Here is a 93,401-nt window from a genome sequence, read left to right on the forward strand (position 1 = left end):
CTGCGACCCCGACCTCGTCGACTACCCGATCCCGGGCAACGACGACGCCATCCGCAGCGCCGCCCTGCTCACCAAGGTCGTCGCATCCGCAGTGGCCGAGGGCGTGCAGGCCCGTGCCGGACTGAGCGCCGACAAGGACGCGAAGCCCGAGGCCGGCGCCGGCGAACCCCTCGCCGAGTGGGAGCAGGAACTGCTCTCGCAGGCCGCGCCCGCCGCCGAGGCAGCGCCCGCCGCAGAGGCCGCTCCCGCAGCTGAGGCACAGGCGGCTCCGGCTGCCGAGGCCCCCGCAGCAGAGGCACCCTCCACCGAGGCCTGATCCGATGCACACGGCCCTGACCAGAGATCTTTTGGTCAGGGCCGTTTCACGGTCCGAGTACTACCCTGACTTACGTCCCGACAGACATATGAGGAGGCTCGCTCACCATGGCGAACTACACCGCCGCTGACGTCAAGCGGCTCCGCGAGCTCACCGGCTCCGGAATGATGGCCTGCAAGAACGCTCTCGCTGAGGCCGAGGGTGACTTCGACAAGGCTGTGGAGCAGCTGCGCATCAAGGGCGCCAAGGACGTGGGCAAGCGTGCCGAGCGCACCACGGCCGAGGGCCTGGTCGTTTCCAAGGACGGCGTCCTGCTCGAGCTCGACTGCGAGACGGACTTCGTCGCGAAGAACGAAGACTTCCTGAAGCTCGCCGAGTCGATCGTCACGGTCGCCGCGGCAGCGAAGCCCGCCGACGTCGACGCGCTCAAGGAGCTCGACCTCGACGGCAAGACGGTCGACACCGTCATCCAGGAGCAGTCCGCGAAGATCGGCGAGAAGCTCGTCCTGAGCAAGATCGCCTCGTTCGACGGGCCGGTCGCGGTCTACCTGCACAAGCGCAGCGCCGACCTGCCGCCCGCCGTCGGCGTCCTCGTCGAGTACACCGGTGAGGGTGACGCTGCTGCGGAGGCCGCTCGCGGTGCCGCCATGCAGGTCGCGGCGCTCAAGGCCAAGTACGTCACGCGTGACGAGGTCCCCGAGGACATCGTCGCCAACGAGCGTCACATCGCCGAGGAGACCGCTCGCGCCGAGGGCAAGCCGGAGCAGGCTCTGCCGAAGATCATCGAAGGCCGCGTCAACGGCTACTTCAAGGACGTCGTGCTGACCGAGCAGTCCTCGGTGCAGGACTCCAAGAAGTCCGTCAAGGCGATCCTCGACGAGGCCGGCGTCACCATCAAGCGCTTCGTTCGCTTCGAGGTCGGTGCTTCGAGCTAGTCGTGTGAGTCGTATGGCCCCGTCGGACGAGTGCGCTCGCCCGGCGGGGCCTACGTATACCGCCACCGTCCTGATGAGGCAGGATGAAGATGGCCGTCTGAATGGGTCGAGTAGGCGCGTGGGTGTGCTCGGCCGCTGTCGAAATCGACGAGTGCTGTGGAACTGAGGAGAGCAATGTCCGAACCAGCCAACGAACGTACGGGATTCCATCGAGTCCTTCTCAAACTCGGCGGAGAAATGTTCGGTGGTGGCAAGGTCGGCCTCGACCCCGACGTGGTGACCAAGGTTGCGGAACAGATCGCCGAGGTCGTGCGGTCCGGGGTGCAGGTGGCGGTGGTCATCGGCGGCGGCAACTTCTTCCGTGGTGCGGAACTGCAGCAGCGAGGTCTGGACCGCGCGCGTTCCGACTACATGGGCATGCTCGGCACCGTGATGAATTGCCTTGCTCTGCAGGACTTCCTGGAGAAAGAGGGCATCGACAGCCGCGTGCAGACGGCGATCACGATGGGGCAGGTGGCGGAGCCCTACATTCCGCTGCGCGCTCAGCGGCACCTCGAGAAGGGCCGCGTCGTGATCTTCGGCGCCGGCATGGGCATGCCCTACTTCTCGACCGACACGACCGCGGCGCAGCGCGCACTCGAGATCGGCGCCGAGGTCGTCTTGATGGCCAAGGCCGTCGACGGCGTGTTCACCGCGGACCCGAACCTCGACCCGACCGCGACGATGTACACGCAGATCACGCACCGTGAGGTCATCGAACAGGGACTCAAGGTCGCCGACGCGACCGCGTTCAGTCTCTGTATGGACAACGAGATGCCGATCATGGTGTTCAATCTGCTGACCGAGGGGAATATCGCTCGGGCAGTGTCCGGTGAGAAGATCGGAACGCTCGTCAAGTCATGACGCGAGTGACACGCTCGACACCGGGTTTTCTCGAAACAGAGGCAGTGACGAATCGATGCAGAACGACATGGAGGAACAGCCGTGATTGATGAAGCTCTCTTCGAAGCCGAGGAGAAGATGGAGAAGGCTGTCACGGTGGCCAAGGACGATCTCGGATCGATCCGCACGGGCCGCGCGAATCCTGGCATGTTCAATCGCATCGGAATCGACTACTACGGCGCGTTCACCCCGATCACGCAGCTCGCCAGTATCAACGTGCCGGAAGCGCGACTGGTCGTCGTCAAGCCGTACGAGGCCTCGCAGCTCGGAGCCATCGAGACGGCGATCCGGAACTCCGACCTGGGCGTGAACCCGTCCAACGACGGAAACCTGATCCGCATCTCCGTTCCCCAGCTCACCGAGGAACGCCGCCGCGAACTGGTCAAGCAGGCCAAGTCCAAGGGCGAGGACGCCAAGGTGTCCGTGCGCAACGTGCGGCGCAAGGCGATGGACGAGCTGTCCCGGATCCAGAAGGACGGCGAGGCCGGCGAGGACGAGGTCGGTCGGGCCGAGAAGGAACTCGACAAGACGACCGCCCGGTACGTCGCGCAGGTCGACGAACTGGTGAAGCACAAGGAAGCCGAGTTACTGGAAGTTTAGTCACGAGACGAGGAGTGGATCGGGGACAGTGACCGTGCCAGCAGAACACGGGACCCCAGGGGGACCCATCTCGGAGGGCGACCCCTCGGAACCGGTCTCCGAGGGTGCGCCGGCGCCGGAGGCGGCCCCGGCCGGGAAGTCGAAGGCCGGGCGTAACCTTCCTGCCGCGATCGGCGTGGGCGTCGGTCTCGGCGTCGCGCTGATCCTGATCCTCGTCTACGTGCCGCTGGTATGGATCGCCGTGGTGGCCGTCGCGATGGCGGTCGCCACCTGGGAGGTCACCAAGCGCCTTCGGGAGGCCGGGATCAGCGCCCCCCGGATCCCGCTGCTCGCCGGCGGCCAGGCGATCCTGTGGCTGGGGTGGCCGTTCGGCCCGGTCGGGGTGCTCAGCGCCTTCGCGGGGACGGTGCTGGTCTGCATGGTCTGGCGTCTGTTCGACCACGGGCTGAAGGCGACACCCCAGAATTTCCTCCGGGACACCGCGATCACCGTGTTCGTCGCCTCCTGGATTCCGCTGCTGGCGTCGTTCGCTGTGCTGATGGTGTTGCAGGACGACGGCGCCGGGCGGGTGTTGTGCCTGATGATCGGCGTGGTCTGCTCCGATGTGGGCGGCTACGCGGCGGGTGTGCTGTTCGGCAAGCATCCGATGGTGCCGGCGATCAGCCCCAAGAAGTCGTGGGAAGGGTTCGTCGGTTCGCTGCTGTTCTGTGTCATCGGCAGCCTGCTCACGGTCACCTTGATCCTCGACGAGAACTCGATGATCGGCGTGCTCCTCGGTGTGGTGCTGGTGGTAACCGCCACGCTCGGCGATCTCATCGAATCCCAGGTCAAGCGAGAGCTTCGCATCAAGGACATGGGCACCCTGCTCCCCGGTCACGGCGGGATCATGGACCGTCTCGATTCCCTGCTGCCGTCGGCGTTCGTGACGTGGCTGGTGCTCACGGTTCTCGTCTGACCGCCCTGCCGTGACCATCCCCAGCCCGAACATCTGGCACTGGCCGGAGTGGTACGAGGTAGAGAACCGCGCCCAGGACGTGGACGGGGCGATCTTCCGTCACCTGCGTGGGGCCGTGGACTGGACGGGCGGCACCGTCGCCGACGTGGGCTGCGGGTCCGGCTTCCACCTCCCGGTCTTCGCCGAGTCCGCGGCCACGGTCTACGGAATCGAACCGCATCCGCCGTTACTCGAACGTGCGCGCACACGGGTGGGGCACCTGCCGAACGTCCGCGTGATCGAGGGCTCGGCCGAAGGCATACCCCTCGGCGACGCGAGCGTGGACGTCGTGCACGCACGGACCGCCTACTTCTTCGGCCCCGGCTGTGGCCGCGGAATCTGTGAGGCGATGCGGGTGCTGCGCCCGGGCGGCGCGCTCGTGGTGGTCGACCTGGACGCCACGGCCCATCCCTACGGCGAATGGATGCGGGCCGACCTGCCGCAGTACAACCCGGAGACCGTCGAGGCCTTCTTCGCGGCGCAGGGGTTCGACATGGTGCGCGTGGAGACGCGATGGCGATTCCCGGATCGGGAATTGCTGCGCGGAGTCCTCGGTATCGAGTTCACCAAGAAGACGGCATCGAAGGCGTTCGCGCAGACACCCGGCGTGGCTCTCGACGTGCGTTACCGCGTGCACGTCCGCCGAAAGCCCGCCGGGCTGCAGATTCTCTGACCGGCGTCGTTTACCGCGGTGCGATGTGGAAGAGCTTCGCGAGCGCGTTGATCTTCTTGGCCTTCGCCAGCTTGGGGAGGTCGCTGCCGTCCCGCACCCGGGAGCCGTCCTCGCCGAGGTCCGCGATCACGTCGAGCGCCCATTCGGCCTCGTCCGGGGACGGGCTGAGTGCGTCGTTGACCGGCGCCGTTTGCGCGATGGTCATGCACAGCTTCCCGGTCATGCCCATCGACAAGGTCAGCGCCGAGGCCCGGACCAGGGCGTCGACGTCGGTGCCGAGGGTGGGGCCGTCGATCGGCGGTGCGATCCGGGCTGCCCGGCTGGCGACCGTCAGCCGGGAGCGGGGGTAGGCCATCGCCAGCGGCGAATCGTCCATCCCGGTGTCGCGGCGGAAGTCGCCGCTGCCGAACGCGAGCCGGAAGGTGGCCTCCGTCCGGGCGATCTCGGGTGCGGCCTCGAGCCCCATCGCGGATTCGACGAGGGCGAGCACCTTCGTGCCCTCCGGGAGCCGCTCGGCGGTGGCGTCGACCTGCATTCCACTCTCGGTCTTGGCGAGCATGACGCCCTCGAGCCCGGGAACACCGTTCAGCGCTGCCAGGTCGTCCGCCCAGTAGGGTGTGGTCGCGTCGTTGATCCGCACCCACGCGCGCCGGTGCTCGCCGAGCCAGGCGACGACGTCGGCGCGGGCCCGGGGTTTGCGGTCGGGTGTGACGGCGTCCTCGAGGTCGAGGATCACGGCGTCGGCGGCGCTGGCATGGGCCGCCTCGAAACCCTCGGGTTTGCCGGCGGGAACCAGCAGCCAGGATCGTGCTTGTTCAGCCGCGATTCGCGGTGCCACAGTCGTCTCCATGTCGGCCTTCACAGTCGTGCCGTTCCGGTGATATCCACGACAGTAATTCTGCTCGCTCAGCGTCTGTGTAATCCACTTGCGTAACTATTGTTCAGTTAGAAATTACTGTTCAGGCGCCGCTGCCGGTTCGCGGCCCGGCGGATCTGGATGATGCGGACACCGCCCGCGAGGGCCATGATCACCGCGCCGGCGATCGCCGCGAACAGCAGTGTGACCCCCAGTGGGAGGGTGAATTCCCAGACGAACATTTCGAGGGTCACGCTGTCGAGGTTCTGCAGGATGAACACGAGAAGCAGTACCAGAACGACGATTCCGATCACCAGACCGGTCCACGTGGCGCCCACCCGGGTGTGCGTGATGCCCTTCCGGCGTGCGACGTCGGAATGCTCGGTGTCCGCCGGTGAGGTGTTGGGGTGCGGTGGGCCGGTGGGCACCGGACCGGTGCCGGGGCCGCGGCCGACTGGGACGTCCGGAGGGAAGTTCGAGGGGTCGTCCGGTGTTGTCGACATAAGTTGATCTTCACCCACCTGGGCGGGTTCCGCATGCGCATCGGGCGGCGAAACGACGTCGATCAGGCATCCGCACGACAACGACCCCCGAATCAATGGGACAATGGAGAAACTATGGCTGTCTCGCTTCCCCTCGTTTTCACCGCGCCCCGGCGTGGGATGCCGCCCAAGCATCTCGCGGACCTCGACTCTGCCGAGCGGCGGGAGGCCGTCAAGGAGCTGGGTCTGCCCGGGTTCCGGGCCGACCAGCTGGCCAGGCAGTACTACGCGCGGCTCGAGGCGGATCCGGAGAAGATGACCGATCTTCCCGCTGCCGTGCGCGAGCAGGTGGGCGCGGCCCTGTTCCCGACGCTGCTGACCCCGGTCAAGCACCTGGCCTGCGACGGCGGCGACACCCGCAAGACGCTCTGGAAGGCGAATGACGGGACGCTGCTCGAAAGCGTCCTCATGCGCTACCCCGACCGCGCGACGCTCTGCATCTCCAGCCAGGCGGGCTGCGGAATGGCGTGCCCGTTCTGCGCGACCGGTCAGGGCGGGCTGCAACGCAACCTGTCGACCGCCGAGATCGTCGACCAGGTGCGTGCCGCCGCGGCCGCGCTACGCGACGGCGACGTCCACGGCGGTCCTGGCCGGTTGTCGAACGTCGTCTTCATGGGAATGGGGGAGCCGCTCGCCAACTACAAGCGAGTGGTCGCCGCCGTCCGTCGCATCACCTCGCCCGCCCCCGACGGCCTCGGGTTGTCGCAACGCTCCGTGACGGTATCGACGGTGGGTCTGGCGCCCGCGATCCGCAAGCTCGCCGACGAGGACCTCAGCGTCACGCTGGCCGTGTCTCTGCACACCCCGGACGACGAACTGCGCGACACCCTGGTCCCCGTGAACAACCGCTGGTCGGTCGCGGAGGTCCTCGACGCCGCCCGCTACTACGCGGACAAGTCCGGCCGCCGCGTCTCGATCGAGTACGCGCTGATCCGGGACGTCAACGATCAGCCGTGGCGCGCCGACCTGCTGGGCAAGAAGCTGCGCAAGGCGCTCGGGCCGCTGGTGCACGTGAATCTGATCCCGCTGAACCCCACGCCGGGCAGTGAATGGGATGCGAGCCCGAAGCCGGTGGAGAAGGAATTCGTCCGGCGCGTGCTGGCGCAGGGTGTGTCCTGCACGGTCCGGGACACCCGCGGCCAGGAGATCGCCGCCGCCTGCGGGCAGCTCGCCGCCGAGAACTGAGCTCCCACCGAACAGGCCGAAACGACGAAAACCCCTCGTTCCCGAGTAATCGGGGCGAGGGGTTCGTTCGTGGTTCGGTGTTACCGGGGCTTACGCCGCAGGACGATGTCGCGAACGAGGATCGCGACCATCAGGGCCGCGCAGCCGATCAGCCACAGGTCCTCGACCAGGCCGGTGTGGTTGCCGATGATCATGAGCAGCAGGAACACGGCGAAGAACCATCCGAAGAACCGGAACGTCTTCGGCGCCTCACCGCTCCAGCCCCACGCTGCCGACGGGACCTCCGCGGTGTCGACGTGTGCGGCCACGATGGGGTCGCTGGACGAGGGCTCCAACTGGGTACCGGCCACGATCGATCCTCCTGCAGATTCGGTTGCGCTACTCGACATATCGTGACATACGACTGCCCGTCGTATGTAGCGGGGCCATCCATGGCGGGCGGTCCGCATTTCATCAGGAACAATGGGTGGGTGGATGAAAACAGGCCCACTCGCGTCCTGCTGCTCGGCAGCACAGGTTCGATCGGTACCCAGGCGTTGGAGGTGGTGGCCGCCAACCCGGACAAGTTCACGGTGGTGGGACTCGCGGCCGGTGGCGGAAACGTCGAACTGCTGGACCGGCAGATTCGTGAGACGGGTGTGTCCTCCGTCGCAGTCGCGGATCCGTCGGCGGCCGCATCGCTGGATCGGCCCGGCGTGCTGAGCGGACCGGAGGCCGTCACCGAACTCGTGCGGACCACCGAAGCGGACGTCGTGCTCAACGCACTCGTCGGTTCGCTGGGACTGGAGCCGACCCTGGCCGCGCTCGAGTCCGGTGCGCGGCTCGCCCTCGCCAACAAGGAGTCGCTCGTCGCCGGCGGGCCCCTCGTCACCGCGGCGGCGGCTCCGGGACAGATCGTGCCGGTGGACTCCGAGCACTCCGCGCTGGCCCAGTGCCTGCGGGGCGGCAGCGCGGACGAGGTGGACCGGCTGGTTCTCACCGCCTCGGGCGGACCGTTCCGTGGCTGGACGGCCGATCGGCTCGAATCGGTCACACCCGAGCAGGCCGGTGCCCACCCCACGTGGTCGATGGGGCCGATGAACACGCTGAACTCCGCGACACTCGTCAACAAGGGGCTCGAACTGATCGAGACCCACCTGCTGTTCGGCGTCGACTACGACCGGATCGACGTCACCGTTCACCCGCAGTCCATCGTGCACTCGATGGTCACGTTCACCGACGGGTCGACGCTGGCGCAGGCCAGCCCACCCGACATGAAACTTCCGATCGCCCTGGCGCTCGGCTGGCCGCACCGGATCGCGGGCGCCGCCGCGGCCTGCGACTTCAGCACGGCGTCCACCTGGGACTTCGAGCCGCTCGACTCGCAGGTTTTCCCCGCCGTCGACCTCGCCCGCGAGGCAGGCAAGGGTGGGGGATGCCTCACCGCGGTCTACAACGCTGCGAACGAAGTCGCGGCTCAGGCATTCTTGGACGGGATCATCCGGTTCCCGCGCATCGTCCGCACCGTCGCCTCCGTGCTGTCCGAGGCGGACGAGTGGTCGGCGCCACCGGCTACCGTGGAAGACGTACTGGCCGCCGACGGCTGGGCACGTGAGCGAGCACGTCAGCTCGTGAAGCAGGAAGGCTAGAACTGCATGGTGTTCGCAGTGGGCGTTGTTCTCTTCGCCCTCGGGATCGCGCTGTCGATCGCACTTCACGAAGCGGGGCACATGTGGGTGGCGCAGGCCACCGGCATGAAGGTCCGCCGGTACTTCATCGGTTTCGGACCCAAGATCTTCTCCTTCCGACGCGGTGAGACCGAGTACGGGCTCAAGGCGCTCCCACTCGGCGGGTTCTGCGACATCGCCGGGATGACGGCGCTGGACGAGCTCGAACCGGACGAAGAAGACCGGGCCATGTACAAGAAGCCGACCTGGAAGCGCCTCGCGGTGATGTCCGGCGGCATCGGCATGAACTTCGTCCTCGGCCTCGTGCTGGTCTACGTCCTCGCCGTCGGCTGGGGGCTGCCCGACCTCAACCGGTCCACCGACGCGGTCGTCGGCTCGGTCGGGTGCGCGGCGCCCACCCAGGGGCCCGGCCCCGACTACGCCCTGTCCGAATGCACCGGTCCCGGCCCCGCCGAGCAGGCGGGCATCAGGACCGGCGACGTCGTCACCGCGGTCGACGGCAAGGACACGCCCACGTTCGCCGACGTCGCCGCCGCCACGCGATCGCTGTCCGGTCCGGTGGACTTCACGATCGAGCGGGACGGCGAAGAGCAGACGATCGTCGTCCCGGTCCAGCAGGTGCAGCGCTGGGTCCAGGAGGAGGGGGAGACCGAACCTCACGAGGCGACCGTCGGCGCGATCGGTATCGGCGCGACACCGAGCGTCGTCGAGCACTCGGCCCTCTCGGCGGTGCCCGCCTCGTTCGAGTTCACCGGCGACATGTTCGTCATGACGGCCGAGCGGCTGGTGCAGATGCCGAGCAAGGCCGTCGACCTGTGGCACGCGGTGACGGGTGGAGAACGCGACCCGGAGACCCCGATCTCCGTGTACGGCGCCAGCGTCATCGGCGGCCAGATCGCCGAACAGGGCATCTGGGAAGCGTTCGTGCTGCTGCTCGCGAGCCTGAACTTCTTCCTCGGGATGTTCAACCTCCTGCCGCTGCTGCCACTCGACGGCGGGCACATGGCGGTCACCGTGTACGAGCGGGTCCGGGACTGGTTCCGCAGCAGGCGCGGACTGCCCAGCGGGGGACCCGTCGACTACATGAAGCTTCTGCCCGTCACCTATGTGGTGATCGTCATAGGCGGCGCATACATGCTCCTCACCCTGACCGCCGACATCGTCAACCCGATCAAGCTCTTCCAGTGATCGCTAAACTCGGACTTGAAGCTACGAAAGAAGGCACCCACGTGACCAGCCCTGTCGGATTGGGTATGCCCGAAGGCCCGGCCGCCGTTCTCGCACCCCGCCGCAAGACTCGCCAGCTCCAGGTCGGGACTGTCGGTGTCGGCAGCGACTTCCCGGTATCCGTGCAGTCGATGTGCACCACCAAGACCCACGACGTCAACGCCACTTTGCAGCAGATCGCCGAACTCACGGCGTCCGGCTGCGACATCGTCCGCGTCGCCTGCCCGCGGCAGGAGGACGCCGACGCCCTCGCGATCATCGCGAAGAAGAGCCAGATCCCGGTCATCGCCGACATCCACTTCCAGCCCCGGTACATCTTCGCCGCCATCGAGGCGGGCTGCGCGGCCGTCCGCGTGAACCCCGGCAACATCAAGGAGTTCGACGGACGCGTCAAGGAGGTCGCGAAGGCCGCGGGTGACGCCGGTATCCCGATCCGCATCGGCGTCAACGCCGGTTCCCTCGACCCGCGGCTGATGCAGAAGTACGGCAAGGCCACGCCGGAGGCGCTCGTCGAGTCCGCCCTGTGGGAGGCGGGACTGTTCGAGGAACACGGGTTCGGCGACATCAAGATTTCGGTGAAGCACAACGACCCGGTGATCATGGTCGAGGCCTACCGGCAGCTGGCGGCGCAGTGCAACTACCCGCTGCATCTCGGGGTGACCGAGGCCGGTCCGGCGTTCCAGGGCACGATCAAGTCGGCGGTGGCGTTCGGTGCGCTGCTGGCCGACGGCATCGGCGACACCATCCGGGTGTCGCTGTCCGCCCCGCCCGCCGAGGAGATCAAGGTCGGCACGCAGATCCTGCAGTCGCTGAACCTGCGGCCCCGGAAGCTCGAGATCGTGTCCTGCCCGTCGTGTGGGCGCGCGCAGGTCGACGTGTACACGCTGGCCGACGAGGTCACCGCCGGTCTCGAGGGCATGGAGATCCCGCTGCGCGTGGCCGTCATGGGGTGCGTCGTCAACGGTCCCGGTGAGGCCCGCGAGGCCGACCTGGGTGTCGCGTCCGGCAACGGCAAGGGGCAGATCTTCGTCAAGGGCAAGGTCATCAAGACCGTGCCGGAGGCGCAGATCGTCGAAACCCTCATCGAGGAAGCGATGCGGATCGCCGAGGAGATGGAGGGTGATGCGACGTCCGGATCACCCGTCGTGACGGTCAGCTGAGTCGGCGCAGGCAGCGGGCAACGAAACGTCTCCCGTTTCCGGCGAGTTCATGGCAATCTGGTGGGCAGGTCCACTAGCTGACAAGGTTGGGTAGATGCTCAAGCTCCTCGGTGCTAAACAGTTGAGCAGTCGGGACGCAGCACACGTGCTCCGCGTTCTCGACGCCGATCCTGTCGCCGCCTGTATGGTTGCCGCTCGTGTAGAAGAGGGCGGCGTCGATCCCCGGATGATCCACGGAGAGTTGTGGAGTCGGGGCGGGCCGCTCGAATCGTTGTGCTTCTCGGGCGCGAATTTCGTGCCGCTGCGCGGCAGCATCGACGACATGCGGGCGTTCGCCGACCGGGCCTGTCGCACCCCGCGCATGTGTTCGTCGCTGGTCGGCCGGGCCGAACTGACGTTGCCGCTGTGGGAGATGCTCGAGATGGATTGGGGGCCTGCCCGCGAGGTCCGGCCCGACCAGCCGCTGCTGGCGCTGGCGAGTACCCCGCAGTGCCGCCCGGATCCCTTGGTCCGGCAGGTGCGGATGCACGAACTCGAGCAGTACCTGCCTGCCGCGGTCGCGATGTTCATCGAAGAGGTCGGCATCGATCCCCGCGCCAACGACGGCGGACGAGGGTACCGGCGCCGCGTCGCCAATCTCATCGCCGCCGGCCGGGCGTGGGCCAGATTCGACGACGGTCAGGTGGTGTTCAAGGCCGAGGTCGGATCGGTGTCCTCGCGGGTGGGGCAGATCCAAGGCGTCTGGGTGCATCCGATGTATCGCGGGCACGGGTTCGGGGCGGCAGGTACCGCGACGGTCGCGGAGGCCGTCATCGCCGAGGGCCGCATCGCCAGCCTCTACGTCAACAGCTTCAACACGGTGGCCCGCAGCGCCTACGCGCGCATCGGCTTCAGCCAGGTCGCGACGTTCGCCACAATTCTCCTGGACTGACTCGCTGTCCGCCTACCGTGTCGGCGGTGTCCGCCGACATACCATGGGCGGCGATGAACCTGCGGCCATATTCTCGCTTACGCGTCGTCCAGTCGATCGCCCTCTGCGGCGCCGCTGTGCTGACGGTGGGTCTCACGGCGTGCACGCCGAGGCCGGACGGTCCGGAACCGGCCGCGCAGGCGTTTCTGACGGCCTTCGCCGAGCAGGACTCGGAGGAGGCCGCCGATCTGTCGGACCGGCCCGACGTCGCCCGCCAGGCCCTCGAGTCCGCGTGGACGTCGCTGCAGGCCGAGTCTCTCGACGCCCGGACGACGGATGTCCACGTCAGCGGTGACACGGCCACCGTCGGGTACACATACGAGTGGCATCTGCCGAAGGACCGGGTGTGGACGTATTCGGGTGAACTCCAGATGGGGCGGCGCGGCGGCGACTGGGCCGTGCGGTGGAGTTCCACCAACGTCCATCCCCGGCTGGGTGATCGGCAGACGATGTCGCTGCGGTCCACTGCCGCCCCGCGGGCGCGGGTCAACGAGCATTCCGGGTCGGACGTCCTCGTGCCCGGCGTGGTGTACCGCGTGAAGTTCGATGCGGCGCAGTCGGGCAACGTGATCGGCAGTGCCCAGTCCCTGGCGTCGGCGCTCGCCACGTTCGACAACACGCTCACTGCGCAGTCGATCGCCGAATCGGCGACGGCGGTGAAGGGCGACTACCTCGTCACCAGGCTGCGGTCGGACGACTACGAACAGGTCGCCGGCGTGCTCGGCGCCATTCCCGGTGTGAGCGTGTCCGACGAGGCGGATCTCGTGGCCACCGACCGGAACTTCGCACCCGATCTGGTCGGTCAGGTGAAGAAGACCGTGATCGACGAGGTCGACGGCAAGGCCGGCTGGAGTGTGGTGACGGTCAACCAGAACGGCGTGGACACGGACGTGCTCACCGAGACGGCGCCGCAGACCTCCCCGTCGTTCTCGATCAGCCTCGACCGTCCCATCCAGATCGCCGCGCAGAACGCCGTCAATGCTCGCACCGATCAGACGATGATGGTCGTCATCCAGCCGTCGACCGGCGACGTCCTGGCCGTGGCGCAGAACAAGGCCGCGGACAGGGACGGACCGGTCGCGCTCACCGGCCTGTATCCGCCCGGTTCGACGTTCAAGATCATCACCGCAGGCGCCGCGATCTCGTCGGGAATCGCGACACCCGACACGATGGTGCCGTGTCCGGGACGCATCGAGATCGGTGAGCGCAGCGTCCCGAACTACAACGAATTCGCGCTCGGCACCGTGCCGATGGCGACGGCGTTCGCCCGCTCCTGCAATACGTCGTTCGCGAAACTCGCCAGCGAGATGCGGCCCGACGCACTGACGGTCGCGGCGTCGCAGTACGGAATCGGGCCCGACTACGAAGTGGTGGGCCTGCCGACCGACTCGGGTTCGGTGCCGCCGGCCGAGGATCTGGTGCAGCGAACCGAGGACGGGTTCGGGCAGGGCAAGGTGGTGGTCAGCCCGTTCGGAATGGCGTTGGCCGCCGCGACCATCGCGCACGGTTCGACGCCCGTGCCGCGGTTGATCGCCGGACGGGAAACCACAATCGACGGCGAGCATCCTCAGATCAGCCCGGAGATGGTCGACGGGCTGCGCGGGATGATGCGTCTCGTGGTGACGAGCGGTACCGCGGAGCGGATCGAAGACCAGGGCGAGGTGTACGGCAAGACGGGTGAGGCGGAGGTCGAGGGCGGTTCGCACGCCTGGTTCGTCGGCTACCGCGGCGACCTCGCGTTCGCGACGCTGGTGGTGCGCGGCGGCAGTTCCGACAACGCCGTCGCCGTCACCCGCGACATGTTCGCCGCGCTGCCCGAGGGGTACTGACACCGACGCTGTCCACCGATCGGGGGACGCGGAATTCATCCTGTTCAGGGGCTGATCGGTGGACAGACGCTGCCCCCGGGGCGGTCCATAGTTGGTTGCAGACGGAAGAACCCGCACAGCCGGGATCGAAAAGCCAACGTGGACAGGAAGTCGGACCATGACCATCAGTGCAGAAGTGAACCGCGTGGAGACAGCGAACGGCACCCGGAGGGTGTTGTTCGTCGGGCGCCCGGGCGCCGGTACGGAGCTTACGCGGTGGGTTGCGTTGCGGCAGTGGGCTTCCGACCGTGGAATGGAATCGATCAGCGAATGTGAGGGTGACGTCGTCTGCGCGATCGCGACCGAGGACGTCCTGGACGGACTCTGTTCGCCATCCGATGCGATGGCGATGCAGCTGGCGCGGGCTCGAGGGGTGCCCTGCGTCGGCGTTCGCGACGCACACGTTCTCGAGGATGCGATCTGACATGGGGTTCGAGATCATCGAACGCGGCGAGACCCTGGTGGCCGGTCTGCCCGTGCGAAGCCCCCAGCGGGCGTTGGGGAAACTGAGCGACCCCCGCCTGGACCGTGCATGGACGCGCGTGCTCCACCACGAGGTCGGGGGACCGCTCGCGTCCACCTACATCGACTTCGCTCCCGACGTCGAGTCGTATTACACCCAGATCGTCGGGTACGAATGCGCGACGGTGGACGACGCCACTCGGGGTCACGTCATTTCGCGGATACCGCCCGGCACGTACGCCAAATTCTCTTCGCGGGGAATGTTTCCCGACGTGATGCTGCGGCTGTGGGCGCAGGTCAGCGAGGCGGAGACGAACGGCGACATCGAGCGGACGTACACCGGGGACCTCGAAGCGTACCCCCACGCCTACGCCGTGGATCTGTACATTCCGATCCACGTGGACGAGTCCGGGGCGCCGTCGAGTGCGGTGGGGTCGAGTGTGATGGGTGAGAAGCGATGATCGAGATCGTCAAGAGGCAGGCCGAATCGTTTGTGGGCCTGACCATTCCCGAAGGCAAACCCGGACGTCCCGGGCCGGGCCGGGAACTCGTCGACTACACGGTGGAGCGGATCAGGGATCGGGGGATCTCCGAGATCTTCGTCGTCTACGCGGCGTCCCCGCCGCCGCGCACGTTCACGGTCGTCGTCGGATACCCGTGCGATTCGACCGACAAGATGGAACCCGGCGACGTCCTGGTCGGCGTGCGTTCCGGCTATTTCGCCCGATTCTGTTGCGAGGACGAATCGGAACCGGAGGCGCTCGCCGAGACGTGGAGCGTCGCCGACTACGCGGCGGCGCGCGGCCGGATCGAACGCGCCTTCGCGGAGGACTTCGAGGTGCATCATCCGGACGGGTCCGTCGAACTGTTCCTCTCGTTGTACTGAGCGGCGACCGGGCGGGTCACTCGTGCTCGGCGAGTTTCTCGGGGTCGATCTGGGGCCCGCTCTTGCCGAGCCTCTTGTTCACGAGGACGGTCCCGGCCCACAGCACGACACCGATTCCGAGGAGAACGCCCGCGATCTGGTACTGCACCGCGGGACGGTCGGCGAAAGGAGTGACCAGGAAGCCACACGTGAGGGCGCCGATGATCGGAAAGATGGTCGGCACCCGGAAATGCTTGTGCTCCACCGGCTGCTTGCGCAAGACGAGCACGGTGATGTTGACGATGGTGAACACGCCCAGCAGCAGCAGCGCGGTGGTGCCGCCGAGTTCGGGGACCTCACCGACGAACGTGATGAGGCCGAAGGCGAGGATCGTGGTGAAGACGATGGCAACGTACGGCGTGCGCCGCGTGGCGTGAACCTTGCCGAGCGGGGGAGGCAGGACGCCCTCGCGGCTCATGCCGTACAGCAGCCGGCTCGCCATCAGCATGTTGATCAGCGCCGTGTTGGCGACGGCGAACATGGTGATGAATGCGAAGATCCCGATCGGGAACCCGGGCGCCCCGGCCTGAACGACCTTCAGCAGCGGGGTGTCACCCTCGCCGAGTTCGCTCACGGGTACGAGGGCGATCGCGGTGATCGACACGAACACGTAGATGCAGCCGGTGATGATCAGGCCGGTCAGCAGGACCTTGGGGAAGATGCGGCTCGGTTCCTTGCATTCCTCGGCCATGTTGACCGAGTCCTCGAACCCGACCATCGCGAAGAAGGCGAGGGCGGTGCCCGCGACGACCGCGCCGAGTGCGGATCGGTCGCCGGTGTCGAACGTGGCGACCCGGGAGAAGTCGCCGTCTCCGACGCCGAGGGCCCACAGCCCGATCATGATGATGATCAGGAGACCGGACAGCTCGACGCAGGTGAGGACGACGTTGGTCTTGACGCTCTCGCTGACTCCGCGGAAGTTGACGAGACCCACCAGCGTCATGAAGCCGAGACCGAGCAGGGTGATGCCGATCCCGGTGGAGAAGTCGAGGTCGAACGCCTCGACGAAATTGGCGGCGAACGCCCGCGACGCCGTCGACGCGGACGTGATTCCCGAGCACATCACCGCGAACGCGACCATGTACGTGAGGAAGTGCACCCCGAACGCCTTGTGCGTGTACAGGGCGGCGCCTGCGGCCTTCGGGAACTTGGTGACCAGCTCCAGATAACTGAATGCGGTGATGATCGCGACGACGAATGCCACCAGGAACGGCAGCCATACCGCGCCCCCGACCTGATTGGCCACCTTTCCGGTGAGCGCGTAGATGCCGGTGCCGAGGATGTCTCCGACGATGAACAGCAGGAGCAGCCCCGGGCCCATCACCCGCTTGAGGCTGGGCTGTTCGGGCGAATTCGAATCCGGTGCGTTCGAACTCGTGGCGTCCGCTGTCGATCCCATGATCCACCGCCTTTCGCTACCGCCTGCGTCCCTCGTTCGAGGAGACTGTGTTCGCTAGGGGAGCAGCCCGAGCCTGCGCGCGGTGACCACCGCCTCGTGCCGCGACCGTGCGTCGAGCTTGCTCATGGCACTGCGCAGGTAACTCTTCACCGTCTCGGGGCCCACCGAGAGGCGCTGTGCTGCTTCACTGTTGGTGCATCCCAGGGCCACGTGAGACAGGACGTCGATCTCGCGTGGGGTGAGGCGGACGCCGGGGTCCTCGTCGGCGCTGTCGGCGTCCGGCCGCAGAATGCCCGCCAGTCGCTGCGACAGCCCGCGGAGACGGGTCTGCAACGACGTGTCGGCGACGGTCTGTGCGACACTCCGCAGCTCCGCGTGGATGTTGCGGAGTTCCTCGGTGGTGGCGCCGCCGGCGCCGCTCACGTCGAGCGTCTTCATCATCTCGAGGCGGCGATCGACCTCGTCCCGGATGGCGATCTCGGTGCCGAGGCGCCGGGACGCCGCGACGACGATGTCGGCGGTGCGGTCGCCGATCGGTGCGCAGTCGCGGATGGCGGCGTAGAGCACGGCGCGCGAGCTGCCCCGCACCATGACCGGCACCGCGAGGATGGACCGGAGTCCCTCACTGAGGACGGGCCGGTCGTAGTGGTGGGTAATGGTCGAGGAGCGGCCGTAGTCGTTGACCGCCACCGGTGTGCGCTGGGCGACGACGCGGCCACCGAGACCGGAACGCGAGGGGATCGCGAGGCCTTTGAGGTTGTTGGTTCGGGTGCCGACGAACTCGCTGAGGTGCAGTGTGCCGTCCTGGACCTCGCCGCCGAACAGGACCGGCGCGACACCGTGAGCTGCGATGGAGCGCAGCTCACCCCGAAGTGCGTCCCCGTCCCGAGGGCGCAGCAGCGACGGTGCACGAGCAACCAAGTCGGTCACCCCTTTCCGGGGGTAGTCACAGCGGTCTGTGAGCTAGATCATAACCGTAGTGAGTTCGGGCGACGGCCCGATCATCTGTCACAGGCCATGAGAGCACAAGGAGTACCGCATGACCACCGATCCCACCGCACGCGTGCGTGAGCTGCTGGACCAGTACGACACGCCGACGGCGTCCGCCGCGGAACTGCTGTGTGATCGACACCCCGCCGACGACGTGGCATTCACCGTCGTCGAATCGGATCTGTCGTCGACGGACCTCACCTACGGCTACCTGCGCGAGCAGTCCACGCGATTCGCCGCCGCACTCGCCGACCTCGGCGTCGAGCCGGGCGACCACGTCGCGACGCTGATGGGCAAGTCGGCCGAACTGGTCGTCGCGCTGCTCGGCATCTGGCGCCGGGGTGCCGTCCACGTTCCCCTGTTCACCGCGTTCGCGCCGCCCGCGATCGCGTTCCGGCTGGGCGCGAGCGGGGCGAAGGTCGTGGTCTCCGACGCCAACCAGCTCGACAAGCTGACTCCAGGGGAGGACATCCCCGCGGACGCGTCCTGGCAGGTCGTCGTCGTGGGCGGGGCCGGCGCCGATGCGCTCGACTTCGCGACGCTCGTGGAGTCGCACGACGCCGCGGATGCGAAGGGTGCGGCCGTCACGGTCGGCGGCGACGGACCCCTCGTCCAGTTGTTCACCAGCGGCACGACCGGCACACCGAAGGGGGTGCCGGTGCGGCTGCGGGCCCTCGCGTCGTTCCACGCCTACCAGGAGTTCGGCCTCGACGTCCGCAAGGACGACGTGTTCTGGAACGCCGCCGACCCCGGCTGGGCGTACGGCCTGTACTACGCCCTGCTCGGGCCCCTCGCCGCGGGCATCCGCAGCATCCTGCTGCACGCCGGGTTCTCCGCGCCCCTCACCTGGCAGGTGATGGAGCGCTTCGGCGTCACCAACTTCGCCGCCGCGCCCACGGTCTACCGCAGCCTGCGGGCCGACCCCACGCCGATCCCCGAGACGGTGACACTGCGGCGCGCGTCGTCGGCGGGTGAACCGCTCACCCCCGACGTGATCTCGTGGGCCGAGGCCAACCTGAACGTGTTCGTGCGCGACCACTACGGCCAGACCGAGCACGGCATGTTCATCGCCAACTCCTGGGCCGACGGACTGCGGGACGAGGTGCGCGACGGGTCCATGGGCAAACCGCTGCCGGGGTGGGCGTGCGCCGTCCTCGAGGACGACTCCGACGCGATCGCGCCGCCGCGCACCCCGGGTCGGGTCGCGATCGACACACTGGGCAGCCCACTGATGTGGTTCACCGGCTACGTCGACGCCCCGGAGAAGACCGCGCAGCGGTTCACCGCCGACGGTCGCTGGTATCTCACCGGCGACGCCGGGCAGACCGACGAGGACGGCTTCTTCTTCTTCTCCGCCCGCGACGACGACGTGATCATCATGGCCGGCTACCGGATCGGGCCCTTCGACGTCGAGAGTGTGCTCGTGATGCATGACGAGGTCGTCGAGGCTGCGGTCGTCGGGATGCCCGACGAGTTGCGCGGTGAGGTGCTCGAGGCGTTCGTGGTCCTGCGCGAAGGCGTCGACGGGACCGACGAACTGGAGGTCGAACTGCAGACGCTGGTGAAGAAGAAGTTCGCGGCGCACGCCTACCCGCGCACCGTGCACTTCGTCCCCAACCTGCCCAAGACCCCCAGCGGCAAGGTGCAGCGGTACCTGCTCCGCCAGAAGTAGGCGGCTCCGCCGCCCGTGCGCCTTTCTGGTAGCTCCAGCTACCAGAAAGGCGCACGGGTGCTTCAGCGCCCGCGGATGCGGCCGACGACCAGCAACGCGAGGAGGGTGACCGCGAGCAGCAGCGTGGTGTCGGCCGCGGCGAGGAAGACCTGACCACGGTCGGTGAGCCCGAAGATGCTCACCGGCAACGTCTTCCAGGTCGCCGGATACACCATCACGGTGGCGCCCAGTTCGCCCATCGACAGCGCGATCGACAGGCCCGCGGCGGCGCCGAGCGCAGGCAGCAGGAGCGGCAGCGTGATCCGCAGCAGGACCCGGGTGGGACCGGCGCCGAGGGATTCGGCGGCCTGCCGGTAGGCGGGATCGAGGCGGTCCAGAGCCGCCGAGACGGTGCTGAACGTGAACGCCAGCACGAGGATCGTGTGCGCCAGGATGACGATCCACTTCGTTCCGCCGAGCAGGAGCGGCCGCGAGTTGAACGCGATCAGCAGACCCAGTCCGATCGCCACGGACGGGATCGCGATCGGCAGGTGGAAGACGGCGTCGGTGATGCGGCGCAACCACGTCGGCGCCTCACGCGCTGCCAGTGCCGCCCACGTCCCGACCACCAGTGCCAGTGCGCCTGCGATGAACGCCGTCTGCAGGCTGACGGTGAGACTGGCGAGGTTCTCGTCGGACAGTGCCTTCGCAAAGTTCCGGCCGCCGAGGTCCGACGGCAGTGGGCCCGTCCAGGACCCGGCCAGCGCGGCCGCGATCACGGTGGCGATGGGTGCCACGAACACGACGGTCACGACGACCGCGAACACGGCCAGGGCCAAGGCTCTAGACCTTCTCGTCCACAGCAGCACGGCTGCCTCCCGTCAGCGTGGCGAACACGAATCGGTATGTGCAGTACAGGGTCAGCGACAGCGCCACCTGGACTGTGGCGATCACTGCGGCGCCCGGCAGGTCGAACGTGACGATGCCGCGCGTGTAGATCAGGACGGGCAGCGTCACCACGTCCTTGGCGCCCGTGAACAGGACGATGCCGAACTCGTTGAGGGTGAGCAGCAGCACCAGCGATCCACCCGCCAGCAGTGCGGGCCACGCCTCGGGCATCACCACGGTCCGGAGCACCCGCAGCGGCGACGCCCCGAGACTGGCGGCGACGTCGAGTTGTTCGCGGGGGATCTGGGTGAACGCGGCGAGCAGGGGGCGGACGACGAACGGCGTGAAGAACGTGACCTCCGCGGCGATCACCCCGAGTGGGGTGCCGAGGAAGTTCAGCGGTCCGTCGGCGTCGCCGGTGATCCGCGCGATCAGTGCGTTCACTGCTCCGGCGGTGCCGTAGAGGAACGTGAACGCCAGCGTGATCAGGAACGACGGCAGTGACAGCACCGCGTCGATCAGCCGTCCCACGACCTTCGATCCCGTGAACGGGACGAACGCCAGGACGAGCGCGAGGAACGTGCCGAGGATCAGGCAGCCGAGGGTGGAGAGGGCGGCGATCTGCACCGTCCGCCACAGGGCTGTGCGGAACAGTTCCGAGCCGAGCACCCTGGACCAGTTGTCCAGACCGGAACCGGTCTCGGAGTCGAGGGATTCGGTGAGCACCCGCGCCATCGGGTAGACGGCGAATCCGAGTACGAGCAGCAGGGGTGGGAGCGTCCACGCGATGCCTCGCCACCGGAACGGCTCGCGGGAGAGCGGTGCCGTCGCGGCGGGCGGACGCTCGAGGGTCGCGGTCATGTCGCCGGTACCAGGACGCTGCCGTCGGACGGGAACTGCACGCCGACGACGGTGCCCGGACCACGCTGGTCGTGACCGGACACGTCCGCGTCCACCTGCACTCCCTCGAAATCGTCGACGGCGAGCGTGATCCGCGTGGTCGATCCCCGCCACACCGTCGAGACGATCCGCGCCGAGAACGAACCCCGCGCGCCGGGCGCCGTCAGCGTCACCGCGTGCGGGCGGACACACAGGAACGCGGGCAGGTCCGACTCCCACTCCACGTGCCCGATGTCGGGTTGCGGCGCGGTTGCAGTGACGGGAACGCCGCCGATCGACACGAGCGCCGACGTCCCGATCACCCGGGTGACGGTGCACGGCAGCAGGTTGGCGCCGCCGAGGAATTCCGCGGTGAAACTGCTCGGCGGCCGCTTCCAGAGATTCTCGGCGGTGTCGATGTCGGCGAGCCGGGAGTTCCGCATGACGGCGATCCGGTCGGCCAGCGCCAGCGCCTCGCTCTGATCGTGCGTGACGTAGAGCATCGCAGTGTCGGGCAGGGCCGCCCGCAGCCCCGCAAGCTCACCGAGCATGCTCTCGCGCAGTTGGGCGTCCAGCGCGGCGAGCGGTTCGTCGAGCAGCAGAACCGAGGGCCGGATCGCGAGGGCCCGCGCGATCGCGATCCGCTGCTGCTGTCCGCCCGACAGTTCGCGGGGCAGGCGCTTGCCGTAGGCGGACATGCCGACCATGTCGAGTGCCTCGGCCACCCGCGCGCCGATCTGCGCGCGCGGCACCCGTTGGGAGCGGAGGCCGAACGCGACGTTGTCGGCCACCCGCATGTGCGGAAACAGCGCGTAGGACTGCACGACGACGCCGATTCCCCGTTTCGCGGGTGGTAGGTCGGTGACGTCGCGGGATCCGAGCCGCACGGAACCCGAAGTGGGGCGGACGAATCCCGCGAGTGCCTTCAGTGCGGTCGACTTTCCGGATCCGCTCGGGCCGAGCAGGGCCACCGTCTCACCGCGGCCGACGCGCAGGTTGAAGTCGATCAGGGCGTGAGTCACGCCCTTGCCGCGGCCGTAGCCGACGGTGACGCGGTCGAACGTGATGGCCGGCGCGGAGAAGTCGGTGGCTCCGCGGACCGCAGTGGTGTGCGACGGGTGTGCCCGCCTGGCTGGAGTTCCCGACACGATCAGCTCCCGGTGGCCTTCTGGTACGCCGCGATGTCCGAATCGAGTTCGGTGAGTACGTCGTTCCAGTTCGGCGACCACACCTGCACCCCCTGCAGTGCTCGCGCCGGGGAGCTCTCGCCCGCGGCGGCGCGCACGTCTTCGCGGACCGACATGCCGAGCGCGTCGTCGGCGACCGTCTTCTGCGACTCCTCGGACAGCAGGAACTCCATCAATTGCCTGCCTTGCTCGCTGCGGGGCGCGCCCTTCGTCAGACCCATCACGTACGGCAGGGCGACGGTGGTGCGGGTGCCGTCGGCGGCGGCGGGGAAGAAGAGGTCGAATGTCGAACCGTCCTCGGCGATGGACGTGAGGTTCATCTGGACGTCACCGTTGGCGACGAGCAGTTCGCCGTTGCTGACCTTCGGCTGCAGCTTGCCGGTCGAGGACGACGGTCCCACGTTGTTGACCTGAAGCTTGGTGAGATAGTCGAGTGCGCCGTCCTTGCCCCTCAGGTGCTGCAGGAGCAGCAGCACCGCGGTGCCGTCGCCGGCCTGGCCGGGGGTCGAGTACTGGATCTTGCCCTTGAACTGGTCGGACAGCAGGTCGTCCCAGGTCCGGGGAGCAGGCGAGGCCGCCGGGTTGGCGATGAAGGACAGGTAGTTCTCGACGACGGGAACGAAGTGACCGGCCGCGTCCTTCTCCGCCGCGGGAACCGCGGAGGCGTCGACACCGCTCGGAACGAGCAGTCCCTGGGAGTCGGCCTTCTGGATGAACGGCGGCAGCGTGACGACGACGTCGGCCTGCGGGTTCGACTGTTCCTTCTCGAGGCGAGAGACGACTTCGCCGGATCCGGCCTCGACGAGGTTCACCGCGATCCCGGTCTGTGCGGTGAAGGCGTCGAAACGCGATTTGTACCAACCGGAGAGCCCGTCGGCGCTGTAGACGGTGACGGTGTCGGTGCCCGAACCGGCGGCGGTGCCGGTTCCGCCGCAGGCGGTTCCGAGGGTGAGGACGGTCGCGGCCAGGGCGGCAGCGGCGATCCGGGGGCGAAGACGCATGACGGGTTCCTAACGATGAGGGGGATTGCGAAACGGAGCTTGCCGTTTGGTCTAGACCAGTGGGCCACTGCGAGAAGAACGGCAGGTGAACAATTGGTATAGACCATTTTTCGGGTACGCTCGGCCGCATGAACGACGACAGCGGCGCGTCCGGGGAGTCCGCGTTGATCGACACTACGGTGGCGCTGCGGTCGCTGTGCTGCGTCTACGACGGCGAGGGGTGCGACTGGCTCACACCGCAATTCAGAGGGTCGACGACGTGATTGCCGTCGCGCGCACAGTACGAGACACGGTGATACCCACACCATGACGGAAACGCGGAACGTCCCCAAGTACTACCGGGTCCGCACCGAACTCGAGTCGATCCTCGCCGAACTCGAGGTGGGGGACGCGGTCCCTGCGGAGCGGGAACTGGCCCTGCGGTTCACGGTGTCCCGCGAGACGGTGCGGCAGGCCATCCACGAACTGCTGGTCGAGGGTCGCGTCGAACGTCGCGGCCGCGGCACCGTCGTCGCCAGCCCGAAGCTCGTGCAGCCGCTGTCGTTGCGGTCCTACACCGAGGGTGCGCTCAGTCAGGGCCGGGTGCCCGGGCGCGAACTGGTGACGTTCGAGGAACTCGGTGCCGACGCGGACCTCGCCGAGGCGCTCGGTCTCGCGTTCGGGGCGCCGGTGATCCACCTCGAACGCGTCCTGCTCGCGGACGACGAGAAGATCGGGCTCGAAAGCACCCATCTGCCCGCCGAACGGTTCGGGGAGATGGCGCGCAGGTTCGACCCGGGCACCTCGCTGTACGCGGCGATCCGCGAGACCGGCGTGGTGTTCGCGTCGGCGACCGAGCGGATCGAGACGGTGCTGGCCTCCCCGCGGGAGGCCGCGCTGCTCGACTCGACCACCGCGATGCCGATGCTGCGGCTCCATCGTGTCTCGCTCGACACCGACGGCGTCCCGATCGAACGGGTGCGTTCCCTCTACCGCGGCGACCGGATCGCCTTTCTCACCACACTGCGGGAGTGATGTCGACGCGCACGACGGGTCCGGGGGCGTCCGGGTCGTGCACGGGGCTAACCTGGTACCCATGTCTGTCCGCACAGCACTGAGCCCCGGAACCGTGTCGCCCGTCCTCGCCGTACCGGCGGGGATCGAGCGTCCCGAGTACGCGTGGAAGCCCACGGCGAAGGAAGGCAACGAGCCGTGGGTGCAGACCCCGGAGACCATCGAGGCCATGCGGGTGGCGAGCAAGATCGCGGCGCAGGCCCTGCAGGAGGCCGGTAAGGCGGTGGCGCCGGGTGTCACCACCGACGAGCTCGACCGCATCGCGCACGAGTACATGATCGATCACGGCGCCTACCCGTCGACGCTCGGATACAAGAGTTTCCCCAAGTCGTGCTGCACGTCGCTGAACGAGGTGATCTGCCACGGCATCCCCGACTCGACGGTGATCCAGGACGGCGACATCGTCAACATCGACGTCACCGCGTACATCGGCGGCGTGCACGGGGACACCAACGCCACGTTCCTCGCCGGGGACGTCGCCGAGGAGAACCGGTTGCTGGTGGAGCGGACCCACGAGGCGACGATGCGCGCCATCAAAGCCGTCAAGCCCGGCCGTGCGCTCAACGTCATCGGCCGCGTCATCGAGTCGTACGCGCACCGCTTCGGCTACGGCGTGGTCCGCGACTTCACCGGACACGGCATCGGCACCACCTTCCACAACGGCCTCGTCGTCCTCCACTACGACGAGCCCTCCGTGGACACGGTCATCGAACCCGGCATGGTGTTCACGATCGAACCGATGATCAACCTCGGCGACATCGGCTGGGAGATCTGGGACGACGACTGGACCGTCGTCACCAAGGATCGCAAGTGGACGGCTCAGTTCGAGCACACCATCGTGGTCACCGAGACCGGCAACGAGATCCTCACCCTGCCTTGAGTGAGAGCCGGTGGAAGGGCGCCCTGCTCGTCGCCGGCACCACGTCCGACGCGGGCAAGAGTGTGCTCGTCGCGGGACTGTGCCGGATGCTCGCGCGGCGAGGTGTCCGGGTGGCGCCGTTCAAGGCGCAGAACATGTCGAACAACTCCGTCGTCACGCTGGACGGCGGCGAGATCGGCCGGGCGCAGGCGCTGCAGGCCGCGGCCTGCGGACTCGAGCCGAGTGTCCGCTTCAACCCCGTACTGCTGAAACCGGGGAGCGACCGCACGTCGCAATTGGTGGTGCGCGGCCGCGCGGTCACGTCCGTCGGAGCCCGCGACTACATCGAGCACCGGCAGCACCTGCGTGCGGTGGTCGCCGAGGAACTGGCGTCGCTGCGCGCCGACTACGACGTCGTGATCTGTGAGGGAGCGGGCTCACCCGCCGAGATCAACCTGCGAGCCACCGACCTCGCCAACATGGGGCTCGCCCGGGCCGCGGGCCTGCCGGTGATCGTCGTCGGCGACATCGACCGCGGTGGAGTGCTCGCCCACCTGTTCGGCACCGTGGCGGTCCTCGAACCGGACGACCAGGCGTTGATCGCGGGATTCGTGATCAACAAGTTCCGCGGCGACGTGTCGTTGCTGGGGCCGGGCCTCGAGCAGTTGACGGCCGTGACGGGACGCCCGACGCTCGGGGTGATTCCCTTCGCCGAGGACCTGTGGCTCGACGCGGAGGATTCGCTCGGTGTGGTGGGGGACGCCCCGGTCGGACGTCCGGCGCCACCGATCGGCGACGACTGGCTGCGGGTGGCCGCGATCCGCCTGCCCCGCATCTCCAATTCGACGGACGTCGAGGCGCTCGCGTGCGAACCCGGGGTGTCGGTGCGCTGGGTCACCGATCCGTCGCGGCTGGAGGACGCCGACCTGATCGTCCTGCCCGGCAGCAAGTCGACCGTGTCGGATCTGGAGTGGTTGCGCCGCAACGGCATCGCGGATGCGATCGCCGCGCACGCGAAACGCGGCGGTCCGGTGCTCGGCGTGTGTGGCGGCTACCAGATGCTCGGGTCCGTGATCGTCGACGACGTCGAATCCGGCCGGGGTGCGGTGCCCGGTCTCGGACTGCTCGACCTCGAGGTGGAGTTCGCCCCGGACAAGGTGCTCGCGCAGGTGCGCGGCAACGCCCACGGAGTTCCGGTGTCCGGGTATGAGATCCATCACGGCCGGGTGCGGCGCAACGGCGACGAGCCCCTGCTCCACGCGAGCAGCGGCGCCGCGGAAGGCAGTATCCGCGGCGCCGTGTACGGCACGCACTGGCACGGACTGCTGGAGACCGACCGTTTCCGCCGGCTCCTGCTGGACGACGTGGCCGATCACGCGGGGAGAACCGGTTTCGTCACCGCACCCGACACGGATGTCGCCGCGATCCGGACCGCTCAACTCGATCTGCTGGCGGATCTGGTGGAGCAGAACCTCGATCTCCGTGCCCTGGAGGACCTCCTCGGCGCAGGTGCCCCGGAAGGCCTTCCGGCCATCGCGTCGACCCTGGTGCGTTAGGCCGTCGCGCGGCGGACGAGCGCCCACGCCGCGATGATCCCCGCGGCCGCGGCCAGTGCCGGCAGCCACACCATCGGCACCGACCGGGGCGCGGCGGCGAACCAGTGGCCGATGTCCGGCCACCACTTCTGCCACGTGATCACGAACGCGGCGGCGCCTGCGGCGAGGAGAGTGCCGACGCCGAGCGTGAAGAGCCCCACCACCCGCCACCGGTGATGCAGTGCGCCCAGGAACATTCCGGCCGCCGCGGTCAGTGACAGGAAGGCGAAGTAGGCGGCCAGTTGTATGATCGGGTCGGACGTGAAGTAGTTGGGTATCGCGAACATCCGCATCCCCACACCCCAGCCGCCGGTGGCCTCCTCGATCAGCGACAGTCCGTAGAGCATTACCCCGAACACGAAGACCTGGACGGCGGCGACGATCAGGGTGGCCGCGAAATAGTCGCGTCGGGTGACGCTCATCCCCAGTGCGAACGGGAACGTCTGTGTCATGGCCTGCAGGTAGAACGCGAGAGCGAACCCGAACAGCGAGAAGACGCCGCCGGTGAAGTTGGTGTCGCTGCCGGTGTCGCCCACCATCGCGAAGATGGCCGCACCGATCGTGAACGACGCGACCAGCACGCCCAGTGGCCACGCGACGAGCAGGGGCCAGGCGACGGTGTGGATGCGGGAGACGGTCAGGACCCTGTTCGTCATCGTGCGTCCTCCTTGGTGGCCGTGGTGCTGCGGACCACGAGCTGCTGAAGGCTGAGCGGCTCGAAATGCAGGCCGTCGTCGACCGCCCGGTCCCGTTCGGAGTCCGACAGGGTGGTCTGCACGGTTGCCCGTTCGTGATTACCCAGCGATTCACGGTGCAGGACAGTCTTGTTCGAGGTGAAGTCGGCGACGAGCGAAGCCAGGCCGGAGACGACGACGGCGCCTTCGCGCAGCGCGTCGGTGTCCTCGTCGAGGATGATCCGTCCCTTGTCGATCAGGATCACGTGTTCGATCAGGTCGCTGACCTCGTCGATGAGGTGTGTGGAGAGCACGACCGTGCGCGGGTGTTCGGCGTAGTCGGCGAGAAGCCGGTCGTAGAAGAGGTGCCGTGCCACCGCGTCGAGGCCGAGATACGGCTCGTCGAACAGGGTGAGCGGTGCGCGGGAGGCCAGACCGACCGTCACGCCGAGCGCGGACGTCATGCCCCGCGACAGCTTCTTCACCTTGCGGCACAACGGAAGGTCGAAATCCTCCAGCAGTGTCTGTGCGAACTCCTCGTTCCAGTGGGGGAGCAGGTGCCGTGCGGTCGCGAGGACGTGCCCGACCTTGAAGTCGTCCGGGTATTTCTGGCTCTCCTTGACGAAGCACACCTCGGTGAGTGCCCGGGAGTTCTCGTGCGGAGCCTGACCGAAGATCTCGACCGTGCCCGAAGTCTGGAACTCCTGGCCGGTGAGGATCTGCATGAGCGTGGTCTTGCCGGCGCCGTTGCGGCCGAGGAGGCCGTAGATCTTGTTCTCCTGCAGGGAGAAGTCGATCCCGTCGAGTGCGACGAAGTCGCCGAATCGCTTGCCGAGGCCCCGCGCCGAGGCGACCGTCTTCGTGTCGAATGCTGTGCCGATCATCGTGCTCCCTCCCGTTGGTCGAGCATGGTCTTGAGTTCGGCGATGCTGACGCCGAGTTTGTCCGCCTCGGTGACGAGCGGGTCGATGAACTGGCGCGCGAACCGCTCGCGTCGCCGGAAGCGCAGCGCGTTCCGGGCGCCGGAGGTGACGAACATTCCGATTCCCCTCTTCTTGTAGAGGATCCCGTCGGCGACGAGCTGATTCAGCCCCTTGGCTGCGGTCGCCGGGTTGATCCGGTGGAACGCGGCGAGCTCGTTGGTGGACGGCACCTGGCCTTCCTCGGGAAGGGTTCCGTCGATGATCGAGTTCTCGATGAGTTCTGCGATCTGCTGGAACAGCGGTCTGCCGTTGTCGATCATCGACGCCCGCCTCGTCGGTTGATCGGTTCATTACTCATGTAATGAACCATAGAACCAGGGAGGTCCGAGCGCAAGACGTCCCCGATCGCGTAGCTTTTAGCCCATGGAACTGACGCACGTGGCGGTGGGAAATGGAACCTGCACGGTCCGCATCGACGGACCGGAGAGCAAACACACCGTTCTCCTACTGCCGGGGGCCGGCGACGGACCGGATGTCTACGACGGCGTCTGCGAGCGCCTGCACAATTCCGATCTGCGCACGATCGTGCCCGAGGACATCACCGGTCTCGACGAGACGACGATCATGGCTCTGCTCGACGAACTGAAGGTCGGGTGGGTCAACCTCGTCGGCAGCCGCGAAGGAGCCGAACTGGCGTGGTCGCTGGCGGCTCGCCAGTTCGGACGCTTCGCCAGCCTCGTGGTGGCCGACCGGGGGCATCCGGCGGCACCCGACTCCGCCGGTGCGGTGCGCGGATCCGACTGCCCGCCGGTCGAACTCCCCACGACCGTGATGGTCGGCAGCCCCGACCGGCGTGCCGAGGCGGACGCGAGCGGCCGCTTCGTCTACTCCGACTTCCGCGTCGTTCAACTCGACGACGTCACCAACGTCCCGGCCGCGGCGGCGGCGGAGCTGGCCACCGAGATCGTCCTCCGTACCAGCCCCTGGTAGATCCCGGCCCCACGCCGAGCGCGACCGTGTTCAGCGTGGGGCGTACATGATGACGGCCATGCCCAGCAGGCAGATCAGGGCGCCCGAGACGTCCCAGCGGTCCGGGCGGAAACCGTCCGCCACCATGCCCCAGATCAGCGAGCCCGCGACGAACACCCCGCCGTACGCGGCGAGGATGCGGCCGAAGTGGGCGTCCGGCTGCATCGTCGCGACGAACCCGTACGCACCGAGCGCCGCCACACCGGCGCCGATCCAGATCCAGCCCCGGTGCGCGCGGACGCCCTGCCACACCAGCCACGCGCCGCCGATCTCGAACAGCGCCGCGACGGCGAACAGCGCGACGGACTTGGCGACCGTCACTCGGGCGGCAGCTCGAGGCCGAGGAGAGCGTTCTCGACGACCTCGGGCAGCGCCGGGTGGATCCAGTACTGTCCCCGCGCCATCTGCTGCGCCGTCAGCCCGAAGCTCATCGCCTGGATCAGCGGCTGGATCACCGTGGGTGCCTGGGCGCCGATCACGTGCGCACCGAGCAGACGCCCGGTGCCGCGTTCGGCGATGACCTTGCACAGCCCCTCGTCGTCCTCCATCGCCCACCCGTAGGCGACGTCGCCGTACGCCTGCACCTTCACCGTGATGTCCCAGCCCGCCTCCCGGGCCTCGGCCTCGGTCAGCCCGACGTGCGCGATCTGCGGGTCGGTGAACACGGCGGCGGGTACGAACCGGTGGTCCGCGGCGCGCAGACCCGACGTGTCCTTCCACGCGTCCTGCAGGAGATTGTGCTGAACCACTCGCGCCTCGTGGTTGGCGACGTGCTTGAGCTGGTACGGCGAGGAGACGTCACCGAGCGCGAAAACGCCTTCGGCACTGGTCCGTTGGTAGTCGTCGACCACGACGCGTCCCTCGTCGTCGAGGTCGATGCCACCGGCGGCGGCCCCGATGGCGTCGCCGTTCGACTGCCGCCCGGTCGCCACCAGGAGAACGTCACCCGAGACGACGGTGCCGTCCTCGAGTTCGACCGCGACGCCGTCACCGTCGCGGCGCACGGCCGCGACGGCGCTGCCGCGGTGCACGTCCCATTTCTTCTGGGCGAGATCCGTGAACCGGCGCGAAACGTCCTCGTCGAGGTGCCGCAGCAGGTGGGAGCTGCGCGCGATCAGCGACACCCGGGTGCCGAGCGCGGAGAACACGTGCGCGAACTCGGCGGCGATGTATCCCGCACCGATGATCACCATGCGCTCGGGCAGCTCCGGCAACCGCATGATGTCGTCGTTCGTGTAGTACCGCACACCGGATTCCCGGACCACGTCGGGAATGATCGGCCGGGACCCGGCCGCGATCACCACCTGGTCGGCGGTGACGACCTCCCCGGTTCCGGTGTCGAGGGTCCGTGGGCCCACGAACGTCGCGTGCCCGCGGAACAGCGTGGTGTTCGGGCTGTCCTCGGCGCGGTAGCGCTCCCCGCCTGCCGAGATCGGGTCGATGCGGCCGAAGACCCGTTTGACGATGTCCGGCCAGCGCACCCCCTCGAGCTCCGCGTCGACGCCGTACTTCGCGGAATTGCCGACCGTGCGGGCCACCTCCGCGGCGTAGACGAACATCTTCGTCGGGATGCAACCCACGTTCAGGCACGTCCCGCCGAAGATGCCCTCCTCCAGGATCGCGACCGTCTTGTCGGCGAAGCGTTCGTCGGGCAGCGAGTTTCCGGACCCCGAACCGATGATCGCCAGATCGAAATGTGTCATCGGTTGGCCTCCGCCGCGTTGTGGCCGTGCAACCAGTCGAGCCACAGGTCCACTTCGGCGAACGCCTCCGCCCGGGGCTTGTCGGCGGACAGGAACACGTCGTGCCGGGCGCCCGCGATGGGCACGATCGTGGTGCGGTCACCGAGGCAACCCGCCCAGCGGGCGATCTGCCGGACGTCGAGGACGGCGTCGGCCGTGTCCACCCTGGGGTCGTACCGCGGCGCGAAGTACGACGCCTTGGACCGGAGGATCAGGGCCGGAACCCCGATGTCGAGACCGCGGTGCAACTGGGCGTGCCCACGGCGCACCGCACGCAACCACCCGAACGTCACCGGGAAACCGCTCAGCGGCTTCCAGTCGAGGTTGTAGTTCCAGATACCGTTGCCCTCCACGTGCAGGCTCACGCCGTACGTGTCGAGCCCGGTCTTCGGGATGATCGACTTGCGTTTGACGCGCCCGAGCGCATCGACGGCCACCGTCCCCACGTTTCGCAGATACGACGGACCCTGCAGGTCGAACCACGGGCTGTTGAGGATGACCCCGCTGATGCCGAGTGCCGCGGTGCCGCCCGGCTTGCGCTGCAGGCGGTGCAGCCACAGCGGCAGAACCAGACCGCCCGTCGAATGCGCGACCAGCAGGACCTCCCCGTCACCGGTCTGTTCCCGGACCTGGCGCAACGCCTCGTTCAGCTCGGCGTCGTAAAGCGTCAGATCGGAGACGAAGTGCGGCGTCTGGCCGGGTTCGAGCGAGCGGCCGCACTTGCGCAGGTCGAGCGCGAAGAACGCGTAACCCTGTTCGGCGAAGTGCTCGGCCAAGTGCTTCTGGAAGAAGTAGTCGGTGAATCCGTGAACGTAGAGCACGGCGCGGCCGGTCTTCTTCGTCTCCTGCGCGGGCTGGTAGCGGATCAGCGTCGCCTTCACCTCGCCCTCGCCGTCCGGGTCGGTGCCGAGAGGAATGGTCAGCTGCTGATATCCGTCGCCGAGAACGTCGGGAGCCCATGTAGTCACAGATCACAATCTAATGTGCGATTCGGGGGCGCGGGGAGGCGCACAATTGGGGCAGGTGATTCTCGCTCATACGCGCGGGTAACCTATCCGGCGAACACGGCAGGCGTATGCGCGTACGGCTATGGACAAGGAAGTCGATACTCCAGTGTCAGATCAGAATGCGGTAGAGACGAAAACGGATGTAGTGCTGGTTGGCGCGGGCATCATGAGCGCGACGCTGGGAGCGATCCTGCGTCAGGTGCAGCCCGATTGGTCGATCACCACATTCGAGCGGCTCGACGCAGTAGCCGCCGAGAGCAGCGACCCGTGGAACAACGCGGGCACCGGCCACTCCGCGCTGTGTGAGCTCAATTACACCCCGCAGAACGCCGACGGCACCGTGGACATCACGAAGGCCGTCAACGTGAACGAGCAGTTCCAGGTGTCGCGGCAGTTCTGGGCGCACGGTGTCGAGAGCGGTGTGCTCACGCACCCCAAGGAGTTCATCAACCCCATCCCGCACGTGAGCTTCGTGCACGGCGAGGCCAACGCGAAGTACCTGCGGGCCCGCTACGACGCCCTCGCCGGTCACCCCCTGTTCGCGGGCATGGAGTACATCGACGCACCCGACGAGTTCACCCGTCGCCTGCCGTTGATGGCGAAGGGCCGCGACTTCAGCGATCCCGTCGCACTCAACTGGACCCAGGACGGAACCGACGTCGACTTCGGCGCCCTGACCAAGCAGCTCCTCGGTTACGTCGGCGCATCCGGCGGCGTCGTCCACTTCGGGCACGAGGTCACCGACCTCACCAAGCAGTCCGACGGCAGCTGGGTGGTCAAGGTCACCAACCGCCGCAACGGTGTGAAGAAGGTCGTGCGCGCCAAGTTCGTGTTCGTCGGCGCCGGTGGCGGTGCGCTGCACCTGCTGCAGAAGTCCGGCATCGAGGAGGCCAAGGGCTTCGGCGGGTTCCCCGTCAGCGGCGCGTTCCTGCGCTGCACCAACCCGGAGCTCATCGACCAGCACCGCGCCAAGGTCTACGGCAAGGCCGCCGTCGGCGCGCCGCCCATGTCGGTTCCGCACCTCGACACCCGCGTGATCGGCAACAAGCCCGGACTGCTGTTCGGGCCGTACGCCGGCTGGTCGCCCAAGTTCCTCAAGCAGGGCCGCGTCACCGACCTGCCCAGCTCGGTCAAGCCGAACAACCTGCTCTCGATGCTCGGTGTCGGCGTCAGCGAACTCGGTCTCGTCAAGTACCTGATCAGTGAGCTCGCGATGTCCGAGGCCGGCCGGATCGAGACCCTGCGGGAGTTCGTCCCGAAGGCGCTCGGCAAGGACTGGGAACTGATCACCGCGGGCCAGCGCGTCCAGGTCATCCGTCGAGCCAAGGGCAAGGGCGGCGTTCTCGAGTTCGGCACCGCCGTCGTCAACGCCGCTGACGGCACCATCGCGGGCCTGCTCGGCGCGTCGCCGGGTGCGTCGACCGCGGTGCCCGCCATGCTCGACGTGCTGCAGCGCTGCTTCCCGGCCCAGTACGAGTCGTGGAAGCCGAAGCTCCAGGAAATGGTGCCGTCGCTGGGCGTGAAGCTCTCCGACGACACCGCGCTGTTCTCGCAGGTGTGGGACTGGACGTCGAAGGTGCTCCAGCTCGACACCAGCAAGGTGGAGGACGCGTCGGTCGCGGTCTGACGCACCGACCGGCCCGGGTTCGCGGGCGCGCACACTTGCCGGTGCTGTGCGATAGTTGCCTGTCATGACGGCAACTGCAGCACTCAAGCGTTCGTGGGCACTCGATCTCGACAACAAGACGCTCTACGAGTTGCTCAAGCTTCGCGTAGAGGTCTTCGTCGTCGAGCAGGCGTGCCCGTACCCGGAACTCGACGGCCGTGATCTGCTGGCCGAGACCCGCCACTTCTGGCTGGAGCAGGACGGTCAGGTGGTCTGCACTCTCCGCCTCCTCGAGGAGCACGCCGACGGCACCACGTCGTTCCGCATCGGTCGGCTGTGCACGTCGCGGCCGGCGCGCGGGCAGGGGCACACGACGCGTCTGCTGCGCGCCGCGCTCGCCGAGGTCGGCGACGCGCCGTGCCGCATCAACGCGCAGACGTATCTGGTGGACATGTACGCCAAGCACGGTTTCAAGCCGGACGGCGAAGAGTTCGTCGAGGACGGCATCCCGCACGTCCCCATGCGGCGCGGCGGCGGTGCCGCTTACGGCGCTGCGTACGAGGCGGCGGAGGCGGCCCCGTCGAGCGCCGCGCAGTGAGCGCCGACTAGGGTCGTCAGGTGAATGTCCGCGGGGAAGTCCTGTTCGAATCAGGCGCGGTCCCGCCACTGTGACGGATCTCTGACCGGCTGCCACCACCCTGGTTGCCGATCCGGTCTCCCAGCCAGATTGCCGCGGCGTTCGTACCGGCCAAAGCTCTCGGCGAGGAAACCGGGACGTGAAGGGATGCAGCGTGCGTACGGATCGTGAAGTGGACCAGGTTCGACCCGACTTTTCGTGGGGATTCCCGTTCAGTGCGGTGGTCGGCCAGGACCGGTTGCGCCTCGCCCTCATCCTCTGCGCGGTCCACCCCGGTATCGGCGGTGTTCTCGTCCGCGGTGAGAAGGGGACGGCCAAGTCGACGGTGGTCCGTGCTCTCACCGCACTGCTGCCCGCGGTGCACGACGAGAACGGGACGCGCCCGGCGCGACTGATCGAACTGCCGGTCGGAGCCACGGAGGACCGCGTCGTCGGTTCCCTCGATCTCGAGAAGGTCCTGCGCGACGGTGAGCGCGCGTTCCAACCCGGGCTGCTGTCGGCCGCCCATCAGGGTGTCCTGTACGTCGACGAGGTCAATCTTCTGCACGACCATCTGGTCGACGTGCTCCTCGACGCGGCGGCGATGGGCCGCGTTCACATCGAGCGTGACGGCATCTCGCACTCGCACGCCGCCCGATTCGTGCTGGTCGGCACGATGAACCCGGAGGAGGGCGAGCTCCGGCCGCAGCTCCTCGACCGGTTCGGGCTGGCCGTCGACGTCGCGGCGTCGCGGGAGGTGGACGTGCGCATGGAGGTGGTCCGGCGGCGCCTCGACTTCGAGCGTGACCCGGCACGGTTCGCCGAGCGCTACGCCGAGCAGGACGCCGCCCTGGCGGCCGCCATCCTCGAGGCCCGCGACCGGCTCGACGACGTCGAGCTCGACGACGTCGAGTTGCGCCGAATCTCTTCTCTCTGTGCGTCGTTCGACGTGGACGGCATGCGCGCCGATCTCGTCCTCGCCCGGACCGCGACCGCGCACGCCGCATGGCGGGGCGCCGGCGCCGTCACGGCGGAGGACGTGCGGGTCGCCGCCGAGCTGACCTTGCCGCACCGCCGCCGCCGGGATCCGTTCGACGAACCCGGCCTCGATGAACAGCAGCTCGACGACGCTCTCCGTCAGGCCGACGAGGACGCCAGGTCCGGTGCCGAGGAACCGCCGGAGCAGGAGCCGGGAACTCCGCCCGGCACCCCGCCCGGACCGGTCGGCGGGGACACCGAGCCCGAGGGGCCCGACGATCCCGACGGGCCCGGAGGCGGCGCTCCGGCACCCCCGGAACGCCCGGCGGGACCGACCGGCACCCAGTTCACCACCAAGCTCCTCGAGGTACCCGGAGTCGGCGAGGGCGCGCCGGGCCGGCGTTCCCGTTCGCGCTCGTCCCGCGGTCGCGCGGTGCGCTCCACCGCCGAACAGGGGCACGGACTCCACCTGGTGGGCACGCTCTTCGCCGCCGCTGAGCGGCAGGTCGCCCGCGGCCGGAGCGCCGGCCGGATGATCCTGGACTCCGCCGATCTGCGCGGGGCGATTCGCGAGGGCCGCGAGGGCAACCTCGTGGTGTTCGTCGTGGACGCGTCCGGGTCGATGGCGGCCCGTGACCGATTGTCCGCCGTGACCGGTGCCGTCGTCTCACTGCTGCGCGACGCCTACCAGCGCCGCGACAAGGTCGCGGTGATCACGGTTCGTGGGCGAGCCGCGGAACTGGTTCTGCCGCCCACGTCTTCGGTGGACATCGCCGTCCGCCGCCTGCGCGGAATGAAGACGGGCGGCAAATCCCCACTGGCAGAAGGATTCCTGCGCGCGCGTGAGGTCGTGCTGCGGGAACGTCTCCGCGATCCGCAGCGCCGCGCCCTCGTCGTCGCACTGACCGACGGGCGGGCGACGGGCGGCAAGGACGCACTGCACCGGGCCAAGGTGGCCGCGGGACTGCTCGCCGACAGCTCGGTCGCGTCGGTGGTCGTCGACTGCGAGACCGGCGTGGTCCGGCTCGGGCTGGCCGCGGAGCTGGCCCGCCGGCTGCGGGGCGGCTACGTGCGCCTCGGTGAATTGTCCGCGCAGCAGGTCGCGGGCGTCGTCCGCGCCGCGGCGTGATCCGGACGCGGCTTCGGTAGGGAAGAGAGAAGACACATGCCCAAGGGTGTTCCCGAGAACGTTCCGAACGACGGCCTCACCACACGTCAACGACGCAACGCTCCCGTGCTCGCGGTCCACACCGGACCGGGCAAGGGGAAGTCGACGGCGGCATTCGGCATGGCGCTGCGTGCCTGGAATCAGGGATTCGACGTCGGGGTGTTCCAGTTCGTCAAGAGCGCCAAGTGGAAGGTGGGGGAAGAGGCGGCCTTCCGCGCCCTCGGTCAGCTGCACGAGGACACCGGTGTCGGTGGGTCGGTGCAGTGGCACAAGATGGGCGAGGGCTGGTCGTGGACGCGCAAGCACGGCAGCGAGGAAGACCACGCCGCCGCGGCCGCCGAGGGATGGCGCGAGATCGCCCGCCGGCTGGGGGCCGAGGAACACCGGTTCTACGTGCTGGACGAGTTCACCTATCCCCTGAAGTGGGGGTGGGTGGACGTCGACGAGGTGGTCGAGGTCCTGCAGAACCGGCCCGGCAACCAGCACGTGGTGATCACGGGCCGCGACGCCCCGCAGGCACTGATCGACGCCGCGGATCTGGTGACGGAGATGACCAAGATCAAGCACCCGATGGACGCCGGCCGGAAGGGCCAGCGGGGCATCGAGTGGTGACCACGCTCCCCGCGGCGCCGGCGGTGGTCATCGCCGCTCCCGCATCGGGCAGCGGAAAGACCACTGTCGCAACCGGTTTGGTGGGAGCGCTCCGTGAGTCGGGTTGCACGGTGGCACCGTTCAAGGTCGGCCCCGACTACATCGACCCCGGATATCACGGGCTCGCGGCCGGACGTCCGGGACGCAATCTCGACCCGGTTATGGTGGGCGCGCAGCGGATCGCCCCGCTGTACCGGCACGGCAGTTCGGGATGCGACCTCGCGGTCGTCGAGGGCGTCATGGGCCTGTTCGACGGCAAGATCGACGCCGCGTCGCAGGAACCGTCGGCCGAGGGATCGACGGCCCAGGTGGCGGCACTGCTCGGCGCCCCGGTCGTGCTCGTGGTCGACGCCCGCGGGCACAGCCAGAGCCTGGCCGCGGTCCTGCACGGCTTCTCCACCTACGACACCGGGGTCCGCATCGGCGGGGTGATCCTCAACCGGGTGGGAAGCCCGCGGCACGAACAGGTGCTGCGACAGGCATGCGAGCGCGTCGGGCTCCCCGTGCTCGGCGCCGTGCCGCGGATGGCCGAACTGGAGGTCCCGTCCCGACATCTCGGGCTGATCCCGGCGGCGGAGCACGGGGCCGACGCGGTGGCCGCCGTCGACGCGATGACCCGATTGGCCGCCCGCCACCTCGATCTGCCTGCCATCCGCGCGCTCGCGTCGTCGGCGGTCGACGGGCCGGTGTGGAACCCCGCCGCCGAGGCCGGGCCGATTCTCCCCGGCCCGCGCCCGGTCGTGGCGATCGCCGGGGGCCGGGCGTTCACGTTCGGGTACGCCGAACACCGCGAACTCCTGGGCGCCGCCGGTGCGGACGTGATCACGTTCGACCCCCTGCACGACGCGTTGCCGCCCGGCACGAGTGGCGTGGTGCTGCCCGGTGGTTTCCCCGAGGAACACGCCGTCGCGCTCGCGGAAAACTCCGCGCTCCTGACGCAGATCCGCGAACTCGCCACGGCGGGGGCGCCGATCCATGCGGAGTGCGCCGGTCTGCTCTACCTCGCCCGCAGTCTCGACGGGCACGCGATGGCCTCCGTGGTCGGGGTCGACGCCTCGTTCGGGTCTCGTCTCACGCTCGGGTACCGCGAGGCGGTGGCGGTGACGGACTCTGCACTCTTCGCGGCGGGTGAGCGGGTGGTCGGCCACGAGTTCCATCGCACGTCGCTCGCCGCGGCCGAGGCGGACGGCTTCGCGCCGGCCTGGGGCTGGCGACCCTGGGACGGCGCCCCTGCGCGCGAGGGTTTCGTCCGCGGCGGCGTGCACGCCTCGTACCTGCACACGCACCCTGCGGGTCACCCGGAGGCGATCACCCGTTTCGTGGCCGCGGCCCGCACCTTCGCCGCGCATGGGTGACGTCTGCGTCGGCGTCGGGTTCCGCGCGGCAGCGAGCAGCACCGACATCCTCGCCGCCGTCCGACACGTGCTGACGTCCGCGAACCCGGGTCCGGACGCGACACTGGACTGCCTGTGCACCCTCGACCGCAAGGCCGCGGAGCCGGCTGTCCGGGATGCGGCAGCTGCGATGGGTGTCCCCGTCCGCGGATTCGCCTCCGGGGAACTGGCCGCCGTCGAGGTGGCGAACCCGTCGGACCGCGTGCACTCGGCGACGGGATCGCCGAGCGTCGCAGAAGCGGCGGCGGTGCTCGGCGCGGGGGGCGGGCCCTTGATCGTGACCAAGTGGTCCGCGAATGGCGTCGTCGTCGCCGCAGCCCGTAAAGTTTCGTAGGTTCGAGACGAGACATGCACGATTTTCAGGAGAAACGGGGAGAGCGCGTGACTGCTGCCACCGGAGACGAGACCAACTACCTGGTCGGACTCAATTTGGCCGATCGTCGTGTGGTCGTGGTCGGTGGCGGAACAGTGGCACAGCGCAGGCTCGGGCTCCTGATCGCATCGGGTGCGCGGGTGCACCTGATCAGCCGTGCGGTCACGCCGGCGGTCGAGGGAATGGCCACCGCGGGACAGATCACACTGGACCTTCGCGAATACCGGGACGGCGACCTCGCCGACGCCTGGTACGCCATCGCGTGCACGGACGAACCGGACACCAACGCGGCGATCGTCGCCGAGGCCGAGCGGAATCGTGTCTTCTGCGTCCGCGCCGACAACGCCCGCTACGGCACTGCCGTCACACCCGCGAGCGCAAGCTACGACGGGATGAGCATCGGCGTGCTGGCGGGCGGCGACCACCGCCGGTCCGCCGCAGTGCGCACCGCCCTCGTCGAGGGCCTGCAATCCGGTGCGGTCGCCGACACCGCCGACCACCCGGCGGCCGGTGTCGCACTGGTGGGCGGCGGCCCGGGCGACCCCGACCTCATCACCGTCCGCGGCCGGCGACTGCTCGCCCGCGCCGACATCGTGGTCGCCGACCGCCTCGCCCCGCCGGAACTGCTCGCCGAACTGGGCTCCGACGTCGAGGTCATCGACGCCGCGAAGATCCCCTACGGCCGTGCGATGGCGCAGGAGGCGATCAACGCCGCCCTCATCGACGGAGCCAAGGCAGGCAAGTTCGTGGTGCGGCTCAAGGGCGGCGACCCGTACGTGTTCGGCCGCGGCTACGAGGAACTCGAGGCGTGCGCCGCGGCGGGTGTTCCCGTCACGGTCGTCCCCGGCATCACCAGTGCCATCTCGGTGCCGTCGGCCGCCGGCATCCCGGTCACTCATCGAGGCGTCACCCACGAGTTCGTCGTCGTCAGCGGTCACGTCGCCCCCGACCACCCGGACTCCCTCGTCGACTGGTCGGCACTCGCCCGGTTGAAGGGCACGATCGTGTTGCTGATGGCCGTCGAGCGCATCGAGGCGTTCGCGACGGTCCTCATGGAGGGTGGGCGTTCGGTGGACACACCGGTCACGGTCATCCAGGAGGGCACGCTGCGCACGCAGCGCACGGTGCGGGCCGATCTCCAGACCGTCGCCGCCCGGGTGAAGGAAGAGCAGATCCGGCCGCCTGCCATCGTGGTCATCGGGCCGGTGGCCGGGTTTTCTGTGGACGCTGGGTAACGTGAACCCTCGTGTCTGAATCCCGAGTACCCGAAGGCGCGTCGGCGTCGAACAAGTCTGCGGCGAGAGCCACGGTGAATCCGCCCGCTGCCACCCGCGTGATGGGGCTTGCGATCATCGTGCTCAGCGGGCTGCAGATGATGGTGGTCCTCGACGGCACCGTAGCCAACCTGGCGCTCGCTCCGCTGCAAGCCGATCTCGGTCTCAGCGACAGCGGCCGCAACTGGGTGCTGACGTCGTACGCGCTGGCGTTCGGTGGCCTCATGCTCCTCGGCGGACGGCTCGGCGACGCGTTCGGCCGGAAGAAGATGTTCGTCGGCGGTGTCGCCCTGTTCACCGTCGCCTCGCTGCTGTGCGGTCTCGCGGTGGGCGAGTTCATGCTGATCGCCGCCCGGTTCCTTCAGGGTGTCGGCGCCGCGGTGGCGTCCCCGACGGCGCTGGCTCTGGTCGCGACCACGTTCGCCGCCGGCCCTGCGCGTAACCAGGCCATCGCGATCTTCGCGGCCATGACGGGCATCGGGTCGATCGCCGGCCTGATCATCGGCGGCGCCCTCACCGAGGTGTCGTGGCGACTGATCTTCCTCATCAACGTGCCCATCGGCGTCGTCATCGTGGGATGCGCGTTCGTGGCATTGAAGGAGACCGCGGGCGAGCGCCTGGCCCTCGACGTTCCCGGGGCGGTCCTCGCCACGGTCGCGGCGACGGGCGTCGTGTTCGCGCTCACCGAGGGTCCGGAACTCGGGTGGGGGAGCCCGTACGTGATCGGTGCGCTCGTCGCCGGTCTGCTGCTGTTCTGCGCATTCCTGTACGTCGAACGGACCGCAGACAACCCGCTGCTGCCGTTCTCCCTCTTCCGCGACAAGAACCGGGTGGCGACGCTCGTCGCGATCTTCTTCGCCGGTGCCGTGATGTTCACGGTCGCCGCGTTCGTCGCGTTGTTCGTCCAGGACATCCTCGGCTACAGCCCCCTCGAGGCCGGCCTCGCGTTCATCCCGTTCGCGTTCGGCCTCGGCGGCGCGGCCGCGGTGGCGTCCAAGCTCGCCGTGCGGATCCAGCCCCGGTGGCTCGTGGTCGCCGGCGCCGCGATCATGGTGGTCGGGCTGCTGTACGGCTCGACTCTCGACAGTTCCGCCACCTACCTCGGCAACCTGTTCGTGCCGGTCATCGGTATCGGATTCGGTGTCGGACTCGCCGTCGTCCCGCTCCCGCTGTGCGCCATCGCCGGTGTGTCGGAGACGGAGATCGGTCCGCTCGCCGCCATCGCCCAGGTGGCGCAGACCCTCGGCGGACCCCTCGCCCTCGCCGTCATCGGGGCGATGGCCACCTCACGCACGCTGTCCCTCGGCGGCATCTCCGGCAAGGTCGCCGACATGAATCCGACGCAACTCGAGGCGCTCGGCAACGGGTACACGTTCGCCCTCGTCGGCAGTGCCGGCTGCGCCCTCATCGCGGGACTGGCCGCGCTGTTCATCCGCTTCACCCCGCAACAGGTCGCGCAGGCGCAGGCCGCCGAGAAGGCCGCGCAGCAGGCGTGAACGCGGTCCGGTCCGGTTTCGGCCCGGTTGTCGGAGTCCGTCTATAGCATCCGGTCATGGACTACAAAATCGAGCTGATCATTCTGCCGGTGTCCGACGTGGACCGGGCCAAGGCGTTCTACGCCGACCAGGTCGGCTTCGTCGTCGACCACGACCACCGCGTGAACGAGAACGTTCGGTTCGTCCAGCTGACGCCGCCCGGGTCGGCGTGCTCGATCGCTGTCGGCGAGGGCCTGGTCGACACGCCGCCCGGCTCGGTGCACGGGTTGCAGATCGTCATCGACGACGCCGACGCCGCCCACGCCGAGCTGTCCGCCCGCGGCGTTCCCGTCAGCGACGTACAGGACCTGGCGTGGGGGCGCTTCGTGTACTTTGCCGACCCCGACGGCAACGAGTGGGCGCTGCAGCAGCTTCCGCCGCGCAGCTGACGCGCGGCGGGTAGCGGAAATCGGCCTGCCCTCGCGCGACGAGCGGGGCATGATTGTCCTGTGGTCACGCCCTCCCGCACGTCCGTCACGGGAGCAGCCGCGGTGGGCCTGCTCCTCGCTGCCTGCGTAGCCGGGGGATCGGCCGCCGCCGCGCCTGCATCCGACGCACCGGATCCTCGCGTCGGTCCGCTGTTCCTGGCCGGCACGCCCATCCACGTCTGCACCGGATCGGTTCTGGACAGCGCGGACGGCGACCTCGTCCTCACCGCCGCGCACTGCATCGCGGGGTCCGGCGGCGCGCTGTCGTTCGCACCCGGATTCGACCGCGGCGTGGCCCCGTTCGGACTGTGGACGGTGTCCCAGATCTACGTCGACCCCGCATGGCTGGAGTCGCAGGACCCGGAGCACGACTACGCCGTGCTCCGGGTAGCCCCGAGCGGAACCACCGTGCCGGCGGCCGTCGAATCGGTGGTCGGTGGGGGATTCGAGTTGGCGTCCGCGCCGGAACCCGCGACCACCGTGGCGGTGACCGGCTATCCGACCCTCGGGGACGGTCCGGTGTCGTGCACCGCCGCGACCACGTCGACGGACAGCTATCCGACGGTGGTCTGCGACGGTCTCGGCGAGGGAACGAGTGGAGGCCCGTGGGTCGTGGGTTCGCGGGTCGTCGCCCTCGTCGGAGGCCTCGACCACGGCGGGTGCACCGACTCGGTGTCCTACTCGCCGACGTTCGGTTCCGGAACGCTCGCCCTGCTGGACCGCGCGGAGCGCCGTGATGCCGGCGACTCGACACCGTTCGCCCTCGCCGGCGCCTGCACCCGATCCTGACGAACCGGGTCAGCGCGGGGCAGGCCGGTACCGGCGGACGGGCCTGCCGGCGCCCCCGTATTCGAGCCGGACCTCCAGCAGTCCCTCGGACAGGTAGTGCTCGAGATAACGGCGCACACTGACCCGGGACAGTCCGGCGAGTTCGGCGCATTCGGTCGACGACAGCTCGCCCTTCGACCGCAGGATGTCGAGCACCAGGCGCCCGGTTTCGGCGCTGAGCCCCTTCGGGAGCCGGCTCGGTTCCGGATTCTTGCCCTTGCCGCCGAACAGGGAGTCGATCAGGGATTGGTCTGCGCCGGACTGTGATTCGAGGGCCCGGGCACGGCGGCGGAAGTTCTCGAGTTTCTCCTGCAGCTGCGTGTAGTCGAACGGTTTGACCAGATAATCGGAGGCGCCGCCGTGCAGTGCGCGGCTGACGGTGTCGATCTCCCTGGCGGCGGTGATCATGATGACGCCGACGGCGTTGCCCTCCGCACGCAGTCGTTGCAGGACGTCGAGGCCGGACATGTCCGGCAGGTACACGTCGAGGAGCACGAGGTCGGGGTGTGCGGTCCGCACCGATTCGAGGGCCTCGGCGGCGGTCCGCGCCACCCCGACGGTGGTGAACCCCGGTGTCTTGTCGACGAATCGGCGGTGGATCTCCGCGACCATGAAGTCGTCGTCGACGACCAGGACCTCATACATCGCCACGCCGTCCCGTCATGATCGGAGAGTCTAGCTACGCGGCACGTGGACGGTGAACAAGGCACCGCCGGTGCCGGGTGCGTCCGAGACGGCCGCGGACCCGCCGTGCTGGGAGCTGACGAGACGCACCAGGGCGAGCCCGATTCCGCGGCCACCGGGGGTGCCCGGCTTCGAGGTGACACCGCGCGAGAAGATCTCCTCCCGCATCGTCTCGGGAACTCCGGGGCCGGAATCGGCGACCTCGATAAGGATGCCGTCGTCGTCGGTGATCCGGATCGAGATCCGCGCGTCCCGGCCGCCCTCGGACACGTCGACGGCATTGTCGATGAGGTTGCCGAGGACGGTGATCACGTCGGTGGCGAGTTCGGGGTCGAGGGCGTGTAGGTGCGAGTCGGGTTCCAATGTCAGCGACACCCCGGTCTCGGCGGCGAGGGACGTCTTCGCGATCAGCAGCGCGGCGACAGCCGGATCCGAGATGCGTTGCGTGACAGCATCACTGATCTCCGCTCGGCGGCGGGTGAGGGTGCCGACGAAGTCGGTGACGGCGTCGTAATCACCGAGCTGCGTCAGACCCGAGATCGTGTGCAGCTGGTTGGCGAACTCGTGCGTCTGCGCCCGCAGGGTGTCTGTGACACTCTTGTGCGAGGACAGCTGGCTCTGCATGGATGCCAGTTCGGTGCTGTCGCGCATCGTGGTGACGGTGCCGATCTTGTGCCCCTGGCTGGTGGCCGCGCGCCGGCTCAGCGCGAGCATGCGCGACGACGTCGACAACACCACGTCGCGGCCGTCCTCCCCGTTGAGGAGGTACTGCCGGACCGCGGGGTCGAGCGCGACGTCGTCGACGTGCCGGCCGACGGCGTCGTCGGTGAGGTCGAGAAGTTCCTGGGCGCTGTCGTTGAGTACGGTGATCACCCCGTCGGGGTTCACCGCGACCACACCCTCGCGGATGCTGTGCAACAAGGCCTCGCGATGGTCGGCAAGGCTTGCGATCTCGGCAATTTCGAGTCCGCGGGTGTGGGTCTTGATCCGGCGGGACAGCAGCCACGAGCCGAGAAGCCCGAGACCGGCGCCGATCCCGAGATACAGGAGCAGGCGCGCCCCCGCGCTGCTGAGCAGGTCCCAGACGGACGGGTAGTCGTCGCTGACGGTCACGACCGCGAGGACGTCCCCGGTGGCGGACAGGATCGGGACGTGTCCGACGATGGCGCGGCGTCCGTCGACGTCCACGTCGCCCGACCAGGCCCGCCCGGTCATCACATCGCTGGCGCCGAGTTCCGCGGGCACCCCGAGCCGCGTCGGATCGGACGACACGGTCACCGCCCCGTTCGGCGCGACGATCTCGGCGAGTGTGGCGCCCGACAGGTTGACGGCGCGATCGACCTCCGGCGCCAGCACGCGCTCGACCGAGCGGTCCGACAGCTGGTCGCGCACCACCGGCGTCGACGCCACGTTCTCGGCCACCGCGATCATGCGCTGCCCCTGGAGGTCGCGGAACTCCACGGTCGACTGGTGGACCGACACGGCGGCAACCGCGAGCAGCACGACGCCGACGACGACGAGCTGGAGGAGCAGGACCTGGCCCGCGAGGCTACGCACGCGGGGATGAAGTGGTGACCACAATGAACTTAAGTTCCGTTTCGTTCGCATAGGTGACGTACATCACCCCTGAGGTTCAGTATTGCGGAAGATCACATTCATGGCGAAATGAGGAACGATGTCGAGAACAGGTAGCGGGAGCAGGGTACGCGCGCTGCTCCTGCTCGCGCTCGTAGGCCTCCTCGTGGCCGGCTGCGGGGTCACCCGCGGCGAGGACGAGGGCCTGCACAGAGTGCGGATGATGGTTCCGAACAGTCCGGGCGGCGGCTACGACCTCACGGCGCGGACCGCGGTGAAGATCATGGAAGACGAGGGCATCACCGGCCGCGTCGAGGTCTTCAACGTGATCGGCGCAGGTGGAACGGTCGCAATGGCCAGGCTGATGAACGAGGCCGGCAACGACGACCTCATGATGATGATGGGCCTGGGTGTCGTCGGCGCCGGCTACACCAACGGATCCACCGCACGCGTCTCCGAGGCCACCGCGCTGGCCAAGGTGGTCGAGGAGCAGGAGGGCATCCTCGTGCCCGCGGATTCGCCACTGCAGACCATCGACGACTTCGTGGCCGCATGGCGCGCCGACCCGGCGTCGATCACCATCGGCGGCGGTTCCTCGCCCGGCGGCCCGGACCACCTGTTTCCGATGGAGACGGCGCGCGCGGTGGGAGTGGACCCGAACGCGGTGAACTACGTGTCCTACGACGGCGGCGGCGACCTGCTGACGGCCCTTCTCGGCCAGAAGATCACCGCAGGCACGTCGGGACTCGGCGAGTACGTCGACCAGATCGAGGCCGGCCAGGTCCGGGTCCTCGCGGTGTCGGGGAACGAGCGGGTCGAGGGTATCGACGCGCCGACGCTCACGGAGGCCGGCGTGGACCTGACCTTCACCAACTGGCGGGGAATCCTGGCGCCGCCCGGACTGTCCGACGGCGCCAAGGCCGACATGGTCGAGGCGCTCCAAAAGTTGCACGACACACCGGAATGGAAGGAGGCCCTGGTGAAGAACGGTTGGAGTGACGCCTTCACGACGGGACCGGAGTTCGAGCAGTTCCTCCGGGACCAGGACGAGCGGGTCTCGTCCACCCTGGCCGAATTGGGGCTGACATGACCGCGCCCGCAGAACCGTCCGCCGTCTCCGCGGACACGGCCCCGGCGCCGAAGCGGCGGGACTACGCACAGTTCATCGTCTGCGCGGTGATGGCCGTGGTCGGGGTCTTCCTCATCGTCGACGCCCTGTCGCTGAGCGAAGGTTTCGCGAAGGTCGACCCGGTGGGCCCGCGACTGTTCCCGCTCGTCATCGGCGGTGGACTGCTGGTCTTCGCCGTGGTGCTGGCCGTCGCGATCCTGAGGGGCTCCACCGGGGAAGCCGACAGCGGCGAGGACGTCGATCCGGACTCGCCGGGTGACTGGAAGACGGTGGGACTGCTCGTCGGGTTGTTCGTGGTGACCATCGCGCTCGTCGACTTCCTGGGCTGGGCGATCATCGGCACCGTCCTGTTCGCCGGGGCCGCAACCATTCTGGGCAGCCGGCACTGGGTACGGAACATCGCGATCGGGGCCGTGCTCGGATTCGGCAGCTTCTACGCGTTCTACGTCGGGCTCGGAATACCGCTGCCCGCAGGCATTCTGGACGGAATTCTCTGACATGGACAATTTGAACTGGCTGCTGCAGGGGTTCGAGCAAGCAGCCACCCCCATGAATCTGCTGTACGCGTGCATCGGCGTCCTCCTCGGCACGGCGGTCGGCGTCCTCCCGGGCATCGGACCGGCCATGACCGTGGCCCTCCTGCTGCCCGTCACCTACAACGTCAGCCCGAGCGCCGCGTTCATCATGTTCGCCGGCATCTACTACGGCGGCATGTACGGCGGGTCGACGACGTCGATCCTGCTGAACACACCGGGGGAGTCGTCGTCGGTGATCACGGCGATCGAGGGCAACAAGATGGCGAAAGCCGGCAGGGCCGCGCAGGCCCTGGCGACCGCCGCGATCGGGTCGTTCGTCGCCGGGTCGATCGGCACGATGCTCCTGGTGCTGTTCGCGCCCATGGTGTCGAGTTTCGCGGTCACCCTCGGAGCCCCGTCCTACCTCGCGATCATGCTGCTCGCCCTCGTGGCCGTCACGGCCGTCCTCGGAACCTCGAAGCTCCGCGGATGCATCTCCCTGCTGCTCGGTCTCGCGATCGGATTGGTCGGCATCGACTTCCTCACCGGCCAGCCGCGTGCCACGTTCGGCATCCCGCAGCTGTCCGACGGGATCGACATCGTCGTCGTCGCGGTCGCCGTGTTCGCACTCGGTGAGGCGCTCTGGGTGGCCGCTCACCTCCGCCGCAAGCCGGCCGAGGTCATCCCCGTCGGCAGGCCGTGGATGGGCAAGAAGGACTGGAAGCGTTCGTGGAAACCGTGGTTGCGGGGTACCGCCTACGGGTTCCCGTTCGGCGCACTACCCGCAGGCGGCGCCGAACTGCCCACCTTCCTCTCCTACATCACCGAGAAGAAACTGTCGAAGCACAAGGACGAATTCGGCAAGGGTGCCATCGAAGGTGTCGCCGGGCCGGAGGCGGCCAACAACGCGTCGGCGGCGGGCACACTCGTGCCGATGCTGTCGCTGGGTCTGCCGACCAACGCCACGGCCGCGGTCATGCTGACGGCCTTCGTGTCGTACGGAATCCAGCCGGGCCCGACACTGTTCGAGAAGGAACCGCTGCTGATCTGGACGCTGATCGCGAGCCTGTTCATCGGCAACTTCCTGCTCCTGGTGCTCAATCTTCCGCTCGCACCGCTGTGGGCGAAGCTGCTCCGCACACCGCGGCCCTACCTCTACGCGGGCATCCTGTTCTTCGCCGCGCTGGGCGCGTTCGCCGTCAACCTCCAGTGGCTCGACCTCGCGCTGCTGCTGACGTTCGGGCTGATGGGTCTGATGATGCGGAGGTTCGGGCTGCCGGTGCTGCCGTTGATCATCGGCGTCATCCTCGGACCGCGCATCGAACGGCAACTGCGGCAGAGCCTGCAGCTCGGTGGCGGTGACTGGGGCAGCCTGTTCACCGAGCCCGTCGCGATCATCGTCTATATCGTGATCGCAGTGCTCCTCATCGCACCCCTCGTCGCCAAGGTCGTCCGCGCGCACTACCCCGTCGCGTCGCCCGATTTCCCCGACGGACCGGCCGGTGGCGACTCCACCGACACCAGAGAGAAGGCACACGCATGATCGTCGTCGGATACACCCCCGATCAGTTCGGAGGGGCCGCCCTCGAACACGGTGTCGCGGAGGCGCAGCTGCGCGGGACGTCGCTGCTCGTGATCAACACCTCGAAGGGCGACTCCCTCGCCGACCAGTCGTTCGCCGACAACGCGCACCTCCAGGAACTCGAAGGCAAGCTGGCCGCGAGCGGGGTCGACCACGAGGTCCGGCAGATCGTGGGAGACGAGACCGTCGACGTGATTCTCGAGGCCATGACGGCGCCCAGCGCGGAACTGCTCGTGATCGGCATCCGCGACCGCACCCCGGTCGGGAAGCTCCTGATGGGCAGCACCGCCCAGCGCCTGCTGCTGTCCTGCCGCAAACCGGTCCTGGCCGTCAAGCCCGAATAAAGTCCCTGTGAGTACTTATCAACCGCCCGCGGTTAATAAGTACTCACAGGTCAGTCGGTGAGGATGATCAGCTCGCGGTCCGACGCCACCTCGACGCGCAGGCCGGCCTTCGCCGCCACCCGTGCCACCCCGCGCACGTCCTGGGGTTCGGCGCGGGAGACGGTGAGCGCACGTGCCAGCAGACCCTTGTGGTGCTTGTTGAAATGACTGACGACGGTGCGGGTGCCGTCCGGCTTCTCGGTGAGGACGGTGGCGATCACGGCCTCGGGGATCGGTCCGAGTTGCTGGTACGTCCCCGACCGCAGGTCGACGACGAGACCGTCCGCTTCCGCGGCGATCGCCCGGCTCAGTTCCGGCTTCCACAATGCCCGGAGAGTGCCCATCCCGGGAAGCTTCGATCCGCCCGACAGCCGGTAGGCGGGGATCAGATCACCCGCGCGCACCGCACCGAACAGCGCGGACCCCATCGCCAGCCGCGACAGCGCCTTGGACTTCTGGGCCTTGGTGAACGACTTCGCGTCGAGCGCGTCGAACAGCACACCGGTGTAGCGCTCGAGTGCGGGCCGGGTGGGGGAAACCCACAGTTTGGCGTTCCGCTCGATCTCGTCGGCCTGGGTGGGGCCGAGGCCGAGCGCGAGCTGCGACGCCTCCCCGTCCGCCGCCAGCGCGACCAGCGCCTGGACCAGCACTTCGCGGGTTTCGGTGAGCTGCGGCATCGACAGCTCGGCCAGGTCGAGGGGCGCGTCGGCGCCGCCGTCGGACTTGGTTTCGGAGGGAGGAAGTAGCACCAGCACGCACGAAACCCTACCGACGCGCCCGGCCCTGTCCCAGCCGACTATTCTGATATCCCGTGATTACCCGCCTGTCCCACCTGTTCCTCCGCACTCTGCGCGACGACCCCGCCGACGCCGAGGTCCCCAGCCACAAGCTGCTGGTCCGCGCCGGTTACGTGCGTCGCATCGCGCCCGGCGTCTACTCGTGGTTGCCGCTGGGTCTGCGCGTGCTGCGTGAGGTCGAGCGGGTGGTGCGGGAAGAGATGAACGGCATCGGTGCCCAGGAGATCTCCCTGCCCGCGCTCCTGCCGCGCGAACCGTACGAGGCGTCCAACCGCTGGACCGAGTACGGCGACGGACTGTTCCGCCTGAAGGACCGCAAGGGCGGCGACTACCTGCTCGGCCCCACCCACGAGGAACTGTTCGCGCTCACCGTCAAGGGCGAGTACAACTCGTACAAGGATTTCCCGGTCACCCTGTACCAGGTGCAGACCAAGTACCGTGACGAGGAGCGCCCGCGGGCCGGCATTCTCCGCGGCCGCGAGTTCGTCATGAAGGACTCGTACTCCTTCGACCTCACCGACGAGGGACTCACCGAGTCGTACCGGGCGCACCGCGACGCCTACGAGCGGATCTTCAGCCGGCTCGGCGTGAAGTACGTGATCGTGTCGGCGACGTCCGGTGCGATGGGTGGTAGCGCGTCGGAGGAGTTCCTCGCCGAGAGCGAGATCGGTGAGGACACCTACGTCCGCTGCCTCGAGTCGGGCTACGCCGCCAACGTCGAGGCCGTGAAGACGCTGGCTCCCGAGCCGGTGCCGTTCGACGGTCTGCCCGCCGCGAAGGTGCACGACACTCCGGACACCCCCACGATTGCGACGCTCGTCGACTGGGCGAACGGCGCCGATCTGGGCTGGACCGTCACCGCCGCGGACACCCTGAAGAACATCCTGGTCAAGACCCGGCAGCCCGGTGGGAAGTGGGAACTGCTCGGCATCGGTGTTCCCGGCGACCGCGAGGTGGACGACAAGCGTCTCGGTGCTTCCCTCGAGCCCGCGGAGTTCGAGTTGCTCACCGAGGCCGACTTCGCGGCCAACCCCTTCCTGGTCAAGGGCTACATCGGACCGAAGGCGCTGCAAGCCAACGGTGTTCGTTACCTCGTCGACCCGCGGATCGTCGACGGCACCAGCTGGATCACCGGAGCCGACGAGCCGGGCAAGCACGTGGTGGGGCTCGTCGCGGGCCGCGACTTCACCCCGGACGGCACCATCGAGGCCGCCGAGGTTCGCGACGGCGACCCGTCACCCGACGGAGCCGGTGCGCTCGTCGCGGCCCGGGGCATCGAGATCGGTCACGTCTTCCAGCTCGGCCGCAAGTACACCGACGTGTTCTCCGTGGACGTGCTCGGCGAGAACGGCAAGCCCGTCCGCCCGACCATGGGCTCCTACGGGGTGGGCGTCTCCCGCCTCGTCGCGGTGATCGCGGAACAGCATCACGACGAGAAGGGTCTCCGCTGGCCGGCGGAGGTGTCGCCCGCGGACGTGCACGTGGTGATCGCCAACAAGGACGAGACCGCCCGGGAAGGCGCCGAGGGGCTCGCCGCCGAACTCGACAAGGCCGGTCTCGAGGTGATCCTCGACGATCGCAAGGCGTCACCTGGCGTGAAGTTCAAGGACTCCGAACTGCTCGGTGTCCCGCTCGTCGTGGTCGTCGGCCGCGGCTGGGGCGAGGGCAAGGTGGAGGTCCGCGACCGCTTCACCGGCGAGAGCCGCGAGGTGGCCGCCGAGTCCGCGCTGAGCGAGATCGTCAACGCTGTCAGGGGCTGATCAAACCGCCCCACGCCTTTCGTCCGGACTGTTAGCTTGGCCTGACACGTCCGGACGAAAGGCTTGCTGTGACGAATTCCCTGCTGTTCGATCCGACCTCCTACGATCCCGAGCATTTCGATCCGGAGACGCGCAGACTGCTGCGGGCGCTGATCGAGTGGTTCGAGTCGCGGGGCAAGAAGCGGCTGCTCGAGGACGATCTCGAGGCCGTGTGGCCCGACGACTTCCTGGAGTTCGTGAAACGGGAGAAGCTGTTCGCGAAGTTCCTCACACCTGCCGACCTGGCGGGCGGCGACCCGGACAAGCGCTGGGACGCCGCACGCAACGCCGCCCTCAGTGAAATCTTCGGTTTCTACGGTCTGGCGTACTGGTACGCGTGGCAGGTGACCATCCTGGGTCTCGGCCCCATCTGGATGAGCGGGAACCGTGCCGCGAAGGAACGGGCGGCGACGCTCCTCGACGACGGTGGGGTGCTGGCGTTCGGGCTGTCGGAGAAAGAACACGGCGCGGACGTCTACTCGACGGACATGCTGCTGACCCGTGCGGAGAACGACCCGGGTCTCGCGTTCACCGCGAGCGGCGACAAGTACTACATCGGCAACGGCAACGTCGCGGGGATGGTGTCGGTGTTCGGCAGGCGCACCGATGTGGAGGGCAGCGACGGGTACGTCTTCTTCGTCGCGGACAGTCGCCACCCGGCATACCACCTGCAGGGCAATGTGGTGCACGGCCAGATGTACGTCAGCACGTTCCGACTCGAGGACTACCCGGTGCGGGAAGAAGACATTCTCCACACGGGGGTCGCCGCGTTCGAGGCGGCACTGAACACGGTCAACGTCGGCAAGTTCAACCTGTGCACGGGCTCCATCGGGATCTCCGAGCATGCGTTCTACGAGTCGATCACTCACGCGCACAACAGGATTCTGTACGGCAACCCCGTCACCGATTTCGCGCACGTGCGTGGAAACTTCGTCGACGCCTACAGCCGGCTGATCGCGATGAAGCTGTTCAGCGCGCGCTCCGTCGACTACTTCCGCAGCGCGAGTCTCGACGACCGCCGGTACCTGCTGTTCAATCCGATGACGAAGGCGAAGGTCACCTCTGAAGGGGAGAAGGTGATCGCGCTCCTGCACGACGTGATCGCGGCGAAGGGCTACGAGAAGAACACCTACTTCCGCGAGGCCGCCCAGTTGATCGGCACTCTGCCGAAGCTCGAGGGCACGGTGCACGTCAACGTCGGCCTCATCCTCAAGTTCATGCCGAACTACCTGCTCAACCCGGCCGAGTACCCGGAGATCGGCACCCGGCTCGACGCCGCCGACGATGCCTTCTTCTGGGCGCAGGGCCCGACCCGCGGCGCCGGCAGGATTCAGTTCCACGACTGGACGAAGACCTACGAGGCGCACTCGGACGTCCCCAACGTGGCCCGGTTCCACGAGCAGGCGACCGCGCTGAGGGAACTGCTCACCACCGCCCCGCCCGACGCGGCCCAGCAGAAGGATCTCGACTTCCTGCTCGACCTCGGGCACCTGTTCTCGCTCGTGGTCTACGGGCACCTGATTCTCGAGCAGGCCGCGATCGCCGGTATCGACCGTGATCTGATCGACCAGATCTTCGACTTCCAGATCCGCGATTTCTCCGGGTATGCCGTTGCGCTGCACGGTAAATCGTCCGCCACCGAGGCGCAGCAGAAGTGGGCACTCGGTGCGATTCGCCGTCCCGTGGTGGACGCGGAGCGGTTCGCGCGGGTGTGGGCACAGGTGGAGAACTACGACGGCGCCTACGAAATGCGGCCGTAGACAGGGCTCTACGGGGGTGGGGTGGCGTCATCCCTCGGGGTGCCGGTTGCGCCCCCTGGGGTACCTGTTCCGGTGGGTGCGATCGGCGCATTCTTATGTGGCAAGCAAAACCCCACCCCCACAGAAAGATCCACACATGGCACACACCCTCAAGCGCACCCTTTCCGCTCTCGCCATCGCGGGCTTCGCTCTCACAGCAGGAGCGGGAATCGCCTCGGCTGATCCGGGTGGCAACGGCGGCACGGCGCCGGGCGGCACCTCGCAGGGCGGTAACGGTGGCACCTCTCAGGGCGGCGCCGGCGGCGCCGGCGGCAACGGTTCCGGTGGGAACGTCGTCCTCGGCGGTCCGGTTATCGGCAGCCCGGGCACGACCACCGGACCCCAGAACGCGGGCAACGGCGGCAATGGTGGCAACGGTGGCAACGCCGGGGATGCCAACGGAGGGAACGCCGGGGATGCGAATGGTGGCGCCGCAAACGGAGGCGCAGGTGCGGGCGACACGACGACCACGGAAAACACCGAGAACTGCGGATTCGTCTTCTGCTGGTGACCGAGTCGTGATCGCTCGATCTTGCTGAACAGCCCGAGGGGCCGTCACCGCCAGGTGCCGGCCCCTCGGCGCCACACCTGTACCGCCTTCCCGCCTCCCCGGCACCACGCACTGTGAAAGGTTCTTCCCATGTCGACGTCCTTCGGCTTCTCCACTGTCCTCACACGCACGGGTGCCACCGTCGCGGCCGCGTTCTTCGTCCTCGCGGCGGGCGCCGGCATCGCGTCGGCGGCCCCGGACGTCCCGTCCGATGACCCTTCCGTCAGTACCGTTGCCCCCGGACAGAACGCCCAGGGCGGCAATGTCGACATCGGCGGCCCGCATGTCGGGCCGATCGCCGTGGACGGCATCAAGGCCGGCCCAGGCGGAGCGAATGTCGGCGGCTACGACTTCGGCGGCGGCCAGGGGCAACTCTGGGGGTGACGGGATTCGCACCCCAGGGTGCCTGGTAGCGCCGGCCCGGGCGCCGCATTCTGAACTGGCAGTAGAGAATACCCTCCAGTCGCGAGCGGACCGGACAGGTCGATTCGTCGCGGCGAGGACCCCGGAACCGGAACTCACGAGGCGAAGAATCCGGGGTCCTCTCGAACTGGCACTCTCGGGTGCCGAGTGCTAAATTAGCGATGCACAGTGAATCTGGCTGCCCGTCGGGGTGGCGGGCGCCTCGAGTGATGTGGGAGGTGTGTTGCTGTGCTTCGCTTCGATCCTTTCAACGACCTCGAATCCATGACCAAGAGTCTGCTCGGCACGGAAACCGGAACCGCACGGGTCCCGCGATTCATGCCGATGGATCTGTACAAGGTCGACGACCACTACGTCCTGCACGCCGACCTGCCGGGCGTCGATCCGGGTTCCGTCGACGTCAGTGTCGACAACGGCACGCTCACCCTGACGGCTCATCGCAGCGCGCCGTCCGAGGAGAACGTGCAATGGATCGCGTCCGAGCGGTTCAGCGGAACGTTCCGGCGCCAGCTGTCGCTCGGCGACGGCGTCGACCCGGACCGCATCTCGGCGTCCTACGAGAACGGTGTCCTGAGCGTGACCATCCCGCTCGCCGAACGGGCGAAGCCGCGGCGGATCGAGGTCTCCAGCCTCGGAACCGGCGAGCATCGCACGATCGAGGCGGGTCCCGCGAGCGAGACGGACTGACGCTGCAGCGGAACATCTGCTGTGTCGAAGCCCCCTCGACGAGGGGGCTTCGGCGTGCCCACGTCCACCCACCCCAGGGGTGGAAAGGGCAACACCTCCGGGTGCACCGGCCACCACTGGGGGTCCTGGTCGGGTCGGACCGTGCGCGGCACAGTAGAGAGAACAAGCAAGAACGTAACGCTTCACCAGCCGCGAGCGAAGAAACCGAGGAGGCCATCATGACGAACACCCCGGTTGCACACGAGCACGAGGGCCGGCGCCTCACGGTCAGGACCGACGACGGGATCGCACTCGCGGTTCGCGAGTTCGGTTCGCCCGACGCAGCCACCACAGTGGTGTTCGTTCACGGTCACTGCCTGCGCACCGAGTCCTGGTGGGCGCTGCGCAAGCAGCTGGTCCGCTTCTGGCGCAACGACGTTCGCATGGTCTTCTACGATCACCGCGGACACGGCGAGTCCGGGGAGGCGCCGGCAGCCACCTACACGATCGATCAGCTCGGCCGCGACCTCGGCTCCGTGCTCGATGCCGTCGCACCGCATGGCCCGGTCGTCCTCGTCGGGCACTCGATGGGCGGAATGACCGCGCTGTCCTACACCCGGCAGAACCCGCACACGATCGGTTCGCGGATCGTCGGCATGGCCCTGATCTCCACCGCGGCGTGCGATCTCGCCGAGGCCGGTCTCGGACGGCACCTGCGGAGCCCCGCGGTGTCGCTGTTCCGCACCGCGGTGCGCCGGGCACCCCGGGTCGTGCACGGATCGAAGCGCGTGGGACGCACCGTCTGCACGGCGATCGCCCGTGCGGCAGGCGCCCGCAACCGGGTCGTCGATCCTCGCCTGGCGGCGCTGGTCGCGGCCATGGCCAACACCACGTCCGTCGTCACCATGTCGAGCTTCCTCGAATCCCTGCTCGGGTTCGACGAGCGGCATTCCCTCGCCGCGCTGGCTCACATTCCGTCGCTGATCCTGTGCGGCTCGGTGGACATGCTCACCCCGCTCCAGCATTCCGTCGCGATGGCCTCGAAGCTCCCCGCCTCGGAACTCGTGAGCGTCGACGGGGCCGGCCACTCGGTGATCCTCGAACGCGCCGCCGACGTCGCACTCGCGATCATCGGCCTCGTCGAGCGAATCGCACACGGTGAGACTGCCGCTTTCGACCGCGAACTGATGGCCGTCGGCTGATCAGAGATCGCGCTCGTTGATGATGCCGCTGCGCATGGCCCGTTCGGCCAGGCTGACCCGCTTCTGATTCTGCGGGAGATCGCCGACGCCGAACTTCGCGAACAACGCCCGGAGGTGAGTCTTGATAGCGTCGACACTGAGAAACAGTTCCTGGGCGATCTGCTGATTCGACGCCGGATTCGCGAACGCGGCGCCGTGCTTGTACGGCCGGCACAGTGCCGTGAGGACCGCCCGCTGGGTGTCGGTGAGGGACCGGACATCGGGCATGTCGGTGCCCATCCGGGTGGCCTCGTCGAGAGAGCCGCCGAATTCCAGGTACCGGATCTTCGTTCCCCCGATGCGGATGCTGTCGCCCTGGCGGAGCCGCCGACGCCCCGCGAGACGCTCGCCGTTGACGAAGGTGCCGTTGCGGGAGAGCCCGTCGTCGAGGATGGTCCAGTGCGAGCCGACGCATTCGAGGACGGCATGGAGACGTGAGACTTCGTCGTCCTCGGTGAGGAGCAGATCGGAACCGGGCGACCGTCCGATCGTGACGCGCGCGGAAGTGGGGGAGAGGTCCACGGTGTGGTGGTGACCCTCCCGGTCGGAATAACTCAGTCGAGACTCAACGGCTCGGTCCACGGCGACACCCCTTCGGCACGCTTCCATCGTGCCCCGCCGCGTGTCCTCTGAGCAAGATCAAGAGCGGAAATCGCCGATCACGGATCAGTTCTCGGAGCCCGCGGCGTCCAGGGTACTGCCGAACGCGCACACGGCGAGCTCCTCGAGCGCCGGATCCTGCCCGGCATGCTCGGGTACCTGCATGGCGAGCAGGGTGTTGAGGAGCATTCCGTTGGCGATGAAGATGCGCGCCCGTTCCGGGCTGCACCCGGTGCGCGTGCGGATCTGCGTGTAGAGCCGGGACATCCAGTCGCGGGCCAGCGCGCCGATCTCCGGGTTCGCGCCGGAGGTGAAGCCGTGCATCATCACGAGCAGGAGGTCGCGGTCCTCGAGCAGTTCGGCGTACGCGATGCCCATCGGGAGCCACGACTCGTCGTTCTCCGGGGCGGCGGCGACATCGTCGAAGTACGGCTCGAAGGTGTCCATGATCCGACGCATCGCGCGGTCGAAGACGTCGGCGAACAGCCGCGACTTCGAACCGAACATGCGCACCACGTAGGGCTGGGACACGCCCGCCTCGCGTGCGACGGCGTCGGTGCTGGTGCCGTGATAGCCGTCCCTGGCGAACGCGCGGGAGGCGGCGGCCAGGACGAGTTCGCGACGTTCGGTCGCGCTCATGCGGGTCTGTTTCACGGGCGATGCCATGTTGACATGTTATCAGTCGATTACTAGTCTTCGAAATAAGTAATCATCTGATGCTTACAACTTCCTTCTTCCCGTACTCACGACTCGGATACGAGGACCCGTCATGACGACACTCTCCGAACGCCTGGAACACCAATCGGCGGCGCCTCCCTCGGGACGGGGCCACGGCCGGCTGGTGCCGGTATGGCTGGCGATCGTCGCCGCCTCGATACCGATGTTCATGGCCACACTCGACAATCTGGTGATGACCAGCGCCCTGCCGGTGATCCAGCGCGACCTCGGGGCGTCGGTGGGGCAGTTGCAGTGGTTCATGAACGCGTACACGCTCGCCTTCGCGACGTTGATGCTGACGCTGTCTGCGCTGGGGGACCGCCTCGGCCGTCGCCGTGTATTCCTCTGGGGCATAGTGCTCTTCGCGCTGGCCTCGATTGCATCGGCGCTGTCGACCACCTCCGAGATGCTGATCGCCGCGCGCGCCGTCCAGGGCGTCGGCGCGGCCGCGATCATGCCGCTCTCCCTCACCCTGCTGGCCGGTGCCGTGCCGCTCGCCAAGCGCGCCCTCGCCATCGGGATCTGGGGCGGCGTCTCCGGACTGGGCGTCGCGCTCGGCCCCGTGGTCGGCGGCGCCGTCGTCGACGGGGTGTCGTGGCAGGCCGTGTTCTGGATCAACGTTCCTGTCGCAGCGGTCGCGATTCCGTTGGCGCTGTACGCGCTCGGCGAGTCGAAGGGAAAGCGGCAGCCGCTGGACCCGCTCGGCGTCGTCCTGGCCGGAGCCGCCGTGTTCCTCGGAGTCTGGGGCATCGTGCACGGCAACGACGACGGCTGGACCAGCGCCACGGTGCTCGGTGCTCTCGTCGCATCGGCGGTGTTGCTCGCGGCGTTCGTGGTGCGCGAGTTGCGCACACCCTTCCCCGTGATGCCGCTGCGACTGTTCCGGTCCCGGCAGTTCTCCCTGGCCAACGTCATCGGGCTGACGTTCACGCTGGGAATGATGGGCGCCGTCTTCCTCCTGTCGCAGTACCTCCAGATCGTCATGGGGTACTCCCCGTTCGAGGCCGGCCTGCGAACCTTGCCGTGGACCGCCGCACCCATGCTGGTGGCGCCGATCGCAGGCCTGCTTGCGCCACGGCTGGGTGTCCGGACCCTCCTCGTCACCGGACTGGTCCTGCAGGGGTTGTCGCTGCTGTGGATGGCGTCGCTCGTCGTCCCCGGCGCCACGTACGGCAGCATGATTCCGGCGTTCGTGATGGCGGGCGCAGGGATGGGTCTGACGTTCGCCCCCAACGCGACCGCCGTCCTCGCCGACATGCCCGAGGCCGACCACGGCACGGCCAGTTCGACCAACGCGACACTCCGTGAGATCGGAGTCGCGCTGGGGATCGCGCTGCTGACCGCGGTGTTCCTCGGTGCGGGCGGCAGCCTGACGCCGACGGGATACGTCGACGCCCTCGCACCCGCTCTGTACGTGGGAGCCGGATTCGTGGCGGTCGCGGTCGTCGCCGCGGCCCTCATGCCGGGACGATCCAAGGCCGTCCTGGCGTCGACGTGACCGTGGTGGGGGTCAGTCCTGCCAGCCCGGCCGGACCAGCCCCCACTCGTACGCCATGACCACCAGTTGCGTGCGGTCGCGGGCGCCGAGTTTCAACAGAATTCGGCTGACGTGGGTGCGGGCGGTGGCGGGGCTCAGGAACAACCGTGAGCCGATCTCGGCGTTGGTGAGTCCCTCGGCGATCAGGATCATCACCTCGCGTTCGCGGTCGGTCAGGTCGTCGAGACGGGTGCGCTGCGGCGGCCGTTTGGCGTGGGTCGCGAACTCCGCGAACAGCTTCCGCGTCACCGACGGTGACAGCAGGGCGTCCCCGCCCGCCACCACGCGGACCGCCCGCACCAGTTCGGCGGGTTCGGTGTGTTTGACGAGGAAACCCGTTGCTCCCGCGCGCATCGCCTCGAACACGTACTCGTCCAGTTCGAACGTGGTGAGCACCACCACCCGCACGCCGGACAGCGCGGGATCGGCGGCGATACGCCGGGTCGCCTCCAGCCCGTCGAGCACCGGCATCCGGATGTCCATGAGGACGACATCGGGGACCAGCGAGCGAGTCAGGCTCACCGCCTGCTCACCGTTCTCGGCCTGACCGGCCACGGTGACATCGGCCTGCGCGTCGAGCAGGGCGGCGAACCCCGCCCGCACGAGGGCCTGGTCGTCGGCGACGAGCACGCGAATCGTCATGTCCGGCCCGCCGTGTCCCCGCCGAAGGGGAGCGTCGCCTGCACCCGGAAGCCGCCGACCGGTCCGATCCCGGCGGTCAGCTCACCACCCAGAGCGCGTGCGCGTTCCCGCATGCCGGGGATGCCGTTCCCGCCGCCACCGGTGGCCGTGCCGACGGGACCCCGGCCGTCGTCGTCGATCCGGACGCGGACGAACGTGGGCGCGTACGACACGGTCACGTCGGCCGACGAGCTCCCGGAATGGCGGGCCACGTTGGTCAGCGACTCCTGGACGATCCGCGCCGCAGCCACGTCGACCACGGCCGGCAGCGGCCTCGGTGCGCCTTCGACGACGGTCGTCACCGCGAGGCCCGCGGCACGGGCGCGCTCGACCACACCGTCCAGGTCCCCGAGCCCGGCGGTGGGCGCGATCGGCGGGTGGTCCTCGCCGCCCCGCAGCGATGCCAGCAGCGCATGGACGTCGCCGATCGCGTCGCGGCTCGCGACCTTGATCGCGGACAGCGCCTCCTGCGACTGTTCAGGTCTGCTGTCCCACAGCTCGAGTGCGACCGACGCCTGCACGTTGATCATCGAGAGGCTGTGTGCCAGAACGTCGTGCAGTTCGCGGGCGATCGCGAGCCGCTCCTCGCTGGCCCGTCGACGCTGCTCGTCCAGGACGCTGCGCCTCGCCGCCTCGGCGCGTTGCCTGCGGGCGTCGAGCGTCCCGCGGCGCTGACGGATGATCTCGGCGGCGGCGAGGAGCACCAGCAGCCACGCGGCGATGCCGGTGAGGGCGGCGAGTGACGGCGCCTCGGCAGACGACACGGCGGGCACGGCGAAGACGATCAGGGCGTAGCCGATCGCGAGAACCGGATAGGTGAGCCATCGGGATCCGGCCGTCGCGGCGCCGAGAAACGCGACGACGAGCGACAGGAAGACCGGGCCGTACCCGTATCCCCGCGCGACGTAGAGGACCGTGACGGCCAGGACGACGAACAGGACCGCGACAGGACGCCGTCGCCGGAAGACCAGCGCGACCGGACCGCACACCAGCAACACGAAGCCGGCGGCGTCCAACGGCTCCGCCCACGACTGGTTGTGGTTGGCGCCGATACTGCCGACCACCTGCACGATCGCGACGCCCAGGGCGATCAGGAGGTCCCGCGGGGCGATCGACGTGTCCCTCCGGTCAGTGCGCACCACCCGAACGTAGACCCGATCCGGCGAGCCTGTCATCGTCCGCGACGCGTACACGAGAAGACGCGCGCAGACGGATGTGCGCGACTCGCGCCGAGCCGACGCTGGAGGCATGACTTCCGACATCGTGGTCACCGACAGGTTGACCAAACGCTACGGCGAACACACGGCGGTCGACGCCGTCAGCCTGACCGTGCGGGCAGGGGAGGTGTACGGGTTCCTCGGACCGAACGGCGCAGGCAAGACCACCACGCTGCGCATGCTCACCGGTCTGGTCCGGCCGACCTCCGGGAGCGCGACACTCTTCGGGCGTCCACCCGGGGACAGCGCGGTGGCGGTGCGCACCGGCGTCCTGATCGAGGGACCCGGCTTCTTCCCCTACCTGTCCGGTCGCGACAACCTGCGGGTGCTGAGCAGATACCGCCGACTGCCGGACGACGCGGCGGAATCCGCGCTGCACCGGGTGGGGCTGCGCGAGCGGGGACACGACCGTTTCCGCACCTACTCGCTCGGGATGAAGCAGCGGCTCGGTGTCGCGGCCGCACTCCTCGGCGAACCCGATCTGCTGATCCTCGACGAACCCACCAACGGTCTCGACCCGGCCGGCATGGCCGAGATGCGGGAACTGATAGTCGAACTCGCGCACTCCGGGCATTCGGTGCTGCTCTCCAGCCACATGCTCAGCGAGGTCCAGGAGATCTGCGACCGCGTCGGGGTGATCTCGCGCGGGGAGTTGATCGCACAGTCCACCGTGGCCGAACTACGGGGAGACACCAGCCTGCTGGTGCGAGCCGATCCGAGGGAACGAGCGGCAGCGGTGCTCGCGGAACTACTGGGACACGACGTCGTCGACACGGTGGGCGACGCCCTCACACTTGCGGTGTCGCCGGACCTGGCGCCGAAGGTGGCCCGTGTTCTCGTCGACGCGGGAATCGACGTGCACGAACTGGCCCGGCGGGAACGATCGCTCGAGGACGTCTTCTTCGACCTGACGTCGGACGTCACCGCCGGCGACCACACGAGCAACGATGCGAGGAGAGTGTCATGAACGCTGTGATCGCCAGCACGCGGGCCGAGCTTCTGCGACTACGGAAATGGCCGTCGATGTGGGTGCTGCTCGCCGCGTGGATCGTGCTCAACCTGGTCTTCGTCTATATGTTCAACTACATTACGTTCGCGACCGGCGGCACCACCGACATGGCGTCGTCCGCACCCCCGGACGTGCTGCTCGCGCAGATGCTGCCCTCGGCGGTGCCCCAGGTGTTCACCCAGGGCATGGCCATGTTCGGGGGCGCACTGATGCTCATCCTCGGCGCCCTCACCATCGGCAGCGGCTACGGGTGGGGGACGTGGAAGACCGTATTCACCCAGGGACCTCCACGATCGGCCGCGCTCACCGGAACCCTGCTCGCTCTGCTGATCGTGGTGATCGGACTCGTTCTCACGGTGGCGGCCGTCGATCTCGGGGTGGCTTCGGTCATCGCCGTGGTCGAATCGGAGTCGGCGAGTCTTCCTGCCGCGGATGCGATGCTGAAGGCGCTCGCCTCCGGGGTGCTCATCCTCGGGATGTGGACCGCCGCCGGTGTCCTCGTCGGCGCTCTCGCACGGGGGCCGGCGTTGTCGGTCGGTCTCGGACTGGTGTGGGTGCTGGTGGTCGAAAACCTCCTCCGCGGGGTCGCGGCCGTCCTCGACCCCGTGTCGGTGGTGACGGACTTCCTGCCCGGCACCGCCGCGGGCTCGCTCGCCGGATCGCTCCGAGACTTCGGCGGTGACACCACCCCCGGTGTCCTGAACATCCTCGACGGAGGCACGTCCGTGGTTCTCCTGGCCGGGTACGTCGCCGCGTCCGCGCTGGGAACGGTCTGGCTCGTCCGCCGGCGCGACGTGAACTGACCGCGCGAGGCGGCGGCTCAGAACAGCGGGCCGCCGCCGAACGGTTCCCGGTGTGAGGGAGGGGTCCGGCCCTGGGTGTCGGTGATGCCGTATTCGACGGCCAGCTCCGCCGTGACGAAGGTGTGGCCGCTGCGCTGAGGAAGGGTCGGGTCCGCGGTCAGGGCGCAGATCACCTCGCCGATGAACTCGGGGGACTCGGCGTCCGCGACGGGAAAGCCGGCGATGGTCTCGAGGCCGCTGGCGACGATCATCTCCGTCCGGACGATGCCCGGCCACAGCGAGACCGCGCGCACGTCGTGCGGAGCCAGCTCCGCCGCCATGTCGCTGGCCATCTTGTCCAGCCCGGCCTTGGACATGCCGTACAGCACCGAGTGCAGATGCCCGCGGGTCCCGAACGACGAGATGTTCGCGATCAACCCGGAGCGGCGGGGCACCATCATCCGCGCAGCCTCCACGGACGCGACGTAATGGGCGCGCAGTCCGACACCGATCAGCGAGTCCCAGTCGTCCAGCGGCCGCTCCCAGAACGGCGTGCTGAACCCGCCGAATCCCTTGGGCGCCGCCCACACGTTGTTGACCAGCAGGTCGAGTCGGCCGGCCTGCTCCTCCGAGATCCGGGCGAACAGCGCACGCACATCTGCGTCTTCGCGGTGATCGCAGGCCACCGCGATGCCGGTCCCACCGGCACCGGTGACCGTTCGCGCCGACACCGACAGCGGGCTGTCGTCCGTCACCGGGCCGCGCCCGGTGACGTAGACGGTCCACCCGGCGGCTCCCAGCGCCGTCGCCACACCCTTGCCGACGCCGCGGCTCCCCCCGGTGACCAGGGCTACCCCGGCGCTCACTGGACGACCACCGTGTCCTGGGTGAGCGGGCGGGTGATCGACCATCGAGTGGTGAAGTGGCATCGTGACATTCGCCAGCCGCCGTCCTCGAGACGGTAAGCGTCGTCGTACTCGCCGGAGGACACGGTCTCCGTCCCCTTCAGCAGATCGACCTGGCGGAACTTCAGCGTCCACGCGCCCGACGCCTCGGTGTTGCTGTGCATCACGATGTCCGGATGGAAGCCGTGGTGCATGTCGAGGATCACGTGCTTGCCGTCCACTTCGTGGAGCGCGATCCTGCGGAAGATGTCCGTGAGCCGGTCGGCGTCGTCGAACCGGCCGAGCGGACCGAAGTCGATCGACGCCCCGGTCGAGACGAAGCAGGCACGGAACGCGTCCGGATCCTTGCCGTCGCACGCTCGCCAGTAGCGGTACTTGAGCGCCTTGATCGCGTCGATCCGCTCCAGGTCCGCCAGACGCTGCTCCACCGAGCGTTCGTCCACGCCGCCGTCCTCCCGTTGCCGTTCACCGTGTCGGGAGAGACGCTAGGCCGGGAACGCGCCGCGTGGATGCAGAATCCCGGTGGGCGGGAACCTGCGCGTCGTCAGGGTCCGCCGGGGAACGGGTCGGTCACCGGATCGGTCCCGAGCGCCACGCGCCAGGTGGCCTCCCGGACGGCCGCCTCGGTCAGCGCGGTGACGCCGAGCGTGCGGGTGTCCTCCGTCTCACCGTGTTCGACGACGGCCCGCCACGCGACGGCGGTGTCGGCCTCGACCTGGGCCGCCAGCTGCGCGGCCGTGATCGGATCGGTGACCGGGAACGGCAGGGTGTAGCCCGCCTCGGCGGGCGGGGCCGTCAGCCCTGCCGCGGTCAGCGTGTCCAGGAGCCCGTCCCGGCGCGCCCGGTGGGCCGCGGCGGCGGTGGCCACCTGGGTGGCCCGGGTGGGATTCGAGAATGCGGCGACCACTCCGTAGGCGAACACCGCGGAATGTTCGGCGGTCAGCGCGTCGGCGAGGCTCTTACCCTCGGCTTCGGTGGGTGTCGTCACGGCAGCACCACCGCCAGATACGTTCCGCACGCGGCGCTGATCGACGCGCAGAGCCCCGCCCGGTAGGCGGTCAGTGTGCGCGCCGAATCGGCTGCGCTGCGCTGCGACTCGGCCAGGTCGGCCCGCAATTGATCGAGACCGGGCGGCGGCGCCGGAGCGGTCGGTGTCGTCGACGGGGGAGCGGACGTGGTCGGTGCGGTACCGTCCGGGTAAGTTCCTGCAGCCCTAGCGATTTCGGCGTCCAGTGCGTCGGCGTGTGCGGTGCGCTGGGCGCGGACGAGTTCGAGTGCCGCACCGCGATCGGGGAGCAGCGCGATCGTGGCCGCCGCGCCGGCGGCGTCACGACGAGCCAGACGCGACTGTGCGACGAGTGAATCGACCTCGGTGTCGGAGTCCGCGTCGTCGGCGCACCCCGCCAGCAGGGAGACGCTCGCGACGCCGAACGCCGAGGCTGCTGCGAACCGGAGAGCGGTGCGCCGGGACACGGCCGGACCGGATGTCGGGGGCCGGGAGACGGTGGGCATGAGCACCGGTCCATGGTGCCAGGTCGGGCCGCGATCCCGGGAATCGAGCACCGGGGCTGGTCACGGATGCCTCGAATCGGCGTTACTCTTAGATGCTCGAACCCGTCCCGGCGGGTTCGCGGTGCTGCGTGCGCAGCACGATGACCTGCCAGACCACGAACACGACGAGCGACAACTGAAACGAGGAGCTTCCCCGATGCCGGTTCCATCCAAGGAGAGGGTGACGGAGCTCATCTCCGATCTGGTGCAACGCCAGGGCTACGACTTGGAGGACGTTGCAGTCACCCTCGCGGGTCGGCACAGCGCAGTCCGGATCATGGTGGACAGTGACGCCGGACTCGAACTCGACGCGGTCGCGAACCTGAGCCACGAGATCTCCGAGGTCTTCGATTCGGTGTCCGATTTCGGGGAGTCGCCGTACACGCTCGAGGTCACGTCTCCCGGTATCGGCCGGCCGCTCACGCACGAGCGGCACTGGCGCCGGGCACGCGGCCGCAAGGCGCGTATCGATCTCGCGCACGAGACCGTCGTGGGTCGGATCGGCGTCCTCGACGGCGACTCGGTCGCGGTGGTGATCGGCTCGCGCACCGGCCCGGAGGTTCGGCGCGTCGCGCTCCCGGACATTCAGAAAGCTGTTGTGCAGGTGGAATTCTCGAAACCCGACCCGAGGGAGCTGGAACTCGCCGGCGGGATTCCCGAAGGTCGCGTGGCACCCGCGGACGCAGACGCGTCGGAAGATGAAGAAGTAGTAGAGGGGTTGGACAAGTGAATATCGACATTGCGGCGTTGCGCGCCATCGAGGCCGACAAGGGCATCTCGATCGAGACTGTCATCTCGACCATTCAGACCGCGTTGCTCACCGCCTATCGGCACACCGAGGGGCATCAGCAGCACGCGCGGATCGACGTCGACACCAAGAGCGGCATCGTGCGGGTGATGGCGCACGACGTCGACGCCGACGGCAATATGGTCGGCGAGGAATGGGACGACACCCCGGAAGGTTTCGGCCGGATCGCCGCGACCACCGCCCGCCAGGTCATCCTCCAGCGGCTGCGGGACGCCGAGCACGAGCGGAGCTTCGGCGAGTACTCCACCCACGAGGGTGAGATCGTCGGCGGCGTGATCCAGCGCGACACCCGCGCGAACTCCCGCGGCATGGTCGTCGTGCGGATCGGCAGCGAGGCCAGCGGCGCCGAGGGCCTGATCCCGCCCGCCGAGCAGGTGCCCGGCGAGAACTACGAGCACGGCGAGCGGCTCAAGTGCTACGTCGTCGGTGTGGCCCGTGGGCAGCGCGGACCTCAGATCACGCTGTCGCGCACCCACCCGAACCTCGTCCGAAAGCTGTTCGCGCTCGAGGTTCCGGAAATCGCGGACGGTTCGGTCGAGATCATCGCCGTCGCCCGGGAGGCCGGGCACCGGTCGAAGATCGCCGTCCAGTCGCGGGTGCAGGGATTGAACGCCAAGGGCGCGTGCATCGGGCCGATGGGCCAGCGGGTGCGCAACGTGATGAGCGAACTGGCCGGCGAGAAGATCGACATCATCGACTTCGACGAAGACCCGGCCCGGTTCGTCGGCAACGCGCTCTCGCCGTCGAAAGTGGTCTCCGTCACTGTCGTGGACCCCGAGGCGCGGGCCGCGCGTGTCGTCGTCCCGGACTTCCAGCTGTCCCTCGCCATCGGCAAGGAAGGGCAAAACGCCCGTCTTGCTGCGCGCTTGACCGGGTGGCGAATCGACATCCGCAGTGACGCCGCACCCGCCCCCGAGTCGGCAGGCGGACCCGCCGCGACCAGTCGTTGAGCCGGGAATGCGGAGATCGGGGCGAGTCGGCGGTAGAGTGGTCAATGGTTCAGCATGAGCATCCCGATTCTGCGCGCGTTCCTACCGGTTCACCGGTCCGAACATGCATAGGATGTAGGGAGCGCGCGCTGGCTGTCGATCTGCTCAGGGTTGTGGTTAGTGAGAGCGGGCCGCAAGGTCATGTTCTCGCCCCGGACCCGAGGCGCAGGCTTCCCGGTCGAGGTGCGTGGCTGCACCCCGTCGAGGCTTGCCTGAGTCTCGCGGAACGACGCCGAGCATTCGGCAGAGCACTGCGAGTGTCCGGAAGTGTCGACACGTCAGAAGTCGACCACTGGGTACGAGCAGGGCACCCACCCAGAGCAGTACCTCTCGAACAGAACAGGCACAAGCACTCATGAGCACACCGTGAAGCACCAGCGATGATCGTCCATCGGAGATAACCCGAGGTCGTGCGGGCCCCTCTCAGGGGAGCCTCCTGCTCGACCTCATCAGTGAGGAGAGCAGTGGCAGGCAAGGCCCGCGTGCACGAGTTGGCTAAAGAACTCGGTGTCACAAGTAAAGAACTACTCGCAACGCTCAAGGAGCAGGGCGAGTTCGTGAAGTCGGCGTCCTCCACGGTGGAGGCGCCCGTCGCCAGGCGTCTGCGGGAATCCTTCCCGTCGGCGAAGTCCGCCGATTCCGCAGCCCGTCCGGCGGCCAAGCCCGGCGCACCCGCGCCGAGCGCCCCGGCGACCGCAGCGAAGCCGGGCGGTCCCCGTCCCGGCCCGAAGCCGGCAGCCCCGGCTCCGGCTCCGGCTCCGGCCGCACCCGCTGCGGCAGCCCCCGAGGCGCAGGCCCCGGCTCCGGCCGCCCCCGCGGCAAGCGCAGCCACCCCGGCTGCCCCGGCGACCAATGCTCCCAAGCCCGGTCGGCCCACCCCGGCTGCCCCGGCTCCGGCCGCACCCGCAGCTCCGGCCGCACCCGCAGCCCCGGCTGCCAGTGCACCCGCGGCTCCGTCCACGGGCGCCAAGCCCGGCGGACCCCGTCCCGGCCCGAAGCCCCCGCGTGTCGGTAACAACCCGTACTCCTCGGCTCCCGCCGAGCGTCCGGCACCCCGCCCCGCTCCCGGCGCACCGCGTCCGGGTGCACCCCGTCCGGCTCCCGGACAGGGTGGACCTCGTCCGGCACCCGGTCAGGGCGGTCCCCGTCCGGCTCCCGGTCAGGGTGGACCTCGTCCGGCACCGGGTCAGGGCGGTCCCCGTCCGGCTCCCGGTCAGGGCGGTCCCCGTCCCAGCCCCGGCTCGATGCCTCCTCGCCCGAACCCGGGCGCGATGCCTGCACGTTCGGCACGTCCCGCTCCCGGCGGTCGTCCCGGCCGTCCCGGCGGAGCCCCCGGCGGTCGTCCCGGTGGCGGCGGCGGTGGATACCGCGGTGGCGGAGCCCCCGGTGCCGGCGCAGGCGCGCCCGGTGGCGGAGCACCCGCAGGTGGTTTCCGCGGTCGTCCCGGCGGCGGTGGACGCCCCGGTCAGCGCGGTGCGGCAGCAGGTGCGTTCGGTCGCCCCGGTGGTGCCCCGCGTCGTGGTCGCAAGTCGAAGCGTCAGAAGCGCCAGGAATACGATTCGATGCAGGCGCCCGCCGTCGGCGGCGTGCGGTTGCCCCGTGGCAACGGCGAGACCATTCGCCTCGCCCGCGGTGCATCCCTGTCGGACTTCGCTGAGAAGATCGACGCGAACCCCGCAGCGTTGGTGCAGGCACTGTTCAACCTCGGCGAGATGGTGACGGCGACCCAGTCGGTCAACGACGAGACGCTGGAACTGCTCGGCGGCGAGATGAACTATGTCGTCCAGGTCGTCAGCCCCGAGGACGAGGACCGCGAGCTGCTCGACAGCTTCGACCTCACCTACGGCGAAGACGAAGGTGGCGAAGAGGACCTCGAGTCCCGTCCGCCGGTGGTCACCGTCATGGGCCACGTCGACCACGGTAAGACCCGACTGCTCGACACGATCCGTAAGGCCAACGTCCGTGAGGGCGAGGCCGGCGGCATCACGCAGCACATCGGTGCCTACCAGGTGCTGACCGAGCTCGACGGCAACGAGCGTCTCGTGACGTTCATCGACACCCCCGGTCACGAGGCCTTCACGGCCATGCGTGCCCGTGGTGCCAAGGCCACCGACCTCGCGATCCTGGTCGTCGCCGCCGACGACGGCGTCATGCCGCAGACGGTGGAAGCGATCAACCACGCCCAGGCGGCCGACGTGCCGATCGTGGTCGCGGTGAACAAGATCGACAAGGAAGGCGCGAACCCGGACAAGATCCGGCAGCAGCTCACCGAGTACGGACTGGTCGCCGAGGAATACGGCGGAGACACCATGTTCGTCGACATCTCGGCGAAGCAGGGCACCAACATCGACGCACTGCTCGAAGCCGTGCTGTTGACGGCGGACGCTGCCCTGGACCTGCGGGCCAACCCGGACATGGACGCTCAGGGTGTCGCCATCGAGGCGCACCTCGACCGTGGACGCGGCCCCGTCGCTACCGTGCTCATCCAGCGCGGAACGCTGCGGGTCGGCGACTCGATCGTGGCCGGCGACGCATACGGACGTGTGCGCCGCATGGTCGACGAGCACGGCGACGACGTGCTCGAGGCCCTGCCTTCGCGTCCCGTCCAGGTGGTCGGCTTCACGTCGGTCCCCGGTGCAGGCGACAACCTGCTCGTGGTCGACGAGGACCGCATCGCCCGTCAGATCGCCGACCGGCGCAATGCGCGTAAGCGCAACGCGCTGGCCGCGAAGAGCCGCAAGCGCATCAGCCTCGAGGACCTGGATTCGGCTCTCAAGGAGACGTCGCAGCTCAACCTCATCCTCAAGGGCGACAACTCGGGAACCGTGGAGGCCTTGGAAGAGGCCCTGCACGGCATCGAGATCGACGACGAGGTGCAGTTGCGGGTCATCGACCGTGGTGTCGGTGGCGTCACCGAGACCAACGTCAACCTGGCCGCCGCGTCGAACGCGATCATCATCGGGTTCAACGTCCGCGCCGAGGGCAAGGCGACCGAGTTGGCGAACCGCGAGGGCGTCGACATCCGGTACTACTCAGTGATCTACCAGGCCATCGACGAGGTCGAGAAGGCTCTCAAGGGCATGCTCAAGCCGATCTACGAAGAGGTCGAGCTGGGCAAGGCGGAGATCCGCGCGATGTTCCGTTCGTCCAAGGTCGGCAACATTGCCGGTTGCCTCGTCACCTCGGGTACCATCCGTCGCAATGCGAAGGCCCGGCTGCTGCGTGACAACACGGTTGTCGCCGAGACCGTCACCATCTCCTCGCTGAAGCGGGAGAAGGAGGACGCTGTCGAGGTACGCGAGGGTTACGAGTGCGGTTTGACGCTCACCTACTCCGACATCAAGGTCGGTGACGTCATCGAGGCCTACGAGCTTCGGGAAAAGCCGCGCGACTAGTCGCCATCCGTTTGGGGTGACGCAGCAGCGTCATCCGGCGTGCGCTTCTCCGGCCGATCGACTCGGCCGGGGGAGCGCACGTCTCCCCGAAGGAGGAAAGTTTGTACGTCGGTGCGCTCGAGCTCGACATCTTGCTCGGTGACGTGCGATCTCTGAAAGAGAAGCGTGCAATGGTCAAACCGGTTCTGGCGGAGCTGCGACGCTACGGCGTCTCGGCGGCGGAGACCGGGGAACAGGATCGGTACCGCCGGTCGATGCTCGGTGTCACGATGGCGAGTTCGGCGGTCGATCACGTACACGAGGTACTCGACACGTGCGAACGGCACGTCGCCGAGCTGCCGGAACTGCAACTCCTTGCGGTCCGGCGACGGATTTTCGGCCCCGAGGACTGACTCGGAGTGCCCTGCCCGCCCCGCCGCATCCGCGGCCCGGCGTGCAGAATGAACTACAGCTACACACGCAACTTCACAACTTATCCAGCGGCCAGGGAGAGGAGTCTGATTGTCATGGTGGATCCCGCCCGGGCACGCAAACTCGCCAAGCGCATCGGCACGATCGTCGCGACGGCGATCGACCACGAAATCAAGGACCCTCGCCTGGCGTTCGTCACGATCACCGATACCAAGGTGACGGCCGACCTCCACGACGCCACCGTGTACTACACCGTGATGGGTGCCGACCTCGAGTCCGAACCGGACCTCGCCGCCGCAGCCGCGGGGTTGGAGAAGGCGAAGGGCGTTCTGCGCTCGAAGGTGGGCGCAGGCACCGGAGTCCGGTTCACTCCGACGCTGACGTTCGTCGCGGACACGGTCCCCGACACCGCGCGGCACATGGAGGAACTCCTCGCCCGCGCACGCGCCGCCGACGACGAGGTCGCGCGTGTCGCGGCCGGTGCGTCCCCGGCCGGTGACCCCGACCCGTACAAGGAGCCCCGAGCCGAGGACGCGGACGACGCGGAAGTCGACGAGCCCTCCGGTTCCCGCCAGGCGGACTGACACGAACCGACATGACCCACACTCAGGAGACGTCCCTGTCTGATCTCGATCGTCACGAGGTGTTTCTGCCGCAGGCGGTCGCCGTTCTCGAGAACGCGACGTCGGTGACGATTCTGTGTCACGTCCAACCCGATGCCGACACGATCGGCAGTGGGCTCGCCCTGGCGTTGGTGCTCGAGCGCAAAGGGATTCCGGTACAGGTCGCCTTCGGCGCGCCCGACGAACTACCGGAGTCGATGCGCGAACTGCCGGGCACCCACCTGCTGGTGCCGGCGGATCAGGTGCGCCGCAACGTCGACCTGCTCGTGACCGTCGACTGCGGCAGTGCCGGGCGTCTGGGGAAGCTCGCCGACCGGCTCGCGAACGCGGGCGACACCCTCGTCATCGATCACCACCGGTCCAACACCCGCTTCGGTCGCATGAACCTGATCGACGAGTCCGCGGAGTCGACGACCGCTGTCGTGGCACAGATGTTCGACCTGTGGGGTGTGGACATCGACGCCGATCTCGCGCACTGCCTGTATGCGGGACTCGTGACCGATACCGGTTCGTTCCGCTGGGTGCAGCCCGGCACCCACACGCTGGCCGAGAGGCTGCTCGCCACCGGAATCGACGGAGCCCGCATCGCGCGGCGCCTGCTCGACACTCACCCGTTCGGCTGGCTGCCCATGCTGTCCTCGGTGCTCGGATCGGCGACGCTCGTCCCCGACGCAGCGGGAGGGCGTGGACTGGTGTACGCGGTCATCCGGCGGGCCTACATCGGAGACCTCCGCTCGGAGGAGATCGAAAGCGTCATCGATATCGTCCGGACGACGTCCGAGGCCGAGGTCGCCGCCGTCCTCAAGGAGGCGGTGGACGGCACCTGGTCGGTGTCGCTGCGATCGAAGTCCGACGTGGACGTGTCGGTCGTCGCCGGGTATCTCGGCGGCGGCGGTCATCGGTTCGCCGCCGGTTACACCGCCGAGTGCTCTGCGGACGAGATCGTGACCTCGCTCGTCGAGTCGCTCGGCTGAGGTCCGAATTCGTTGGCTGACGTCTCGGAAGTCACGGGCGACGCGACCGCCCGGACGGTGTTCGGGCTGGCGCTGCCCGCGCTCGGTGTCCTCGCTGCCGAACCGATCTATCTGCTCTTCGACATCGCCGTCGTCGGTCGGCTGGGCGCCCTGGCGCTCGCGGGCCTCGCCGTCGGCGGTCTCATCCTCGCCCAGGTCAGCACGCAGCTGACGTTCCTGTCCTACGGCACGACGGCGCGTGCGTCCCGCATGCACGGTGCCGGCGACGAGCGCGGCGCGGTCCGGGAGGGCGTGCAGGCCACGTGGCTGGCACTGGGCATCGGCGCGCTCGTGATCGCGCTGGCCCACCTGTTCGCGCGGCCGGTCACCTCGGCGATCGCCGGCGGCTCCGACATCGCGGCGGCCGCCGAGAGCTGGCTGCGGATCGCGGTGTTCGGGGCCCCGCTGATTCTCGTCGCGATGGCGGGCAACGGGTGGATGCGCGGCGTGCAGAACACGGTGCGGCCCCTCCGTTTCGTGATCGCCGGTCTCGCCGTGTCGGCCGTGGCCTGCCCGGTGCTGGTGCACGGATTGTGGGGCGCGCCGCGGCTGGAACTCGAGGGTTCGGCGGTCGCGAACGTGATCGGTCAGGCGGTGTCCGCGAGCCTGTTCGTCGGAGCGCTGGTGGTCGAGCGGGTGCCGTTGCGTCCGCGGTGGCACGTCATGCGCGCCCAGATGGTGCTCGGCCGGGATCTGATCCTGCGGAGCCTGGCCTTCCAGGCGTGTTTCCTCTCGGCTGCCGCAGTCGCGTCCCGGTTCGGTGCCGCGGCGGTCGCCGCGCACCAGGTGGTGCTGCAGCTGTGGAACCTCGTCGCCCTTACCCTCGACTCCCTGGCGATCGCCGCACAGGCGCTGGTCGGTGCCGCGCTGGGCGCCGGACACGCCAAGGGCGCCACCCGACTGTCGTGGCGCATCACCCGATGGTCCACGATCTTCGCGACAGGGCTCGCCCTGATCTTCGCCCTCGGCCACGGGGTGATCCCCGAACTGTTCACCTCCGATCAGGCCGTGCTCGACGAGATGGCGGTGGCGTGGTGGTTCTTCGTCGCAATCATGCCGGTCGCCGGAGTGGTGTTCGCCCTCGACGGGGTGCTGCTCGGGGCCGGTGACGTCGCCTTCCTCCGGAATGCCACGCTGTTCTGCGCGTTGGTCGGATTCCTCCCACTGATCTGGCTGTCGATGCTGCACGACTGGGGCCTGGCGGGAATCTGGACGGGTCTCACGGTGTTCATATTTCTTCGGATGCTCGCGGTCGTGTGGCGCGTCGGAACGGGCCGCTGGGCAGTGGTCGGGTCCGATCTGCAGACACGACACGGATCGGACAGCGATCCGGCGGCGGAACACGATCGGAAAGGTGGTTGACGTGGCACCCAAACTGATGGCGGTGAGCGACGTCCATGTGGGGCACCGGGGAAACCGCCCGATCACCGAGGACATCTATCCCGACTCGCCCGAGGACTGGCTGATCGTCGCGGGCGACGTCTCGGAGAAGACCGACGACATCCGGTGGGCGCTGAAACTCCTGCGCAGTCGTTTCGCCGAGGTCATCTGGGTTCCCGGCAACCACGAACTGTGGACGACGGCGAAGGACCCGGTGCAGATCCACGGCGCCGCCCGCTACGACTACCTGGTCACCATGTGCCGGGAGATCGGCGTCATCACCCCCGAGGACCCGTTCCCGGTGTGGGAGGCCGAGGACGGCCCGATCACCCTGGTCCCGATGTTCCTGCTGTACGACTACACGTTCCTGCCCGACGGTGCCACCACCAAGGAGGAAGGTCTCGCGATCGCGCGCGAGAAGAACGTGGTGGCCACGGACGAGTTCCTGCTGTCGAGCGAACCGTACGGAACCCGGGATGCCTGGTGTCGCAGCCGCGTCGAGGCGACGAAGGCCCGGTTGGACGCCCTGCCCACGGGCACCCGCACCGTGCTGATCAACCACTTCCCGTTGGTGCGTCAACCGACGCAGGTGCTGTGGTACCCGGAGTTCTCCCTGTGGTGCGGTACCGAACTGACCGCGGACTGGCACACCCGGTACAACGCCGTCTGCGCCGTGTACGGGCATCTGCACATTCCGCGCACCACCTATTACGACGGGGTGCGGTTCGAAGAGGTGTCGCTGGGCTACCCGCGGGAGTGGCAGCGGCGGGGACTCCCGGACCGCCTCCTGCGGCAGATCCTCCCGGTGCCGGAGTACCCGCCGGGAACACTGAACAAGTGGGGCGGCCACTTCAAGGTGACCCCCGAACAGGAAGCCGAAGTGGAGAAGATGCGGGCGAGGGGGGCCCTGTGATCGAGAGAATTCTGCCTGCCGGAGTGGTGTCGTCGGAACTGTTCGACGATCCGCCGGGCCTGCGTCCGCACCCGCAGGAGGAGGCGCTCATCGGCAGGGCGGTGGAGAAGCGGCGCCGCGAATTCACCACCGCACGTCATTGCGCCCGCCTGGCGATGACGAAGCTGGGCGTGGACCAGGCCCCTGTTCTGCGGGGCGACAAGGGGTCCCCCGTGTGGCCGCGCGGCGTGGTCGGAAGCCTCACCCACTGCGACGGTTACCGCGGCGCGGTGCTCGGCTACGCCATGCAGGTGCGGTCCGTGGGGATCGACGCCGAACCGCACGAGGCGCTCCCCGACGGTGTGCTGGACGCGGTGAGTCTGCCCGCCGAACGGGACTGGCTGTCGGGCGCGGCGGACTCCGGGCTGTGGCGCTCCGCCACCGGCGGTCCCGTGCACCGGGACAGGCTGCTGTTCTGCGCCAAGGAGGCGACGTACAAGGCGTGGTTCCCGCTCACCGCCCGGTGGCTGGGGTTCGAGGACGCGCACATCACGTTCGAGGCGTCCGGGGACGGCACGGGCACGTTCCATTCGGATCTCCTGATCTCCGGAGAGACGGTCGACGGCCCACCGCTGGCGTCGTTCGACGGACGGTGGATGGTGTCCGACGGCCTGATCATCACCGCCATTGCGGTGCACTGATTTCGGTACTGTGCGGTGCACTGATTTCGGTGCGGTGACGACGGCTGGCAGAATCGGGCCTCGTGTCTGCACGTGAAAAGCCCTCTTCCGGTCTCGTCGGCGCCGGACTGCTCATCGTCGACAAGGATGCGGGCGTCACCAGCCACGACGTGGTGGCCCGGTGCCGCAAGCTGCTCGGCACCCGGAAGGTCGGGCACGCGGGCACTCTCGACCCGATGGCCACCGGGGTGCTGGTGCTCGGTGTGGAGCGGGCAACGAAGCTGCTGGGGCTCCTCGCACTGACCACCAAGGCGTACACGGCCACGATCAGGCTGGGTCAGGCCACCACGACCGACGACGCCGAGGGCGAGGTCGTGGCGTCGGCCGATGCGTCCGGCGTGACGGACGAGGAGATCGCCGCGCAGGTGCACACCCTCACCGGAGACATCCAGCAGATCCCGTCGAGCGTCAGCGCCATCAAGGTTGACGGCAGGCGGGCGCACGCACTGATCCGTGCGGGCGAGGAGTTCGAACTCGCTCCCCGCTCGGTCACGGTGTCCCGGTTCGAGGTCGTCGCGAGGCGAACCGAGGGCACGTTCGTCGACCTCGACGTCGAGGTGGAATGTTCCTCCGGCACGTACGTCCGGGCCCTCGCGCGTGATCTGGGGATCGCGCTGATCGGCGTAGGCGGACATCTCACCTCGCTGCGACGGACCCGGGTGGGACCGTTCACGCTCGAGCACGCGCGCACGCTGGAACAGCTGGCCGAGGAGCCGGGGGTCAGTCTCGACATCGATGCCGCCGCGCAGACCGCGTTCCCGCACCGGCAGATCGATGCGGACGAGGCCGAATCGATCAGTCAGGGCCGGTGGCTCGAGCCGATCGGTATCAAGGGCGTCTACGCTGCCATCGATCCGAGCGGGCACACGATCGCGCTGCTCCAGGAACGTGGACGGCGGGCCAGCTCGGTGATGGTGGTCCGCCCCGCGACCCTGAGGTAGCGGTTCACACCAGCCAGATGGCCTGGGCGGCGGGGTTTCCGAGCTCGATGGAGTCGTCGTGCGTGCCGAGCCGGATCGAGACGGTTCCGGCGTAGTCGCGTCGCTCCAGCACGGTGATCGTGACGTCCAGCGCCACCCCGACCGAGTCGAAGTACCGCAGCATCGCCGGGTCGGAGTCCGAGATCCGGGCGATGCGGCCGCTCTCGCCGTTGACGAAGTCGCTGAGCTGGCGTGCCGGAGGAGTGGGCACCGAGCCGTCGACCGCGGGAATCGGATCGCCGTGCGGATCGCGCTCGGGATGGCCGAGCTTGGCGTCCATCCGGGAGATCATCAGATCCGAGACGGCGTGTTCGAGTACCTCCGCCTCGTCGTGCACCTCGTCCCAGCCGTATCCCAGTTCGTGCACCAGGTACGTCTCGATGAGGCGGTGCCTGCGGACCATTCCGACGGCGGCGACGCGCCCCGCCTCGGTGAGGGCGATGGACCCGTATCGGGCGTGATCGACGAGACCCTGGTCGGACAGTTTCCGGATGGCCTCCGACACGGTGGACGCCGACACCCCGATCTTCTCGGAGAGCAATTTCGTGGACACCCGCTCCTGCGACCACTCCTGAACGGTCCAGATGACCTTGAGGTAGTCCTGCGCCACTGCCGAGAGAGCCCCGGTCTCGGAGGTCGAGTCCTCGGTCACGCTCTGGTCATTCTTGTTCACGGCCACGCCAACGAGCTTAGGCAAGTCTTACCGCCGAGACACATCGACACACCTGATCCGTCGCCGGGGGACGGCCCGGGTGACCACGAACCGCGAGGTCGTGGCGCTTCGCCGGCGCGCGGGGCGGCCGGACACCCGGTCCGGAGATGAACATCGGCGCGCGGCACCGTAGGCTGCCACTCGTGCTGAGATGGCGTGGTCTCGACGAGGTTCCTGCCGACTGGGGTCGTTGTGTTCTCACGATCGGCGTATTCGATGGCGTGCACCGAGGTCACGCCCAACTGATCAGTCGAGCGGTGGCGGCTGCCCGCACGCGTGGAATACCCAGCGTGCTCATGACTTTCGATCCTCATCCGATGGAAGTGGTTCGTCCGGGCAGTCATCCCGCCCAGCTCACGACGCTCGCCCGCCGGGCGGAGCTCGCGGAGGAGCTGGGGATCGACGTGTTCTGCGTCATGCCGTTCACCGCCGAATTCATGAAGTTGACGCCGGAGCGGTACGCCCACGAGATCCTCGTGGAGCGCCTGCACGTGGCGGATGTCGTCGTCGGTGAGAACTTCACGTTCGGCAAGAAGGCTGCGGGCAACGTCGACCTGCTGCGTCAGATCGGAGACCGGTTCGGGTTCGCCGTCGACGGTGTGACGTTGCTCGCGGAGCACGCGGTCACGTTCTCGTCCACCTACATCCGGTCGTGCGTGGACGCCGGCGACATGGCCGCCGCGACGGAGGCCCTCGGCCGTCCGCACCGCGTCGAGGGTGTCGTCGTCCACGGCGACGGTCGTGGACGGCAGCTCGGCTATCCGACGGCGAACGTCGCGCCGCCCATGTATGCCGCGATTCCCGCGGACGGCGTGTACGCCGCCTGGTTCACCGTGCTCGGACACGGAGTCGACCTGGGCACGGTCACCTCCGGCGAGCGGTACATGGCCGCCGTGTCGGTGGGCACCAATCCCACGTTCTCCGGGCGGACGCGCACCGTGGAGGCCTTCGTCCTCGACCGGGAAGCCGACCTGTACGGCCAGCACGTGGCCGTCGATCTGGTGGAGCGGCTCCGCGGGATGGAAAAATTCGATTCGGTCGACGACCTGATCGTCGCGATGGGCAAGGACGCCGAGCGTGCGCGTGCGATCCTGGCGGCGTCGGAGGACGTGCGGTAAAGCCGTCCCATTTCAGCTGGTAAAGTAGACCGCTGGCGTGCGCTGCGGTTCGCGGTGGCCGCGCCGAGTTTCGATCCTTGCACGCGAACGTCATCACCAGGAGTGAACCAGTGGCATTGACCACCGAAGAAAAGAAGCAGGTTCTGAGCGAGTACGGCCTGCACGAGACCGACACCGGTTCGCCGGAGGCGCAGGTGGCCATGCTCACCAAGCGCATCGTCGATCTCACCGAACACCTCAAGATGCACAAGCACGACCACCACTCCCGCCGCGGCCTCCTGCTGCTGGTCGGACGCCGTCGTCGTCTGCTCAAGTACGTCCAGAAGGTCGACATCGAGCGTTACCGCTCGCTGATCGAGCGTCTCGGCCTGCGTCGCTGAGTTTCGTACACAGCGGTCATTTCGATCGCAAATCACTCCGGTAGCCGGCGGGGCCTTGCTTAGACTGGGCCTCGCTGGCTATCGGCGTTAGCTGCCGAGGGCAGCACTACCGTATGCACCCGAGAATGTGGTGTCGGTCTTCGGTAGTGGTCTTCCGGACACGGTCCGGGGGACTTCGATCGACGGCCGCCTCCGCACAGCGACATCCCGAGAACTCGAGAGGGGGATGTCCCTCAGGTGCGCAGTTCTCGCCAGGAGGGTGAGAACGCCCCCGCGGGTACGGCGAAGACGAGAGGGAAGTGAAAAGAAGAGATGACAGAGAATTCCGCAGTAGAGGTCGATGAGGGCGTGTTCGAATCCACCGCCGTGATCGACAACGGGTCCTTCGGAACCCGCACCATTCGTTTCGAGACCGGTCGCCTCGCGCAGCAGGCCGCCGGCGCCGTCGTCGCCTACCTGGACGACGAGACGATGCTGCTGTCCGCGACGAGCGCCAGCAAGCACCCCAAGGAGCACTTCGACTTCTTCCCCCTGACGGTGGACGTCGAGGAGCGCATGTACGCGGCGGGCCGTATCCCCGGCTCGTTCTTCCGTCGTGAGGGCCGTCCCTCCACGGACGCGATCCTGACCTGCCGCCTGATCGACCGCCCGCTGCGCCCGTCGTTCGTCGACGGTCTGCGCAACGAGATCCAGGTCGTCGTCACGGTGATGAGCCTGAACCCGCAGGACCTGTACGACGTGGTCGCGATCAACGCCGCGTCTGCTTCCACCCAGATCGCCGGACTGCCGTTCTCCGGACCCGTCGGCGGTGTGCGCGTCGCGCTCATCACCTCGGACGAGAACAAGGCCGGCCAGTGGGTCGCATTCCCCACCGTCGAGCAGCTCGAGAACGCCGTCTTCGACATGGTCGTCGCGGGTCGCATCGTCTCCGGCAGCGGTGACGACGCCGACGTCGCGATCATGATGGTCGAGGCCGAAGCCACCGACAACGTGATCTCCCTGATCGACGGTGGCGCACAGGCTCCCACCGAGGCGATCGTGGCCGAGGGCCTCGAGGCCGCCAAGCCGTTCATCGCCCGCCTCTGCACCGCGCAGCAGCAGCTCGCGGCCAAGGCCTCCAAGCCCACCGGTGACTTCCCCGTCTTCCCGGCGTACCAGGACGACGTGTTCGCAGCCGTCGAGGCCGCCGCAGCGGAGAAGCTCAGCGCGGCACTGACCATCGCGGGCAAGCAGGAGCGCGACGACAAGACCGACGAGGTCAAGGTCGAGGTCCTCGAGCAGGTCGCCCCGAACTTCGAGGGTCGCGAGAAGGAACTGGGCGCGGCGTTCCGCTCGCTGACGAAGAAGCTGGTCCGTCAGCGCATTCTGCGCGACCAGTTCCGCATCGACGGCCGTGGCATCACGGACATCCGTTCGCTGTCGGCCGAGGTCGCCATCGTTCCGCGTGCCCACGGTTCCGCTCTGTTCGAGCGCGGCGAGACCCAGATCCTGGGTGTCACCACCCTCGACATGGTGAAGATGGCGCAGCAGGTCGATTCCCTCGGACCCGAGACGACCAAGCGGTACATGCACCACTACAACTTCCCGCCGTACTCCACCGGTGAGACGGGACGCGTCGGTTCCCCGAAGCGCCGCGAGATCGGTCACGGCGCGCTGGCGGAGCGGGCACTCATGCCCGTGCTGCCCAGCGTCGAGGAATTCCCGTACGCCATCCGTCAGGTCTCGGAGGCTCTCAGCTCCAACGGCTCCACCTCGATGGGTTCCGTGTGCGCGTCGACGCTCGCGCTGCTCAACGCCGGTGTGCCTCTGAAGGCTCCGGTCGCCGGTATCGCCATGGGCCTCGTCTCCGACCAGGTCGACGGTGAGACCCGCTACGTCGCGCTCACCGACATCCTCGGTGCCGAGGACGCGTTCGGCGACATGGACTTCAAGGTCGCGGGCACGAAGGACTTCGTCACGGCCCTGCAGCTCGACACGAAGCTCGACGGCATCCCGTCCAAGGTCCTCGCCGGCGCGCTGTCGCAGGCCAAGGATGCGCGGGCGACGATCCTCGAGGTCATGGCCGAGGCCATCGACACCCCCGACGAGATGAGCCCGTTCGCCCCGCGCGTCACGGCCATCAAGGTCCCCGTCGACAAGATCGGTGAGGTCATCGGCCCCAAGGGCAAGATGATCAACTCCATCACCGAGCAGACCGGCGCCAACATCTCCATCGAAGATGACGGCACCGTGTTCGTCGGTGCGACGGACGGCCCGTCCGCGCAGGCCGCGATCGACATGATCAACGCCATCGCCAACCCGCAGCTGCCGAAGGTCGGCGAGCGCTTCCTGGGCACGGTCGTCAAGACCACCGCCTTCGGTGCGTTCGTGTCGCTCCTCCCCGGCCGCGACGGATTGGTGCACATCTCGAAGCTGGGCAGCGGCAAGCGCATTGCCAAGGTCGAGGACGTCGTGAGCGTCGGCTCGAAGTTGCGTGTCGAGATCGCCGACATCGACAACCGCGGCAAGATCTCGCTGATCCCCGTCGAAGAAGACGGCGCTGCGGCTCCGGCCGAGCAGAGCGAAGAGGCGGCTGCCGAGAAGTAGCCTTCTCCCGGTCACCACGCCGGCGGCCCCGCACGAATCTCGTGCGGGGCCGTCGGCGTCTTCGTGTCGGGTGCGTCAGGAGGACGGTGCCGCGGTGAACCGTCCGACATACCGCCGCTGCCACGGTGTCTCGACCGCGTGACGGTGGTAGTGCTGCCGGACGTACGCGACGGCGTCCCGCGCCGGGACCCCGTCGAGCACGGCGATGCAGGCGAGGGCTGTGCCCGTCCGGCCGCGACCGCCCCCGCATGCCAACTCCACCCGTTCCGTCGCGGCGCGGCGCCACACCTCACCCAGCGCATCGAGGGTGTCGTCGCGGTCCCGCGGCAACGCGAAGTCGGGCCAGCGGACCCACCGTGAGTCCCACTGCACCGGCGGCGGCGTCCGCCCCAGCAGGTAGACGGCGAAATCGGGGAGGGGACCGTCGGGGAGTGGTCGCCTCAGCCCCCGGCCGCGGACCAGCCGCCCGGACGGCAGGCGGAGGACTCCAGGAGCGTCGGCGTCCCAGGTATCGAACATGGCGCTCACTCTATTGCGCAGCCGCTCGGAAGACGCGATCTTCGAGGACCGGGACGGCGGTGCTCCGGTCCACCTCGGCGGCGATTACGACGTCCTGCGGGTATCCCGAGGCACGCAACTCCCGTCCCGACGCACACGCCGCGAGGGACTGCGGGAGGGTGTCCGCGACACCGCGCCAGGCGGTCATCGCCGCCAGGGCTTCCGGCGACGCGTCAGCGCCCCGACCGATCGCCGTCAGAGCGGACAGCACGGCGCCCGCGCCCCACAGATCCTCGATCGCCGGCCGGAGTTCGCCGCCCGGCCATTTCTCCCCGGCGGCGATCACCGACACCACCGACGTCGACGTGCAGTGCCGGGCGATCCAGTCTGCAACAGCGGTCGCATTCCGTAGGGACGCCCCGACGCACACGCCGATTCCGGTGCCGAGCTCGAAGCTGATGGTCGATCCGTTCGGCGAGGGAAGCACCAACCTGCGCGGCGCCGCGGTCCGTCGAATCGTATTCGGCGACAAACTGATCTGCCCGTTCGCCGCCCGGTTGCGTCCGACGGCGAGGACCGCGTCCGAGTCACGGGCGTAGCGTTCGGAAGAATCGTCGTTCCACCGGTAGGGCAGGACGTCGATGCCGGCGTCGACCGCAACGGTGAGTGTGGTGGTGAACGACAGGACGTCCACTACGACCGCGACGTCGGCGTCGGCGCCGACGGCTTTCGCCCCCGGCAGGCCCCAGTCGAAACGGAGGCCGTAATCGTGTTGGAGATGTTCGCGGTTCACGGGGTCTCCCCGCTCTCCGTCGACGTGAGCGTTATGAGGGCAGCGATAACCGTGGTGACCGCGACGCTCGGGGGACCGGGTAGGCGCGCGGCACCGATGTCGCGGAAGGCTCGGGGATCGTCGAGGCGAATCTGCGCGCACCCGGGTGGGGGAGTATCCGTGGCCGGCACGATGCCCACGCCCAAGCCGGATGCGACCAGGCCGTGCACGGTGTGCACGTCCTCTCCTTCGAACGCGATCGTGGGTAGGGCACCGGCTCGGGCGAACAGGTCGTCGAGCGATCCCCGGAGTCCGTAGCCCGGCTTGAGAGTGACGATCGGCTCGGAGGCGAGGTCACGGATCGTCGTCGAGGTCGATGCGGCCCGCGGGTGTTCGGAGGGCACCAGGACGACGAGCGGCTGTTCGAACAGCGGCGTGACCGTCAGGCCCTCGGGCGGTGGGGTGAGACGGGAGGCGAGCGCGATATCGGCCTCACGGTTGAGGAGGGTGTCCAGGCACGTGCGGCGCGCGCCCTGACTGAGGACGAACCGGATCGTCGGATCCGTCGCGCGGACGGTGCGAATCAACTCGGGCACGAGGTGCTCGCCGAGCGACATCTGAAAGGCGACGCGAACGGTGGCCCGCGCCTGTCGGTCTTCGGACTGCACGGCGTCGAGGCCGTCCACCACCGCCTCGAGTGCGCGCTGTGCGTAAGGCACCAGTGTCCGGCCGGCATCGGTCAGGCGCACGCCGCGGCCGTCCGGTTCCAGGAGCGAGATGTCGAGTTGCTTTTCGAGTCGGCGGATTATCCGGCTGACCGTGGGCTGGGGCATCCCGAGCATCGCGGCAGCGACAGTCACATGTTCGACTTCGCCGAGGGCGACGAGGACGGGGAGGTGCGGCAACAGCGCCTTGACGGTCTCGCTATTCATGACTCAACTGTATGAGTCGATGGATGGTTCTGCATTGGATTCATCAGTTCTTCGGATCTAACGTCGACTCCATGCCCGCCACACACCTCACGGAGAAGGAGACCCGCGCAGCGACTGCCCTGCAGCCCACGCCGCCGACGGGCAATCCGGACCGCCGACTCTCGGCTGCGCTGTGGTGTGCCGGTGTGGCGACCTTTGCCCTGATGTACGCGCCTCAAGGGCTCCTCACGCAGATCGGGCACGACGCGTCCGTGAGCCCGGCGCAGGCTTCTCTCCTGGTCTCGGCGGCCACGCTCGGGCTGGCGTTGTCGGTTCTGCCGTGGGCCCGGTTCTCGGATCGGGTGGGGCGCCCCACCGCGATGCGGTACGCGGCGGCAACCGCGGGACTGCTCGCCGTGGCCGTCCCCTGGCTCCCGACGTTCGACGCGCTGGTGGCGGGACGATTCGTCCAAGGGGTGGCGCTCGGGGGACTGCCGGCGCTGGCGATGACACTGCTCCACGAGGTCGCCGCGCCGGCGCGGACCGCGGCATTGGCCGGTTCCTACGTGGCAGCAACATCATTGGGTGGTTTGAGCGGTCGACTTCTGGTCGTCCCGGTCGCCGATCACCTCGGGTGGCGTCCGGCATTGGCGATCCTCGGCGTAGGTCTGGCGATCCTGATGGCCATCCTGATCGCGTTGCTTCCCGCCGGTCGGGGGCGGCGAGTGGCCGTCCCGTCCACCGGGATCCTTGCCATCCACCTGCGGGATACCCGCCTGCTGGCATTGTTCGGCATCGGTGCGCTACTCGTCGGCGGCATGGTGGCCGTCTTCAACTACCTCCCCTTCCGCCTCGAGGCCGCTCCGTACCACCTCGCGCCCACGGTGGTGTCGCTGATCTTTCTCGCCTATCTGGCGGGCACGGCGGGCTCTCGCGCCGCCGGCTGGGTGGTTGGCCGGTTCGGTCACCGAACCGTGCTCGTGTCGGCCTGTGCCTTCATGGCAGGTGGGACGATGCTCAGCGTCGCCGGATCGCTGGTCCTGATCCTCCTCGGCGTGGCCGCGATCACCGGCGGACTCTTCGTCGGCCATGCCGTCGCATCCGGCATGGTCGGCGCCCACGCGACAACGGGTCGCGCACAGGCGACGGCGCTGTACAACGTCTCCTACTACGCCGGCTCCAGCCTGTTCGGCTGGGTCGGAGGAATCGCCTGGGCGAACGGACAATGGTTTTACGTGGCCGTCCTGGTCCTCGTCCTGACGGTGCTGGCCCTCGTCCTCGCGCTCCTCCCATCGACAACCGCACGTCGCGTCGTCGCCGTCGAGTCCTGCTGAAGCGGGAGTTGGGATCTCTCCGGCAGGCCGGAGCCCCTGTCCGGGTGGGGGCCTGCTGTAATGGGGACAGGACAGAGGGGAGGGTCTGATGAGTGGAATGTTCCTACTCGGTGCGGTGTTGGCCGGCAGTGGAGGTGTTCTGGGGTTGGCAGTCGCACTGTTCGGAGGTGCGGAACCAAGCCGCCTTCGCCTATGTGCGTTGGACGGCCACACCGAAGCCTGTGATGCGCCCCGGGCTTGACCGGAGAGTCGGTCGGGTCGTTCGGCCGTCTGGCGCGAAATGCGTGAAGATCAGCTGCGACGGCGGGCAATGTGCAGGACCGCGCCGAAGTGCCGCCGGATGCGGTGATCGGGCCGCTCGGCAACTCGACGACGAATCTCGCTGTGCAGCCGTTCCCGTTGCCATTTCGCCATCGCGATGTGACCGGAGAAGGTGTCGAGAAGGTCGAGATAGCCGTCCACGTCGTAGCTGACTTCCCAGTCGAAGTGACGCACCACGACGCTGTCGAAGAACCCGCTCTCCTCGAATTCGGCCCGATGATCGGCCAGCTCACCCGGGCGCGCCCACGTCGCGGTATCCGGGAGACCTTCGCCGATCTCCTCGTAGACGGGCTGAATGTCACGAAAGATCGGGTCCCCACCTTCCGGGAACACGTGTTGTGCACCCCAAAAAGCCAGATGTCCTTCGGGGCGAATGAGGCTGGCCGCCTTGATGTATCGCGTCGAGGGATCGATCCAGTGCCAGGAGGTTGCCGCGAATACGAGGTCGTAGGTCACGCCTGGCGCAGGCCTCCATTGCTCGAAATCGGCGCAGACCACCTCGGCGTTGGGGAACGCCGCTACATTCTCACGTGCGATCGCTGCCAGGTCATGCCCGAGTTCGACCGACGTGATGGTGAAGCCCCTCCGCGCGAGCTCGACGGTGGCCTTGCCCGTACCTCCTCCGATCTCCAGTAGCGAGTCACCTGGGCGCAGTCCGGACGTGAGGACGAGTTCGTCGTAGAGCGCTGACGGATAGCTGGGCCGAGCGGCGTGGTACTTCTCGGCGGCCAACTCGAAGGTGTTCCGAAGCGTACGGCGATCCGTTGTCATGATTCGATCATCTCTGCTCCTCGGCGGATCGATCCAGCACCGGATTCGCCGGCGCTTCGCGGTCTTGTCGTGTCTACACCGCTACCAGCGCTTTGACGCGCTAACCATCAGTGATAGCGACCAGGTATAGCGGGAGAATCAAACAGACCGGTCTCCATCGTGGCCCGACCGAGCAAGGAGCGTGACGAGGCCAACTCGGGGTGGGCACCCGGTGGCGCGGGGTAACCCGCATTCTGGGTAGGCGGCTCGACCCGTGACCGAATTCGTCGAGTACGAACCGTTGAAGATGGCCACGTCCAAGTCGGTGGAGAGCAAGGTCGGCTTCACCGCGACGACGAGGCTCGAGGAAGTCGACGGCGGCACCCTGTTCACCTATCGGACCGACAGCGAAAGTGGCCTCGGAGGAATCTTCGGCAAGCTGGCCGACCCGATAGTCGCGAAGGCGTACTCACGCACGGTGCGGGCAAGTTTGGACAACCTCGCAGACGTGCTCACCATCGACAGCTGACCATGCGGGTCGGCTCTCATTCGGTCGTTCCCCGAGCAGCGATGAGATTCCGTGTCTCGACGAGTCTTACCGTGCATACGATGTGGCCGACCGAAGGAGCGAGCTGTGGAATATGTCTGGTCGATGGTGCACGCGGAGCGTGCGGCGCTGATCGACGACCTCGGGAGTCTCGACGCGGCACGGTGGGACGAGCCGTCGCTCTGCGGCGACTGGACGGTGCATGACGTGGTCGCCCACCTGGTCGACACGGCTCGGACGACGCGCCTCGGTTTCATGGTCGGCCTCGCCCGGGCGCGATTCGACTTCGACCGCCAGAACGCACGCGGCGTGGAACGCGAGCGCGGTGCCTCACCGCAGGAGACATTGGAGCGGCTTCGTCGGGTGGCGTCGCGCACGTCGACGCCTCCGGCGCCCCTCGACAGCCGGCTCGTCGAGGAGATCGTCCACGGTGAGGACATCCGTCGGCCCTTGGGACTCACCCGCTCCTACCCGGCGGAGGCCGTCGACAGATCGCTCCGCCTGCAGACGCGCACCCCGGCGTCCTTCGGCGGCGCCAAAGAACTCGTGGCCCGCGTCCGGCTGACGGCAGCGGACGTCGAGATGTCGATCGGCGACGGCCCCGAGGTGAGCGGCACCGCCCTTTCGCTTCTCCTGGCCGTCTCCGGTCGGAGGGTGGCGCTGGACGACCTCCACGGACCGGGAGTCGAGGTCCTCGCGGCGGCGATCTGACGATCTACCGTCCGGAAACCGGGCGACGGTCCCAGGAGCGTCGTCACTCGCAGGCCACTTCGGTTCCCCTCATGGTCGGGGCGCCTGCATCTTCGATCCCGCGTAACTTGCGGGCGTGATCTGGGCTCCGTATCCCGGGACCTGATCGTGGACCCCGGTGACGTCGTAGCAGGCCGGTCCGCGATTGTCGAGCAGGCGCGGCTCGTCCTGGTTGGGCAGGTAGCGACCTTTCGGGTTGATGAACTGCACGCCGAGTGTGTTCGCCAGCGTGTCCCGCCGGCCTGGATCGGCGGAGCCGTGTCGCCCTCGGGAACGATGAGCGACACATAGCGTTCGCCGAATAGCGTCTCGGGCAGCAACCGCGCCGTCGCGGTCGACGGAATCAGCTGCGCCTTGTCCGGCTGGATCGCGAGATGGCGATTTCATGCGTTCGTTGCACCATCGAGTAGTTCGTTTGACACGGGGAGGCGCCGCTAACTGACAGCGTCGACGAGGTAGGTGTTGAGAACTCGTGCAATGTCCGCCAACGCTCGCGGCGTGGTCATACGAATATGCGTGGCATCGATGGGATAGTAGTCGATTGAACCAGTTATGTATGGTTGCCAGCAACTTTCGGCAACCTCTCGGGTCATCTCGCCAGCTGCGGCGGCGAAGAAGACCATGTCTCCGTCGAACACGGCGGGGTGGTAGTCGGCGACCAACCGTGGCGCGTCATTGAAGGATTCGACGATCCGCTTCACGTGTGATGGCTGGAGAAACTCGAATGCTCCGGTTCGCAGATGAATCAGTTCGGTCGCTTGTTCAGCCGACATGGTTTTCCCCGCGGCATCGAAGTCTTCGGCACCGAATCCAAACAGATCGGCTAGCTCGACCAGGATGTCTTCAACAGTGAATTCCTGGTTTGCAGTCGATTGCGCTTCGCGGAACCGGCTGTCCAGCATCGCCAGCATCGAGACCTGCTTCCCGAGAAGGCGAAATCGTGTGGCTACGGCGTGGGCAATAACTCCGCCCAAGGACCAGCCGAGCAGGTGATACGGCCCGTCTGGTTGCACGGCCTGGATCTCCCGGACGTAGTGCTCCGCCAACTGTTCGATGGAACGGGGATGCGGGTCGTCTTCGACGAGTTCGGGGGATTGCAGCCCGTAGATTCGCTGTCTCGGTTCGGTGTATCGAGCCAAACCTGCGTAGCACCAGGCCAATCCGCTAGCCGGGTGTATGCAAAAGATCGGGTCGGAATCTCCAGCTGATGTGATCGGGAACAGGACGTCGAATGCCGAAGGTCCGGTCGGCGCAATAGGTGTCGACCCGTCGGAGACCGCCTCGACTCTACTGGCGATCGCTTCCACCGTGGCGCCAGTGAAGAGCCATGCCACTGGCATCTCGACGTCGAGAGCCTCTCGCAGCCGCGCACTGACCTGGATGGCGAGCAGCGAGTTGCCGCCCAGGGTGAAGAAGTCGTCGTCGAGTCCGATTCGGTCGTGGCCGAGGACGTCGGTGAAGACGTCGGCGATGGTCTGTTCGGTGGGGGTGACCGGTGGTCGGAACTGTCGCTTCAACGGTGCTGGTGCGGGGAGTGCTCGCCGGTCGATCTTGCCGTTGGCGGTCAGGGGTAGTGCGTCGAGGATGGTGATGGGGGTGGGCACCATGTAGTCGGGGAGGCGGTCCGCGACCAGCACGCGGACACGAGCCGGGTCGAGGCGGGCGCCATTGCGGGGGACGACGTAGCCGACGAGTTGGTCGCCGGTGTGGTGGTCGTGGTGGACTGTCACTGCGGCGTGGGTGATGTCGGGGTGGGTGGTGAGGGTGGCTTCGATTTCGCCGAGTTCGATGCGGTGGCCGCGGATTTTGACTTGGAGGTCGCGGCGGCCGAGGTATTCGAGGTTGCCGTCGGGGTGCCAGCGGACGAGGTCGCCGGTGCGGTACATGCGTTGGCCGGGTGGGCCGTAGGGGTTGGCGACGAACCGTTCGGCGGTCAGTGCGGGTCGGCTGTGGTATCCGCGGGCCAGCTGGACCCCGGCCACATACAACTCGCCCACCACCGTCACCGGTACCGGATGCAAGCGGTGGTCCAGCACGTAGGCGTGGCAGTTGATCTGGGGTGTGCCGATGGGCACCACGCTCTCTTCGTGTTGGGTGCAGCGGTGGCAGATGACGCTGACGGTGGTTTCGGTGGGCCCGTACTGGTTCCATACCGTCGCCGGACCGAACTCCGCCAACCGTGCGACTGTCTGCCCGGACAGCGTTTCACCGCCGAGGTAGACCACCCGCACGCCGCGGAGGACGTCGGGTGATCGGCCGGCCATCAGGGCGGTCAGTATCGTCGGCACCGACGCCACGTGAGTGACCTTCTGTGCCCGGATGAGGTCGGCGAGGTAGTCGGGGTCGCGTTGGCCGTCGGGCCCTGCCAAGACCACGCAGCCCCCGACCTGCAGCGGTGCGAAGAGGTCGGGGGTCGATGCGTCGAAGGTCACCGCGTTGCTCTGCAGAAGTCGGTCACCGGCACGGTGATCGAACGCCTCGACCACCCACTGCACCTCGTTGACGATCGCGCTGTGCGCCACGGTCACTCCCTTCGGGCGGCCGGTCGATCCCGAGGTGAACATCACGTAGGCCGTGTTCTGCGGGTGTAGCGGTGCGCGGCGGTCCGCGTCGGTCACCGGCGCCCCGGACAGCGGTGACAGATCGATGGTGTCGAGGTGGAGGACCGGTACCGGGTCGGGCGGATCGTCTTGGTCGTCGTGGGTGGTGGTCAGCATGCAGGTGGGTTGTGCCACTGCGAGTATGAAGTGTGTGCGCTCGGCCGGGTGGTGGGGGTCGATGGGCAGATAAGCTGCACCGGCGGTGAGGGTGGCGTAGACGCCGACGACGAAGTCGATGGAGCGGCGCATCCGTAGTGCCACGATGGTTTCCGGGCCCACGCCCTGGGTGATCAGGTGTCGGGCGAGGCGATTGACGCGTGCATCGAACTCGGCGTAGGACAGTGTTCGGTTTCCGTCCACCACCGCGGGCGCGTCGGGTGTGCGCGTCACCTGCGCACCGAACATCGACACCAGTGTGTCGGTGGTTGTCGCATGATCGGTGTGGTTCCAGTCCTCGAGGATCAGCTGTTTTTCGTCGGCGTCGAGGAGGTCGAGGTCGCCGACCGGGCTGTCGGGATCGGCCACCGCTGCCTCGAGGAGCCGGGTGAATCGGTCGGCGAAGCCGCGGACGATGTTCTCGTCGAACAGGTCCTGCGCGTATGTCAGCGCGGCGGTCAAACCCTGAGCGGCACCATCGCGGTCGACGCGTTCAGTCACCGTCAGCGTGAGGTCGAACTGGGTGGCGGCGTGGTCGATGTCCTCGATACGGGCGGTCAGTCCCGCCAGTTCGATCTTCGGGTGCTCTTGGTTCTGGAAGACGAGCATCACCTGGAACAGGGGGTGTCGGGTGGTCGATCGTGCCGGGTTGAGGGCTTGTACCACCCGTTCGAACGGCACGTCGGCGTGCTCGAATGCGGCCAGGTCGGTTTCTCGCACCGTTGTGAGCAGTTGGGTGAAGCTGCTGGCAGCATCGACTGGGATTCGCAGTGCGAGGGTGTTGACGAACATGCCGACCAGGTCGTCGAGGGCCGGGTCGCCGCGGCCGGCGACGGGGGTGCCGATCGTGATATCCCCGGTTCCCGACATCTGGGCCAGGAATATCGCGAATGCGGTGTGCAGCACCATGAACACGGTCGCGGTGTGCTGTCGTGCGAGTTCGGCTGCCGCGCGGTGGGTGGGCGCGTCGATGGTGAACGTGTGTGTTCGTCCACGGTGGGTGACGGCGGGCGGCGTTCGGTTCCCGGGCAGTTCGAGCTGTTCGGGCAGACCGTCGAGTGTGGAACGCCAGTAGGTCAGTTGCTGCGCGAGCAACGAGTTCGGGTCGTCGTCGGAGCCGAGTAGTTCGCGTTGCCACAGGGTGTAGTCGGCGTACTGCACAGCCAGTGGTGGCCACGATGGCGTGTGTCCGCCGGTTCGGGCCGTGTAGGCGGCCATCACGTCCCGGGCCAGCGGGGCGATCGAGGAGCCGTCGGCGCAGATGTGGTGCAGCACCACGGCGAGCACGTGCTCGTTGTCGGCCGTGGCGAACAGGGCGGCCCGCACCGGCACCGATGTGGTGACGTCGAACTCGGCGGAGGCCATCGACAGCAGTCGCGTGGCGAGCTCGTTCTCGGTCACCGCGGCGGTGGCGAATCCGCCGCTGATCTCGGCCGCCGGGACGATCACTTGGTGCGGGCCGGTCTCGGATTCGGGGTAGATCGTCCGGAGGGTTTCGTGCCGGTCCACGACGTCTGCGATCGCTGCCAGTAGTGCGGCTGTGTCCATGGTTCCCGACAGGCGCACGGCGAACGGGATGTTGTAGACCGGTGAGTGTGGGTCGAACCGGTTGAGGAACCAGATGCGTTGCTGCGCATACGATAGCGGGATGTGTTCGGGGCGGGTCCGCGGAACCAGGGGTGTGCGTGCACCCGCAGCGGCCCGGGATTCGAGCCACGTCGACAGTGCCTGCACCGACGACGCCTCGAACAGCACTCGCATCGGTACCCGCGCATCCATCGCCACACTGAGCCGCGACACCACCTGCGTCGCGAGCAGCGAGTTGCCGCCCAGGGCGAAGAAGTCGTCGTCGAGCCCGACCCTCTCGCGATCGAGGACATCTGCGAACACGCCGGCAACGACCCCCTCCGCCACCGTCACCGGCGCCCGGTACTGCGGCACCGGAAATACCGGTGCCGGCAACGCCCGCCGATCCACCTTCCCACTGGCCGTCAACGGCAATCGATCCAGCACGGTAATCGGTGAGGGCACCATGTAGTCGGGGAGGCGCTCCGCGACCAGCACGCGGACACGAGCCGGGTCGAGGCGGGCGCCATCGCGGGGGACGACGTAGCCGACGAGTTGGTCGCCGGTGTGGTGGTCGTGGTGGACTGTCACTGCGGCGTGGGTGATGTCGGGGTGGGTGGTGAGGGTGGCTTCGATTTCGCCGAGTTCGATGCGGTGGCCGCGGATTTTGACTTGGAGGTCGCGGCGGCCGAGGTATTCGAGGTTGCCGTCGGGGTGCCAGCGGACGAGGTCGCCGGTGCGGTACATGCGTTGGCCGGGTGGGCCGTAGGGGTTGGCGACGAACCGTTCGGCGGTCAGTGCGGGCCGGTTGTGGTATCCGCGGGCCAGCTGGACCCCGGCCACATACAACTCGCCCACCACCGCCACCGGTACCGGATGCAAGCGGTGGTCCAGCACGTAGGCGTGGCAGTTGATCTGGGGTGTGCCGATGGGCACCACGCTCTCTTCGTGTTGGGTGCAGCGGTGGCAGATGACGCTGACGGTGGTTTCGGTGGGCCCGTACTGGTTCCATACCGTCGCCGGGCCGAACTCCGCCAACCGCGCGACTGTCTGCCCGGACAGCGTTTCACCGCCGAGGTAGACCACCCGCACGCCGCGGAGGACGTCGGGTGATCGGCCGGCCATCAGGGCGGTCAGTACCGTCGGCACCGACGACATGTGGGTAATCGCTTGGGTGCGGATGAGTTCGGCGAGGTAGTCGGGGTCGCGTTGGCCGTCGGGCCCTGCCAAGACCACGCAGCCCCCGACCTGCAGCGGTGCGAAGAGGTCGGGAGTCGATGCGTCGAAGGTCACCGCGTTGCTCTGCAGAAGACGGTCACCCAAGCCGTAGTCGAACGCAACCCACTGCACCTCGTTGACGATCGCGCTGTGCGCTACGGTCACTCCCTTCGGGCGGCCGGTCGATCCCGAGGTGAACATCACGTAGGCCGTGTTCTGCGGGCGTAGCGGTGCGCGGCGGTCCGCGTCGGTCACCGGCATCGCGGACAGCGGTGACAGATCGATGGTGTCGAGGTGGAGGACCGGTACCGGGTCGGGCGGATCGTCTTGGTCGTCGTGGGTGGTGGTCAGCATGCAGGTGGGTTGCGCCACTGCGAGTATGAAGTGTGTGCGCTCGGCTGGGTGGTGGGGGTCGATGGGCAGATAAGCTGCACCGGCGGTGAGGGTGGCGTAGACGCCGACGACGAAGTCGAGGGAGCGGCGCATCCGTAGTGCCACGATGGTTTCCGGGCCCACGCCCTGGGTGATCAGGTGTCGGGCGAGGCGGTTGACGCGTGCATCGAACTCGGCGTAGGACAGTGTTCGGTTTCCGTCCACCACCGCGGGCGCGTCGGGTGTGCGCGTGACCTGCGCACCGAACATCGACACCAGTGTGTCGGTGGTTGTCGCATGATCGGTGTGGTTCCAGTCCTCGAGGATCAGCTGTTTTTCGTCGGGGTCGAGGAGGTCGATGTCGTCGACCGGGCTGTCGGGATCGGC

The 93,401-nt window shown here is 68.2% G+C and carries 93 protein-coding genes and 2 pseudogenes; 61 read left to right on the forward strand and 34 right to left on the reverse strand.

The window, feature by feature from the left end:
- The 6 genes from QM693_RS26895 to QM693_RS26920 all read left to right on the forward strand — a co-directional run.
- Positions 1-316: 30S ribosomal protein S2 (locus tag QM693_RS26895; protein WP_283353832.1), on the forward strand; the 316-nt coding region annotated here is incomplete at its 5' end.
- Between the two features lie 107 nt (positions 317-423).
- Positions 424-1,251 carry a translation elongation factor Ts gene (gene tsf / locus QM693_RS26900; RefSeq protein ID WP_105419397.1) on the forward strand — a complete coding sequence of 276 codons (828 nt, stop codon included), beginning with the start codon at positions 424-426 and terminating at the stop codon, positions 1,249-1,251.
- 174 nt (positions 1,252-1,425) lie between these two features.
- A complete protein-coding gene (gene pyrH, locus QM693_RS26905; RefSeq protein WP_005240535.1) occupies positions 1,426-2,154 on the forward strand; it encodes a UMP kinase in 729 nt (242 codons plus the stop codon).
- Between the two features lie 81 nt (positions 2,155-2,235).
- On the forward strand, positions 2,236-2,793 hold the full coding sequence (frr, locus tag QM693_RS26910) for a ribosome recycling factor (RefSeq protein ID WP_005240537.1): 558 nt from the start codon (positions 2,236-2,238) through the stop codon (positions 2,791-2,793).
- A gap of 28 nt (positions 2,794-2,821) precedes the next feature.
- Positions 2,822-3,748, forward strand: a complete 927-nt coding sequence (locus tag QM693_RS26915; protein ID WP_283334786.1) for a phosphatidate cytidylyltransferase — start codon at positions 2,822-2,824, stop codon at positions 3,746-3,748.
- Positions 3,749-3,758: 10 nt separating this feature from the next.
- A complete protein-coding gene (locus QM693_RS26920) occupies positions 3,759-4,460 on the forward strand; it encodes a class I SAM-dependent methyltransferase (protein WP_280781760.1) in 702 nt (233 codons plus the stop codon).
- A 10-nt stretch (positions 4,461-4,470) separates the two neighbouring features.
- Here the strand turns inward: QM693_RS26920 and QM693_RS26925 are convergent, their stop codons facing one another.
- Positions 4,471-5,322, reverse strand: a complete 852-nt coding sequence (locus tag QM693_RS26925; RefSeq protein WP_280781761.1) for an HpcH/HpaI aldolase/citrate lyase family protein — start codon at positions 5,320-5,322, stop codon at positions 4,471-4,473.
- A gap of 83 nt (positions 5,323-5,405) precedes the next feature.
- Positions 5,406-5,819 carry a LapA family protein gene (locus QM693_RS26930; protein ID WP_283353833.1) on the reverse strand — a complete coding sequence of 138 codons (414 nt, stop codon included), beginning with the start codon at positions 5,817-5,819 and terminating at the stop codon, positions 5,406-5,408.
- A gap of 114 nt (positions 5,820-5,933) precedes the next feature.
- Here QM693_RS26930 and rlmN point away from each other — a divergent pair, with 114 nt between their 5' ends.
- The gene (gene rlmN / locus QM693_RS26935; protein WP_005240549.1) at positions 5,934-7,043 is read left to right on the forward strand and encodes a dual-specificity RNA methyltransferase RlmN; all 1,110 of its coding nucleotides are present in this window, start codon (positions 5,934-5,936) and stop codon (positions 7,041-7,043) included.
- 80 nt (positions 7,044-7,123) lie between these two features.
- On the opposite strand, the gene QM693_RS26940 is transcribed toward rlmN, so the two are convergent.
- Positions 7,124-7,393, reverse strand: coding sequence for a DUF2631 domain-containing protein (locus QM693_RS26940; RefSeq protein WP_009479745.1), 270 nt, complete (start codon positions 7,391-7,393; stop codon positions 7,124-7,126).
- 81 nt (positions 7,394-7,474) lie between these two features.
- Between QM693_RS26940 and dxr the strand changes: the two genes are divergently transcribed.
- The 8 genes from dxr to QM693_RS26980 all read left to right on the forward strand — a co-directional run bounded on the left by dxr (position 7,475) and on the right by QM693_RS26980 (position 15,283).
- Entirely contained in the window at positions 7,475-8,671 is a 1,197-nt protein-coding gene (gene dxr / locus QM693_RS26945; RefSeq protein ID WP_411194596.1) for a 1-deoxy-D-xylulose-5-phosphate reductoisomerase, read from the forward strand.
- A 6-nt stretch (positions 8,672-8,677) separates the two neighbouring features.
- Positions 8,678-9,898: a M50 family metallopeptidase gene (locus QM693_RS26950; RefSeq protein WP_105419387.1), complete on the forward strand. Its 1,221-nt coding sequence runs from the start codon at positions 8,678-8,680 to the stop codon at positions 9,896-9,898.
- Between the two features lie 41 nt (positions 9,899-9,939).
- Positions 9,940-11,097 carry a flavodoxin-dependent (E)-4-hydroxy-3-methylbut-2-enyl-diphosphate synthase gene (ispG, locus tag QM693_RS26955; RefSeq protein ID WP_283353834.1) on the forward strand — a complete coding sequence of 386 codons (1,158 nt, stop codon included), beginning with the start codon at positions 9,940-9,942 and terminating at the stop codon, positions 11,095-11,097.
- Between the two features lie 94 nt (positions 11,098-11,191).
- The gene (locus QM693_RS26960) at positions 11,192-12,028 is read left to right on the forward strand and encodes a GNAT family N-acetyltransferase (protein ID WP_009479750.1); all 837 of its coding nucleotides are present in this window, start codon (positions 11,192-11,194) and stop codon (positions 12,026-12,028) included.
- 53 nt (positions 12,029-12,081) lie between these two features.
- Positions 12,082-13,896 carry a penicillin-binding transpeptidase domain-containing protein gene (locus QM693_RS26965; protein WP_182623980.1) on the forward strand — a complete coding sequence of 605 codons (1,815 nt, stop codon included), beginning with the start codon at positions 12,082-12,084 and terminating at the stop codon, positions 13,894-13,896.
- Positions 13,897-14,053: 157 nt separating this feature from the next.
- The gene (locus QM693_RS26970; protein WP_105419381.1) at positions 14,054-14,359 is read left to right on the forward strand and encodes a hypothetical protein; all 306 of its coding nucleotides are present in this window, start codon (positions 14,054-14,056) and stop codon (positions 14,357-14,359) included.
- Position 14,360: 1 nt separating this feature from the next.
- Positions 14,361-14,858, forward strand: a complete 498-nt coding sequence (locus tag QM693_RS26975; protein ID WP_283353835.1) for a GyrI-like domain-containing protein — start codon at positions 14,361-14,363, stop codon at positions 14,856-14,858.
- Complete coding sequence (locus tag QM693_RS26980; RefSeq protein WP_280781766.1) at positions 14,855-15,283, forward strand: AraC family transcriptional regulator; 429 nt, start codon at positions 14,855-14,857, stop codon at positions 15,281-15,283. The genes QM693_RS26975 and QM693_RS26980 overlap by 4 nt, the downstream gene beginning before the upstream one ends.
- Before the next feature lie 16 nt (positions 15,284-15,299).
- Here the strand turns inward: QM693_RS26980 and QM693_RS26985 are convergent, their stop codons facing one another.
- Complete coding sequence (locus QM693_RS26985) at positions 15,300-16,721, reverse strand: APC family permease (RefSeq protein ID WP_280781767.1); 1,422 nt, start codon at positions 16,719-16,721, stop codon at positions 15,300-15,302.
- A gap of 54 nt (positions 16,722-16,775) precedes the next feature.
- The gene (locus tag QM693_RS26990; protein ID WP_283334780.1) at positions 16,776-17,651 is read right to left on the reverse strand and encodes a helix-turn-helix transcriptional regulator; all 876 of its coding nucleotides are present in this window, start codon (positions 17,649-17,651) and stop codon (positions 16,776-16,778) included.
- Positions 17,652-17,760: 109 nt separating this feature from the next.
- Between QM693_RS26990 and QM693_RS26995 the strand changes: the two genes are divergently transcribed.
- Complete coding sequence (locus QM693_RS26995) at positions 17,761-19,383, forward strand: AMP-binding protein (protein ID WP_280781769.1); 1,623 nt, start codon at positions 17,761-17,763, stop codon at positions 19,381-19,383.
- Between the two features lie 62 nt (positions 19,384-19,445).
- On the opposite strand, the gene QM693_RS27000 is transcribed toward QM693_RS26995, so the two are convergent.
- From QM693_RS27000 to QM693_RS27015, 4 genes are read right to left on the reverse strand one after another with little or no spacing between them, the layout of a single operon-like run.
- Positions 19,446-20,231, reverse strand: a complete 786-nt coding sequence (locus tag QM693_RS27000) for an ABC transporter permease (RefSeq protein ID WP_283353836.1) — start codon at positions 20,229-20,231, stop codon at positions 19,446-19,448.
- Positions 20,206-21,111 carry a 2-aminoethylphosphonate ABC transporter permease subunit gene (locus QM693_RS27005; protein WP_280784608.1) on the reverse strand — a complete coding sequence of 302 codons (906 nt, stop codon included), beginning with the start codon at positions 21,109-21,111 and terminating at the stop codon, positions 20,206-20,208. The genes QM693_RS27000 and QM693_RS27005 overlap by 26 nt, the downstream gene beginning before the upstream one ends.
- Positions 21,108-22,277, reverse strand: coding sequence for an ABC transporter ATP-binding protein (locus QM693_RS27010; protein ID WP_283353837.1), 1,170 nt, complete (start codon positions 22,275-22,277; stop codon positions 21,108-21,110). Before QM693_RS27010 ends, QM693_RS27005 begins: the two co-directional genes overlap by 4 nt.
- Before the next feature lie 2 nt (positions 22,278-22,279).
- On the reverse strand, positions 22,280-23,317 hold the full coding sequence (locus QM693_RS27015; RefSeq protein WP_280784610.1) for a 2-aminoethylphosphonate ABC transporter substrate-binding protein: 1,038 nt from the start codon (positions 23,315-23,317) through the stop codon (positions 22,280-22,282).
- 128 nt (positions 23,318-23,445) lie between these two features.
- Here QM693_RS27015 and QM693_RS27020 point away from each other — a divergent pair, with 128 nt between their 5' ends.
- From QM693_RS27020 to QM693_RS27035, 4 genes are all read left to right on the forward strand, one after another.
- The gene (locus QM693_RS27020) at positions 23,446-23,580 is read left to right on the forward strand and encodes a hypothetical protein (RefSeq protein WP_283353838.1); all 135 of its coding nucleotides are present in this window, start codon (positions 23,446-23,448) and stop codon (positions 23,578-23,580) included.
- A 43-nt stretch (positions 23,581-23,623) separates the two neighbouring features.
- A complete protein-coding gene (locus tag QM693_RS27025) occupies positions 23,624-24,331 on the forward strand; it encodes a GntR family transcriptional regulator (RefSeq protein WP_105419360.1) in 708 nt (235 codons plus the stop codon).
- Between the two features lie 61 nt (positions 24,332-24,392).
- Positions 24,393-25,250 carry a type I methionyl aminopeptidase gene (gene map / locus QM693_RS27030; RefSeq protein WP_283353839.1) on the forward strand — a complete coding sequence of 286 codons (858 nt, stop codon included), beginning with the start codon at positions 24,393-24,395 and terminating at the stop codon, positions 25,248-25,250.
- Positions 25,247-26,785, forward strand: a complete 1,539-nt coding sequence (locus tag QM693_RS27035; RefSeq protein WP_283334774.1) for a cobyric acid synthase — start codon at positions 25,247-25,249, stop codon at positions 26,783-26,785. Before map ends, QM693_RS27035 begins: the two co-directional genes overlap by 4 nt.
- Here QM693_RS27035 and QM693_RS27040 read toward each other — a convergent pair.
- The 3 genes from QM693_RS27040 to QM693_RS27050 are packed head-to-tail and all read right to left on the reverse strand — an operon-like array spanning position 26,782 to position 28,741.
- Complete coding sequence (locus QM693_RS27040; protein WP_283353840.1) at positions 26,782-27,480, reverse strand: ABC transporter permease; 699 nt, start codon at positions 27,478-27,480, stop codon at positions 26,782-26,784. The two genes, QM693_RS27035 and QM693_RS27040, sit on opposite strands and share 4 nt — an antisense overlap.
- Positions 27,477-28,382 (reverse strand): ABC transporter ATP-binding protein, encoded by a 906-nt coding sequence (locus QM693_RS27045; protein ID WP_283353841.1) that lies wholly within the window; start codon positions 28,380-28,382, stop codon positions 27,477-27,479. Before QM693_RS27045 ends, QM693_RS27040 begins: the two co-directional genes overlap by 4 nt.
- Entirely contained in the window at positions 28,379-28,741 is a 363-nt protein-coding gene (locus QM693_RS27050; protein ID WP_005259287.1) for a GntR family transcriptional regulator, read from the reverse strand. Before QM693_RS27050 ends, QM693_RS27045 begins: the two co-directional genes overlap by 4 nt.
- A 103-nt stretch (positions 28,742-28,844) precedes the next feature.
- Here QM693_RS27050 and QM693_RS27055 point away from each other — a divergent pair, with 103 nt between their 5' ends.
- Complete coding sequence (locus QM693_RS27055) at positions 28,845-29,411, forward strand: alpha/beta fold hydrolase (RefSeq protein ID WP_011598449.1); 567 nt, start codon at positions 28,845-28,847, stop codon at positions 29,409-29,411.
- Positions 29,412-29,441: 30 nt separating this feature from the next.
- Here QM693_RS27055 and QM693_RS27060 read toward each other — a convergent pair whose 3' ends face one another.
- From QM693_RS27060 to QM693_RS27070, 3 genes are read right to left on the reverse strand one after another with little or no spacing between them, the layout of a single operon-like run.
- Positions 29,442-29,771, reverse strand: coding sequence for a YnfA family protein (locus QM693_RS27060; RefSeq protein WP_280784616.1), 330 nt, complete (start codon positions 29,769-29,771; stop codon positions 29,442-29,444).
- On the reverse strand, positions 29,768-31,153 hold the full coding sequence (gene mtr / locus QM693_RS27065) for a mycothione reductase (protein WP_283334771.1): 1,386 nt from the start codon (positions 31,151-31,153) through the stop codon (positions 29,768-29,770). The genes QM693_RS27060 and mtr overlap by 4 nt, the downstream gene beginning before the upstream one ends.
- Positions 31,150-32,160, reverse strand: coding sequence for an alpha/beta hydrolase (locus QM693_RS27070; protein ID WP_283334770.1), 1,011 nt, complete (start codon positions 32,158-32,160; stop codon positions 31,150-31,152). The genes mtr and QM693_RS27070 overlap by 4 nt, the downstream gene beginning before the upstream one ends.
- A 121-nt stretch (positions 32,161-32,281) precedes the next feature.
- Between QM693_RS27070 and mqo the strand changes: the two genes are divergently transcribed.
- From mqo to QM693_RS27120, 10 genes are all read left to right on the forward strand, one after another.
- Positions 32,282-33,826: a malate dehydrogenase (quinone) gene (gene mqo / locus QM693_RS27075; protein WP_283334769.1), complete on the forward strand. Its 1,545-nt coding sequence runs from the start codon at positions 32,282-32,284 to the stop codon at positions 33,824-33,826.
- 64 nt (positions 33,827-33,890) lie between these two features.
- Complete coding sequence (locus QM693_RS27080) at positions 33,891-34,403, forward strand: GNAT family N-acetyltransferase (protein ID WP_283334768.1); 513 nt, start codon at positions 33,891-33,893, stop codon at positions 34,401-34,403.
- A 211-nt stretch (positions 34,404-34,614) separates the two neighbouring features.
- A complete protein-coding gene (locus tag QM693_RS27085) occupies positions 34,615-36,528 on the forward strand; it encodes a magnesium chelatase subunit D family protein (RefSeq protein ID WP_283353842.1) in 1,914 nt (637 codons plus the stop codon).
- A 36-nt stretch (positions 36,529-36,564) separates the two neighbouring features.
- On the forward strand, positions 36,565-37,179 hold the full coding sequence (gene cobO / locus QM693_RS27090) for a cob(I)yrinic acid a,c-diamide adenosyltransferase (protein WP_009479778.1): 615 nt from the start codon (positions 36,565-36,567) through the stop codon (positions 37,177-37,179).
- Positions 37,173-38,573, forward strand: a complete 1,401-nt coding sequence (locus tag QM693_RS27095; protein WP_283353843.1) for a cobyrinic acid a,c-diamide synthase CobB — start codon at positions 37,173-37,175, stop codon at positions 38,571-38,573. The genes cobO and QM693_RS27095 overlap by 7 nt, the downstream gene beginning before the upstream one ends.
- Positions 38,566-38,946 (forward strand): cobalamin biosynthesis protein, encoded by a 381-nt coding sequence (locus QM693_RS27100; protein ID WP_283334764.1) that lies wholly within the window; start codon positions 38,566-38,568, stop codon positions 38,944-38,946. Before QM693_RS27095 ends, QM693_RS27100 begins: the two co-directional genes overlap by 8 nt.
- Before the next feature lie 47 nt (positions 38,947-38,993).
- Positions 38,994-40,220 (forward strand): uroporphyrinogen-III C-methyltransferase, encoded by a 1,227-nt coding sequence (cobA, locus tag QM693_RS27105; protein WP_283353844.1) that lies wholly within the window; start codon positions 38,994-38,996, stop codon positions 40,218-40,220.
- Between the two features lie 101 nt (positions 40,221-40,321).
- Complete coding sequence (locus tag QM693_RS27110; RefSeq protein WP_105419418.1) at positions 40,322-41,755, forward strand: MFS transporter; 1,434 nt, start codon at positions 40,322-40,324, stop codon at positions 41,753-41,755.
- Between the two features lie 56 nt (positions 41,756-41,811).
- The gene (locus QM693_RS27115) at positions 41,812-42,183 is read left to right on the forward strand and encodes a glyoxalase superfamily protein (protein ID WP_105419330.1); all 372 of its coding nucleotides are present in this window, start codon (positions 41,812-41,814) and stop codon (positions 42,181-42,183) included.
- A 60-nt stretch (positions 42,184-42,243) separates the two neighbouring features.
- Positions 42,244-43,011 (forward strand): trypsin-like serine peptidase, encoded by a 768-nt coding sequence (locus tag QM693_RS27120; RefSeq protein WP_280784624.1) that lies wholly within the window; start codon positions 42,244-42,246, stop codon positions 43,009-43,011.
- A gap of 9 nt (positions 43,012-43,020) precedes the next feature.
- Here the strand turns inward: QM693_RS27120 and QM693_RS27125 are convergent, their stop codons facing one another.
- Both QM693_RS27125 and QM693_RS27130 read right to left on the reverse strand, forming a co-directional pair.
- Positions 43,021-43,695 (reverse strand): response regulator, encoded by a 675-nt coding sequence (locus QM693_RS27125; protein WP_025432363.1) that lies wholly within the window; start codon positions 43,693-43,695, stop codon positions 43,021-43,023.
- Between the two features lie 30 nt (positions 43,696-43,725).
- Positions 43,726-45,342, reverse strand: coding sequence for a sensor histidine kinase (locus QM693_RS27130; RefSeq protein ID WP_283353845.1), 1,617 nt, complete (start codon positions 45,340-45,342; stop codon positions 43,726-43,728).
- A 67-nt stretch (positions 45,343-45,409) separates the two neighbouring features.
- Between QM693_RS27130 and QM693_RS27135 the strand changes: the two genes are divergently transcribed.
- From QM693_RS27135 to QM693_RS27150, 4 genes are read left to right on the forward strand one after another with little or no spacing between them, the layout of a single operon-like run.
- Positions 45,410-46,399, forward strand: coding sequence for a Bug family tripartite tricarboxylate transporter substrate binding protein (locus QM693_RS27135; RefSeq protein WP_283353846.1), 990 nt, complete (start codon positions 45,410-45,412; stop codon positions 46,397-46,399).
- A complete protein-coding gene (locus tag QM693_RS27140; protein ID WP_280784627.1) occupies positions 46,396-46,935 on the forward strand; it encodes a tripartite tricarboxylate transporter TctB family protein in 540 nt (179 codons plus the stop codon). Before QM693_RS27135 ends, QM693_RS27140 begins: the two co-directional genes overlap by 4 nt.
- 1 nt (position 46,936) lies before the next feature.
- On the forward strand, positions 46,937-48,496 hold the full coding sequence (locus QM693_RS27145; protein ID WP_280784628.1) for a tripartite tricarboxylate transporter permease: 1,560 nt from the start codon (positions 46,937-46,939) through the stop codon (positions 48,494-48,496).
- Positions 48,493-48,879, forward strand: a complete 387-nt coding sequence (locus QM693_RS27150; protein WP_037245669.1) for a universal stress protein — start codon at positions 48,493-48,495, stop codon at positions 48,877-48,879. Before QM693_RS27145 ends, QM693_RS27150 begins: the two co-directional genes overlap by 4 nt.
- A 50-nt stretch (positions 48,880-48,929) precedes the next feature.
- On the opposite strand, the gene yaaA is transcribed toward QM693_RS27150, so the two are convergent.
- Complete coding sequence (yaaA, locus tag QM693_RS27155; RefSeq protein WP_283334759.1) at positions 48,930-49,673, reverse strand: peroxide stress protein YaaA; 744 nt, start codon at positions 49,671-49,673, stop codon at positions 48,930-48,932.
- A 56-nt stretch (positions 49,674-49,729) separates the two neighbouring features.
- Here yaaA and QM693_RS27160 point away from each other — a divergent pair, with 56 nt between their 5' ends.
- From QM693_RS27160 to QM693_RS27185, 6 genes are all read left to right on the forward strand, one after another.
- Positions 49,730-51,475: a proline--tRNA ligase gene (locus QM693_RS27160; RefSeq protein ID WP_283334758.1), complete on the forward strand. Its 1,746-nt coding sequence runs from the start codon at positions 49,730-49,732 to the stop codon at positions 51,473-51,475.
- A gap of 68 nt (positions 51,476-51,543) precedes the next feature.
- Complete coding sequence (locus QM693_RS27165) at positions 51,544-53,274, forward strand: acyl-CoA dehydrogenase family protein (RefSeq protein ID WP_283353847.1); 1,731 nt, start codon at positions 51,544-51,546, stop codon at positions 53,272-53,274.
- Between the two features lie 136 nt (positions 53,275-53,410).
- On the forward strand, positions 53,411-53,824 hold the full coding sequence (locus QM693_RS27170; protein WP_105419312.1) for a hypothetical protein: 414 nt from the start codon (positions 53,411-53,413) through the stop codon (positions 53,822-53,824).
- 129 nt (positions 53,825-53,953) lie between these two features.
- On the forward strand, positions 53,954-54,247 hold the full coding sequence (locus tag QM693_RS27175; protein ID WP_105419310.1) for a hypothetical protein: 294 nt from the start codon (positions 53,954-53,956) through the stop codon (positions 54,245-54,247).
- Between the two features lie 267 nt (positions 54,248-54,514).
- Entirely contained in the window at positions 54,515-54,973 is a 459-nt protein-coding gene (locus QM693_RS27180; RefSeq protein WP_280784632.1) for an Hsp20/alpha crystallin family protein, read from the forward strand.
- A gap of 218 nt (positions 54,974-55,191) precedes the next feature.
- Entirely contained in the window at positions 55,192-56,154 is a 963-nt protein-coding gene (locus QM693_RS27185) for an alpha/beta fold hydrolase (RefSeq protein WP_280784633.1), read from the forward strand.
- Here QM693_RS27185 and QM693_RS27190 read toward each other — a convergent pair whose 3' ends face one another.
- On the reverse strand, positions 56,155-56,802 hold the full coding sequence (locus QM693_RS27190) for an FHA domain-containing protein (protein ID WP_011598466.1): 648 nt from the start codon (positions 56,800-56,802) through the stop codon (positions 56,155-56,157).
- Positions 56,803-56,859: 57 nt separating this feature from the next.
- Positions 56,860-57,459, reverse strand: coding sequence for a TetR/AcrR family transcriptional regulator (locus QM693_RS27195; RefSeq protein ID WP_280784634.1), 600 nt, complete (start codon positions 57,457-57,459; stop codon positions 56,860-56,862).
- A 103-nt stretch (positions 57,460-57,562) separates the two neighbouring features.
- Here QM693_RS27195 and QM693_RS27200 point away from each other — a divergent pair, with 103 nt between their 5' ends.
- The gene (locus tag QM693_RS27200) at positions 57,563-59,008 is read left to right on the forward strand and encodes a DHA2 family efflux MFS transporter permease subunit (RefSeq protein ID WP_283334755.1); all 1,446 of its coding nucleotides are present in this window, start codon (positions 57,563-57,565) and stop codon (positions 59,006-59,008) included.
- 12 nt (positions 59,009-59,020) lie between these two features.
- Here QM693_RS27200 and QM693_RS27205 read toward each other — a convergent pair whose 3' ends face one another.
- Positions 59,021-59,689, reverse strand: coding sequence for a response regulator transcription factor (locus QM693_RS27205; protein ID WP_283353848.1), 669 nt, complete (start codon positions 59,687-59,689; stop codon positions 59,021-59,023).
- Positions 59,686-60,867 (reverse strand): sensor histidine kinase, encoded by a 1,182-nt coding sequence (locus tag QM693_RS27210; RefSeq protein WP_283334754.1) that lies wholly within the window; start codon positions 60,865-60,867, stop codon positions 59,686-59,688. Before QM693_RS27210 ends, QM693_RS27205 begins: the two co-directional genes overlap by 4 nt.
- Before the next feature lie 109 nt (positions 60,868-60,976).
- Between QM693_RS27210 and QM693_RS27215 the strand changes: the two genes are divergently transcribed.
- Together QM693_RS27215 and QM693_RS27220 are read left to right on the forward strand one after the other, a co-directional pair.
- Positions 60,977-61,912: an ABC transporter ATP-binding protein gene (locus QM693_RS27215; RefSeq protein ID WP_280784638.1), complete on the forward strand. Its 936-nt coding sequence runs from the start codon at positions 60,977-60,979 to the stop codon at positions 61,910-61,912.
- On the forward strand, positions 61,909-62,757 hold the full coding sequence (locus QM693_RS27220) for an ABC-2 transporter permease (protein WP_283353849.1): 849 nt from the start codon (positions 61,909-61,911) through the stop codon (positions 62,755-62,757). The genes QM693_RS27215 and QM693_RS27220 overlap by 4 nt, the downstream gene beginning before the upstream one ends.
- Positions 62,758-62,774: 17 nt before the next feature.
- Here QM693_RS27220 and QM693_RS27225 read toward each other — a convergent pair whose 3' ends face one another.
- The 4 genes from QM693_RS27225 to QM693_RS27240 all read right to left on the reverse strand — a co-directional run bounded on the left by QM693_RS27225 (position 62,775) and on the right by QM693_RS27240 (position 65,153).
- Positions 62,775-63,602: an SDR family NAD(P)-dependent oxidoreductase gene (locus QM693_RS27225; RefSeq protein ID WP_283334751.1), complete on the reverse strand. Its 828-nt coding sequence runs from the start codon at positions 63,600-63,602 to the stop codon at positions 62,775-62,777.
- Positions 63,599-64,084 (reverse strand): nuclear transport factor 2 family protein, encoded by a 486-nt coding sequence (locus tag QM693_RS27230; protein ID WP_283334750.1) that lies wholly within the window; start codon positions 64,082-64,084, stop codon positions 63,599-63,601. Before QM693_RS27230 ends, QM693_RS27225 begins: the two co-directional genes overlap by 4 nt.
- 101 nt (positions 64,085-64,185) lie before the next feature.
- Entirely contained in the window at positions 64,186-64,629 is a 444-nt protein-coding gene (locus tag QM693_RS27235) for a ferritin-like domain-containing protein (RefSeq protein WP_283353850.1), read from the reverse strand.
- Positions 64,626-65,153 carry a hypothetical protein gene (locus QM693_RS27240; protein WP_105419410.1) on the reverse strand — a complete coding sequence of 176 codons (528 nt, stop codon included), beginning with the start codon at positions 65,151-65,153 and terminating at the stop codon, positions 64,626-64,628. The genes QM693_RS27235 and QM693_RS27240 overlap by 4 nt, the downstream gene beginning before the upstream one ends.
- Before the next feature lie 196 nt (positions 65,154-65,349).
- On the opposite strand from QM693_RS27240, the gene rimP reads away from it, so the two are divergent.
- The 11 genes from rimP to truB all read left to right on the forward strand — a co-directional run bounded on the left by rimP (position 65,350) and on the right by truB (position 76,384).
- The gene (rimP, locus tag QM693_RS27245) at positions 65,350-65,922 is read left to right on the forward strand and encodes a ribosome maturation factor RimP (protein ID WP_105419291.1); all 573 of its coding nucleotides are present in this window, start codon (positions 65,350-65,352) and stop codon (positions 65,920-65,922) included.
- Positions 65,919-66,950 (forward strand): transcription termination factor NusA, encoded by a 1,032-nt coding sequence (gene nusA / locus QM693_RS27250; protein ID WP_105419289.1) that lies wholly within the window; start codon positions 65,919-65,921, stop codon positions 66,948-66,950. The genes rimP and nusA overlap by 4 nt, the downstream gene beginning before the upstream one ends.
- 44 nt (positions 66,951-66,994) lie before the next feature.
- On the forward strand, positions 66,995-67,348 hold the full coding sequence (locus QM693_RS27255) for a YlxR family protein (protein ID WP_280784643.1): 354 nt from the start codon (positions 66,995-66,997) through the stop codon (positions 67,346-67,348).
- Between the two features lie 105 nt (positions 67,349-67,453).
- A complete protein-coding gene (gene infB, locus QM693_RS27260) occupies positions 67,454-70,384 on the forward strand; it encodes a translation initiation factor IF-2 (protein WP_283353851.1) in 2,931 nt (976 codons plus the stop codon).
- A gap of 101 nt (positions 70,385-70,485) precedes the next feature.
- The gene (locus tag QM693_RS27265) at positions 70,486-70,776 is read left to right on the forward strand and encodes a DUF503 domain-containing protein (RefSeq protein ID WP_005240674.1); all 291 of its coding nucleotides are present in this window, start codon (positions 70,486-70,488) and stop codon (positions 70,774-70,776) included.
- Between the two features lie 114 nt (positions 70,777-70,890).
- Complete coding sequence (rbfA, locus tag QM693_RS27270) at positions 70,891-71,379, forward strand: 30S ribosome-binding factor RbfA (protein ID WP_105419283.1); 489 nt, start codon at positions 70,891-70,893, stop codon at positions 71,377-71,379.
- Between the two features lie 11 nt (positions 71,380-71,390).
- A complete protein-coding gene (locus QM693_RS27275; RefSeq protein ID WP_280784644.1) occupies positions 71,391-72,392 on the forward strand; it encodes a DHH family phosphoesterase in 1,002 nt (333 codons plus the stop codon).
- A gap of 12 nt (positions 72,393-72,404) precedes the next feature.
- A complete protein-coding gene (locus QM693_RS27280; protein WP_283334746.1) occupies positions 72,405-73,793 on the forward strand; it encodes an MATE family efflux transporter in 1,389 nt (462 codons plus the stop codon).
- 1 nt (position 73,794) lies between these two features.
- Positions 73,795-74,724: a metallophosphoesterase family protein gene (locus QM693_RS27285; RefSeq protein ID WP_280784646.1), complete on the forward strand. Its 930-nt coding sequence runs from the start codon at positions 73,795-73,797 to the stop codon at positions 74,722-74,724.
- Positions 74,721-75,404, forward strand: a complete 684-nt coding sequence (gene npt, locus QM693_RS27290) for a 4'-phosphopantetheinyl transferase Npt (protein ID WP_283334745.1) — start codon at positions 74,721-74,723, stop codon at positions 75,402-75,404. The genes QM693_RS27285 and npt overlap by 4 nt, the downstream gene beginning before the upstream one ends.
- A gap of 62 nt (positions 75,405-75,466) precedes the next feature.
- Positions 75,467-76,384, forward strand: coding sequence for a tRNA pseudouridine(55) synthase TruB (gene truB, locus QM693_RS27295; protein ID WP_133986559.1), 918 nt, complete (start codon positions 75,467-75,469; stop codon positions 76,382-76,384).
- Positions 76,385-76,388: 4 nt separating this feature from the next.
- Here the strand turns inward: truB and QM693_RS27300 are convergent, their stop codons facing one another.
- A complete protein-coding gene (locus QM693_RS27300; RefSeq protein ID WP_280784649.1) occupies positions 76,389-77,102 on the reverse strand; it encodes a metal-dependent transcriptional regulator in 714 nt (237 codons plus the stop codon).
- 176 nt (positions 77,103-77,278) lie between these two features.
- On the opposite strand from QM693_RS27300, the gene QM693_RS27305 reads away from it, so the two are divergent.
- The 3 genes from QM693_RS27305 (at position 77,279) to QM693_RS27315 (ending at position 81,219) form a co-directional block, all read left to right on the forward strand.
- Positions 77,279-78,253, forward strand: coding sequence for a bifunctional riboflavin kinase/FAD synthetase (locus QM693_RS27305; protein ID WP_025432373.1), 975 nt, complete (start codon positions 77,279-77,281; stop codon positions 78,251-78,253).
- A gap of 110 nt (positions 78,254-78,363) precedes the next feature.
- Entirely contained in the window at positions 78,364-78,633 is a 270-nt protein-coding gene (gene rpsO, locus QM693_RS27310) for a 30S ribosomal protein S15 (protein WP_005240682.1), read from the forward strand.
- Positions 78,634-78,945: 312 nt separating this feature from the next.
- Positions 78,946-81,219 (forward strand): polyribonucleotide nucleotidyltransferase, encoded by a 2,274-nt coding sequence (locus QM693_RS27315; RefSeq protein WP_005240683.1) that lies wholly within the window; start codon positions 78,946-78,948, stop codon positions 81,217-81,219.
- Positions 81,220-81,294: 75 nt separating this feature from the next.
- Here QM693_RS27315 and QM693_RS27320 read toward each other — a convergent pair whose 3' ends face one another.
- Genes QM693_RS27320 through QM693_RS27330 form a run of 3 tightly spaced genes read right to left on the reverse strand, consistent with a single transcriptional unit; the run spans position 81,295 to position 83,421 of the window.
- Entirely contained in the window at positions 81,295-81,738 is a 444-nt protein-coding gene (locus tag QM693_RS27320) for a protein phosphatase (protein ID WP_280784650.1), read from the reverse strand.
- A 10-nt stretch (positions 81,739-81,748) separates the two neighbouring features.
- Positions 81,749-82,510, reverse strand: a complete 762-nt coding sequence (locus QM693_RS27325) for a 2-phosphosulfolactate phosphatase (protein ID WP_283353852.1) — start codon at positions 82,508-82,510, stop codon at positions 81,749-81,751.
- A complete protein-coding gene (locus QM693_RS27330; RefSeq protein ID WP_280784652.1) occupies positions 82,507-83,421 on the reverse strand; it encodes a LysR family transcriptional regulator in 915 nt (304 codons plus the stop codon). The genes QM693_RS27325 and QM693_RS27330 overlap by 4 nt, the downstream gene beginning before the upstream one ends.
- Positions 83,422-83,432: 11 nt before the next feature.
- Here QM693_RS27330 and QM693_RS27335 point away from each other — a divergent pair, with 11 nt between their 5' ends.
- Positions 83,433-84,734, forward strand: coding sequence for an MFS transporter (locus QM693_RS27335; protein ID WP_349307429.1), 1,302 nt, complete (start codon positions 83,433-83,435; stop codon positions 84,732-84,734).
- Between the two features lie 291 nt (positions 84,735-85,025).
- Here QM693_RS27335 and QM693_RS27340 read toward each other — a convergent pair whose 3' ends face one another.
- Positions 85,026-85,826, reverse strand: coding sequence for a class I SAM-dependent methyltransferase (locus QM693_RS27340; protein WP_283353853.1), 801 nt, complete (start codon positions 85,824-85,826; stop codon positions 85,026-85,028).
- 188 nt (positions 85,827-86,014) lie between these two features.
- Between QM693_RS27340 and QM693_RS27345 the strand changes: the two are divergent.
- Together QM693_RS27345 and QM693_RS27350 are read left to right on the forward strand one after the other, a co-directional pair.
- Positions 86,015-86,334, forward strand: a pseudogene (locus QM693_RS27345) (SRPBCC family protein); the annotation flags it as partial.
- A gap of 105 nt (positions 86,335-86,439) precedes the next feature.
- Positions 86,440-87,063, forward strand: coding sequence for a maleylpyruvate isomerase family mycothiol-dependent enzyme (locus tag QM693_RS27350; protein ID WP_283353854.1), 624 nt, complete (start codon positions 86,440-86,442; stop codon positions 87,061-87,063).
- A 69-nt stretch (positions 87,064-87,132) separates the two neighbouring features.
- Here QM693_RS27350 and QM693_RS27355 read toward each other — a convergent pair whose 3' ends face one another.
- The 3 genes and pseudogenes from QM693_RS27355 to QM693_RS27360 form a co-directional block, all read right to left on the reverse strand.
- Complete coding sequence (locus QM693_RS27355; RefSeq protein ID WP_283353855.1) at positions 87,133-87,312, reverse strand: hypothetical protein; 180 nt, start codon at positions 87,310-87,312, stop codon at positions 87,133-87,135.
- 20 nt (positions 87,313-87,332) lie between these two features.
- Positions 87,333-87,476 (reverse strand): annotated as a pseudogene (locus QM693_RS37920) (MCE family protein); the annotation flags it as partial.
- 60 nt (positions 87,477-87,536) lie between these two features.
- Positions 87,537-93,284 (reverse strand): non-ribosomal peptide synthetase, encoded by a 5,748-nt coding sequence (locus tag QM693_RS27360; RefSeq protein ID WP_283353856.1) that lies wholly within the window; start codon positions 93,282-93,284, stop codon positions 87,537-87,539.
- Between the last annotated feature and the right edge of the window lie 117 nt (positions 93,285-93,401).

The organism is Rhodococcus sp. IEGM 1305 (assembly GCF_030058635.1).
Lineage (GTDB): Bacteria > Actinomycetota > Actinomycetes > Mycobacteriales > Mycobacteriaceae > Rhodococcus_F > Rhodococcus_F opacus_D.

What these genes read in the sequence shown, in the direction of transcription:
- QM693_RS27330 (WP_280784652.1), bottom strand. Translation starts at nt 83,421, where the DNA reads ATGAATAGCGAGACCGTCAAGGCGCTGTTGCCGCACCTCCCCGTCCTC.
- QM693_RS26970 (WP_105419381.1), top strand. Translation starts at nt 14,054, where the DNA reads ATGACCATCAGTGCAGAAGTGAACCGCGTGGAGACAGCGAACGGCACC.
- rbfA (WP_105419283.1), top strand. Translation starts at nt 70,891, where the DNA reads ATGGTGGATCCCGCCCGGGCACGCAAACTCGCCAAGCGCATCGGCACG.
- QM693_RS27005 (WP_280784608.1), bottom strand. Translation starts at nt 21,111, where the DNA reads ATGACCGCGACCCTCGAGCGTCCGCCCGCCGCGACGGCACCGCTCTCC.
- QM693_RS27080 (WP_283334768.1), top strand. Translation starts at nt 33,891, where the DNA reads ATGACGGCAACTGCAGCACTCAAGCGTTCGTGGGCACTCGATCTCGAC.
- dxr (WP_411194596.1), top strand. Translation starts at nt 7,475, where the DNA reads ATGGCGGGCGGTCCGCATTTCATCAGGAACAATGGGTGGGTGGATGAA.
- QM693_RS27125 (WP_025432363.1), bottom strand. Translation starts at nt 43,695, where the DNA reads ATGTATGAGGTCCTGGTCGTCGACGACGACTTCATGGTCGCGGAGATC.
- pyrH (WP_005240535.1), top strand. Translation starts at nt 1,426, where the DNA reads ATGTCCGAACCAGCCAACGAACGTACGGGATTCCATCGAGTCCTTCTC.
- QM693_RS26975 (WP_283353835.1), top strand. Translation starts at nt 14,361, where the DNA reads ATGGGGTTCGAGATCATCGAACGCGGCGAGACCCTGGTGGCCGGTCTG.
- QM693_RS27025 (WP_105419360.1), top strand. Translation starts at nt 23,624, where the DNA reads ATGACGGAAACGCGGAACGTCCCCAAGTACTACCGGGTCCGCACCGAA.
- QM693_RS27240 (WP_105419410.1), bottom strand. Translation starts at nt 65,153, where the DNA reads ATGCCCACCGTCTCCCGGCCCCCGACATCCGGTCCGGCCGTGTCCCGG.
- cobO (WP_009479778.1), top strand. Translation starts at nt 36,565, where the DNA reads ATGCCCAAGGGTGTTCCCGAGAACGTTCCGAACGACGGCCTCACCACA.
- QM693_RS27275 (WP_280784644.1), top strand. Translation starts at nt 71,391, where the DNA reads ATGACCCACACTCAGGAGACGTCCCTGTCTGATCTCGATCGTCACGAG.
- rimP (WP_105419291.1), top strand. Translation starts at nt 65,350, where the DNA reads ATGCCGGTTCCATCCAAGGAGAGGGTGACGGAGCTCATCTCCGATCTG.
- mtr (WP_283334771.1), bottom strand. Translation starts at nt 31,153, where the DNA reads ATGACACATTTCGATCTGGCGATCATCGGTTCGGGGTCCGGAAACTCG.
- QM693_RS27045 (WP_283353841.1), bottom strand. Translation starts at nt 28,382, where the DNA reads ATGATCGGCACAGCATTCGACACGAAGACGGTCGCCTCGGCGCGGGGC.
- QM693_RS27170 (WP_105419312.1), top strand. Translation starts at nt 53,411, where the DNA reads ATGGCACACACCCTCAAGCGCACCCTTTCCGCTCTCGCCATCGCGGGC.
- QM693_RS27215 (WP_280784638.1), top strand. Translation starts at nt 60,977, where the DNA reads ATGACTTCCGACATCGTGGTCACCGACAGGTTGACCAAACGCTACGGC.
- QM693_RS27140 (WP_280784627.1), top strand. Translation starts at nt 46,396, where the DNA reads ATGACCGCGCCCGCAGAACCGTCCGCCGTCTCCGCGGACACGGCCCCG.
- QM693_RS27040 (WP_283353840.1), bottom strand. Translation starts at nt 27,480, where the DNA reads ATGACGAACAGGGTCCTGACCGTCTCCCGCATCCACACCGTCGCCTGG.
- QM693_RS27135 (WP_283353846.1), top strand. Translation starts at nt 45,410, where the DNA reads ATGTCGAGAACAGGTAGCGGGAGCAGGGTACGCGCGCTGCTCCTGCTC.
- QM693_RS27020 (WP_283353838.1), top strand. Translation starts at nt 23,446, where the DNA reads ATGAACGACGACAGCGGCGCGTCCGGGGAGTCCGCGTTGATCGACACT.
- QM693_RS27050 (WP_005259287.1), bottom strand. Translation starts at nt 28,741, where the DNA reads ATGATCGACAACGGCAGACCGCTGTTCCAGCAGATCGCAGAACTCATC.
- QM693_RS27205 (WP_283353848.1), bottom strand. Translation starts at nt 59,689, where the DNA reads ATGACGATTCGCGTGCTCGTCGCCGACGACCAGGCCCTCGTGCGGGCG.
- QM693_RS26985 (WP_280781767.1), bottom strand. Translation starts at nt 16,721, where the DNA reads ATGGGATCGACAGCGGACGCCACGAGTTCGAACGCACCGGATTCGAAT.
- QM693_RS26965 (WP_182623980.1), top strand. Translation starts at nt 12,082, where the DNA reads ATGAACCTGCGGCCATATTCTCGCTTACGCGTCGTCCAGTCGATCGCC.
- QM693_RS27200 (WP_283334755.1), top strand. Translation starts at nt 57,563, where the DNA reads ATGACGACACTCTCCGAACGCCTGGAACACCAATCGGCGGCGCCTCCC.
- QM693_RS27255 (WP_280784643.1), top strand. Translation starts at nt 66,995, where the DNA reads ATGGTTCAGCATGAGCATCCCGATTCTGCGCGCGTTCCTACCGGTTCA.
- QM693_RS27220 (WP_283353849.1), top strand. Translation starts at nt 61,909, where the DNA reads ATGAACGCTGTGATCGCCAGCACGCGGGCCGAGCTTCTGCGACTACGG.
- QM693_RS27145 (WP_280784628.1), top strand. Translation starts at nt 46,937, where the DNA reads ATGGACAATTTGAACTGGCTGCTGCAGGGGTTCGAGCAAGCAGCCACC.
- tsf (WP_105419397.1), top strand. Translation starts at nt 424, where the DNA reads ATGGCGAACTACACCGCCGCTGACGTCAAGCGGCTCCGCGAGCTCACC.
- QM693_RS27150 (WP_037245669.1), top strand. Translation starts at nt 48,493, where the DNA reads ATGATCGTCGTCGGATACACCCCCGATCAGTTCGGAGGGGCCGCCCTC.
- QM693_RS27185 (WP_280784633.1), top strand. Translation starts at nt 55,192, where the DNA reads ATGACGAACACCCCGGTTGCACACGAGCACGAGGGCCGGCGCCTCACG.
- QM693_RS26960 (WP_009479750.1), top strand. Translation starts at nt 11,192, where the DNA reads ATGCTCAAGCTCCTCGGTGCTAAACAGTTGAGCAGTCGGGACGCAGCA.
- QM693_RS27100 (WP_283334764.1), top strand. Translation starts at nt 38,566, where the DNA reads ATGGGTGACGTCTGCGTCGGCGTCGGGTTCCGCGCGGCAGCGAGCAGC.
- map (WP_283353839.1), top strand. Translation starts at nt 24,393, where the DNA reads ATGTCTGTCCGCACAGCACTGAGCCCCGGAACCGTGTCGCCCGTCCTC.
- QM693_RS27195 (WP_280784634.1), bottom strand. Translation starts at nt 57,459, where the DNA reads ATGGCATCGCCCGTGAAACAGACCCGCATGAGCGCGACCGAACGTCGC.
- mqo (WP_283334769.1), top strand. Translation starts at nt 32,282, where the DNA reads ATGGACAAGGAAGTCGATACTCCAGTGTCAGATCAGAATGCGGTAGAG.
- QM693_RS27335 (WP_349307429.1), top strand. Translation starts at nt 83,433, where the DNA reads ATGAGTCGATGGATGGTTCTGCATTGGATTCATCAGTTCTTCGGATCT.
- QM693_RS26930 (WP_283353833.1), bottom strand. Translation starts at nt 5,819, where the DNA reads ATGTCGACAACACCGGACGACCCCTCGAACTTCCCTCCGGACGTCCCA.
- QM693_RS27110 (WP_105419418.1), top strand. Translation starts at nt 40,322, where the DNA reads ATGGGGCTTGCGATCATCGTGCTCAGCGGGCTGCAGATGATGGTGGTC.
- QM693_RS27115 (WP_105419330.1), top strand. Translation starts at nt 41,812, where the DNA reads ATGGACTACAAAATCGAGCTGATCATTCTGCCGGTGTCCGACGTGGAC.
- QM693_RS27320 (WP_280784650.1), bottom strand. Translation starts at nt 81,738, where the DNA reads ATGTTCGATACCTGGGACGCCGACGCTCCTGGAGTCCTCCGCCTGCCG.
- QM693_RS26980 (WP_280781766.1), top strand. Translation starts at nt 14,855, where the DNA reads ATGATCGAGATCGTCAAGAGGCAGGCCGAATCGTTTGTGGGCCTGACC.
- QM693_RS27015 (WP_280784610.1), bottom strand. Translation starts at nt 23,317, where the DNA reads ATGCGTCTTCGCCCCCGGATCGCCGCTGCCGCCCTGGCCGCGACCGTC.
- QM693_RS27360 (WP_283353856.1), bottom strand. Translation starts at nt 93,284, where the DNA reads ATGTTCGGTGCGCAGGTCACGCGCACACCCGACGCGCCCGCGGTGGTG.
- QM693_RS26995 (WP_280781769.1), top strand. Translation starts at nt 17,761, where the DNA reads ATGACCACCGATCCCACCGCACGCGTGCGTGAGCTGCTGGACCAGTAC.
- QM693_RS27340 (WP_283353853.1), bottom strand. Translation starts at nt 85,826, where the DNA reads ATGACAACGGATCGCCGTACGCTTCGGAACACCTTCGAGTTGGCCGCC.
- QM693_RS27175 (WP_105419310.1), top strand. Translation starts at nt 53,954, where the DNA reads ATGTCGACGTCCTTCGGCTTCTCCACTGTCCTCACACGCACGGGTGCC.
- QM693_RS27190 (WP_011598466.1), bottom strand. Translation starts at nt 56,802, where the DNA reads ATGGAAGCGTGCCGAAGGGGTGTCGCCGTGGACCGAGCCGTTGAGTCT.
- QM693_RS27055 (WP_011598449.1), top strand. Translation starts at nt 28,845, where the DNA reads ATGGAACTGACGCACGTGGCGGTGGGAAATGGAACCTGCACGGTCCGC.
- rlmN (WP_005240549.1), top strand. Translation starts at nt 5,934, where the DNA reads ATGGCTGTCTCGCTTCCCCTCGTTTTCACCGCGCCCCGGCGTGGGATG.
- QM693_RS27315 (WP_005240683.1), top strand. Translation starts at nt 78,946, where the DNA reads ATGACAGAGAATTCCGCAGTAGAGGTCGATGAGGGCGTGTTCGAATCC.
- QM693_RS27130 (WP_283353845.1), bottom strand. Translation starts at nt 45,342, where the DNA reads ATGCGAACGAAACGGAACTTAAGTTCATTGTGGTCACCACTTCATCCC.
- QM693_RS26950 (WP_105419387.1), top strand. Translation starts at nt 8,678, where the DNA reads ATGGTGTTCGCAGTGGGCGTTGTTCTCTTCGCCCTCGGGATCGCGCTG.